The sequence below is a fragment of the Flavobacterium sp. JLP genome, from assembly GCF_015350755.1.
GTDB lineage: Bacteria > Bacteroidota > Bacteroidia > Flavobacteriales > Flavobacteriaceae > Flavobacterium.
The window spans coordinates 749727-865069 of the sequence record NZ_JADKPS010000001.1; the positions used below are offsets into that span (position 1 = coordinate 749727).

Annotated in this window: 107 protein-coding genes and 1 pseudogene (2 of these 108 cut by a window edge); 42 read left to right on the plus strand and 66 right to left on the minus strand. The window is 32.1% G+C overall.

Going from position 1 to position 115343, the window contains the following annotated elements:
* Nucleotides 1–82: the end of a glycosyltransferase family 9 protein gene (locus IRZ83_RS03370; protein ID WP_228520653.1), read on the plus strand. Its footprint begins 995 nt before the window's first position; only the last 82 of its 1077 coding nucleotides appear in the window; its start codon lies beyond the left edge, outside the window; its stop codon occupies nt 80–82.
* Complete coding sequence (locus IRZ83_RS03375) at nt 79–849, plus strand: glycosyltransferase family 2 protein (RefSeq protein ID WP_194566842.1); 771 nt, start codon at nt 79–81, stop codon at nt 847–849. The genes IRZ83_RS03370 and IRZ83_RS03375 overlap by 4 nt, the downstream gene beginning before the upstream one ends.
* Here the strand turns inward: IRZ83_RS03375 and IRZ83_RS03380 are convergent.
* Nucleotides 846–1613, minus strand: coding sequence for a Kdo domain containing protein (locus IRZ83_RS03380; protein WP_194566844.1), 768 nt, complete (start codon nt 1611–1613; stop codon nt 846–848). The two genes, IRZ83_RS03375 and IRZ83_RS03380, sit on opposite strands and share 4 nt — an antisense overlap.
* A 204-nt stretch (nt 1614–1817) precedes the next feature.
* On the opposite strand from IRZ83_RS03380, the gene IRZ83_RS03385 reads away from it, so the two are divergent.
* A complete protein-coding gene (locus tag IRZ83_RS03385) occupies nt 1818–2918 on the plus strand; it encodes a glycosyltransferase family 4 protein (protein WP_194566846.1) in 1101 nt (366 codons plus the stop codon).
* Here the strand turns inward: IRZ83_RS03385 and IRZ83_RS03390 are convergent.
* Entirely contained in the window at nt 2915–3700 is a 786-nt protein-coding gene (locus IRZ83_RS03390) for a DUF5672 family protein (RefSeq protein WP_194566848.1), read from the minus strand. The two genes, IRZ83_RS03385 and IRZ83_RS03390, sit on opposite strands and share 4 nt — an antisense overlap.
* Before the next feature lie 206 nt (nt 3701–3906).
* Between IRZ83_RS03390 and IRZ83_RS03395 the strand changes: the two genes are divergently transcribed.
* On the plus strand, nt 3907–4467 hold the full coding sequence (locus IRZ83_RS03395) for an L-threonylcarbamoyladenylate synthase (protein ID WP_194566850.1): 561 nt from the start codon (nt 3907–3909) through the stop codon (nt 4465–4467).
* Nucleotides 4468–4543: 76 nt separating this feature from the next.
* Here the strand turns inward: IRZ83_RS03395 and IRZ83_RS03400 are convergent, their stop codons facing one another.
* Complete coding sequence (locus IRZ83_RS03400; RefSeq protein ID WP_194566852.1) at nt 4544–5668, minus strand: cysteine desulfurase family protein; 1125 nt, start codon at nt 5666–5668, stop codon at nt 4544–4546.
* Between the two features lie 86 nt (nt 5669–5754).
* Here IRZ83_RS03400 and IRZ83_RS03405 point away from each other — a divergent pair, with 86 nt between their 5' ends.
* Nucleotides 5755–6753, plus strand: coding sequence for a hypothetical protein (locus IRZ83_RS03405; RefSeq protein ID WP_194566853.1), 999 nt, complete (start codon nt 5755–5757; stop codon nt 6751–6753).
* 129 nt (nt 6754–6882) lie between these two features.
* On the opposite strand, the gene IRZ83_RS03410 is transcribed toward IRZ83_RS03405, so the two are convergent.
* On the minus strand, nt 6883–7434 hold the full coding sequence (locus tag IRZ83_RS03410; RefSeq protein ID WP_029269255.1) for a Smr/MutS family protein: 552 nt from the start codon (nt 7432–7434) through the stop codon (nt 6883–6885).
* Nucleotides 7424–7609, minus strand: a complete 186-nt coding sequence (locus IRZ83_RS03415; RefSeq protein ID WP_029269253.1) for a hypothetical protein — start codon at nt 7607–7609, stop codon at nt 7424–7426. Before IRZ83_RS03415 ends, IRZ83_RS03410 begins: the two co-directional genes overlap by 11 nt.
* A gap of 124 nt (nt 7610–7733) precedes the next feature.
* Here IRZ83_RS03415 and IRZ83_RS03420 point away from each other — a divergent pair, with 124 nt between their 5' ends.
* The gene (locus tag IRZ83_RS03420; protein WP_228515107.1) at nt 7734–8000 is read left to right on the plus strand and encodes a DUF2752 domain-containing protein; all 267 of its coding nucleotides are present in this window, start codon (nt 7734–7736) and stop codon (nt 7998–8000) included.
* Nucleotides 8001–8012: 12 nt separating this feature from the next.
* Here the strand turns inward: IRZ83_RS03420 and IRZ83_RS03425 are convergent, their stop codons facing one another.
* Nucleotides 8013–8714, minus strand: coding sequence for a DUF1003 domain-containing protein (locus tag IRZ83_RS03425; protein WP_194566854.1), 702 nt, complete (start codon nt 8712–8714; stop codon nt 8013–8015).
* A gap of 189 nt (nt 8715–8903) precedes the next feature.
* Here IRZ83_RS03425 and IRZ83_RS03430 point away from each other — a divergent pair, with 189 nt between their 5' ends.
* The 4 genes from IRZ83_RS03430 (at nt 8904) to IRZ83_RS03445 (ending at nt 12252) form a co-directional block, all read left to right on the plus strand.
* The gene (locus IRZ83_RS03430; protein ID WP_029269248.1) at nt 8904–9695 is read left to right on the plus strand and encodes a serine O-acetyltransferase; all 792 of its coding nucleotides are present in this window, start codon (nt 8904–8906) and stop codon (nt 9693–9695) included.
* A 1-nt stretch (nt 9696) separates the two neighbouring features.
* Entirely contained in the window at nt 9697–10584 is an 888-nt protein-coding gene (gene cysM / locus IRZ83_RS03435; protein ID WP_194566855.1) for a cysteine synthase CysM, read from the plus strand.
* 115 nt (nt 10585–10699) lie between these two features.
* Complete coding sequence (locus IRZ83_RS03440; RefSeq protein ID WP_194566856.1) at nt 10700–11686, plus strand: aldo/keto reductase; 987 nt, start codon at nt 10700–10702, stop codon at nt 11684–11686.
* Nucleotides 11687–11841: 155 nt separating this feature from the next.
* Entirely contained in the window at nt 11842–12252 is a 411-nt protein-coding gene (locus IRZ83_RS03445; protein ID WP_194566857.1) for a hypothetical protein, read from the plus strand.
* Nucleotides 12253–12325: 73 nt separating this feature from the next.
* On the opposite strand, the gene IRZ83_RS03450 is transcribed toward IRZ83_RS03445, so the two are convergent.
* A complete protein-coding gene (locus IRZ83_RS03450; protein ID WP_228515080.1) occupies nt 12326–13312 on the minus strand; it encodes a sensor histidine kinase in 987 nt (328 codons plus the stop codon).
* Nucleotides 13313–13534: 222 nt separating this feature from the next.
* Between IRZ83_RS03450 and rlmD the strand changes: the two genes are divergently transcribed.
* Genes rlmD through IRZ83_RS03465 form a run of 3 tightly spaced genes read left to right on the plus strand, consistent with a single transcriptional unit; the run spans nt 13535 to nt 16303 of the window.
* Nucleotides 13535–14947: a 23S rRNA (uracil(1939)-C(5))-methyltransferase RlmD gene (rlmD, locus tag IRZ83_RS03455; RefSeq protein WP_029269238.1), complete on the plus strand. Its 1413-nt coding sequence runs from the start codon at nt 13535–13537 to the stop codon at nt 14945–14947.
* Between the two features lie 11 nt (nt 14948–14958).
* Nucleotides 14959–15516: a DUF6452 family protein gene (locus IRZ83_RS03460; protein ID WP_029269237.1), complete on the plus strand. Its 558-nt coding sequence runs from the start codon at nt 14959–14961 to the stop codon at nt 15514–15516.
* Entirely contained in the window at nt 15488–16303 is an 816-nt protein-coding gene (locus IRZ83_RS03465) for a DUF6048 family protein (RefSeq protein WP_029269236.1), read from the plus strand. Before IRZ83_RS03460 ends, IRZ83_RS03465 begins: the two co-directional genes overlap by 29 nt.
* 74 nt (nt 16304–16377) lie before the next feature.
* Here the strand turns inward: IRZ83_RS03465 and IRZ83_RS03470 are convergent, their stop codons facing one another.
* The 3 genes from IRZ83_RS03470 to IRZ83_RS03480 all read right to left on the minus strand — a co-directional run bounded on the left by IRZ83_RS03470 (nt 16378) and on the right by IRZ83_RS03480 (nt 18596).
* Nucleotides 16378–17070, minus strand: a complete 693-nt coding sequence (locus IRZ83_RS03470; protein WP_194566860.1) for an aspartate/glutamate racemase family protein — start codon at nt 17068–17070, stop codon at nt 16378–16380.
* A gap of 6 nt (nt 17071–17076) precedes the next feature.
* Nucleotides 17077–17313 carry a hypothetical protein gene (locus IRZ83_RS03475; protein WP_029269232.1) on the minus strand — a complete coding sequence of 79 codons (237 nt, stop codon included), beginning with the start codon at nt 17311–17313 and terminating at the stop codon, nt 17077–17079.
* 125 nt (nt 17314–17438) lie between these two features.
* The gene (locus IRZ83_RS03480) at nt 17439–18596 is read right to left on the minus strand and encodes a class I SAM-dependent RNA methyltransferase (protein ID WP_029269230.1); all 1158 of its coding nucleotides are present in this window, start codon (nt 18594–18596) and stop codon (nt 17439–17441) included.
* A gap of 132 nt (nt 18597–18728) precedes the next feature.
* On the opposite strand from IRZ83_RS03480, the gene IRZ83_RS03485 reads away from it, so the two are divergent.
* The gene (locus IRZ83_RS03485; RefSeq protein ID WP_029269228.1) at nt 18729–19493 is read left to right on the plus strand and encodes a class I SAM-dependent methyltransferase; all 765 of its coding nucleotides are present in this window, start codon (nt 18729–18731) and stop codon (nt 19491–19493) included.
* Between the two features lie 43 nt (nt 19494–19536).
* On the plus strand, nt 19537–20205 hold the full coding sequence (locus tag IRZ83_RS03490) for a ZIP family metal transporter (protein ID WP_029269226.1): 669 nt from the start codon (nt 19537–19539) through the stop codon (nt 20203–20205).
* Between the two features lie 68 nt (nt 20206–20273).
* On the opposite strand, the gene IRZ83_RS03495 is transcribed toward IRZ83_RS03490, so the two are convergent.
* From IRZ83_RS03495 to IRZ83_RS03505, 3 genes are all read right to left on the minus strand, one after another.
* On the minus strand, nt 20274–22655 hold the full coding sequence (locus IRZ83_RS03495) for a TonB-dependent receptor domain-containing protein (protein ID WP_194566862.1): 2382 nt from the start codon (nt 22653–22655) through the stop codon (nt 20274–20276).
* A 156-nt stretch (nt 22656–22811) separates the two neighbouring features.
* Nucleotides 22812–23981, minus strand: coding sequence for a helix-turn-helix domain-containing protein (locus IRZ83_RS03500; protein ID WP_228520654.1), 1170 nt, complete (start codon nt 23979–23981; stop codon nt 22812–22814).
* Between the two features lie 39 nt (nt 23982–24020).
* Nucleotides 24021–25160 (minus strand): helix-turn-helix domain-containing protein, encoded by a 1140-nt coding sequence (locus IRZ83_RS03505; RefSeq protein ID WP_194566864.1) that lies wholly within the window; start codon nt 25158–25160, stop codon nt 24021–24023.
* Nucleotides 25161–25346: 186 nt separating this feature from the next.
* Between IRZ83_RS03505 and murQ the strand changes: the two genes are divergently transcribed.
* The 7 genes from murQ to IRZ83_RS03540 all read left to right on the plus strand — a co-directional run bounded on the left by murQ (nt 25347) and on the right by IRZ83_RS03540 (nt 31021).
* Nucleotides 25347–26159, plus strand: coding sequence for an N-acetylmuramic acid 6-phosphate etherase (gene murQ / locus IRZ83_RS03510; protein WP_194566866.1), 813 nt, complete (start codon nt 25347–25349; stop codon nt 26157–26159).
* Nucleotides 26160–26241: 82 nt separating this feature from the next.
* Nucleotides 26242–26463, plus strand: a complete 222-nt coding sequence (locus IRZ83_RS03515; protein WP_029269216.1) for a DUF6095 family protein — start codon at nt 26242–26244, stop codon at nt 26461–26463.
* A 45-nt stretch (nt 26464–26508) separates the two neighbouring features.
* Nucleotides 26509–27081, plus strand: a complete 573-nt coding sequence (locus tag IRZ83_RS03520; protein WP_194566868.1) for a pentapeptide repeat-containing protein — start codon at nt 26509–26511, stop codon at nt 27079–27081.
* 2 nt (nt 27082–27083) lie between these two features.
* A complete protein-coding gene (locus tag IRZ83_RS03525; protein ID WP_194566869.1) occupies nt 27084–27659 on the plus strand; it encodes a DUF1572 family protein in 576 nt (191 codons plus the stop codon).
* Between the two features lie 236 nt (nt 27660–27895).
* Nucleotides 27896–28267: a DNA topoisomerase IV gene (locus IRZ83_RS03530; protein WP_194566870.1), complete on the plus strand. Its 372-nt coding sequence runs from the start codon at nt 27896–27898 to the stop codon at nt 28265–28267.
* 206 nt (nt 28268–28473) lie between these two features.
* Nucleotides 28474–30393 (plus strand): DUF294 nucleotidyltransferase-like domain-containing protein, encoded by a 1920-nt coding sequence (locus IRZ83_RS03535; protein WP_029269208.1) that lies wholly within the window; start codon nt 28474–28476, stop codon nt 30391–30393.
* A gap of 1 nt (nt 30394) precedes the next feature.
* On the plus strand, nt 30395–31021 hold the full coding sequence (locus IRZ83_RS03540; RefSeq protein ID WP_029269206.1) for a PolC-type DNA polymerase III: 627 nt from the start codon (nt 30395–30397) through the stop codon (nt 31019–31021).
* A 12-nt stretch (nt 31022–31033) separates the two neighbouring features.
* On the opposite strand, the gene IRZ83_RS03545 is transcribed toward IRZ83_RS03540, so the two are convergent.
* The 27 genes and pseudogenes from IRZ83_RS03545 to IRZ83_RS03675 form a co-directional block, all read right to left on the minus strand.
* The gene (locus tag IRZ83_RS03545; protein ID WP_194566871.1) at nt 31034–32890 is read right to left on the minus strand and encodes a type VI secretion system baseplate subunit TssF; all 1857 of its coding nucleotides are present in this window, start codon (nt 32888–32890) and stop codon (nt 31034–31036) included.
* A gap of 37 nt (nt 32891–32927) precedes the next feature.
* Nucleotides 32928–33263 (minus strand): hypothetical protein, encoded by a 336-nt coding sequence (locus IRZ83_RS03550; RefSeq protein WP_194566872.1) that lies wholly within the window; start codon nt 33261–33263, stop codon nt 32928–32930.
* A gap of 67 nt (nt 33264–33330) precedes the next feature.
* Nucleotides 33331–34350 (minus strand): DUF2931 family protein, encoded by a 1020-nt coding sequence (locus IRZ83_RS03555; RefSeq protein WP_255526403.1) that lies wholly within the window; start codon nt 34348–34350, stop codon nt 33331–33333.
* Nucleotides 34351–34423: 73 nt separating this feature from the next.
* Entirely contained in the window at nt 34424–35821 is a 1398-nt protein-coding gene (locus tag IRZ83_RS03560; protein WP_194566874.1) for a T6SS phospholipase effector Tle1-like catalytic domain-containing protein, read from the minus strand.
* A 1-nt stretch (nt 35822) separates the two neighbouring features.
* Entirely contained in the window at nt 35823–36914 is a 1092-nt protein-coding gene (locus IRZ83_RS03565) for a DUF2931 family protein (protein ID WP_194566875.1), read from the minus strand.
* A gap of 135 nt (nt 36915–37049) precedes the next feature.
* Nucleotides 37050–38444 (minus strand): T6SS phospholipase effector Tle1-like catalytic domain-containing protein, encoded by a 1395-nt coding sequence (locus tag IRZ83_RS03570; RefSeq protein WP_194566877.1) that lies wholly within the window; start codon nt 38442–38444, stop codon nt 37050–37052.
* Nucleotide 38445: 1 nt separating this feature from the next.
* Nucleotides 38446–39498, minus strand: coding sequence for a DUF2931 family protein (locus tag IRZ83_RS03575; RefSeq protein ID WP_194566879.1), 1053 nt, complete (start codon nt 39496–39498; stop codon nt 38446–38448).
* Nucleotides 39499–39536: 38 nt separating this feature from the next.
* On the minus strand, nt 39537–39710 hold the full coding sequence (locus tag IRZ83_RS03580) for a hypothetical protein (RefSeq protein ID WP_194566881.1): 174 nt from the start codon (nt 39708–39710) through the stop codon (nt 39537–39539).
* Nucleotides 39711–39718: 8 nt separating this feature from the next.
* Entirely contained in the window at nt 39719–41572 is a 1854-nt protein-coding gene (locus IRZ83_RS03585; protein WP_194566883.1) for a type VI secretion system Vgr family protein, read from the minus strand.
* Nucleotides 41573–41590: 18 nt separating this feature from the next.
* The gene (tssD, locus tag IRZ83_RS03590) at nt 41591–41983 is read right to left on the minus strand and encodes a type VI secretion system tube protein TssD (protein WP_194566885.1); all 393 of its coding nucleotides are present in this window, start codon (nt 41981–41983) and stop codon (nt 41591–41593) included.
* 136 nt (nt 41984–42119) lie between these two features.
* Nucleotides 42120–42506, minus strand: a pseudogene (tssD, locus tag IRZ83_RS03595) (type VI secretion system tube protein TssD).
* A gap of 146 nt (nt 42507–42652) precedes the next feature.
* Nucleotides 42653–43084, minus strand: a complete 432-nt coding sequence (locus IRZ83_RS03600; protein WP_194566886.1) for a GPW/gp25 family protein — start codon at nt 43082–43084, stop codon at nt 42653–42655.
* A gap of 5 nt (nt 43085–43089) precedes the next feature.
* Nucleotides 43090–43803, minus strand: a complete 714-nt coding sequence (locus IRZ83_RS03605; protein WP_194566887.1) for a hypothetical protein — start codon at nt 43801–43803, stop codon at nt 43090–43092.
* A 59-nt stretch (nt 43804–43862) separates the two neighbouring features.
* Nucleotides 43863–44381, minus strand: a complete 519-nt coding sequence (locus IRZ83_RS03610) for a hypothetical protein (protein ID WP_194566888.1) — start codon at nt 44379–44381, stop codon at nt 43863–43865.
* 94 nt (nt 44382–44475) lie between these two features.
* Entirely contained in the window at nt 44476–45843 is a 1368-nt protein-coding gene (locus tag IRZ83_RS03615; protein ID WP_029269184.1) for a DUF5458 family protein, read from the minus strand.
* Between the two features lie 17 nt (nt 45844–45860).
* Nucleotides 45861–46310, minus strand: a complete 450-nt coding sequence (locus IRZ83_RS03620; RefSeq protein ID WP_194566889.1) for a hypothetical protein — start codon at nt 46308–46310, stop codon at nt 45861–45863.
* A gap of 48 nt (nt 46311–46358) precedes the next feature.
* The gene (tssO, locus tag IRZ83_RS03625; RefSeq protein WP_194566890.1) at nt 46359–46871 is read right to left on the minus strand and encodes a type VI secretion system TssO; all 513 of its coding nucleotides are present in this window, start codon (nt 46869–46871) and stop codon (nt 46359–46361) included.
* 22 nt (nt 46872–46893) lie between these two features.
* Nucleotides 46894–48063 (minus strand): hypothetical protein, encoded by a 1170-nt coding sequence (locus IRZ83_RS03630; RefSeq protein WP_194566891.1) that lies wholly within the window; start codon nt 48061–48063, stop codon nt 46894–46896.
* Nucleotides 48064–48510: 447 nt separating this feature from the next.
* Nucleotides 48511–49698, minus strand: coding sequence for a tetratricopeptide repeat protein (locus tag IRZ83_RS03635; protein ID WP_194566892.1), 1188 nt, complete (start codon nt 49696–49698; stop codon nt 48511–48513).
* Nucleotides 49699–49887: 189 nt separating this feature from the next.
* On the minus strand, nt 49888–50541 hold the full coding sequence (locus IRZ83_RS03640; protein WP_194566893.1) for a hypothetical protein: 654 nt from the start codon (nt 50539–50541) through the stop codon (nt 49888–49890).
* A 253-nt stretch (nt 50542–50794) separates the two neighbouring features.
* Nucleotides 50795–51754, minus strand: a complete 960-nt coding sequence (locus IRZ83_RS03645) for a hypothetical protein (RefSeq protein WP_194566895.1) — start codon at nt 51752–51754, stop codon at nt 50795–50797.
* Entirely contained in the window at nt 51751–54822 is a 3072-nt protein-coding gene (locus IRZ83_RS03650; protein WP_194566897.1) for a peptidoglycan DD-metalloendopeptidase family protein, read from the minus strand. Before IRZ83_RS03650 ends, IRZ83_RS03645 begins: the two co-directional genes overlap by 4 nt.
* Nucleotides 54823–54853: 31 nt before the next feature.
* Complete coding sequence (locus IRZ83_RS03655; protein ID WP_194566899.1) at nt 54854–55351, minus strand: DUF4280 domain-containing protein; 498 nt, start codon at nt 55349–55351, stop codon at nt 54854–54856.
* Between the two features lie 44 nt (nt 55352–55395).
* Nucleotides 55396–56451, minus strand: coding sequence for a peptidoglycan-binding protein LysM (locus IRZ83_RS03660; protein WP_194566901.1), 1056 nt, complete (start codon nt 56449–56451; stop codon nt 55396–55398).
* 33 nt (nt 56452–56484) lie between these two features.
* A complete protein-coding gene (locus tag IRZ83_RS03665) occupies nt 56485–57438 on the minus strand; it encodes a TssN family type VI secretion system protein (protein WP_194566903.1) in 954 nt (317 codons plus the stop codon).
* 1 nt (nt 57439) lies between these two features.
* Nucleotides 57440–58390, minus strand: coding sequence for a type VI secretion system baseplate subunit TssG (locus IRZ83_RS03670; RefSeq protein WP_194566905.1), 951 nt, complete (start codon nt 58388–58390; stop codon nt 57440–57442).
* Entirely contained in the window at nt 58368–58883 is a 516-nt protein-coding gene (locus IRZ83_RS03675; RefSeq protein ID WP_228520655.1) for a C40 family peptidase, read from the minus strand. Before IRZ83_RS03675 ends, IRZ83_RS03670 begins: the two co-directional genes overlap by 23 nt.
* Before the next feature lie 359 nt (nt 58884–59242).
* Between IRZ83_RS03675 and IRZ83_RS03680 the strand changes: the two genes are divergently transcribed.
* A complete protein-coding gene (locus IRZ83_RS03680) occupies nt 59243–60298 on the plus strand; it encodes a PKD domain-containing protein (RefSeq protein ID WP_194566907.1) in 1056 nt (351 codons plus the stop codon).
* Nucleotides 60299–60303: 5 nt separating this feature from the next.
* Nucleotides 60304–62763 carry an AAA family ATPase gene (locus IRZ83_RS03685; protein WP_194566909.1) on the plus strand — a complete coding sequence of 820 codons (2460 nt, stop codon included), beginning with the start codon at nt 60304–60306 and terminating at the stop codon, nt 62761–62763.
* An 83-nt stretch (nt 62764–62846) separates the two neighbouring features.
* On the opposite strand, the gene IRZ83_RS03690 is transcribed toward IRZ83_RS03685, so the two are convergent.
* From IRZ83_RS03690 to ychF, 9 genes are all read right to left on the minus strand, one after another.
* The gene (locus tag IRZ83_RS03690) at nt 62847–63587 is read right to left on the minus strand and encodes a hypothetical protein (RefSeq protein WP_194566911.1); all 741 of its coding nucleotides are present in this window, start codon (nt 63585–63587) and stop codon (nt 62847–62849) included.
* A 211-nt stretch (nt 63588–63798) separates the two neighbouring features.
* Nucleotides 63799–66519 (minus strand): DNA gyrase/topoisomerase IV subunit A, encoded by a 2721-nt coding sequence (locus IRZ83_RS03695; RefSeq protein ID WP_194566913.1) that lies wholly within the window; start codon nt 66517–66519, stop codon nt 63799–63801.
* A 71-nt stretch (nt 66520–66590) separates the two neighbouring features.
* A complete protein-coding gene (locus tag IRZ83_RS03700; RefSeq protein ID WP_194566915.1) occupies nt 66591–67781 on the minus strand; it encodes a DUF3298 domain-containing protein in 1191 nt (396 codons plus the stop codon).
* A gap of 4 nt (nt 67782–67785) precedes the next feature.
* Nucleotides 67786–69654 carry a DNA topoisomerase IV subunit B gene (locus IRZ83_RS03705; protein WP_194566916.1) on the minus strand — a complete coding sequence of 623 codons (1869 nt, stop codon included), beginning with the start codon at nt 69652–69654 and terminating at the stop codon, nt 67786–67788.
* Nucleotides 69655–69816: 162 nt separating this feature from the next.
* The gene (pncB, locus tag IRZ83_RS03710; RefSeq protein ID WP_194566917.1) at nt 69817–70992 is read right to left on the minus strand and encodes a nicotinate phosphoribosyltransferase; all 1176 of its coding nucleotides are present in this window, start codon (nt 70990–70992) and stop codon (nt 69817–69819) included.
* A gap of 85 nt (nt 70993–71077) precedes the next feature.
* Complete coding sequence (locus tag IRZ83_RS03715) at nt 71078–72058, minus strand: transglutaminase domain-containing protein (protein WP_194566918.1); 981 nt, start codon at nt 72056–72058, stop codon at nt 71078–71080.
* A 4-nt stretch (nt 72059–72062) separates the two neighbouring features.
* Nucleotides 72063–72587 (minus strand): NADPH-dependent FMN reductase, encoded by a 525-nt coding sequence (locus IRZ83_RS03720; RefSeq protein WP_194566919.1) that lies wholly within the window; start codon nt 72585–72587, stop codon nt 72063–72065.
* Nucleotides 72584–73549 (minus strand): YihY/virulence factor BrkB family protein, encoded by a 966-nt coding sequence (locus tag IRZ83_RS03725; protein WP_194566920.1) that lies wholly within the window; start codon nt 73547–73549, stop codon nt 72584–72586. The genes IRZ83_RS03720 and IRZ83_RS03725 overlap by 4 nt, the downstream gene beginning before the upstream one ends.
* 459 nt (nt 73550–74008) lie before the next feature.
* Complete coding sequence (ychF, locus tag IRZ83_RS03730; RefSeq protein WP_194566921.1) at nt 74009–75103, minus strand: redox-regulated ATPase YchF; 1095 nt, start codon at nt 75101–75103, stop codon at nt 74009–74011.
* A gap of 321 nt (nt 75104–75424) precedes the next feature.
* On the opposite strand from ychF, the gene IRZ83_RS03735 reads away from it, so the two are divergent.
* Nucleotides 75425–78079, plus strand: a complete 2655-nt coding sequence (locus tag IRZ83_RS03735) for a TonB-dependent receptor (RefSeq protein ID WP_029269136.1) — start codon at nt 75425–75427, stop codon at nt 78077–78079.
* A gap of 78 nt (nt 78080–78157) precedes the next feature.
* Nucleotides 78158–78904: a class I SAM-dependent DNA methyltransferase gene (locus tag IRZ83_RS03740; RefSeq protein ID WP_194566923.1), complete on the plus strand. Its 747-nt coding sequence runs from the start codon at nt 78158–78160 to the stop codon at nt 78902–78904.
* A 32-nt stretch (nt 78905–78936) separates the two neighbouring features.
* On the opposite strand, the gene IRZ83_RS03745 is transcribed toward IRZ83_RS03740, so the two are convergent.
* Both IRZ83_RS03745 and IRZ83_RS03750 read right to left on the minus strand, forming a co-directional pair.
* On the minus strand, nt 78937–80100 hold the full coding sequence (locus tag IRZ83_RS03745) for a hypothetical protein (RefSeq protein ID WP_194566925.1): 1164 nt from the start codon (nt 80098–80100) through the stop codon (nt 78937–78939).
* A 166-nt stretch (nt 80101–80266) separates the two neighbouring features.
* Nucleotides 80267–80620 (minus strand): 4Fe-4S dicluster domain-containing protein, encoded by a 354-nt coding sequence (locus IRZ83_RS03750; protein ID WP_194566926.1) that lies wholly within the window; start codon nt 80618–80620, stop codon nt 80267–80269.
* Between the two features lie 155 nt (nt 80621–80775).
* On the opposite strand from IRZ83_RS03750, the gene IRZ83_RS03755 reads away from it, so the two are divergent.
* From IRZ83_RS03755 to IRZ83_RS03780, 6 genes are all read left to right on the plus strand, one after another.
* Entirely contained in the window at nt 80776–81849 is a 1074-nt protein-coding gene (locus IRZ83_RS03755; RefSeq protein WP_194566927.1) for an acyl-CoA reductase, read from the plus strand.
* A 92-nt stretch (nt 81850–81941) separates the two neighbouring features.
* On the plus strand, nt 81942–83012 hold the full coding sequence (serC, locus tag IRZ83_RS03760) for a 3-phosphoserine/phosphohydroxythreonine transaminase (RefSeq protein ID WP_194566928.1): 1071 nt from the start codon (nt 81942–81944) through the stop codon (nt 83010–83012).
* 122 nt (nt 83013–83134) lie between these two features.
* Nucleotides 83135–84085: a D-2-hydroxyacid dehydrogenase gene (locus tag IRZ83_RS03765; RefSeq protein WP_194566929.1), complete on the plus strand. Its 951-nt coding sequence runs from the start codon at nt 83135–83137 to the stop codon at nt 84083–84085.
* Nucleotides 84086–84187: 102 nt separating this feature from the next.
* Nucleotides 84188–84751: a hypothetical protein gene (locus tag IRZ83_RS03770; RefSeq protein WP_194566930.1), complete on the plus strand. Its 564-nt coding sequence runs from the start codon at nt 84188–84190 to the stop codon at nt 84749–84751.
* A 155-nt stretch (nt 84752–84906) separates the two neighbouring features.
* Nucleotides 84907–85347: a DUF6146 family protein gene (locus IRZ83_RS03775; protein WP_194566931.1), complete on the plus strand. Its 441-nt coding sequence runs from the start codon at nt 84907–84909 to the stop codon at nt 85345–85347.
* Between the two features lie 33 nt (nt 85348–85380).
* On the plus strand, nt 85381–85683 hold the full coding sequence (locus IRZ83_RS03780; protein WP_029269122.1) for a DUF6787 family protein: 303 nt from the start codon (nt 85381–85383) through the stop codon (nt 85681–85683).
* Here IRZ83_RS03780 and IRZ83_RS03785 read toward each other — a convergent pair.
* Nucleotides 85680–85979 (minus strand): hypothetical protein, encoded by a 300-nt coding sequence (locus IRZ83_RS03785; protein ID WP_029269120.1) that lies wholly within the window; start codon nt 85977–85979, stop codon nt 85680–85682. The genes IRZ83_RS03780 and IRZ83_RS03785 overlap by 4 nt on opposite strands.
* A 293-nt stretch (nt 85980–86272) precedes the next feature.
* On the opposite strand from IRZ83_RS03785, the gene IRZ83_RS03790 reads away from it, so the two are divergent.
* From IRZ83_RS03790 to IRZ83_RS03800, 3 genes are all read left to right on the plus strand, one after another.
* The gene (locus IRZ83_RS03790) at nt 86273–86938 is read left to right on the plus strand and encodes an ABC transporter ATP-binding protein (protein ID WP_194566933.1); all 666 of its coding nucleotides are present in this window, start codon (nt 86273–86275) and stop codon (nt 86936–86938) included.
* A gap of 25 nt (nt 86939–86963) precedes the next feature.
* Nucleotides 86964–87728, plus strand: a complete 765-nt coding sequence (locus IRZ83_RS03795; RefSeq protein WP_194566935.1) for a TIGR02757 family protein — start codon at nt 86964–86966, stop codon at nt 87726–87728.
* Between the two features lie 102 nt (nt 87729–87830).
* Nucleotides 87831–89183, plus strand: coding sequence for a DEAD/DEAH box helicase (locus IRZ83_RS03800; RefSeq protein ID WP_194566937.1), 1353 nt, complete (start codon nt 87831–87833; stop codon nt 89181–89183).
* A gap of 148 nt (nt 89184–89331) precedes the next feature.
* Here the strand turns inward: IRZ83_RS03800 and IRZ83_RS03805 are convergent, their stop codons facing one another.
* Nucleotides 89332–90444, minus strand: coding sequence for a lactonase family protein (locus tag IRZ83_RS03805; protein ID WP_194566939.1), 1113 nt, complete (start codon nt 90442–90444; stop codon nt 89332–89334).
* A gap of 285 nt (nt 90445–90729) precedes the next feature.
* Here IRZ83_RS03805 and IRZ83_RS03810 point away from each other — a divergent pair, with 285 nt between their 5' ends.
* The 4 genes from IRZ83_RS03810 to IRZ83_RS03825 all read left to right on the plus strand — a co-directional run bounded on the left by IRZ83_RS03810 (nt 90730) and on the right by IRZ83_RS03825 (nt 95030).
* Nucleotides 90730–92658 carry a vWA domain-containing protein gene (locus IRZ83_RS03810; RefSeq protein WP_194566941.1) on the plus strand — a complete coding sequence of 643 codons (1929 nt, stop codon included), beginning with the start codon at nt 90730–90732 and terminating at the stop codon, nt 92656–92658.
* 67 nt (nt 92659–92725) lie between these two features.
* Nucleotides 92726–93979, plus strand: coding sequence for a dihydroorotase (locus tag IRZ83_RS03815; RefSeq protein WP_194566943.1), 1254 nt, complete (start codon nt 92726–92728; stop codon nt 93977–93979).
* A gap of 5 nt (nt 93980–93984) precedes the next feature.
* The gene (locus tag IRZ83_RS03820) at nt 93985–94311 is read left to right on the plus strand and encodes a hypothetical protein (RefSeq protein ID WP_194566944.1); all 327 of its coding nucleotides are present in this window, start codon (nt 93985–93987) and stop codon (nt 94309–94311) included.
* Nucleotides 94312–94385: 74 nt separating this feature from the next.
* On the plus strand, nt 94386–95030 hold the full coding sequence (locus IRZ83_RS03825) for an alpha/beta hydrolase (protein WP_194566945.1): 645 nt from the start codon (nt 94386–94388) through the stop codon (nt 95028–95030).
* Nucleotides 95031–95109: 79 nt separating this feature from the next.
* Here the strand turns inward: IRZ83_RS03825 and IRZ83_RS03830 are convergent, their stop codons facing one another.
* From IRZ83_RS03830 to IRZ83_RS03840, 3 genes are read right to left on the minus strand one after another with little or no spacing between them, the layout of a single operon-like run.
* A complete protein-coding gene (locus IRZ83_RS03830) occupies nt 95110–95535 on the minus strand; it encodes a hypothetical protein (RefSeq protein WP_228520656.1) in 426 nt (141 codons plus the stop codon).
* Nucleotides 95536–95583: 48 nt separating this feature from the next.
* A complete protein-coding gene (locus IRZ83_RS03835) occupies nt 95584–96087 on the minus strand; it encodes a hypothetical protein (RefSeq protein WP_029269101.1) in 504 nt (167 codons plus the stop codon).
* Nucleotides 96088–96100: 13 nt separating this feature from the next.
* Entirely contained in the window at nt 96101–96865 is a 765-nt protein-coding gene (locus tag IRZ83_RS03840; protein ID WP_194566946.1) for an MBL fold metallo-hydrolase, read from the minus strand.
* Nucleotides 96866–96955: 90 nt separating this feature from the next.
* Here IRZ83_RS03840 and IRZ83_RS03845 point away from each other — a divergent pair, with 90 nt between their 5' ends.
* Nucleotides 96956–98416 carry a nicotinate-nucleotide adenylyltransferase gene (locus tag IRZ83_RS03845; protein WP_029269097.1) on the plus strand — a complete coding sequence of 487 codons (1461 nt, stop codon included), beginning with the start codon at nt 96956–96958 and terminating at the stop codon, nt 98414–98416.
* A 254-nt stretch (nt 98417–98670) separates the two neighbouring features.
* Here IRZ83_RS03845 and bcp read toward each other — a convergent pair whose 3' ends face one another.
* Nucleotides 98671–99123 carry a thioredoxin-dependent thiol peroxidase gene (gene bcp / locus IRZ83_RS03850; RefSeq protein WP_194566947.1) on the minus strand — a complete coding sequence of 151 codons (453 nt, stop codon included), beginning with the start codon at nt 99121–99123 and terminating at the stop codon, nt 98671–98673.
* A 355-nt stretch (nt 99124–99478) separates the two neighbouring features.
* On the opposite strand from bcp, the gene IRZ83_RS03855 reads away from it, so the two are divergent.
* Nucleotides 99479–100135: an endonuclease III domain-containing protein gene (locus IRZ83_RS03855; protein ID WP_029269093.1), complete on the plus strand. Its 657-nt coding sequence runs from the start codon at nt 99479–99481 to the stop codon at nt 100133–100135.
* A 17-nt stretch (nt 100136–100152) separates the two neighbouring features.
* Here the strand turns inward: IRZ83_RS03855 and IRZ83_RS03860 are convergent, their stop codons facing one another.
* The 9 genes from IRZ83_RS03860 to IRZ83_RS03900 form a co-directional block, all read right to left on the minus strand.
* Nucleotides 100153–101217: a tetratricopeptide repeat protein gene (locus IRZ83_RS03860; protein WP_029269091.1), complete on the minus strand. Its 1065-nt coding sequence runs from the start codon at nt 101215–101217 to the stop codon at nt 100153–100155.
* A gap of 610 nt (nt 101218–101827) precedes the next feature.
* The gene (locus IRZ83_RS03865; protein ID WP_194566948.1) at nt 101828–101971 is read right to left on the minus strand and encodes a hypothetical protein; all 144 of its coding nucleotides are present in this window, start codon (nt 101969–101971) and stop codon (nt 101828–101830) included.
* 49 nt (nt 101972–102020) lie between these two features.
* Nucleotides 102021–102605: an RNA polymerase sigma factor gene (locus tag IRZ83_RS03870; protein WP_029269090.1), complete on the minus strand. Its 585-nt coding sequence runs from the start codon at nt 102603–102605 to the stop codon at nt 102021–102023.
* Between the two features lie 306 nt (nt 102606–102911).
* Nucleotides 102912–103670 (minus strand): family 16 glycosylhydrolase, encoded by a 759-nt coding sequence (locus IRZ83_RS03875; protein ID WP_194566949.1) that lies wholly within the window; start codon nt 103668–103670, stop codon nt 102912–102914.
* Between the two features lie 81 nt (nt 103671–103751).
* A complete protein-coding gene (locus IRZ83_RS03880; protein ID WP_194566950.1) occupies nt 103752–105413 on the minus strand; it encodes a family 16 glycosylhydrolase in 1662 nt (553 codons plus the stop codon).
* A 12-nt stretch (nt 105414–105425) separates the two neighbouring features.
* A complete protein-coding gene (locus tag IRZ83_RS03885; protein ID WP_194566951.1) occupies nt 105426–106979 on the minus strand; it encodes a hypothetical protein in 1554 nt (517 codons plus the stop codon).
* Between the two features lie 11 nt (nt 106980–106990).
* Nucleotides 106991–108490: a RagB/SusD family nutrient uptake outer membrane protein gene (locus IRZ83_RS03890; protein ID WP_194566952.1), complete on the minus strand. Its 1500-nt coding sequence runs from the start codon at nt 108488–108490 to the stop codon at nt 106991–106993.
* An 11-nt stretch (nt 108491–108501) separates the two neighbouring features.
* Nucleotides 108502–111543 (minus strand): SusC/RagA family TonB-linked outer membrane protein, encoded by a 3042-nt coding sequence (locus IRZ83_RS03895; protein WP_194566953.1) that lies wholly within the window; start codon nt 111541–111543, stop codon nt 108502–108504.
* Nucleotides 111544–111784: 241 nt separating this feature from the next.
* On the minus strand, nt 111785–114586 hold the full coding sequence (locus IRZ83_RS03900; RefSeq protein WP_317174549.1) for a triple tyrosine motif-containing protein: 2802 nt from the start codon (nt 114584–114586) through the stop codon (nt 111785–111787).
* A 389-nt stretch (nt 114587–114975) separates the two neighbouring features.
* Between IRZ83_RS03900 and uvrA the strand changes: the two genes are divergently transcribed.
* Nucleotides 114976–115343, plus strand: partial view of an excinuclease ABC subunit UvrA gene (uvrA, locus tag IRZ83_RS03905; RefSeq protein WP_194566954.1) — the start only. Its footprint extends 2428 nt past the window's final position; 368 of the gene's 2796 nt are visible here — the first part of the coding sequence; its start codon is at nt 114976–114978; its stop codon lies beyond the right edge, outside the window.

Here is a 115343-nt window from a genome sequence, read left to right on the forward strand (position 1 = left end):
ATATCAGGAATTTAAGCCTGAATTTTTTGCACAAGAAATGGAGTCGTTCTTAAGTCAAAATTTAAGCGTTCCATTACAATGATTTTGGCAGAAAAACAACCATTAACCGCATTGGTTATTACCTATAATGAAGAACAAAATATTAAAGATGTTTTGGATCATTTGGCTTTCGCCGATGAAATAATCGTTGTAGATTCTTTTAGCACAGATAAAACTTTTGAAATTGCTTCTTCTTTTAATAATGTAAAAGTAGTGCAGCGTGCTTTTGATAATTTTGCTTCTCAACGTAATTTTGCTTTAAGCCTTTCTTCAAATTCGTGGATTCTTTTTGTTGATGCTGACGAAAGACTGACGCCTGAACTTCAAAAAGAAATCAGTTTTGTGATTAATCAAAAAGACAGTGCTTCGGCTTATTTTGTTCGCAGAAACTTTATGTTTCAAAATAAAAAACTGCGTTTTAGCGGCTGGCAGACTGATAAAATCATCCGACTTTTTAAGAAAGAAAGTGCTATTTATAATCATGAAAAAATTGTTCACGAAAAATTAATTGTAAATGGAAAAATTGGTCAATTAACAACTAAACTGATTCATTATTCGTACTCGAAATATGAAGACTACAAGCAAAAAATGGTCTTTTACGGAAAACTGAAAGCTCAGGAAGAGCTGTTAAAAAATACCAAACCTAACTTTTTTCATTTTTACATTCGTCCGGCTTATCAATTTTTAAATCAATATATACTCCGATTAGGAATCTTAGATGGAAAAAAAGGAATTATAATTTGCTATCTTAATGCTTTGAGTGTTGCAGTGCGTTTTCAGGAGCTTAAAAAAATCAGATCTAATAACTAAGATTTCCAGAATTTAAGTTTCTTTTTCAGCCTTTTCTTTTTTGCAAATTCTTCTTGAAAATGAGTAGTTGTCTGCCACATTTTTTCGAAAATTTCAGCCTCCGTTTTATCAGTGTAATATTTAGCATACTCATTGCTCATTACCGCAATCATTTCTTTTTTAGGCGTCAGACGTCTAAAATTATCCATACGCTGTTCAAAACTCATAGCGTCGTGAAAATTCATTCTATTCAAATCCACTAAGAAAAATGCGTATTGATTTTCAGAAACTTTTTTAATTAAAGTGTTTCCTGGGGAGTGATCTAAAAACTCTACTCCTTTTTCATGCAGATCAAAAGAAAATTTGGTGAATTTTCTTAAGATATTATCATGATCTGGATAGTTAGGAATTTCTACCAATTCTCTATATGTCAATTCGGTTACTAAATGCTCACTTGCATAATAACTGTCTTTTAAACCAATAAAATTAAAATTTTCAAGAAACGCAATTGGTTCTGGTGTTCCAATTCCTTTTTCTAACAAAAGCGTAGCATATTCAAATGAGCGTCTTGCTTTAGATTTTCTAAAGTATTTATAAGCAATTTTGTTTATGATATTCGGGATTTTGAACGATTTTATGTTTATCGCTTTTCCGTTTAAATCAAACAATTTAATTTTATTACGATCTCCATTGCCAAAAAGTTCTCCAGAGGTTTGAAAACTATTGATAATCTGTGATATATAATTTTCGTCGGACTTATATTTTTCGTTGATTTTTAAAGGCATAGCGAGTATCTGTAATATTTAAAGTTCAAAAATAACTAAATGCTTTCATTCTAATAATAAAAACCTTTATTTATTAAGTTCTGTATTCTTTTATTACAAATACTTTCTTGGATTAAAAAAGCTTATTCTGTTGTTTTTAAAACTTTTACAACAAATATTTTATAATTGTCTTCTATTATTTTGCAATCGAAAATATGACGTACAATGAAAATATTAAATATTACATCAATAACTGAACTAAGAGGTGGTGATGCTCAAATGTATACTGTTTATAAACTTTTAAAAGAAAAAAGTGAATTAAAACAATACATTTTATGCCCTCACAACTCCATATTAGCCGCAATTTGCAAAAATGATAATGCCATTTTTTTTACTTATAAAAAAAACAAATTCAAACTCTTCAACCTAACTGTGGCAATTGTAAAAATCTGTAAAAAAGAATCAATCAACATTGTGCATATTCATGACTCTTCTGCACTTAATGCAGGTTTAATAGCTTTAAAATTCTTAAAAAAATGCACTTCTTTAATCTTAAGCAGAAAAAGAAACAACAAAATCAAAGATAAATTTTTGAATCGATATAAATATTCACATCCTAAAATTCAGAAAATTGTCTGTGTATCAAAAGCTGTAGAAGACATTTTCGATAAAATCATTCCGAATAAAGAACGTTTAATAACGATTTATGATGCTATTAATGTTGAAGAATTTACCCATAAATCAAATCAAAATCTACTGCATAGAGAGTTTAATTTTTCACCAGAAACCAAAATTGTCGGTAATATTGCCGGATTGACTAATCAAAAAGATATCTATACTTTTATTGATACAGCAAAAAAAATTAAAACGAATAATGAAACAAACTATCCTATAAAATTTATTGTTATAGGAGATGGACCGCTAAAAAAAGATCTAATTAAATATGCAAAAGCTGCTTCTTTAGAGAATGATCTATTCTTTACAGGATTTAGAAGCACAATAGATCTTCTTCCTGAGTTTGATGTGTTTTTGTTAACTTCAATTACTGAAGGTCTTCCGCTGACAATTTATGAAGCATTTGCAAGCAAAATTCCAGTTGTTTCTACAAAAGCTGGAGGAATTCCAGAAGTTATTGTTGACGGAAAAACAGGATTTTTAGCTTCGATAAAAGATACGGAAACACTATCCAAAAGGGTGCTCGAAATTTTAGAAAATCCTGATTTGGAGGAAAACATAAAAACGAACGCTTTTCAATTGGTAAAACAAAATCATGATTTGAATGTTATGCAAAAAAACTATTATGATTTTTACAAAAGCGTATCTTAATATTGATCAATTAGTGGTTTCCAAAACTCGATTACTTTAGGTTTATTTATTCCGTGACATCCAAACGGAAGTTCGTTGTTTGTTAATTTCATTGCTAGATTAGGTTTTCGATCGATAGCAAAGTAAACAGCCTCCTTATAACCAGGAATTTTAAAATTCGGGTCTAATTCAGGACCTTTTAAAGACCAAAAAACGTCTTCGATTGCATAAATTTTCTTTTCTTTTTCATGTAAAAAATCAAAAATAAATTGTTGATGCTGTTTTGCAATTGCATAATGAGAAGCTACTTTTCGTAATGAAAGTCCGCCATTGCCAACTTTAAAGAAAGTCTGTTCGCGTTCATTCTTCTTTTTTGACCTGAATAATCTTGCTACTTTGTTGAAGATATTCATTCCAAAAGAATCTGTAGAAGTTGCAATCCAAGGTGCTCCAATGTAATCATATCCTTTTTTGCACCATTTTATTAATTCATTTTTAAAAACAAAAGCATCTAATTGATAGATTAAAATGTATTCGAAATCTAAAAAAGCTTCATAAAATAAATCTGACAACAGCAATTCATTGTAACCGTTAATGTTAGCAAAATATTTTTTAGGAAAACTTTTAGCAGTAATATTATCAAACTTATCCGTTAAATAAGAATGATTCAATCCTTCTGGATGTACAATTACAATTTCGTAGTCTTTTAAGACTTTACAGCATTGTAAAAACGATTTTTCTTCAAGTTCACCAAAATACTCCTTATAGACAGGAATAACTATTTTTACTAATTTTTCAGACATGTGGTATTTTAAAATTAAATCTGTTAAAAAAATTATTGCCTACTATTAAAGCATTTTTTACAATAAATCTCTTTTTGATATTCTGACTTAAAGAACAAAAATAATCTTATAAATAAGAAAAACTTCATTATTCTAAATTAAATTTAAACTTTATACCAACAAGAAAGATTATTTTTGCAACATAATAAGTTATCAAACATTTTACAATGAACGAAGAAATAATCAACGCTTACGACGTTATCAAAGAAGGCGGCATCATTCTTTATCCGACAGATACGGTTTGGGGAATTGGTTGTGATGCTACTAATCCAGAGGCAGTTGCAAAAATATACAAGCTAAAACAGCGTGCTGAAACACAAAGTATGATTGTTTTGATGAATGGCGAAAAAATGATGTATAATGTATTTAAAAACATTCCAGAAGTAGCTTGGCAAATTTTAGATTTATCTGAAAAACCAACTACACTAATTCTAGACGAACCAAGAAACGTTGCTAAAAATATAATTGCAGCTGATAATTCGCTTGGAGTTCGCATCGTAAAAGAACCTTTTTGTTTTAAATTATTAGAGCGAATGAAAAAGCCATTGGTTTCAACTTCGGCTAATATTTCTGGACAGCCCACTCCTATTGCTTTCAAAGACATTAATCCTGAAATCATTAACGGAGTTGATTATGTTGTAAAATTGAATCAGGATAAAGTTGCAGGAAAACCTTCAACCATTATAAAATTGACAAATGATTCACAGGTAAAAGTGATTCGAAAATAGTGATTTTTTTCTGTTCCAGGTTTCAAGTTTCAGGTTTCAAGTTTTATCCAGAACCTGAAACCTGAAACCTCAAACTTTAAACAACTTTAAGACACTCAATCAACCAATCGATATCTTCTTTGGTGTTGTAATGACTAAATGAAATTCGGAGATTTGGTAATTTTAAATCAGTCTCCGAAAGCATTTCTTTTAAAACATGCGATGGTTTTATGCTTCCGGATTGGCAGGCGCTTCCCCTCGAAACTGCAATTCCCTTCATGTCTAGACTAAACAAAAGCATAGAAGTTTTATCTGATGAAAAAGGCAAAATAATGTTTATAAGATTATAAAAATCGTCTCTTTTTCCAATGATTCTAAAATCTGGAAAATGAATTTTCAACTGCTGAATAAGATAGGTTTTAAGACCTGAAATATATTCTCTTTCACGATCTAAATTCTCATAAGATACAGACAAAGCTTTTGCCATTCCAGCAATTTGATGCACGGCTTCGGTTCCGGCACGAAGTCCTTTTTCTTGTTCTCCACCAAAAATTAAAGGCTGTAAACCAGAGTTTTTGCGAATAAAAGCAAAACCAACACCTTTTGGTCCGTGAAATTTATGTGCACTTGCTACAATAAAATCTACAGCGGTTTTTTGCAGATCAATTTCTGTTTTACCGACTGATTGTACGGTATCAGAATGAAACAAAGTATTATACTGCTTGCAAATTGTTCCCACTCGATCAAGATCTAAAACAGTTCCCGTTTCATTGTTAACATGCATTAAACTAACAATTGTCTTTTTTTCTTCTGCCAATAAATTAGACAAATGTGTTAAATCGATACTTCCGTCAGAATTAATTTTCACATAATCAACCTGAATATTATAATCTGCCTGTAAAGCCAAAACAGCATACAAAACAGCGTGATGTTCTACTTTAGAAGTAATAATTCGCTCTACTTTTAAATCTTCAACAGCAGATCTCAGAATCCAGTTATCTGCTTCAGTGCCGCCAGAAGTAAAAATAATCTCCTGTGCAGAACAATTTAAATTTTTGGCAATACTTTTTCTAGAAAGTTCTAAAATAGTTTTTCCGTTACGGCCAAAACTATGCGTAGAAGACGGATTACCAAAATCTTCTGCCATAATTTTGGTCATTTCCTGAATAACTTCAGGGCGTATAGCAGTAGTAGAGGCGTTATCGAGGTATACTTTTTTCATCATTGCAAAGTTATGAAATATCAATTGTCTAATCTTAAATATCATTTGCCAAATTTTTCACTATTTTTGACCCAAATAAAATTACGATGAAAAAATATGCATGCCTTTTGTTTTTTGGCCTTTTATTAAACGGTTGTGATGATGGCGACTTAACTATAGAAACTATCGATTTTGCAGATGTTACCTCGACAAGTTGTGATACAACCAGTACTTTAATTTATAAACTTAAGACTCAGGAATCACTTCTTCTGCAATTGCCTTCAGGCAGTATTAAAAACAATCCTACTACCCCAGGCGACACCTTAACCTATGACATTGACAATAGCAGTTATCGTGTTGTTTACAGAGCATATGACGGTACTGTAGCAAAAGAAAACATATGCGGTACAATACCTCCAAAAACGCCTAATGTTACTGAAGAATGGATTGGAAAATCTGGAAAAATTGTCATCGCAACATCGCCAGTTTATAAATCACCAGCACCAGATGATGGTCATACTGAAATTACAGGTTACAGTCATAATATTGTTTTTAGAAATATTACGTTTTTAAAACCACAAGAACAAATTGAAAAAGAATATATTTTCGGAGACTATTTGTCATCAGTTACACCAGTTGTCGTAACTGTTCCAGATGAAACAGCTGATTATTGTTCTGAACAAAAGAAAGTTTACAATAACAATCTTTCAAATTCATTAGTACTTGAAAACTTTGATGCAGCTTCTTTATTTATCAATGAAGATACTCCAACTGGCAAACCTAGAACAAGTTTAATTAATGCGGCCACAAATACAACTGCGACTTTAAATAATTTATATTACAGAACATACAATGGTAATTTGCCAACAAGCCCAAAAGACTATTATTGTGTAACATTAACGCCAACGACTCCTACAGTAAAAGATACATGGGTAGGTGAAACAGGTGTTGCAAGTTTAAGTGGAATTATAGAAGTAACTACAACACACACTAACAATGTTTACAAACATACCGTTGTTCTTAAAAATGCAAAACTTAAAAAAGGAAACAGTATTTTTAATCTAGCTACAACTTTTGTTTTAGGAACAGTAACAATAGTTATTTAGTAAAAAAAAGCTTTTTCATTCTTACAAAAAAACATCTGTTTTTTAACTTGATTTCTATTAAGAATTAGAGTGAAAAACGGATGTTTTTTTATATATTAAATCCAATAATTTAGACTCTATAAAACAGTCTTATTTATTGTTTTGTCTAAAATAAACTTCGGTGGCACCTAAACCATATTTTTGATAATTGGCGTCTTGAAAATCTATTCCATCATAACGGCCCAATAAAAAATCAAGTTCGGCTTTTAAGATTCCTTCGCCAACGCCGTGAATAAAAACAATTTTTGGAATGCGATTTCTGATCGCAAATTCAATGTGTCTTTTTGCGGTTTCAGTCTGTAAAGTTAAAATGTCATAATTTGACATACCGCGTTTATTTGGAACTAGCTTTTCGATATGCAAATCAAATTCTGGAGCCGAAATTTCGCGTTTATCTTTCTTTTCTTTTACAAAACTCCTAGGTTTTGGCTCTGTTTTTTCTTTCGAAATCTCATCTAAATTAATTCTTTTAATAGAATTCATTAAATTACTGGAATCGTGAATTTTAAGCAATTCATTGACAAAAAATGTCATCATAAATCCATCTTCAGTTTCAATCAAAACTTCCTTGTTTTTAACTGAAACAACTGTTCCGTTTATGGCTTCATCTAAAACTGAAACCTTATCTCCTTTAGTCAACATCCTGCTCCTCTTTATCTTGATTTTTACTCGGTGTTTTTGCACTCAGCTGCATCATTCCATACATGAAAACTACAATTGCAATTACCATTATATAGATATTTTTTTCTTCAGAAACCTGCTCATATAACGCAACCGAAATAGCAAGAATCATTATTAAAATTTTAAACGCTTTCATTTTCTTTAAGTATAAGTTTTCAAAAGTATGAAACTTTAAAATAGCAGTTCTCAACTCTTGAAATGATATCCAATATTTTTTTGTAAAATTGCACAAAACAATCACCGTGAGTTTAGAAAAATATATGATCCCTTGCCTCTTCAAAACCCTCTTCGGAATAGAGTGTTTAGGCTGTGGTTTTCAGCGTTCTTTATTCTTACTTTTTAAAGGTGAATTTTTAGCCGCTTTTTATATGTATCCGGCGGTCTATTCTATGCTTTTATTTTTCATTTTTGTGGCTTTGTATTTTTTAGACAGATCGAGAAATTATAAAAAAATAGTTTGGAATTTAGCTTTCTTCAACTTGATTTTTATGGTTGGCGGTTACTTTTATAAACACTTTTACATCTAATTTTTGTAAGAATTATTTTTTGATCTGATTCAAAATATCGTTCATCATTTCAATCTGTACTTTTTGAATTTCGATTAATTCCTGCTGTTGATGCATAATCAAATGATCAATTTTATCATGAATCATTCTGATCTCTAATTCTGATTTTAAGTTGATCATATAATCTTTTTTTGCACGATTTCTATCTTTCTCTTCCTGACGATTTTGGCTCATCATAATGACTGGCGCCTGCAATGCGGCAATACAGGATAAAATCAAATTCAGCAAAATAAACGGATAAGGATCAAAACCTTTATTCAATAAAATATAAACGTTTGCCCCAATCCAAAGCACAATAAAAAACAAAAAAGAAAGAATAAACGTCCAGCTTCCGCCAAAGTCAGCTACTTTGTCAGCTATTTTTTGACCAAAACTTCTTGTTTCTCCTTCATCTTCAATAATACTCACTATTGATTTATCTTCTTTTAAGGAAGCAATAACACTCTTCTCAAGATCAGAAAGCGCTCCTATTTCTGTAGACAAATAATTCGAAATGTATTTTTGGCGGTATTCATTTAATTCTTTTACCGCAATGCAGTCATTATCATTAAACGACGGAAAATCTTTTATTATAAGCCCTAAAATAGGATCGTGTATCGATTTGCCCCAAATTTTCTCACTTTCCGGAAAATCAAGATCAGAAATAGCACTTTTAAAAGTCAAATTGTTTTTCATTTTTATAAATTTTACTGGCTAATTTACGCATTTAACTTCTTAAGAATCATATAAAAAATGAGCATTTATAATTCTTTTATTTATCACAAATAGAATCGGCAATACAAAATTTCTTTAGTTAATTCGTGTCCTTATTTACAAAAAACGCCTTACTTTTAACGTTTCAAATATCCATTCAATTTTACAATTGTGACCAAAGACAATATCATACAAAATATTAAGGCTTTAAAAAGCCATTCTAATATAAATTACGGAATCAAAACCAAAACAGAAGATTTTACCGAGAAACTTTTCTATACCCTTTTTGATTCGAATGCCAATTTAGATTTAAGCATTGATGAACTCGAAATATGCTTCAAGGAAATTGCGGTTCTTGCCTGTAAAAAACCAGAAAATTTATGCGAATCGATTTGGGATCGATTTCTCGAAAAATTGCCAGGAGTTTTAGAAAAATTAAATCAAGATGCCGAATATATTTTAGAAAATGATCCAGCATCAAACAGCATTGATGAAGTTTATTTAGGATATCCAGGTTTTTATGCCATTGCTATTTATAGATTAAGCCACGAATTATACAAGTTAGATTTATTATTATTTTCCAGGTTAATGAGCGAATATGCACATAGAATTACCGGAACTGATATTCACGCCGGTGCTCAAATTGCGTCGCCCTTTTTTATAGATCACGCAACAGGAATTGTTATTGGCGAAACTACGGTTATCAAAAAACACGTAAAAATTTATCAAGGCGTTACTTTAGGCGCTTTGAGTGTAAGCAAAGAAATGAAAAATGCAAAAAGACATCCAACGGTAGAAGCGAATGTCTGTATTTATGCCAACGCTACTATTTTGGGTGGAGAAACTGTCATCGGAAAAAATAGTATTGTTGGCGGAAATTCCTGGATTACCAAATCGGTTCCAGAAGATTCCATCGTTCTGAACACTACTACAACTGAAGTTAAAATAAAAGAAAAAAAATAAAATGGGTCCACAGAAATTGCTAAACCTAATTGGAAATACTCCATTGATGGAAACTGTCAATTTGGTTAAAAATAAAAACGTAAAACTTTTGCTCAAACTCGAAGGAAACAATCCCGGAGGAAGCGTAAAAGACAGAGCGGCATATAACATGATTGCTTCGGCTCTTGAAAGAGGCGAAATTAAAAAAGGAGACAAACTTATTGAAGCAACAAGCGGCAACACCGGAATAGCTTTAGCAATGATTGCGCAATTGTTTCAAATCGAAATAGAATTGGTTTTACCCGAAGATTCTACAAAAGAAAGAACACAAACCATGCGAGCTTATGGCGCTACAGTTATTTTAACGCCTGCTGAAGACGGAATTATTGGTTCGCGGGACTATGCCGACAAAAAAGTGGCAGAAGGCGGTTACATCATGTTAAATCAGTTTGCGAATCACGACAATTGGAAAGCGCATTATAAAACAACTGGACCAGAAATTTGGAATGATACCGAAGGAACCGTAACGCACTTTGTTTCGGCTATGGGGACAACAGGAACAATTATTGGAACTTCGACTTATTTAAAAGAAAAAAATCCAGCAATTCAAATCGTGGGCGCGCAGCCAAGCGATGGATCTCAGATTCCTGGAATTCGAAAATGGCCTCAGGAATATTTACCTAAAATATTTGATGCATCAAAAGTGGATACTGTTGTTGATGTAAGCGAAGAGGAAGCCCGCGAAATGACCAAAAGACTAGCACTAGAAGAAGGCGTTTTCGCCGGAATGAGCAGTGGTGGCTCTGTAGCAGTTGCCCTAAAAATTGCCGAAAAATTAGAATCCGGCGTTATTGTAGCTGTCATTTGTGATCGGGGTGATCGTTATTTGTCTTCGGATTTATTTGATTGAAAAAGAGGAACAAAGGTTCAAAGTTACAAAGGTTCAGAAACAGAAATAAGTTCTTTAAAACCTTAAAAAACTTTGAACCTTTGTCGCTTATACCTTTTAACCTCAAAAAAAAATTATGCTCTACAGAAAACTAGGAAAAACGAACTTTAACATCTCTGAAATTTCACTTGGTACTTGGCAAGTTGGAGGAAAATGGGGATCAGGTTTTAATGATAAAACTGCAGATGAGCTTATACATACTGCAATTGATAATGGTGTTAATTTTATTGACACTGCTGATGTTTATGAAAATGGATTAAGCGAAACTGCTGTTGGAAGAGTGGTTCGTTCTCGATCTGAGCGTATTTATGTAGCTACAAAATGCGGCCGTTTTATTAATCCGCATGTGAGTGAAGGCTATCAGCCAAAAGTGCTTCAAAAATATATTGAAGACAGTTTAAAAAGAACGGGATTAGAAACTTTGGACTTAATTCAGCTGCACTGCCCTCCTACTGAAGTTTTTTACCGACCTGAAATTTTTGAATTATTCGACCGGTTAAAAGATCAGGGCAAAATTTTGAATCTGGGCGTAAGTGTAGAAAAAGTCGAAGAAGCATTAAAAGCAATCGAATATTCGAATGTAACGACAGTTCAAATTATTTTTAATTTATTTCGTCAGCGCCCGTCGCAATTATTTTTCTCCGAAGCTAGAAAAAAAGACATTGGAATTATTGCCAGAGTTCCTCTGGCAAGCGGGCTTTTAACTGGTAAATTTGATGCAAAAACAACTTTTGATTCGCAGGATCATCGCAACTTCAATAGAAACGGAGATGCTTTTGATAAAGGAGAAACTTTCTCTGGAATTGATTATGAATTAGGTTTAAAAGCCGTTGAAAAACTAAAAGCTTTATTTCCTGAAACTCCAAACCTTGCTCCTATTGCCTTACAGTGGATTTTAAGTTTTCAAGATATAAGCTGCATAATTCCAGGTGCTTCGAAAGCAAGTCACGTTGAGTCTAATTTATCGGTTTATGATTTACCTAAATTAACTTCTGAGAAGATTGCAGCTATGAATGCAATTTATGAAGAATATATAAAACCTTCAGTACATCATTTATGGTAGCCTTCTAAGATACTAAGATACTGAGGTTCTGAGATTTAAGTTTTTTTTAATCTCAGCGTCTTAGAATCTCAGAACCTTAGCATCTTTAAAAAAATCCACGCAACTATTTTTGGTTTTATACATCTATGTATAAAACTAACCTTCAATCACTAACCATGAAAAAATTAAGTTTTATACTAACAACTCTTTGTCTATTTTTTGTTTCGTGCAGTAATGACCGCACTGATAATTCTGATGCTAAAGAAAATGACATGCAACAATTAGAAAAAATGTATCAGGAAATTTTAACGCTTTCTAAAGTTAATTCAGAAACCTGTACAGATTCAAAAGATTGGGATTTTACTGCAATTGGCGCAAAAGCATGCGGTGGACCAGAAAAATTTATTGTTTATTCTAAAAAAATAAACACAGCCGAATTTTTAGCTAAAGTAAAAACCTATACTGATGCAAGAGTAGCATTTAATGGAAAATGGAATATTTTTTCGACCTGTGATATTGTCTCGCCACCCGCCGGAGTTGGGTGTGTAGATGGAAAACCTACGTTATTAAGAAATACCGCTTTTTAAAACAAACTGAATTTTCTCATTTTAATCTTAGCAACTCAGAACCTTAGAACCTTAGCAACTCCTAAAAAAAAAACTATACCTCAAATTCAATTTTAAATTCGGCTCCTCTATTTTTACCTTCGCTTTTAGCACTAAGATCGCCTTTATTTCTTTCGATGATTTTTTTGCACAAGTAAAGACCAATTCCGGTTGAAAGTTCATTTGCAGTTCCTAGTCGGCTCATTTTGGTGAATTTTTTGAATAATTCTTCAATCTGATCTTTATTAAAACCAATTCCTTTGTCAGCAACTGTTATAATTAATTTAGAATCTTCGTTATAAATTCGGACTTTAATTTCACTGTCAAAATAAGAGAATTTAATAGCGTTGCTGATTAAATTTACTAAAACCTGAACCAGCAATCCCTCATCAATTCTAAGTTTAGCTTCAGTTGTTTCTAAACTTAAATTCATATTTATGTTTTTATCAATCAGTCGCTGTTCGACTTGTTCATTAATAAAAGGTACAATATTTGAAAAATTAACAAGTTTTGCTTCCGGATTTAATTTTACAACCTGATCCTGTTCTTTTAATAGTTTGATAAAATTTTCTATGTATCGGAATTGAAGATTGGTCGATTCGCAAATTAACTCGGCTAAATGCTTTACCGATTCTGATGGATTCTCACTTAATATTAATTGTGCCAAACCTTGCGGATTTCCAGCAAAATTTTTCAAATCATGCGAAAGCATATAAATTAAATCCTGTTTTTCATTTATAAAACTTTCAGATTCATATATAGATTCCTGAATATTACACATCAGCAAACCTGCTTCGTCCGTATATTCCGTAGGCAAAACAGATAATTTTCGATTGTTTCTATAATCGTCTAACGATTTTGAGGCAACAGCAATAGGCTTAATCAATTGGTTTAATACCAAAAGAGTTACCAAAGTTGCCAGCAAAGTCATAATGAGAGAAAAAACTAAAATAGAAGTTGGCGAAATAGTATGACTTGAATAAAGCACAAAAAATAAAATTCCGATCAAAGGAATATGAATACCTATAAAAGCTACAAACAAAAATTTAAACGCATAACTTTTTTTTAGAAAGCTTATTTGTGAAAGATTATGATACAACTTCATAAAAAAATAACAATACTATAGGTTAAAAATGTAGCTTTTAGGGCAATTGCTAAAAACAAAGTTAACTTATAAACGCAATTAAACTAGTAAATTGAAGAATTTGATAAAATATTTTAAAATTTAAATTTATAAAAGTTTACAAACCCTTATTTTTGCGCTATGGGAAGAAAAAATACAGACAAAGTTGTCTTTCATCAAATCCAGGTTCTTGATGCTGGAGCAAAGGGAGTATCAGTAGCGAAGGCTCCTGACGGAAAAGTAATCTTTATTCCGAATGTAGTACCGGGTGATGTAGTTGACGTACAAACTTTCAAAAAAAGAAAAGCCTATTATGAAGGCAAAGCCGTAAAATTTCATGAATTTTCAGAACATCGCATCGAACCAATATGCGAGCATTTTGGAGTTTGTGGAGGATGCAAATGGCAAAATATGAAATACAGCCAACAATTGTATTACAAACAAAACGAAGTGAAAAATCATTTACAGCGTATTGGAAAAGTTGAACTCCCTGAATTCGAAAGTATTTTGGGTTCAGAAAAGCAGTTTTTTTACAGAAACAAAATGGAATTTTCGTTTTCTAATGCTCGTTGGTTAACAGAACAAGAAATTGGAAGTTCAGAAGATTTAGGAAACAGAAATGCGCTTGGATTTCATATTCCGAAAATGTGGGATAAAATTCTTGACATTCAAAAATGTTATTTGCAGGAAGATCCGTCGAATGCTATTAGAAATGAAATCAGAGATTTTGCTAACGAACATAATTTAGCATTCTTTAATCCAAGAGAACAATCTGGATTATTAAGAACTTTTATGATTCGTACGGCTTCTACTGGCGAAATCATGGTTTTGATTCAGTTTTATGAAAATGACAAGAAAAATCGTGAATTGATTTTAGATCATTTATATGAAAAATTTCCACAGATAACTTCATTGCAATATGTGGTAAATTCAAAACAAAACGATACCATTTACGATCAAGACATTAAATTATATAAAGGTAGAGATTATATCCTTGAAGAAATGGAAGGTTTAAAATTCAGCATCAATGCTAAATCTTTTTACCAGACTAATTCTGATCAAGCTTACGAACTATACAAAATTACACGTGATTTTGCTGGACTTTCTGGCAATGAAACCGTTTATGATTTATATACTGGAACTGGAACTATTGCACAATTTGTTTCTAAAAAAGCAAAAAAAGTAATTGGAGTAGAAAGTGTTCCAGAAGCAATTTTAGACGCTAAGGCAAATGCAGAACGCAATAATATTACAAATTGCGAGTTTTTTGTTGGAGACATGAAAGTTGTATTTAACGAAAGTTTTATTGCACAGCACGGAAAACCAGATGTTATTATTACAGATCCGCCAAGAGACGGGATGCATAAGGACGTTATTGAGCAAATCTTGAAAATTGCTCCTAAAAAAGTAGTTTACGTAAGTTGTAATTCCGCAACACAGGCGCGCGACTTGGCTTTAATGGATGAAAAATATAAAGTTACACGTGTTAGGCCGGTTGATATGTTTCCGCAGACACATCATGTTGAAAATGTTGTACTTTTAGAACTTCGATAACAAAATTATAGATGAAAAAAATAATTGCTTTTCTATTGCTCTTCACTTTTGGATTGTCAAGCTGCGAGAAAGATGACATTTGTGATCCAGATACACCAACAACGCCACGGTTAGTAATTACTTTTTATAATGCTAATAGTCCGTCAGAACTGAAAGAAGTAACTGATTTGAAAGTAACTGGAGAAGGACAGCCAAACGGAATTATTTTTAATGAAAGTGGAATTGATGATGCGAAATATCTTGCAAACGGAAGCACTATTTCTATCCCGCTAAGAACAGATGCCACATCATCGACTTTTAAATTTGTTTTAGATTCTGAAAATGATAATCCGGCAGCAATAAATGAAGATGAAATAACATTTAATTATAAAACTCGAAATGTATATGTTTCCAGAGCCTGTGGTTTTAAAACAATTTTCGAATTAAATCAAGATGAAGTTGGACCACCAGCAACTACGCCTTTTACGCAGATCGATTCAGACGCTAAGGGATTATGGATGCAGCAAGTTTATGTAAAACAATATAATGTTGAATTTGAAAATGAAACACACATTGAAATATATTTCTAGTTTTTGCTTATTGTTTTCAATGTTTTTGGGTCAGGCTCAAGAAACGTCAACTACAACAGTAACAAAAGAGATTGTTCCGGTTAAATCAAAAACAGAAGCTGCAAAGCCAGTTTTGCAGGAAGTTAAACCTGACAGTATAAAAACGGATCGTTATGGTCTTCGCGTAGGTCTCGATTTGTACAAATTGACCCGCGGATTATACGACAATGACTATAAAGGAATTGAAGTTACAGGTGATTTTCGTTTAACAAAAAAATACTATTTAGCGGCCGAACTTGGGTTTGAAGACAAAACTACTGATGACGACAGATTAAATTCAACTGCAACAGGAACTTATATTAAAGGTGGTTTTGATTACAATTTGTACCAAAATTGGCTCGATATGGAAAACTTAATTACAATTGGTTTACGAGGCGGATTTAGTACTTTTAGTCAGGAATTAAATAGCTATAAAATTTACAATCCAAACCCATATTGGGGCGAACAGCCTGCAATTGCTGACGGTCAAAAATATAACGGATTATCTGCAAGCTGGATTGAGGTTGCAATGGGCGTAAAAGCAAAAGTTTTTAATAACGTATTTGTAGGCTTTGGCGTGCAGCTGAAAATGTTGGTTACCAATAGCAAACCTTCTGGTTTTGATAATCTCTATATTCCAGGATTTAATAGAACTTACGACGGAAGTTTTGGAATTGGCTTTAACTATACGGTTTCTTATTTTATTCCGATTTATAAGAAAAAAACAATAATACCAGCCGTAACTAAAAAGCCAGCACCTAAAAAATAATAGATTTTACAAAAAATTAAATCCCCGAATTCATTCTTTAATAATGAATTCGGGGTTTTATTTTTATTTTTATTTTAAGATAACTGAAAAGCTACTGCAGCATTTGAATGTATTAAAGCAGTATCAAAAACAGGAACTTTTAAATCCTCAGGTTTAATTACTAACGGAATTTCAGTGCAGCCTAAAATAATTCCTTCAGCTCCTTCTTGTATCAATTGATTCGCTATTTCTAAGTAACGTTTTTTTGTTGCATCTGTTACAAGTCCTCTACCTAATTCTTCAAAAATTGTAGTGTGAATAAAATCTTTATCTTCTTGATTTTGCGGAATAATGGCTTCAATTCCTTTTGCCGCTAATTTATCTTTAAAGAAATCAAGCTCCATTGTAAACTTGGTACCCAATAAACCTACTTTTTTTATTTCTTGCTTTTGAATTTCAACAGCCGTTGCCGTTGCAATATGAATAATTGGCAAATCAATAGCTTTCTCAAGTCGGTCAGCTATAAAATGCATTGTATTAGCGCACAAAACAATTGCTTCTGCCCCGCCCGATTTTAAGAACTCACAGCCTTTCAAAAGCATATTAAAAGTAGAATCCCAATCGTTGTTTTCGTTATTTCTTTTAATATCAGCATAATTGAAAGAGTAAATCAAACATTCTGAGAAATTTAAATCTCCCATTTTTTCGTTTATTCCCTGATTTATAAGTTTGTAATAATCTGCAGTAGAAACCCAGCTAATGCCGCCTATAAGTCCAATTATCCTCATAAAATTTTATTTAATTTCTTTAACTCCTTTTAAGAAAATCCATTTCATAAAAAGTTTCTCTCCGTCTTTCGTTTTCACAGCTTGAAATTGAGGTGAAATTAAAGTCGCCACAATAAAAGCGGTAATCGGAATCCAATAACCTGTTAATTCTGTATAAGCCGCAATTATATATCTTCCTGAAATAAACAAAATTGCGAAACATCCTAATTGATATAAAAAAGCTCTTACTTGTAGTTTTGTCATTTTTTTTTAAGTTACTAAGGTTCTGAGATTCTAAGATGCTAAGTTTTTTTCTTAGACCTATATTTCTGAACCTTAAAATTATTATTACAAATCTTAGTATCTTAGAAACTTAGCGTCTAAGAACCTTAAATCTGAAATTTCGTTCTCTTGCTTCCTTCGTACATTTCGTATTTTACTAGACGCGCTTCTAAACTTGCGTTGAAAAGTTTGATTTTACGTGAAGGTTTTAAACCTACAAATTTCAAGGCTTCTAGATTTGCTGTAATGAACCAAGCGTTTGTTCCTGGGTAGCTTTTCTTTAAAGTATCTCCAATATTTTTGTAAAATTCTTCCATATGAATATCTAAACGCTCATCATAAGGAGGATTGAAAACCATATGCAGTTTTCCTTCAACCTCTTTTTCTGAATCAAAAAAGTTATCTTCTGAAATCGTTACATAATCGTCAAGATTTGCATTTTTGATATTGTCTTTAGCTTTGTTTACTGCACTTGGTGCTTTATCAAAACCTTTTATAGTATAATGAAATTCCTTTGTTTTCTTCATTAAACTGTTTACAATCTGATCAAATAAATCGTTGTCCCAGTCTTTCCATTTTTCGAAGGCAAATTCTTTTCTGTTGATGTTTGCCGGAATATTACACGCGATCATTGCCGCTTCTGCTAAAAAAGTTCCAGATCCGCACATTGGGTCTAAAAAGTGACTTTGGCCTTCCCATCCTGATAACAACAAAATTCCTGCAGCTAAAACTTCGTTTATAGGTGCAATGTTTGTTGCAGTTCTATAACCACGCTGATGCAATGAATTTCCAGAAGTATCTAAAGCGACGGAAACCTGATCTTTGTCGATATGAATGTTTATTCGTAAATCTGGAAAAGCTTTGTCAATACTAGGACGCTGACCAGTTCTTTCTCTAAATTGGTCTACAATTGCATCTTTACATTTTTGAGAAACAAACTCAGAGTGATTAAAATATGTAGAATGCACGGTTGCATCGATAACAAAAGTCTGGTTGGCATTTAATAACTTCGACCAGTTTACGCCAGAAATACCTTTATATAATGCCTGTTCGTTATTTGCTCTAAATGAGTAAATAGGTTTTAAAACTTTAAGCGCAGTTCTAAGTGATAAATTGGCTTTGTACATAAAACCTTTATCTCCTTTAAAGCTTACCATTCTCACGCCTTTTTCTACATCCTGAGCACCAAGTGCACGCAATTCCTGTTCTAATATTTCTTCAAAGCCAAAAAAACATTTGGCAATCATTCTAAAATTTTCTTCCATCTTTATTTTTGTATTAAAAAACAACTCCAATCGAAGGTGTACTTAGATTATTCAGGTATCCTCACGAAATAGTTATTTTTCGGCAAAAATACACTAAATTTGCGGTACTTTGAATTAATTGAAATAGAATAAATGTCTGAAGCACCTAACTCACCAACACCAAATCAGGAGCGTAACACCGAAAACTGGTTTACTTCTTGGTTTGACACTCCGTATTATCACATTCTTTATAAAGACCGAAACTACCGAGAAGCCCAGATTTTTATGGACAATCTTACGCATTATCTAAACCTTCCTGAAAAAGCGAAAGTATTAGATTTAGCCTGCGGAAAAGGGCGTCACTCGATTTATTTAAATCAACTCGGGTTTAATGTCTTGGGAGCCGATTTATCTGAAAACAGCATTGCCGAAGCCAGCAAGAACAGTAATGAAAACCTGCATTTTAAAGTGCATGATATGCGCGAGCCGTTTGACGAAAAATTTGATGCAATATTTAATTTGTTTACGAGTTTTGGTTATTTCGAAAGCGATGATGACAATCTCACAACTTTAAAAGCAATCAAAGAAAGTTTATCTGAATACGGTTTCGCCGTGATTGATTTTATGAATGTTGCACAGGTTATCGATACTTTAGTTCCTGAAGAAGTAAAAACTGTAGACGGAATCGATTTTAAAATTAAAAGATATGTTGAAGATGGGCACATTTTAAAAGAAATTGATTTTGAAGATCAAGGCAGAAAATATCATTTTACAGAAAAAGTAAAAGCCTTGACTTTGAAAGATTTCGAAGAATTAATGGCCGAAGCTGGTATTTTTCTATTAGATATTTTTGGAGATTACAAACTCAAAAAATTTCACAAAACCGAAAGCGAAAGATTAATCATGATTTTTAAATAGGTTTAACTGTTAAACAATTAAACAAAACCGATTAAACAAAATAATGAACTACTTACTACCCTTATTCTCTGTACTTTTAGGATATATTGTGGCTTTGTTTATAAAACCAGAAAACAAAACCAACTTAAAACTGCTGCTTGCTTTCAGCGGTTCATTTTTGTTGTCATTAACTGTAATGCATCTTCTGCCAGAAGTTTATAGTACTCACAATCATAATATTGGTGTGTTTATAATGGTTGGAATTTTGTTTCAGATTATTTTAGAATTTTTCTCAAAAGGTGCAGAACACGGCCACGTTCACGGGCATGCAAAAATGTCTCAAATTCCGTGGTTGCTTTTTATCAGTCTTTGTATTCATGCCTTTTTAGAAGGTTTTCCCGTAAGCCATCATCATGACTTAGCTTTAGGAATTGCCATTCATCATTTGCCAATTGCCGTAATTTTGACGACATTTTTCATTAATGCCGATTTAAACAAAAAAGCCATATTTGCCTTTATGCTGACTTTCGCCATTATGACGCCGTTAGGCACAATTGCATCTCAATATTTACCATTTTTAAACGATTATTATACTGAAATAACTGCAATCGTAATTGGTATTTTATTCCACATTTCATCGACTATTATTTTTGAAAGCAGTGAAGGCCATAAATTTAATATTGCCAAAGTTTCAATGATCGTTCTTGGAATTTTACTGGCATTCTTCTTATAATAAATTAGATAATGTGTCAGTTAGATAATCAGATAATTTTCTAACTGACACATTATTTAATTATCTAACTAATTCGCTCTCTTTTTCTCATCCTGATTTCCAAAAGCACGCTCTTTTACATTGATTTTTTTGTTTCCAAAATTATAAACCACAGATAAACGAACAAATCGGTTGCTTTCATTTTGGCTGTAGACTTGTTTTACGCCATTGACAATTGAAACATCGTTTTTTAAGTATGAAGTATTAAAAATATCGTTTACTAAAAAGGCAATCTGCATTGTTTTGTTTAGCAAATCTTGTTTAAAACCAATATTTAAACTTGACGTATATCCTGTATTATATAAACCGCTTTTATAAGGCGTTGTATAATTAAAATCTATTTGCAATTTGCTTGCTTTACCCAATGAAAAGGTGTTATTTGTTGAAAAATCAACCTGAAGACCATTTGCTGGTGTTGCATTAATATCTTTAATAAATTTAATTTTAGACCCTAGAAAATACAATGAATTCTCACTCTCCCACCAATCTGCAAAATTAACTGAATACGTTTCTCCAATTCCAAAATCAAGACCTTTAAAATAATTTTCTCTCGTTATAACCTGTGTCATTGTTTCTGGGTTTGCAGTAAATATTACACCATAACCATCTGTAATCGAATTTAAGAAAAAACTGGTTCTCAATATCTTTTTGTATGAATGTGAAAATTCAAAATTGTCGCTAAAAGAAGGTTTTAAAAACGGATTCCCTTCTGAATAACTATTACTGCTTATATAAATTCGAAACGGGTTTAACAACGAAAAACTCGGTCTGCGAATTCTCCTTCCATAATTCAGACTAAAACTGTTGTTTTCATTTTTATTATAAGAAGCATAAAAAGTTGGAAATAATTTAAAATAGTTATTTATGGTTTCCTGATTCATGTTTTTTGAAAAACCATTTGTTTGCGTATTTTCTAATCGCAATCCCGCTTGAAAATTCCATTTTTCATTGATTTTTTTAGTTGCACTAATATAGATGGCCTGGTTATTTTCGGTATATTTGAATTGATTTGATTGATTCGTATCTAGTTCTGGAGTTCCCGTAATAGTGTTAAAAAAAACAGCATCACTATTACTTTTTGTAAAACTCACTTTCGCCCCATACGACAAGTTTAAAGCTTGAAATGGATGTTCCATATCAGCCTTAAAGCTCAAATTATCAATATTCTGATTCGAAATATTTCGTCCTGATTGATTTACGTCAACAAAAGTTCCATCTGATGTATAATTATTAGCTATAAAATCTCTGTCGAATTTTGAATTATAAGTAAAGTAATCTGCATCAAATGATAATTTTCGGTTTAGAGAATCAAGTTTAGTAATCAAATGCAAATTATACGTTTGATTGCCCGTTTTCTTATCTAAAAAGCTCTCATTAACTATATAACTCTCTAATTCATTTTGAGTACTGTATTTATTAATTCTAATGTCCGAGTCAAAATCAGGATTGCTTTTATCTTTTAAAAATTGAAAACCAATTGTTGTTTTTTCTGAAAAATCATAATCCAAAGCTAGTTTTCCAGATAGGTTTTGCTCATTTAATTTCGTCCTTGCATTCATTTTCGATGGTCCTTCAACAAAATACATATCTAAGGCCTCATCAATATTTCTATAACCCGTTTTTCCGTTAACGCTGGCCGAAAGCCTAAATTTATTTTTATTGTAAAAGAAATTATTTCTTAAGGTAAAAATACCATATTTACTTTGATCATATGAAACAGTGGTTGTGTTTTTCCATGAATCGCGAGCACCTTTTTTCATAATAATATTAATCAATCCGCCAGTTCCTTCGGCTTCATATTTTGATGGAGGATTACTTATTATTTCGATATTCTTAATATCACTTGCCGAAATAGATTTAAGGAAATTATTTAGCTCTTCACCTGTTAATTCAATCATTCTTCCATCGATCATAACGCGAGAAGTTCCTTTTCCTAATATATTAATAGCATTATTTTGCACCACAACTCCAGGTGCTGTGTTTATAGCGCTTAAAGCGTCTCCGCCAACGGTTGTAACATTGTTTTCAAGATTATAAACCAAACGATCTGTTTTTTGTTCGATGGTTTTTTTCTTCGTTTGAATAACAACTTCGCTAAGATTTGTCGTATTTTGTTTTAAAATGATTGTTCCTAAATCAGTATCATTTTCTATTTTAAATTCTTTTTCATAATCTGCAAATTCTGAAAGGCTGATTGCAATTTTATAAGACCCATTTTTAAGATTGATTTCAAAACTGCCATCTTGTTTAGATGTAGTTCCGTCGATAATTTTTCCTTCTGAATTTGATATAGAAACATCAGCCCATTCTAATGGAGTTGTTTCGCTTGCTATTTTCCCTTTTAATTTAAATGATTGTGCTAAACAAAATAAAGGCAATAATAAAAAGATAAGGAGGTTTGCTTTTTTCATGATTTCTAATTTTAAAACTTGTTTCGATTAATTTGAAGCAAAGTTGCCTTAGAAGTTTTGATAATGCGACCGACAAAAAAAAGTCGAACCAATTTCTATTCAAGAAATCAGTTCGACTTTATCAGGCATGAAGTACGACTTTTTACAAACCGCTAATTACGAAGCATTTCGGAAAGCTGTAGGCGTTAATTTGGTGTATTTTTTAAAATAAGTATTAAAGGAGGATTTAGAATTAAAACCTACTTCATATAAAATTTCCAAAACTGTCAAATCACTTTTTAAAGGATTTTTCAAAATAGCCATTGCTTTTTGAATGCGATATTCATTTACAAAATCAAAAAAATGCTGATCAATATGGTGATTGATCAAGACTGATAAATCCCGAACCGGAATATTAATTTGATTGGAAAGTTCCTGAATAGTCAGCGACGGATCAAGATAAGGTTCTTTTTCTGCCATATACTGCTTCAAAGTCAAAATTTGAGCTGTAATTACCTCATTTTGATTGTTTTTTATTTCAGTACTGTTTTCATCTTTCTTCGGAAGGATATCTTTTGCTAATTGCAATTTTGAATCGATTCCTCTAAAAAGTTCAGGATGGTTGAGTGCTTTTAATACAAACCAACAGGTTATTGTTAAAACCAGAAACTGCATAACTACATTGGTCCAGATCCATAATACCTCAAGATCAATATATCTTAAAACATTCTTTGCTATTGACAAATAATACAAAATAAAGAGCACAGTAGCTATTTGAAATAACCATTTAAAAATAGACGTTTTAGGATTAGCATAATTTTCCTGGTAGATTTCTCTATATTTTTTTAAAACCAAAAAAACTGCAATGCTGTAAAATACAATTTGCATACCCAGCATCAATTGAAAACCATACAATTCAGGCAACTGACTTCGGTGGTCATAAAATCGTATTTTTTCTGCATTATCTAAAAAGTACAGTCTGATTATAAAAACAGCATTTGTGATTAAAAATGGAATTGCGTGAAACAAATGCTTGATTTGCAATCTAAAATCGGTAAAACAGACTGATAAAATATAGAGATAAAAAGCGGGAATTATCAGGGCACAAGTACTCCATCTGAAAAACTCTAAATTAAAATGATTTCTAATAAAATCCTCATTGATAAAAATACCGATATTGTCGATTGCAAAAACGATCAAATAGGAAGCAAATAGTCTGTTTGCTAATTTATTTTGAGTTTTTACAGTAAATAAAAATAATGCCAGTAATAATGAAACAAAAACTGACATCCCGCTCATAATACTTAAAAGACCATCTACATTCATTACTTTTATATTATTAAACAAATATATATTTAGTTATTTAACAGAAATCAGAGAAATACATTATGCATTTCTGTAAGCTGTCGGCGTTAAATTTGTATATTTTTTAAAAGAAGTATTAAATGATGATTTTGAATTAAACCCAACTTCATATAAAATTTCTAAAACTGTTAAATCACTTTTTAAAGGATTTTTCAAAATATGCATTGCTTTTTGAATCCGATATTCATTTACAAAATCAAAAAAATGCTGGTTCATATTATGATTAATCAAAACAGATAAATCCCGAACGGGAATATCAATTTGATTGGCAAGTTCCTGAATAGTAAGCGACGGATCAAGAAAAGGTTCTTTTTGATTCATATACTCTTTCAATGCCAAAATTTTACTTGAAACCACATCATCCTGAATATTAGATGATTGTGATTTTTCTTCAACTTGAGGCAGAATATCTTTTGTTAATTTTAATCTGGAGTTAATTCCTCTAAAAAGTTCAGGATGATTTAAGGCTTTCATGACTAGCCAGCAAGTAATAAACAAGGCCACAGTTCCTACTATTACATTCAACCAAAGGAAGATTTGCTTATAATCGCTATAGCGTAATAAATTTTTTAATGCCACTAAACAGTGCGCGATAAGAAAAACAGTAGTCATCTGAAAAAGATACTTATAAGTTGACGTACTAGGATTGGTATAATTTTCAAGATAAATCTCTCTATATTTCTTCAAAATTAAAAATGCACTCACAATATAAAACACATATTGAAATTCAATCAAAATCTGAATTAAATATATTTCAGGCATATGATCAAGATCTCCGGATAAAAGTTTCAAACCTGAATCACTAGCCATATAAAATCTTGGAAGAAATACTAAATTAACTATTATAATAGGAAGCAAATGCACTAGATGTTTCCACTTTAATTTAAAATCAGAATAGCAGACTGCCAAAACATACAAGTAAAATAAAGGCATTGCCAGCAGGCAGATCGTCCATCTAAAAATAAAAAGATCAATATAATGCTGAATAAAATCAAAAACAAAAAATCCGCTAAGATCAATAGCAGAGACAATAAAGAACCAGGCAAATAAACGGTTCGCTAATTTATTTTCGGTTTTAACGGTAAATAAAAAAAACGCCATCAATAAAGACACAAAAACCGAGATCCGTGCAATCCCCTGCAGCAAGCTTAATCTATCCATTAATTTTATATATTTAACAAATATAATATTTTAGTTCTTTTATTAGCAAGGATTCAAGAAAGTCATTGTTTAGATGAGAATTACGACAAAAAAGAGAAAAGAAATTAAATCTTTATGACTTTGCTGTCTAAATTTCGAGATTGCAATAAAAAAGATTAATTTTGGCTAGTCCAATAACAGCGAAAAATGACATTTACCAAAACAACTGAACAAGCATCAAAGTATGAACATTTAGAAAAAATGTCTGTAAATGAATTGCTTACCAATATTAATCAAGAAGACAAAACTGTTCCTCATGCTGTAGAAAAAGTAATTCCACAAATTGAAGCCTTAGTAGAACAAGTTGTAGCCAAATTAAAACTTGGCGGAAGAATTTTTTATATTGGTGCCGGGACATCGGGTCGCTTAGGCGTGGTCGATGCCTCTGAATGTCCTCCTACTTTTGGAGTTCCTTTTGATCTCGTAAATGGAATTATTGCCGGCGGTGATACTGCAATTCGACGCGCAGTAGAAAATGCCGAAGATAATGCAACACAGGCCTGGCTTGACTTAAAAGCCAATCATATCAGTGAAATTGATATAGTTATAGGTATTGCAGCTTCTGGAACTACACCTTATGTTATTGGCGGATTAGAAACCTGCAATCAAAATAATATTGTTACAGGATGCATTACCTGCAATGCTGGTAGTCCTTTAGCGTTAACAGCTCAATTTCCAATTGAGGTGGTTGTTGGTCCTGAATTTATAACAGGAAGTTCTAGAATGAAAGCCGGAACAGCTCAAAAATTAGTTCTCAATATGATTTCGACCGCAGCTATGATTCAGCTAGGAAAAGTGAAAGGCAATAAAATGGTCGATATGCAATTAAGCAACATCAAATTGGTCGATCGCGGTGTTAAAATGATTATGGAAGAAGTTCCTGTTTCATATGATGAAGCATCAGAATTATTAAAAAAATACGGCAGCGTGAGAAATGCTGTTGATAATTATTTAAAGTAAAAAGTCTTCGGTGAAATGTAAGATGTTGTTAACCCAGAGTTTGACAACCTAAAACCTGAAACTTTCAAAACCTGAAACAAAAATGGCAACAAATAAAGAATTATTAGGAAAAGGAATTAAATATCTATCAGGTTCTTTGCCTCTTTTGTTTATTGGGCCTACACTAATTTATAATGCTTTTATGAATCAGCATACTAACTGGCATTATTTGGTTTTAGGAATTGGAATCGTTGCTTGCCTGAGCGCAATGTTTTTAATCTTTTACGGATTGAAAATTATTATGAAAGGTTTATTTAATGACTAATTTAGTTCTTTAGTCACTCTTATTTAAATATTTATCCAAAATAAAATGGAAAGTTTAATTCACATTCAAAAAACCTTCGAGAAAGTCATTTATATTGACAAAAAAATAAACAATCGGGAGTTTGAAGATTGTGTTTTTAAAAACTGTGATTTCTCTAACAGCAATTTTGCTTACAATACTTTTTTAGACTGCGAATTTATCGATTGTAATTTGTCGATGACCAGTTTATTAGGTACCAATTTAAAAAATGTTATTTTTAAAAACTGCAAGCTTTTAGGGATTGCTTTTAATGAATGCGACGATTTTTTATTTCAAGTTTATTTTGAGGAAAGTACTTTAGATTATGCTGCTTTTTCGAATAAAAAAATGCCTAAAACAAAATTTATCAATTCATCTTTAAGAGATGTTACATTTATTGGAACAAACTTAACAAGTTCTGTTTTTGATAATTGTAATTTAGAAGGTGCTATTTTTAATGATACACAGTTGGCATCTGTCGATTTTAGAACGGCTTACAATTATAAAATTGATCCTGAATTTAATCCGATGAGAAAAGCGCAATTTTCTACACAGGGAATCGTGGGACTTTTAGATAAATACGATATTAAAATTGTATAATTATGGAAACTAAAGAATCTTATTTAGAAAGCGTTAAAAAACAGTTTTTATATTATAAAATGCTGGGCGAAAAATCGATAGATCAATTAGAGCCACAACAGCTTTTTGTTTCAATAAATGAAGATACAAACAGCATCGCTACTATTATAAAACACATTTCAGGAAATATGCTCTCTCGATGGACAGACTTTTTAACTTCTGATGGAGAAAAAGAATGGCGCAACCGCGATGCAGAATTTGAAAATGATCTTCAATCAAAGGAAGAAGCTCTTGATATTTGGAACAAAGGCTGGAAAGTATTTCTTGACACTCTAAATAGTTTGAAACCCGAACAGCTTTCTGATATTATTTATATTCGAAATGAAGGACATACGGTTATTGAAGCCATTAACCGTCAGCTGGCACATTATCCTTATCACGTTGGCCAGATTGTTTTTTATGCCAAACAATTAAAAAACACTTCTTGGGAGAGTTTATCAATTCCGAAGAATAAATCTGGAAATTACAACGCTGAAAAGTTTGCCAAGGAAAAAGAAATTAAGAACTTTACTGACGATGAGTTAAAAAGGCTGCAATGATAAAATTTCATTCTGACTTAGGTGGGATTTGGTATTGGATTTTAATTAAATTCTGCGAAACAAAATTATCAGATGAACAATCTGGAAAAAACACAAGACGAAATTTATTCTTCCTGAGTTTTCTTAATATCGCTTTTGTCTTAATTATCACTGTTTTTCTTATTTATACTCTATAGTACTAGCCCTGATTGAAATGGAAAGCAGTAAACAGCTCCAAAAAAATAACATAATTTAAAATGAAAAAAATAACATTTCTACTTCCATTACTTGCATTAGTATCTTGTTATGATGCTGAACACAATTGCAAAGATTTTAAAAACGGAAAATTCAAATTTGAATTTGAAGTAAACGGTGTAAAAAAAACAACCTTTTTTGAACGCAAAGACAGTATCGAAATCGAAACTTTTGACGGTAAAACAGATACATCGATTGTACGCTGGGTAAGTGACTGCGAATATATTTTGCAGAAGAAACACCCGAAAAATATGGCTGAAGAAAAGGCAATCAGCATGAAAATTCTAACAACTTCTAAAGATTCTTATACTTTCGAATTTGGAATGGTTGGATCTGACCAAAAGCAGCGCGGAAAGGTTTATAAAACTGAATAATAAAATTAAGTTCCCATTTTGGGACTTTTTTTTTGATATGCCACGAAGGCGCTAGTACGCAAAGTTTTATTCTCACAATGCAAAACCTTTGTCACTTTGCCTCTTTGTTGATTTGAACCTTATATCAACTTATATCACAAAATAATGAAAGGTGTTTCTTTTACATTTCTATTTTATATAGTATTTTAGAACTTTAATCTAACCTAATGAAAAATACCATTTCGCATAGAGTTGCCGACTTTTTAAAGGGCTTCCCTCCTTTTAATTTCTTACATCAAAAGGATTTAGAAAAACTTTCTGAACAAATTTCTATTGTATACAAAGATAAAGATGCTGTTATTTTTGCTGAAAACGAAAAAACACATGACTCATTTTATGTTGTGCATAAAGGTGCTGTCGCTTTAAAGAAAAGCACAAAAAATACTGTTTTAGACATGTGTGACGAAGGTGATATTTTTGGATTGCGTCCGCTTTTGGCTCAGGAAAATTATATTATGGAAGCTGTTGCACATGAAGAATCAATTTTATACGCTATTCCGATTGCGGTTTTTAAGCCATATGCACTGGAGAACAGAACGGTTGGCAATTTCTTGATCGAAAGTTATGCTTCAAACACTCGAAATCCTTATTCCGATATTCATAAAGATAAGTTGTATGGAGATGATTTAATTCATGAAAACCTGCATTCTAGCAACGACTCTTTTGATTTACAACCCATTAAATATTCTAAAAAAATTGTTACCTGTTCACCGTCAACCACTGCGAGGGATGTTGCCAAGATTATGAACAAGAAAAAAGTCGGGGCGATATTAATTGTAGATGAAATGCTGCCTATAGGAATTATTACTGATAAAGATTTACGAAACAAAATCGTTACGGGCGATTATTCGATTTTGACGACAGCAGAAACGATAATGACAAAACCTGTTATTACGTATCCGAAAAAGATGACTGTGACTGAAGCTCAAATGGCAATGATGAAAAGTAACATTAGCTATCTATGCCTCACTAAAGACGGGACAACAAATACTAAAGCCGTCGGAATTTTATCCAAACATGACGTTATGGTGGCGTTAGGAAATAACCCGGCAGTTTTAATAAAAGCCTTAAAGAGAGCAAAAAAGGTGAAAGAAATTAAACCTATTCGAAACCGAATTATGCAATTGCTCCAAGGATATTTAGATCAAAATATTCCGATGACATTAATTTCTAAAATTATAACAGAATTAAATGAGGCCTGTACAACTCGTGTGATCGAAATGTCGATTGAAAAAATGAGCAGTCCGCCTCCAGTTAAATTTTCTTGGTTAGCTCTCGGAAGTCAAGGAAGAAGCGAACAAATGCTGCATACAGATCAAGATAATGCGATTGTTTATGAAAATGTTTCTGATGTTTTTAAAGATGAAACAAGAATATACTTTTTAAAATTCGCTGCCCTTGTAAATAAAGGTCTATTTGAGATTGGCTATGATTACTGTCCAGCGGAAATGATGGCTTCGAACCCAAAATGGTGCATGAGCCTTGACGAATGGAAAAACCAGGTAAAACATTGGATCACAAATCCGGGGAAAAATGAGGTTCTGTTGTCGTTCATTTTTTTTGATTACAGCGTAACTTATGGTGATACGGAGATAGCGAGTCAATTATCTGATTCTATTTTTGAAAATGTAAAAGCAAATCCTATTTTTTATGTTCATTTAGTCAGCGGTGCATTGCAAAGTCCATCGCCAACAGGTTTTTTTAGACAGTTTCTAGTTGAGCAAGATGGCGCCAACAAAGATAATTTTGATATTAAAAGAAGAGCATTAATGCCTTTGACTGATGCAGCAAGAGTTTTAATTTTGTCACATTCTGTTAAATCGATTAGTAATACAGCAGAACGATTTGAAAAATTAGCTGAATTAGAACCTAATAATAGAGAACTATATTTATCATGTTCGTATTCGTTTAAAGCTTTATTAAAATTTAGAACGAAACAAGGGCTTTTAAACCATGATTCTGGACAATTTATTGCTTTAGAAACCTTATCGAAAATGGAAAAAATAAAACTGAAACGAACTTTTAAAACTATTAAGGAACTTCAGGAACTTATTTCCGTACGTTTTAATATTTCAAATTTGGTATAATATGAGTTTATTCAATTTTTGGAAGAAAGAAGAAAATGTCTTCGATGAAAATACTACAATTGAAGAAACACGCTTTGTTGTATTAGATACAGAAACTACAGGATTTGATTACGAAAATGACCGAATTTTATGTATTGGTGCACTTGTACTGCAAAACGGTATTATTTCGATTCAAGATAGTTTTGAAGTTTATATAGAACAAGATCATTACGATAAATCTACTGCTCAGATCCACGGAATTTTAAAGGCTTTCGTGATTCAACGCCCGAGTGAAATAGAAGCTTTACAGCAATTTTTAACTTTTTTAGGAGATTCGATTATTATTGCGCATCATACTATTTTTGATGTTACTATGATCAATAAAGCCTTAGAAAGAAATGGTTTGCCAGAACTAACAAATAAAAGATTAGATACTGCCATTTTGTATAAAAAAACTTTAATAAAATCTCACTTATTTGAGCGCAAAGATCATTATACATTAGACGACCTTGCAGACAAATTTGATATTTCTAAAAAAGATCGTCACACTGCTCTAGGCGACGCTTATATAACTGCAATTGCCTTTCTGAAAATTGTAAAAAAATTAAAAGAGAAGAAGGAGATTAATTTGAATCAACTTTTTAAGTAATAAAAGTTTGAATTAATTCAAACTTTTATTACCTAAATTATCTATAAACAAGCGATATGGAAATACATTTGAAGATCTATTCTTAAGATTTTTCATGAAGCTATCGCATAGATATTCCCACTCCGAATTTGATAAATGTTCCTTTTCTTCTGGCTTTGTTTTTATGAAAATATCTACCGTTCGGCTAAAACCTGCTTTTACAGAAATTTCTTTTCGAGTTCCTTTTTCTATTTTAATATCACTGATCGAATTCTTAAAATGATTAAATCCGAAAGCTTTGATATCAGCAAAAGTTACGATTCTGCCACGGGTTAGTAATGCATTTCTGTACGCTAAAATTCTGTCCTTATTATTCTGCTTGTTTACGCCTCCTACGGTATTAGTCATCAGTGTAACTTTATTGCTTATAAAAAATAAATCTTTGCAATCTAAAGCGGTTCCTGCTTTAATATCATTTCCCTCTTCTGCGCAGGTTGACCAGTAGTTTATTTGGAATGTATTATCTGTATTTTGATCAGATTTAGGTTTGATCATTAAATAGGGATCATTATTTTTAAGAAAGCTGCTTTCTTTAGCTTGTTGCTCTACCGAAGCCAGCAATTGATTGATCTGAACCAAAGAGCTGTTCATAAAATCTTTTCCAAGACCAGAAAATGAGGATGTTTCATCTTTTAATAAGTCCAGCAAATTTTGGAGTAATTGAGCTGCTGTTCTTGAGTCAAATCTTGAAACACCACCAGCTCTTAAAACGGCATTTCCTTCTTCTACTACCCCTTCTTTGAACTCTTTGATTTCATAATGGCCGTTAAAGGGATCAATGACCGACTCTATGTCGAGATAAATATTGTTGCCTGTTTCTAAGATCACGTAAGACAGGAAATTATCCAAGCTTTTGCTTATAGAATGTATTTTTTTATTGATAACTGGGAAACAATTTGCCGTAAAAGAAATATTATCTATAATTTGCGGAATTAATGATTCTGGAAAAATCATCTTTATCCAGATTATAGGATTTGAAGCATTTTGGGTTATTTCCTCAAAACACTTATATTCAGCCGAATATTCATTAATACTCTTATATTTTAGAGTTCCTTTTAAGGTATAAAAATTATCAAAGTAAAAATCATTGACTTCCTGCATTATTTCACTCAGATGTGTATAATTTCGATTGATGATATTTTCAATATCGAGACTGTTTACAGGAGTATTATACCCTTCTTCAACCTTAATTTCAATATCATCATGAAAACATTTTGCCTGTTTTAAATAATAGTGAAACATCTCTTTTTGATGGATATTTTTAATATCAATGTAAAGCATTAAATCTTCTAATTCTAAAACATTTTGATCGTTTAATTCTATACCTAAAATAATTTCTCCTGCAGGCAATGTATGGTCATAAGCTCTTACAGTCTCTTTATAAAAAAGATTGGATACCGTATATAAATTTCTCTCATAAGCAATATACTTTACTTCACACGAAGCTAATTTTACTTCTAAGGTTGGAGAAAGCGCAATTTCTTTCATAATTGGTTCCAGCGGATTATAGAGATTATGAATTCTTCTATTAATTGTCATCTGGTTTTGAAGAGAAACTTTGATATTGTTTTCGACAGGAACTGCGTGTACAATAGCACGAGCAGGTTTTGCTCCCGATGCAACTTCAGGAAACATAATTTCCAGCACTCTTTCCACTACACGGGTTTTAGAATCTTCTAACTCATTGGCAACTTTTTCAAGTTCATAAGATAATGCATTTAACATCATGGCTACTACAGGATCAAACGAAGATTCAATCTGTACATCGGAGAATCCCCATGATCGTGCAGCTCTTTTTAGCACCCTGTCTTTTATACGTTCTTGTCTCATGATTTTTTTATTCCGAAAATGGTTTTATACTTTGTAATTATCTGATTTTGTTTAAAAAGTCACTATCTTTTTTAAACATGTAAATGATATCCTTCTTTGCTCTTTTATCATCATTTTTTTCTGATGAGTCTGGTTTTCTATTTACTTCTTTATCTGCATAACCTTCTTTTTTTAGGTATAAAATACAGCTGGAATTAAAATTTACACTGCTATTAAAATACCCTGAGCTATCCGTTTGTGTTATATTTCCATTGATATTGACCAATACATTTTTTATTGGTTTATCGGTATCAAAATCACGTACAGTGCCTGAAAATTTATTATGAGTACAACTGCAGAATAGTACTACTATTAAAATGATATTTAGTTTCATGATTGTAGTAAATTTTAAACAATGAAGATATTTTGTTCTGTATCTTCTTATCTTTTTTTGTAATAAATTAATACGGAGTTGGCTTCGTATATGATTCCTGAGAAACAATTGCTTCTTCCGTATCAATTTCAGATGATGATGTTTTTAGTTTTATTCTAATCCCTTTTGTTTCTCTTGGTTTTGTTTCTCTATCTATATTTATTATAAATTTGATAACTTCATTATTTGTGATTTTCTCAAAAATTTCTTTTGATTTTTTTTCATCAAAAAAAATATCTGTTTCCATTCTTCTATCATTGATATCATGCCAAACAATATTTATTTTTCTGGGAACTGCACGCTCCTTAACATGCATGATATTATTATTCAAACTCAAAAAAATAGATTCAAACTCCCCATTTATATAATTAATTTCAATAGTTTCTACTTTATCTTCGGATTTAACCATTGGTATGATATTATATTTTTTAAAAATAGTTTCCCAATACACAAAAGGCAATTTTCCTTGTTTTATTTGGTCTTTTATTTCTTGGGGCAATCTATTAACTACATCTGCAACATATTCATCTGAACCTGCTTTGTCAACCATCAATGGATGTGCAATTTTCCAATCTACATTTTTATCCTCATCAGCGTGATATCGTGCAATAATACTCATGTTGGTTGGACTCCATAAATATATAACTACCATTCCGCCTGGGAATAATCCAACGTTAACAACAAAAAGGTAATTTTTTACTATACCTACTTTTTTGGTTTTAATATCCCAATACGGGCTTTCACTGCCATTTATCATCAGCTCCTCTATTTTATCAGAATCAAGCTTAAAAATTCCTGAGTAACTTTTATTTTCGGTATAAGACATCCATGTTATATCTAATATTTTTGGAGGAATTCCTGTGGCTTCATCTGAAGTTGAATTAGTGTTATCTCCAAGATTATAACTATCTATAACTTCATCAAACGGCATATAAACATATCCACTTTTAGGCTTGTTACTTAATAATAAATGTCCCGAAAATACTTCTGCAGGATAGTTTTTTGGCGTGCAAACAGCCGAAGACCAACTGTATTTTTTTTGTTTCATATTGTTTTGGCATGACTTTAATGTAATAATTAGTACTATTGTTAGTATTACTAATTTTAAAATATTATTCATATTATCCTGATATTACTTTTCTTTTCCAATCAATATCGATTAAATTATATTTCTTATTAGGCTCCATACCAGCACCGTCCATACTAGCCGAGCAATGCAAATATTTTCTACGTAAATTCATCAACATTCTATGATCTTCTATCTGTAAATTTAACTCGTTGGATTTATTACCTAATCGTTTCTCTTTTTCCTGTAATTCTTTTTTAGTAAAAAAAGTCATTTTAGGTTTTCCCTCAAAAGCATATTCATCTAAGCGTTTTTTTATAGACAGTAATAGAGATGGAATTTTATAATCTTTATCCAAAACATTTTTATAATTCCAAGGTATATTGTATTTCCGTTTTCCAAATTCAGCCATCAAATGTAAAATTACGAGGCTATATTCATTGCTTAATTTTTTACGGGTTCCCTTTAAGTATTTAGAGTGCTCCTCAAGTTGATATTCTTGATACCAGCCATGGTCTAATGCTCTCTGCTTTTCAAATTTTATGGTAGAGGATGTTTCTGTTAAAATTACAATTTCACCTTCGTCTGCGTTATCATTAGTTAAATTTTTATATCCTCCTCCAATATCAGAATGAACTCCTGGCAGGATTAATTCTTTACTATTATAACCTGCACTATCAATATTGGTAAGTGGAAACTTTTTTCGATGCTCATCTTCTGCAGTTAGATGCACTGTGAAGCCCACATTAGGAATATGCAATGGTAGTTTGTCTTTTGTAATATCATCAAAAACGTTACTTCCATACGACGAAACAGTATCATACAATCCTAAAAATCGAATTTTTATACGCAGGGGTTTTATTTTATAATCCAATTCCTTGAAGGCTTTACCTAGATAACCTAAATTGTAACTATCATTGTTTTTAGGATTTTTTGTTTTATACAATTCATTAACAAAAATACGTGCAGCCGTTGCGCCACGACTAAAACCAAAAATATCAATATATAATGAGTCTATCTTTTTTTCACCTTCTTTTTTTAATATTTTTACTATATCAAAACAACCTTTTTCAACTTTTTCAATAAGTCCTGTTTCTCCTGTACCGTATCCTTGACCTCTTGTAAAGTCACCATAATATCTTAGCGAACCATCTTCATTTTCTTCAGGATTTTTTGTTCCAATTCCTTCTACATAAATTGAATAATAGTGTTTTTCTTTGTCTTTAGCATATGCTTTTTGAAGCTTGTCAACATTGGTATGATCATTTCCATAACTGGTATTTGAACCATCATTATCAGACATTAGTGTATTTTTCAGCATTGGATCTTTCCTGCGACCTTCTATATTTTTTCTATTATTTGAGGTTCCATCAAAGAACACACCTATATAAACATCATTGAGATCTTTATTATCTTCTTTACTAGGAGTATAATCTCCGAATACTATACTCATCTTAATTATATTTACCTGTTCTGGTTACTTTTTCTTTTATAAGATATTGGTTTTCTGATTGTTCTACATAGAGCTTTGTAACCCTTTCTGATTTTAACTCAACATTAGGGTCAATTTTTATGACTATTTCAGCTGGTTTGTTTTTATCAATATGCTCTTTAAACAATCTTCTAATTTCATTTTTATCAAAATCTACCGGCATTTCATTGTCTCCTCCACCATCTTGAAGATATTTTGCCCAATATTCTGTATCTTGGGTAAAAGTGATTCTGGAGACAAATTGTTGTTCTTGTTTTCCACTGCCAATTGACCAGTATATTTCAAACTGATAAGGAACTGCCCTTTTTTTTAACTCCATAGGTCTATTAAAAGAGTCTTCAATTTCTCCATTACACATTTTAATGTATAACGAAGTTATTTTACTGCCTTCTGGCAGAATTATTTTTGGCTTCCAACTGTATTTTTCACGATACTGCTCATAAACCTCTGGCGGTGGATAACCGTATTGCTTGATTTGTTCTCTAAGGTCTTTTGAGATAGTACCATCGTAAGTCAACATATCTTTAGCATAATCCTTTTCAAACATATATTTTTCATCTTTTGTTACAAGTTTAAGATCAATAACAGTTTCATGAGCCTGAAATCGCGCTACTTCAACTTGTTTTCCATTTCCGGCAACCCACAATATTACCATCCCTTTTGGGGCAAAGCCAATGTTTATATATTTGTAAGGCTCTATTACCTCTTTTCCTCCTAGGGTAGAATAAAAACCCTGATCAAAAAGTTCTTCTATTTTCTCTGTGGGAAGTTTCCATTCGCCAGTATAAAATTTATTATCAACATACGATAGCCATGTCATATCGAAGCTATCGGGTAGTGGTGCTTCTATAAAATCAACACTTCCTGCATTTCCCCAACCAGCATTAGTAAAACCTCCCATTTGGCTAAAGAAATAGCCGCCTACTGCTCCTGTATAAACTTCTATAGGATACTCTCTTGGCGCAGATATATCTGCTGACCATTCATATTTTTTTTCCATACATGAACTTAGCATTATTCCAAAAAACAATAAAATGCTTATTTTTTTTATCATTACTTTTCTTCGCCGTGAGCTATTATTTTTTTACCACTAACTAAATTTAAATTCTCTTTTGTCACTTCAAAATTTAATTTATTGGCACTTTTTTCCAGTTTTTCGCCAACTTTTAATTATAAGCATCTGTCACTTTTATTTGAATATTTTGCGTTTCCTATCTTTTGTTGGTTCCATACCAATAGAACCATTATCTGCGGACCAGTGTAAATATTCATTACGAAGTTTTCTCAAATCTTTTTGTTCTTGCAATTCCTGCTGGTAAACTTTAAATTGTTTATCACTTTTGTTAACCCCTTTATACTTTTCATGAATTTTGCCAAACCATATAAACTTATAAGGCATACCGTCGCCTAAAACATATTCTCGCAAACGCTTTTTTACCCGCATAAGCAAGGCATTGTCGGATATTTTGTATTTATCAATTTCTATTTTTTTTATGTTAAAAGGAACTTTTTGAGTTGCTATGGCAGATTCTGCCATAAGATGCAGTGGAATGTAACTATAATTTTTACTTAAATTTCGTGTGCCTTTAAGTTCGTGTTTAGGTCCAAAACGAGAAATTTCTAATTCCTTTTCTAAGTACCATGAGTTCCCTACTAGTTTTTCTGCAAGTTTCTCTAATTTTTCTTTAAAATTTTTCTCAATAACCTTTACTACTTCTATACCATCATTATAGCTCCCTCCAATATCTGAATGTACTCCCGGAAATTCTTTTTCTTTCCCTGTACTTACTGTAGTAAGCGAAAAATTATTGCGATGCTCATCTGAAGCTGTAAAATGCAATATAGTCTTTGCCTTTGATAAATTATTGAGTGGTATTTGGGTAGTATCATTATCAAAATTTGGTTTCCCATCAATCAGTGTTGAGTAAGATGACACAGTATCGAAAAGTCCTAAAAATCGTACTTTAACCAAGTCTACTTTGATATTATTTTTAGCTAAATAATATCCTAAATACCCTGCTTTATTTTTTCGATCTACAGACATAGGATAGGCTTTTTGACTAATTTCATTAATAAAAACCCTTGCAGCTGCAGCACCACGGCTGAAACCAAATACATCTAAATAAAGTATTGGTATTACTTTATTTTGTAAATTTTGTTTAGCAACTGTAGATGCTAACTTTTTGCATCCTTCTTCGACCTTTCCTAAAATACCGGTACCATTTGAGATAAAGCCAGTGCCTAAGCCAGCTCCCAAAATAGAGTCTTTTTTTTCAGTCTCAGTGCCAATACCATCAACATATACGGCTAATTTTTCGGGATAAGCATCATGAAGCCTGGCTACATTAGACCATGCATTATAATAACTGCTGCTTTCATCGTCTTTACCATTTTTTCTATAGGCCTCTGCCGAAACTTCTTCTTTTGCCGTTAGTTTTTCACCTCTAGCTCTTTTATCGTAATATTCTTTGGCATTGGTATTGTTTTTATTGTTATTAGTGCCATCAAAAAAAATACCGATAGTTAAATCTGTCGTTTCCTCTTCTTTTTCTGTTGGTGTATAATCTCTGAATACTATGCTCATCTTAATTATATTTACCTGTTCTGGTTACTTTTTCTTTTATAAGATATTGGTTTTCTGATTGTTCTACATACAGATTAGTAACCCTTTCTGATTTTAGCTCAACAGTGGGGTCAATTTTTATGACTATTTCAGTTGGTTTGTTTTTATCAATATGATCTTTAAACAATTTTCTAATTTCATTTTTATCAAAATCTACCGGCATTTCATTCTCTCCTCCACCATCTTGAAGATATTTTGCCCAATATTGTGTATCTTTGGTAAAAGTGATTCTGGAGACAAATTGTTGTTCTTGTTTTCCACTGCCAATTGACCAGTATATTTCAAACTGATAAGGAATTCCCCTTTTTTTTAACTCCATAGGTCTATTAAAAGAGTCTTCAATTTCTCCATTACACATTTTAATGTATAACGAAGTTATTTTACAGCCTTCTGGCAGAATTATTTTTGGCTTCCAACTGTATTTTTCACGATACTGTTCATAAACCTCTGGAGGTGGAAAACCGTATTGTTTAATCTGTTCTCTAAGGTCTTTTGAGATAACAAAATCATTATTAAGATTGTCTTTAGCATAGTCTTTTCTAAACATATACTTTTCATCTTCACTAATAAGTCTAGGGTCAATAACTGTTTCATGAGCTTGGAATCGGCCTACTTCAACTTGTTTTCCATTTCCGGCAACCCAAACTATTACCATCCCTTTTGGGGCAAAGCCGATATTTATATATTTGTAAGGCTCTATTACCTCTTTTCCTCCTAGGGTAGAATAAAAACCCTGATCAAAAAGTTCTTCTATTTTCTCTGTGGGAAGTTTCCATTCGCCAGTATAAAATTTATTATCAGCATACGATAACCATGTCATATCGAAGCTATCGGGTAGTGGTGCTTCTATAAAATCAACACTTCCTGCATTTCCCCAACCAGCATTAGTAAAACCTCCCATCTGGCTAAAGAAATAGCCTCCTACTGCTCCTGTATAAACTTCTATAGGATACTCTCTTGGTGCAGATATATCTGCTGACCATTCATATTTTTTTTCCATACATGAACTTAGCATTATTCCAAAAAACAATAAAATGCTTATTTTTTTTATCATTACTTTTCTTCGCCGTGAGCTATTATTTTTTTTCCACTAACTAAATTCAAATTCTCTTTTGTCGCTTCAAAATTTAATTTATTGGCACTTTTCTCCAGTTTTTCGCCAACTGTTAATTTATAAGCATCTGTCACTTTTATTTGAATATTTTTTGCCTGCTTTGTAATTGCCATAACTTAAATTAAAAGAGATTGGATTTTTCTGAACTATTAATTAAGACTTGTTTGCCACTTTGTATTGTCATATTTTCTTGATGGCTATAAAGAGTAGCTTCGGCAGCAACTTCATTAGAAATATCAGAAGTTCTTTTGAAATCTTTTTCAATTATTTCTGTTCTATTATCTGATTGTTCTAAAATATTCCCTCGCACATCTACATACATATCGTGATTTGCTTCTTGAAGAATATCATTCCCTGCTACAATCTCAATATTTTCTTTAGCATCTATTTTAACATTTCTTCCTGCTGTAATAGTGAAATCCTCTCCTGCTTCAAACTCAATATTTTTTGGAGCTTTAAATCGTATATTACCATCACCATGAATAACAGCTATTGTTTTACCTTTTTGACTCTCAATTGTGATATCACCACTTGCGTCATCTAAAATTGCTCTATTCCCGCTTCTAGTTTGCAATACCTTATAATCATTATTTGGCGTACTATAGCCGCTTTTTTCATTTCGGCTTGTCATAGTTCCAACTACTATAGGCAGTTCGGCATTTCCTCCCTGAAAATCAACAAATACTTTTTCTCCTATTTCCGGAATCCAGTGAAAACCTTTTCCATCTCCCCCGTGTGTCTGAACCATTGGGATAAATGGAGTTGTTTCTCCCTTTTCTTCCTGCCATGGCATTTGCACTTTTATACCGCTTAATCCGTCTGGTTCGTCATTTGCAATAACTACGGCAGTCTGGCTTTTGCAGAGTGGTACTAAATCAGGATTGGTTTTGGGAGAAAATACAGATCCATTGAAGTTTACGGCTGTAAAATGATTTTCATATCCTCCTCCATCGTCGCAGGTATGTATAATTTGGGTTACCCTGTAAGAGCTTTCGAGCTGCATATCGACACCGTTTATCTGCACTGTGTTTCCAATAGTAATTCCTGGAACTTCGCTTGAAGCTTTTATCTGCATCATGCTGCTCATAAGACCGCGCATTTTATTTTTGGTGTATTCTCCAGAGACTTTACTTCCGTAGCCGCCAACAGCATTTTGATTAAGCTGAATGACCGTTTCTTTACTAAAAACTCTATTCGATTTATTGATATAGTTCTGATGAAATCCATCGATTGCTTTTCTGTAATTTAATGTCGTATCAACTGAATAATCTCCTTCGCGATTGTCATTTTCTATTGTCTTAAACAATGCCGGAACCAGCTTCATATTATAACTAAAATCCTGCATGTTCACCCCATACACCAGTTTAGGCTGTCCGCCAATACTTCCCGGGCTCCCAAAAACTGTTGTTCTTCCGTTATAATAAAACCACTGCCCGTAACGCCTTGCCAAACGGTTTAGAAAACTAAAACTGCTTTCATTGTACTGTACTGTATACGGCAGACTTTCTTTGTAAAATGGTTTAGCATCCATGTCAATATCAAAACCTGACTTTACTTTATTTGTAATATCGGCTAAAGACATGTCTGTAAAAGAATTGCAGTCTGGTCCGTTTTCTAAAACTATAGAACTGCTTTTCCCTGTTATCAATAGGGTCTCTTCCATATCTTTAGTACGGGATTTTCTCAGTTTGACTTTAGTCACAATTCCGTAAAACTGCATGATATAATCCTTTGGGTTTGTAATTACCATAAGATCGTCAAGATCTGGAATTGGCTTGATTTCGATACTTACCTTCTCTCCGTACAATTGCTGTGAAACCGGCATCACGCTTTTAAATTCGTCTACCAATATATCTTGTCGTACTTCCAGAGAAAAAGTATGATGGTCATGAATTTTCTGATTTACCTTTAATCTGCAAAAATTTGTAATTATGGTTTCGCCAATTTTAATTGTTGTTGTAGTCTGTAAAGCCATCTTGATTATTTTTAAGATTTATCCGTTTTTCCAATTGTTTTCAAATATTGTATTTCCAATTTTGACTTCATTGGAAGTAATCAAAATCTCCGTAATCATGGGTACAGCGCCTTCGCTTCTAAAACTTTTACGAAAGGAGATGCAATAACCTTTTTTAAAAGTTATATTTTTCATTGTACTCATAGCATCTCGGCGATAAAAAATAACCTTGCCATCTTTAACGCTTGTCTGCGAAACCATCCAATCAGAAAATAAATCTGTCTGTGTACTTTCAACTACCAGTTTAATTTGTCCGCCTTTGGTTTTATTAGCCGGCTTCCCGTTATTATCAACATTTTGTGTAAAGAGAATATCAAATTCTAAAACATTAAAAACTTCATTGTCTAATTCTAATTTTGCTAAGAAACTCATTCCTATATATTTTTGATTGTTAAAAGCGTTTGGTTAAAGATGTTTTGGAACATCGTTTTAATAAAAAAGGAAGCCCTAGTTACTGGACTTCCTTTAATAGTTTCAAGCTTAATCAAGTTTGATAAAGTCCTAAATATTATACCCAGGCATTATCAAACTCACCTCCACCCATCGAAATTTTACGGGCAGAAATCATAAAAGTTTCCGTTAACGGGTTGTCACTGTTATGATCAAAGTTTTCTTTGTACTTAACCATGTAAGCTTCAGTAAATTTCAACTCTTTTAATGTAGCATTAGAATCACGTTTAATGAATTTTACCGACCCGTCTTTTCTTTCGAAATTATTAGTCATCCATTCAAATAATTCTGTACTTCCAGTTGATTACACTTCAATCATGATTCTTCCTCCACGTGTTACTGTAGACGGACGCCCAGAAGCATCTGTTTCCTGAGCTAAATCGTAGCTTACGTTAAGTACTTTGTAATCTTTACCCGCAACTGTCAATGATGTTAAAAACGACATAATGAAAAATTTTAGTTATTAATTTATTTAATCATACTGTAAATATATAATTATTTTCTTACAATTAGATGTATTTTGTAAAATAAAACTTACAATTATTATAAATCCGTTATATAGGTCTCATATCAAAGATTATTAAGAAAAAATTATTTATAAGATAAAGGTCCTACGAAAAAATATCCCCTAAAATCAAAGGTTCTATTGGTGCTTTTTATAGTAGCTGTAATAATGATGTCTACTCTTTTTTTAGATCTGCTTACATTATCAACGAAATATTGGGTTTCTGATAATTCGACTTTTAATTCGTTTACCTTAATTCTGTTTTCATGTAAAAGCAGGGACTGTTTCATTGTTTTTGAAATAGTTTCCTTTAAGGTGTTTTCGTTCATCAGTAAATCAAAATCAATTTCCCAGATTTTTGATCCAAAGGTTTCGTCGAATTTGCATTCGCCAAAAGTAGTTGTGGCCAGTAAAATTACCTGTTGCGCAATAGAATGCTCAATTGAAGTTTTTTCGAGTTCTTTCTTCTGAATTATAGCATTAAAATCTATTGGCAGTTTATAAAAAGCTCCTTTCATGCAAGTTAAATGTAAATTAGTTTTTGTGTCTGACCTTTCATATTTGTTTCAATGGCCTTGGTAACCATTTTTCTTTTTACAATATGGAGGTTGACTTTTGGAGTAAGTTTTAAAAATTTTTTCCGGTACAAAATATCACCAATAAAACGCTGTCCTTTTTTTTCGTCAACAATTAAAAAGTAAATTGTTCTTTCTTTAATTTCAAGATTGTTAATGTCACCTGCATAAATTTGAATTTGCTGTTCGCCTTTTTGAAAAGTATAGGTTAATTCATCATGATTTAATTTCCTGTATTTAGAAATGTCAAAACTTTCTATAGCTTCTGTTAATGGTTCGAACGAAATATTATCAAAAAGAAAATTTTTAGCTGCTAAAAAATTTAGTCCCAAAAAACTCCATAGTCCTTTTTTTGATGATTGTTCTTTAAAAAAGTAAGTATCGCGTGTTACCAAATACGTTTCTTTTTCATTTGTTTTACTATCTGTAACTATCATTTGGTAAGTTGGCACTTCAATTTCATTGGGAATTGAAGCAGAACCTAAATTTGTTTTCAAATTGACCGTTCCAATTTGTTTTTCAGAAATTATAATATCAATTGTATGCTGTTTTAAAGCCGAATCGGTTCTCACGATAACTTCTCCTTCTCCACTGCCGGCATAAAAAACAGACCCGTTGTTATCGGTAAGACTTAATGAAAGATTTAATTCTGGTATAGCCATGTTTGTTCAAAATTTATAATTACAAAATTCAATATCAATTTAAATACACTTATAAAATGTTAGCGCCTTTTAATTTTATACAGCTTCAAACAGTTTAAATATTCTTTTAAATTCTGATTATCTGCTCCATTTGGACTAAATTCATAGTCTCTTTTTAGTGTGAAGAATTTTATCGAGTTGATATTATTAGCCATTAATTTTTTTATATCCTTTCTTCTTAATTGTAAGGCTACTGTTCCGTCACAATTAACTGCAAATGAATTTTTTAATATATATAATTCTCCCGATTTAAAATAAAGCTCCAAAGGCTGTTTTTGTTTTACACATACATTATCTGTAAAGATTTTAAAGTATAAGTATATTTTTCGTTTTCGCTTTCCAAGCTGTAAAACGGCATATTCATATTCCTCATTAAATACGCGAAGTAATATTGGCGGGGCACTTGCAAAATTCTTTTTATCAAGCAATAATTCGTTTTGCGAGACAGGACAATTTAAAGTATCAATTGGATTTATTTTTTGTGCTGAAATTGAATTAGAAAATAAGATGACAAAAAATAAAATTTTAAGTGCTTTCATGAATTTGAATTATTTGGTTTGATCATTCAAAAAGATCAATGTTTTGTTTAAAAAGGAAACACAAAATGTGTTTCCTTTTATCATAATTTAAGAATTACTTTTGTTCGTAATCTGTATCCCATTCTGTTCCGTCATCTCCTTTATGCCCGTCCATTTTTATAAGGAAGTTTTTAGCTGGAAAATAAGGTTTCATGTGAATATCCATGTAAATTCGATCTTTTTGAATAGGATCCTGCTCAAATCTTCTGATCTCAAAATTCTCGATAAGTTTATCTGGACCTGTGATTCCGTCAAGGAAAGCAACAATTTGGTTCATGATTTCTTTACGTGTTTTTGCAGTAAAGTTTTCGAACGCACGACGATTAAGGAAATCCATTAATACTTTTGTCACATAATCAAAAACACGAACAACAGAATAGGTTTGAAGACCAAGGTTATCGCCGCTAAATAATGTTTTTGCAGAGAAAGCCATTACTTTTCCGTACTCGTTTACCATTGGCACTAAACCAAGGTTTTCCAGATTAGCGATTTCACTTTTCTTAAGGTCAAATTTTACACCGTCAACTTCATTGATTCCACCAAATTTTTTACCTGCAGTTACCTGAGACATCAAAGTTTTATAGATTTTTCCTGCCAACGCTGCCGATGGTGCAATATGCAAATCTTCGTTTTCACCAATCTGATCAAATCTACCGCGCCCAACCAGCCAGTTGCAAGTCATAATTACGTTGGAACGATAAACATCTCCTCCAGTTAAAGAGGCAGCGTCGAACATTTCCATAACATCATCTGGTTCATCAAGATGTTCAAAATCTGTAACCAGCATTACTTTATTTTCGTGTGCGATTTTTGCCCATTTCTCAATCACTTTATTGGAACCCAAATATCCTGGAATAACTAAAATTCCGTAGTTGTTTTTAAGATCCAAACGGTCGTAATTATCAACTAATTCAGAATGAATTGCATCAATAAAACGCGTATTATCAAGATCTTTTAACTGCTCAATATCTGCATTTACAATCGTAACATTTTTAACTTTGTCTGTTTCTGTATTTTTGAAAAACAATGCAACGGTTCTGTAAGCCGCTTCAATTTCTCTGGTGTCTTGAACAGCTTTTGCAAGGTTCTTTTTTAATAATACTTCAGACTCTTTGCATTTATCTTCGCATTGCGCAACCATATCTGTCAAAGCTTCATTGTTGCTTAAAATCGAAGACCATAATTCTAAAGTCTTTTTTAGTGTTTCTCTTTCTTTGGTTTTGTTTACTTCTCCAAGAAATATTTTTCTTCTTGCTTTTCTTTCCGGATTAAGATTTTGAATGCCTTCAATAGACATTTCCAGCAAATCGAATCCTCCATATTTAGCCAATTTTTCTACATTCTTTTCAATAGAAACACCAGATACTTTACGTTCTAAAACTGCTGTATCTGCGTCATTTTGATGTACTTGTTTGTTTGACATATCTTTTTCTTTTAGTATTATTTATTTTCTTTCAATTCGTTAATTAATGTTCCCAAACTTTCCAGCAATGCTTTTTTTGCTTCGCCATCTTCTAAAGCTGCTTTCAAAATTTTATTTGATTTTAATTGACGAATGATTTTTTGATATTGGTCTTTTTCTGTTTCAAGATCAGATAAAAAACTGCTTTGTGCGGTAATTCCTTTTACGCCGAAGTCTCCTAAATTTTTAAATTTTAAGGCTTCGACTTTTGTTGCTCCATCAGCATTTTCGAAATTTACTTTTACTTCTGGTTTAAAATGCTCAAACGCTTTTTCGATATTTGTAATTCCTTCAACCAATTCTGGCTTAATAGGTGCATCAACCGTTAATTTTTGAGCTACAAGTGTTCTGTTTTGAGGTATTGCACTGATCGCTTCATCTGCATCCAGTTTTACTTCATTTCCTCCAATTCCATAGTTTGACAACATAATTTTAAATTTTAATGGTTATTATTTTATTTTTAAATTGAGTATATATTATTGATTTTGATAGATCTGACGGCATACGTCTAAATCTCTGCTTACTTTTTCTAATTCTTCTTTATATGTTTTAGCCGATTGGTTTAAACTGTCTATCAAATGCGAATTATGGGTAAGACTTCTAATTTGTTTTTTATAGTCAATAATGTTTTTGTAAGCAAGAATGATATTGTTATATAATTTTTTATTGTCTGTGCTATCTTTTGGTATTTTTTGATAAATATTGGCCACCATAACATTTGCCAGACGCTGCTGAAAATCATTGTCTACTTTTGGTGAATTAATAGAGTCTATTGTCATCCTGACACTATCAATTTTAATTGAAAAACTAGTTTGATAATCGTATTCTCTTTTCATCATTTCATTCTCTGCCTTGAGCATTTTATTTTCTGCAATCGGCATATAAAAATTAAAGGATACTGCAACCAGCATTACTATAAAAGTGACAATGAATGCTGCCAGGAAAGCCAAGAATGCTTTCTGACGTTCTTTTTTATTTAATACTTCCATAATTTGTATTTACTTTTAATAATTAATCTTTAATAAAAAAACCGTGTCTTTTTGGATTGTGCACGATATCTTTCTTTTCTGTTTCGGCCACAAATAATTCGATGTTTTCTTTTTTCTTCCCGATGTAATCCAGTTTGCTTAGAGTGTCAAACAGCTTTTCAATTTTTGAAAGGAAATTCATTGTGAGTGTTGCTGTTTTATCTATGTGAACATGATCGTAATTGGTATTGATTAAGGTTGTAAACAGTATTTCTAAATCACCTTGAGATAAGTCACACCATTCGGCAAAATAATTTAGAAGTTCCTCTTTACCCGCACCGGCTTTAGAATCAATAAAATTCTTCATTACTCTGGCAAAAGAAACTACCGTACTTAACATTGCTGCCGGATGCTGGTGCAATGAAAACCAACGAAACTGTGTTAAACAATTGCCTAAAAAATAGCTTGTATTATCTGAGAGCTGGATTACTGCATGAGCCAAAAGTCCGGTTTGCTGAAATCGATTGATTTTTTGAGAAATCTGAACCGAATAAATCTCAATTTGACCAAACGATCTTGCAATTTGCGCCTGCATGTCTGCCAATTTTGGGTTACAGCCCACAGTAACCGATGCCGGAATATAATTTTCGTCAAGTACAGTAGTATCTCCCACTAAGACTTTTCCTATTGCCAGGTAAAAACCTCCATATCCTATTCCGGAACGAAACTCTTCTGATTTAATTAAATGGAGTTTATATTCTGGCTGTGTATAAGGATATCTCGGCGGAACCTCATCTGGATCAGGTTCTCCAAACGGAATTCTCTTTCTCGAATTAACCGAAATACAAGCCAGTAATTCTAACTGTTCTCCGTCTTTTATTTCGTAAGTTTCCTCTGGATATGGAACCTGAAGATCTAATGTATCGGTATTGCTTTTACTAATTTCGATTCTAGATCCATTGGGTGTAATGGCATGACATTCTTCTACGCGAACACGTAATAGTTTGTGATTGTCAATTCCTAAAGTAATCTTGGTCGATTGTTTACTGTGGTTTCCCGAATCCAGCAAACCGTAACTTATAGGAGTAGTATGAATTCCGATTGCATCATTTACCAATTCAGAAACATTGTCCTGCATGGCCAAAAAATGATTTTTGTTGATCTTCATTCCATCAATCCAGTTTACCGGAAAATGATTTAATTTTTCTATCATGATTTTTATTTCTTTATAATTTTGTTCAATTTATTCCATAGCAAAATGCCTCATGCATATATGATTACATAAGGTTTTTATTAATTATTAGCCGTGGCTAGTAATTAGTGTTTATTTGTTTTTGGATTTTTTAAGTGTGGTATTTTTGAGATTGATTTCTTAAAATATTTGGTCACAAGATTGTCTAAAAAATTATATCTGGTTGTTTATTCATTTAAGATACCTTAGGAAATTATTGTTAGAAAATAAGCCTGATCTGTTGTGATAGCTTTATACTTTGTTAACATTATTTTTTCTTTATATTACTTTTATTATGGCTTATTGTAGTGGGCACATTGCAAATCTGCGCGACCGGTTTAAATATTCAGGTGTCAGCATGATACTACAAGAAAGGCTGGGCAACGAGGAAAACTAAATTTTACCTAGAGTTTTTTCATTATTCTTGTACTATTTAGTTCTTTCATAAGCTCTTTGCGGAATTTTATTCAAATCTTTCTTTTGAGACTTCATTAATTCAATATATTTCAAATAAGACTTTTTTGCATCTTTTATTTTACAATTTTCCCATTGAGCATCCCCTAAATTTAACCACGCTACAACCCTTTGCGGATTATCATCTATAATTTTATTTAAAAAAAATATAGATTCTTTATAAGCTCCTGACTGCTCTAAATAATACGCCACATCATTTAATTTATTCGCATCGATTATTTTAATGTGTTTAATATATTTAGCTTCATTGACTGGAGTCTTTATAAATTTATCATCATTTGTTACTGTAAAATTTAGAATACCAATTTTTTTATAAAAATTGTCATATAAATTTGTAAAAGCAGATGATTTATTCCTAAAAAATGAATCATTTAAAGAACTTCCGATGTCTTCCAAATCACTATACAATTGATCGGTTAGTTTATAGTTTTTCAAATACACTTTATTAGATAATGAACCTTCTTTACCATATTTTAGAATTTCTTTAGATGTTAAATAAATAGCATCGTTTTTATATGTAAAACTATAAACTTGTTTCATTTTTGTGGATGATCCATTATATTCATATGTTAAAAAAAAACTTTGATCATCAAATTTTTCCAAACTTGTTGTCAATGCCATTTCATTAATAATCAAATCCTTATACTCTTTTTTATTTACAAATAATGATGTATTTTCAATCCTTACTAAATCATTATTCTTTAGTTGATTACCATTTTCATTTCTATCCCTTAAAAGTAAATTATAGTCGACAAAAGAATAAATTACTGGCTTATTTCCTTTCGTATACTCGACAATTCCCCAATTATTTTTTAAAGAGTCTATGTTTAGAGTAAAATTTTCATTTTCAAAATAAACATTTCTGGATTTTAATTTTATTAGATTGTTACCTATTTTTTGGGATATTTCTGAAAAGTAAGCGTTGTTATCGTCAGCTAGAACATAAAAATTCTTTTCACCGATGTCTTTTTTAAGAGAATCTATTTTTTTAAAATTTGGTGTATAATAATACACTCCACTTTTTGTTATAGTAGCGTTAACAAGATTATTTGTAATTCCATTGGCATGTTCCTTCTCTTGTGCCTTAGAAGAATTAAAAAAAATGATAATAAGAATTGGAATAAGATTTATTAATTTCTTCATAATTTCTATTTTAAATTTCCTCAATTAACAAAAGTCTAAAACCTTTGCTAGCTGGAGCTTTTCTTTTACAATATGGCAAGAAGCTTAATTTATTTATAATTTTATTCTAACGGTTTCTTATTTCTAAGATCTATTAAAAAATACTCATTTACCCAGCTTTGAAAAGTAATTTTCAGTATTGTTATATTTTTATAAATTCAGTTTTTTTTCAATGTAAACATATTCTAAATCACTTTGTAAGTCAGCGGGAACTTTTGAATATTTAGCTATTTTATCTTTTTTAAACTTAAATATCAATGTTGTGTTTTTCAAAAGGATACTAACAAAATCTTTTATCTGAGTTATTTCAGAATTTGATCTGGGTTCTTTGATGTAAAACTTATCAACTAAATTATTTTTATTTAGTAGTATTATATAATACCAGTTTATACCAATATCTGCTAAAGCTTCAATTACAATTATTTCTATATCTTTATTGATCTTAGATTCAAAAGAATATATAGAAAAACCAGGGCCTTCATAATTTGTTTCAGATAAATCAACATCTGTAATTACAAAGTCTTTTTTTGTTAACAGAAAGCTATTATCTGTCTTATAACTTAACCTTGTATCAAAACATATATAAGAATTTGTGGTAGTGTCTTCTTTAAAAGGATGAATGATGTCAAATGAGATCTCTTTTTTTATGTAACTGCTATCATTTTTTTCAACGATTGAAGAAACAATTGTAGAATCTGATTTAATAATTATTTCATTTTTTTTTGGATGAGACTGATTATCTTGCTTACAGCTACTTAATAGTATTCCAAAAAATATAAACGACTTTAAAAAAGTATTGTACATATAATTTCTCATTTATTGTGATCTTTCACTTCCTTATTTTTTTATTGAATCCCTCACTCAACAAAAGTTTACAACTTTTGCTAGCTGAGGCTTTTCTTTTCAATATGTCAAGGAGCTTTTTATATTACGATTTTAGATATTATGTTTAATTCATAAAAGTTACAAAACCATTATTGTGACACATAAAAATCTAATAATTTTCAAACTTATGTTTACTTTTCTATTTAACCCCAATTATAATAGAAACTGTTATTTAATGCGATATATCTTTTTTTAAAACGCATACTTGCTTTAAGCCATAACCAAAATTTAAATCAATATAAGGACAACGCAACATATATAGATTATCTTTAAAAGTAACAACCCCAAAATCTTGTATTTTTTCTATTTGAGGATCATTATATTCAGATAAATCTTTTATAAATTCTAATTTTAATTTATTTTGGACTTCTTTAGCTCCTAATAGATATTTTTGAGACACATGATAACCGTTTACTTCAAATATTATTGAGTCTTTATTTATTTTTAAAGAAACAATATGCATTATATTTGTATCATTACTATTTTTATTTATTTGTGTTTGATAGATCCCAAGCCAATTGTCTCCATACGTTTTTATACTTTGCTGTATCTTTTTCTGAATGTTATATTTTTTCTCATATAAAAATTTATCCCCTAAATAAAAATTAGATTTTAATACATCCCCTTCTTTTGAAATATGTCCTATTAAGTCTTTAACTCCAAGTTTCTCTGGATCTTCTTGTCTAAAAACTAATGTATCATCAATTTCTATTATAGAATTAGATTTATTATCAATGTAGTATATTCCCAAATTGCTACTATAGTAATCTCTTCCTTCTATTAATAAAACAAGATTATCTAAATTGGATTTATAAAGTTTAAAAACTATATCGCCATTTTCATAATAAAAATTTAATACTTTTTTTATTTCTGTTTTGTTTTTAAAAAAAGTTAATTCCTGATTGTTGGAATTAGAATTTAGAAGTACTTTATAACCATTATAAACAGCCTCATATTCTCCCTCTGTTTTTTTTATGGGTTTTTCTAATTGAAATATTTCCTCATCTTGTTTATTTTTTTTCTCTGAAACTGTTTCTTCTTTAATTTTTTTTAGTTCTTCTTTTTTTTGTCCGTAACATTGTATTTGCAAATAGCATAATATCAATAGACTTAATTTTATTACTCTTTTCATTGTGTCCAATATGATGGGGTTATTTTTACTTCTTCTTGTTCTTCTTTATCAGCATCAGTTAAGGTATCTTCATCTTTATAAGTTAAATAGACACCTGGATTGCACTTTTTATCTAATCCTGCTTGTTTTTCCACATTCATTATCTCGAAATGTAAATGCGGATTTTTCGTTGAAAATGGCACACCATTTTCCCCAGAAGTTCCAGTTAATCCAATAATTTTGCCAGCATTTACAATATCTCCTATTGCTACCTTTCTTTCTTTTAAGTGAGCATAAACAAGGTAAAATGGCCCATTATGATCAAAATTCTGTAATTCAATTTCTGATTTATTTGAATACTTTAGCACAAAAGGATTTTTTCTTCTCGATTTAAATGTTTCTTCATCAATTACTTTTATTACAATTAATTCACCAAACATGCTGCTATTAATTTCGCTTCTCACAACTTCACCTTTTACGCATGAATAAACATTAGTTCCTGGTTTTGCAAATAAATCCATTCCAGTATGTTTATTAACACCATCTCTAATTGTTGGTCCAAATGAGCCATGCCAAGGTTTTTTAGTACCTCCTCCTTGAGAGTACAAACACAACATTGGATTATCTAATGGATCATGCCATTCTCCAGATGAGCTATTTATTGGACCGCATTCATTTACTTTAAATACTTGTACAGCTTTTTCAAAGAATTTTTTAGCATCTTTCCAACCCGCTAAGCCACCATTTACCATTTTTCTGATTTTCTGAATATTTATGTCGGTAGATTCTTTCAGGGTGTCCGCAGTTTTCCAAATCTCATTTTTTTCCCAATAAGCAATAGCAGATAAAACTGCGTATTTTGCTTCTTTAACTTTATCGGGATTTGCTTCTAAATCTATGTATTCATCTGGAAATATCTCCTTAAATGTTGTTGACGCATTAATATAATTGTCCTTACCCGTTAATTGTTTTAATCCTCTTCCTCGGTATTTATAACCATCACCGCTACCTTCATTTCCATTTCCATTTCCTTTACCGTTCTCATTTGCATACAAAAAACTTAGCAATTTTATTTGTGGCCTTTCTTCACAAAAAGTTTCAATTTGACCGCGTCTTTCTAATATACCACTTCGATCTCCAAATATGGATACATTTCGAATATTTGCTGGTGTATAAGGTACAACATCGGTCTCAATAATCCAATCTGTATTGATACCTGATGTCTCTGCTCCCACTTGCGCAAAGAAATGTGCTTTACGCAAACAAGTATTTAGATGTATTGGTTTATCTGTATTCTTTCGTTGTTCTATAAATTGATTTAGATACTTTACCACTTCTTCTCTGAATGCTGTAGAACGTCTATGCACTCCAAATAAATCTTCTATTTGTTTCAAAGTAATTTCTTGTTCACATCTAGGGCATTTTCCTTTCCCAATCACAAAATACTCTCCATCTCTTTTCAAAAATTCTTTTTCATGTTTAATAGTCTCACCTTGGCACTCAGCTTTTAACCACAGACTTTCCGTTTGTGTTTTATACGTATCAAAACTAATAGTGGTGCCACTGCCGTAAGTTTTACTTTCTAGTGCTTTTTCTACATCGTCTACAAATGCTGTTTTTCCAGTTGCTATTTTTGTATTGCCTTGTTTTCCTTCTTTTGCATTGTTTAATATTATTGTTGCAAATTGCTTTTTGTTGGTATCCGTAATTACAGTTTCATTTTTAAATGTATAACTGTAAGCTTCTTCTTTTTTTCCTTTAAGGAGTTTTTCTTTCCATGTTTTTAAATCTTCATCTGCTTTTGGGCGAAGCTTTATTTTTACTTTTGCTAATCCGTTTTCAACTGTTGCTTTTAGTGTGGTAAGTTCTGTTCCGTTTTCTTTGGCTTCTAAAACTGGTACGTTTGCATCTGCATCTATTAGAATGGTCTCTTTCTCTTTTATTGTAATAGATACTTCTTTTCCGTCCAATAAAAATGTTTTTGCCACTACATATACTTCCTCTTCAAGTGGAGCACTATTAATTTTTATAAAGTTTGCTCCTAACTTATACAAATTAAAAGAGATAGAATCTCCTATTTCATAGGTGCTTTTTGTAAGAGCATTTTTAATATCATCAAGTTTGGCATACTTTTTATCTGCTTTTACTTGTGGGGCCACATTTTTCTTAATAATGGCAGCAATCTTGTCTTTATCAATATCAACATTTTTGCGTTGAAAAACGTATTCATATTGACCTGCTGTCTCTGGAGCTTCCAACGAAAATTCTTCTTTAGCAAAATATGCATCTATAATACCTTCTGTTTTTACTTCTTCCTCTTTAGGTGTTTCTTCTATTCTTAAAGGAGCTGTATTAGTTGGTATTTCAAACACTGGCATTACCCTTTCATTTTTTATTGTAAAATGAAGTATTTTATCGCCTCCGTTTGCATTTTTAATGTATTCTCCTGTAATGTCAAGTACTTTTATATAAAAATTTTCTAAATCGCTAGGCAATCCTGGAACTGCCATAAAACAAGACATAGTTGTAAATTTAGCTTTAAGAGCTCCGTCTACGCATTTTACTTTTACTTTCTGTATAGGTGCCGTTGTTGTTTTTGCACTATATGATTCCAATGTTAGTGTCTCACCATTTACACCTTCTGTTTCTAATGATATAAATAGGTCATGCCCATAGTTTATTTCACTATTATCTGCCGTATTTTCTTTTTTACTCCAAGAGGAAGAAGTTACTTTTTTTTCACATTTACCAAATACATATAATCCAGTGTTTCTTTCATCATGTCCACCAGATAAACTGGCTTCTAAATAGAAAGCATAGAATCCACATAATTTTCTGGGAAGGGTAACACCATAAGGCACTCCTGCTGGTTTTAATGTTTTATTAAAAATTCTTCTCTTTTGCTGATCCATCCATAGCCATGTGATATTTCTTCTTTTTTCTTCTTCGGTGGTTTCACTATACCATTCGCCAACGAGAAACGAAGCCTCTTCATTTGGATATATACAAATTACTTCACCAGCATTATAATAATTGTCAAGTTCATAGCTGTTTGATAACCTCTTTATCTTTTTTATTCCCTTTGCCATTTTTATACTTTTAGAAAATAATGAAACTATTTTAACTATATATTATACCTTCGTCTGTATGCTCAATTTCTAACAACTCTGTTATATCAACCAAAGGGTTTATTTGCTTTTGCACTGCAGGGTTGGCATTCTTTACATTCTGTTTACTCACTTCTGCTTTTTGCCCATGTTTGTCAACTGTTATGCAGTCAGATCCTCCAATAGGACAGGTGGCTTTGCTGTCTTCCAGTAATATTTTTCCCTGATTAGATAATGTAACTTTTTCATAGAAACCACTCCATTTAGTAATTACTGCCTGACATGGTAAGTAATCGCCATGTCCGTTAGGCTGCATTTTACATTTACCAAAGGTATTTTTCTCTAATGTCTGCCCAATTTCTTTATCGGTTGCAATGAGTTTTTTTTCAGCATCTTTATCATTTGCATAATGCTTCTTCTGCGTCTTTACCTTTAATATATCTGTTTTAGGCTCTACGCTAAACTTACATTTTAATGTCGCTCCCTGTACAACTACATGTTTCCCACTCATGGCTAATTTTTATCTATTTTTAAACTATTGTCTGGCTTTTTTTATTACTCTAAAAGTTCAACTCTAATAGTTGTTTTTATATTTTTTTTATTCTCAATATTACATTCCAGATTCATTTGTTCTATGGTATAAGTATTCGGATTTAGAAAATATATACCTTTATAAATGACTTTCGCAGAAGAATAACCATACATAAAGCCATAGCCTGAATCTACATATTGCCCCTCCTGTTCTATCTTAATAAAACCTGTGCAATCCAAATTAGGCGCTATTTTGTGATGCACTCTAAATACAGATTCTGCTTCCTTTTCTAATGGAAATATCAAATCTTTCTGAAATCCATAATCAGCTGTATACTTCACATTTATACCGTTAAAAAAAGTCCTCAAAAAATAATCAGAGCACAGCGATGCCAATAATCTCTCTGAATTCTTTAATGTATATTCTATCTTTTCAACATATTTTTCAGTGACCTCTCCTTCAAAATAATCTAAAATCTCCTCTTTTTTATCTTTCCAACGGCATTGAATTTCATCATAATTATAAATATCAATCCACTTACCCGATTCATCAACCACAATTTTTAATGGATATAAAAACTCTCCAGTTTTAACTGCTAGTTCATCCATAATTATATTGGGTTTTGTATTATTTATATAGACAGATCTTCTATTTATCTCAAACAAATGAAAATTATTTTTGTCAGTAGCAAGCCATTTTACTCGTACATTCATTTCTATTACATCACTCTGATCATCAACATTTGAAATATATTTTACTTTATATTCCTTATCAATACCCCTAGGTAAAAAAGGCAATTTGTTATCCTTTCCTAAGCTTACATTTTTGGGTGTTTTTGCTATGACTTCATTTGCATCGGAAATACTTTTTTCTGGAGCTAGAATTAAAAATTTAGAATAGCGTTTAAAATCATGTTCTATTAAATCTGCTACCAGACAATACATATTGTGATATCTTCTAAGTTCTCTAGCACTTATACCTAACTTTTGAGCTACACTTTGCAGTTTGTCTCCTTCCATTATTTTATAAGTGCGAAACTTTCCGTAATAAGAAAAATCAGATTCTTCTGTATAATACATTTCAAATAATTTTTGATTCTTAAAACTCTATTCTTATTCTGCGTTCTTAATTTTAGGTTCGTATGTAAAACCTTCACCGTCTAATTTATTCTCTTTGTCAGATTTACTTATTTCTTGTTTCTGTCTCTTACAAATAATAACCGAATTCTCTGTTATACCATTCATTCCTAATGTATAATCAGCATCTACATATTTTGCATTTTGATACCATTTTGGCTGTAGAAAGAATACCCAATTGTAATTTTCTCCATTATGCTGTAAAGCTATTTTGCTTTCTGGATATTGAGTATTGTATCCTGTGATTGTATTATAAAATAAAGGCCCGAAATCTATTCTAACAGGTCCCTTCGATCTAATTGAAGTATAAATTTTGCTGTCTTCCTGTTTTTGAATTAATAATGTTATGAGTAGAAGATCCTTCATTTCAACATCTTCAATTTCTGGGAAAGGATTTTCACCTGGCGGAATTTTCCATGTTACAAATTCTTTTGGCGGTATCTGCATCATAAATTCAAAAACTATGTAAATTCCCGTTGGAACAATAAATACCAGAAAATGCGAGCACATTAAAAAAGTCAAGTTTATACCGTTTAATGCCGTGTAAATAATGGCGAATAAAACACTTGAATTAAGTATAACCAACAGGGAAAACAAAAGTTCGATGCTCATGTTTTTCTGGTTAAATTCATGCAAATAAAATCGGTAAAGCCAGACATGAAGTACACCAAACAACGCAGAAACTATTTGATAAAAAAGAAATTCATCTGATAGTTCATTAAATAATTTATTGTTGCCCAAAAATGCTGTTAGAGCATAGATAAGAACAAAAGAGAAAACATAGATATAGAATACCTTCTTATATTTAGTTCCAAATTCCTTTATCTTATCGCTAAATAATAAGGTAAGTATACCGCAAAGCGCTATTATCACTACCAAAAATACGATGAGCTTAACGTCAATAAGTGCTAATAAATGTTTTTTAACCATTTTAAATACGTGTTGTATACCCTAACACAGGCTGTTTATTAAAATTGAATTCTTCTGTTTCATGATTCATGATCAAGATTGTTTTTGGCTCGACTTCCATCGGAAAAAAATGCTCGTAAAAACAATCAATAAATCTTTTTATTGGTCCGTTATGAATATAATTTTCAAATGAATTATTTACTATTGGACCTATCTCGATTGTCAGGTTCATTGAATAATCCATGTATTTGTTACCGCAAATAAAATCGACCCCTAGCCTGTTTTCTCCTAAATTAATCTGTTCACTTTCTTCGCTGTATTCTTTAGAAGTTGTTGTTTTATAAGACACTTTTTCTTCAATTATACTCGACAAACAACGACAGGACAAATCGATATCGCCTACAATTTTATAAGCGTATGGCAGCAGCTGAATAAATTTTGAAACCAAAACTGCCGGGTAATTATGTGATAACCCCCAAAAATCATAGAAAAAACCAAGTGGTTTACTGCCATTTAGTTTATATAAAAAATCTCTCTCTACACTTTCAATTTTTGTTCGGTAATGAAAAATTTCATTTTCAAACGGATTAAAAAAGTTTCTTGCTTCGTTCTCCTGTTTCTTTTGATGTTTGTATTCCTTAATCATCTGGTGAACAGACTTATCAGCATTGTTTTCATTTAAACTGTGAACAAATCCTTCTGGAAGAGCATCATATATACTGTCTCTTGATAGAAGCAGCGAAATGTAATCGCGCCTGATATAATTATCGTCCTGAATTACAGCGCCTAAAACATCACTTCTAAAAGCTCTCGAAAACTGTCCCTGATTTAAAATCAAAATTTCATCGGCAGAAACTTCATCATTCTCAATCAATTCATTGGCAATAATTTCTGCCCGAATGTCATACGGAATGCTTTCAATTTCCTCAATTAAATTTTCAAGACTTTTTTTATTTTTTCTTTGTGTCTTCATTTATACGTCCTGCACCTATATATCGCAACTGAAAATATTCATCATTAAAATTGTAAATCCCCAATCCTTTGTCTGTACAAGCTAAAATTCTATCATTGTGCAAGTACAAGGCTACATCTGATATAGGATGATCTTTATCATATCTAAAAAACACTAAATCACCCTCAGCCAAAAAGGTGCGGCCCGTAAAAATTTGAATCGACTTCGACTTCCACATTCCAGCAGGGTCTTTAGGAAGCGTTACTTTATAAACATCACTGTACAATGATTGTAGAAAATAAGAACAATCAATTCCCTTTTTAGAAAAAGTCTTTTCTTTATAAGGAGTATTAATCCATGGGTCGAAATAAGAGTACAATTTGTAGTTCGTAATTTTATTAGGCGTTACTGCTAATACAATTGAATATTTTTCTTTTAAATACAAAACTTCATCACTAAGATTTTCAGAATTATCATTGACGATAATTTTATTCTTTAACCCCGTTTCTTCCATTTTTGACTGCTTCTTTAAAAGTTCTAAAGAATAGTCATATTTAAATGGTATTTGAGCGATGTATTTTTTATTACCACAAGAATTCAGGAATACAATTACAGCGAAAAAGAATGCTATTTGCTTTATAAAAAATACAAAACATTTTTCTCTGAGAAATAAATTGCTAGTCAGGTAAAATTTCATCATAATCCAGTAAAACAACTTTTAGGCATTTAAAAAATTAAATATGTAAGTATAGATTTACAAACATAAAAAATATTTTTTTATAAATTAGAAGTTTTTATAGTATTTATTTTACATTTTTAAAATATTTGAATTTATATTTGTAAATATTTTCTTATTTTAAACCTAAAATAATAATGCTAGATAAAAAGAATATTGATATTAAAGTTGTATTAGTCTTCGTTGTTCTATTTCTAATAGGAATAATCTCTTTTCTTATTCAATTTTTTAAACATGTCAACTGCGAAGATGTTAAGTATTATATCTTATCAGATCATTATCAGAGTGAAGAACCAATAGAATTCTACGATAAAACTCATAATGCTAAATCTTGGAAATGGGATTTTGGTGATGGTTCTCCCACAGATATTCGAAGACATACCTTTCATACTTACAAAAACCCAGGAAAGTATATTATTAGTTTAACTATAAATGGAGAATGTGTACATACACGTGAACTTATCTTAAAAGACAAATATATTCTAGACAAATTAGGTACTCCTCAAATTATTGCTTCGAAAATTATTACTGTGGGACAGCCAACTTATTTCAATTCTATTTCACAAAACGCTAAAACTTGGGAATGGGCGTTTGGAGAAAATAAAGGCATCGATGAAACTTCTTCAAATCCTGTATATACTTTTTCAACTCCTGGAGAAAAAACGATTACGCTTGTTATAAACGGAGATTTTAGCCGGGTTGCCAAAAAAGTAATTTATGTGCATCCGCGAGTTATTAAGAAAACAAATCCTCTGGATGTAACCTCTTATGTTTACGAGAAAAATGCCGAAGCCTTTGCACTGCCAAGAGGAACTGCAAAAAAAGATCCGCTTGAAGACATGCTGCAATATGTGCCAGTTGCCCCAAAGAATAAATCTCAAAAAGATAGTATTGCGCCTATTAAAAAAGCACCAAAAATATCTGAAGATCAATTTGAAATTTTATTAAATAAAGTAGCAGAAGGCAGTAAAGTTAAAGATGATTTTGCCGAATTTTTATGTGATGATCTCGAAATTCCGACAGTAAAAAATGACAAAGATTTATTGACTTTTGCGCAATTATGTGCCAATATCAAAGGAAAAAAAATAAAAATAGAATCTATCAGACTTAATAAAGACAAAACTGATAATTGTATTAAAGGAATGTCTATAAATTATAAAGTAAAAAAATATCTGATCTGGGTAAAAGACTAATCGTTATGAAACAAGAAAATATTTTCAGTACTGAATTGCTGACTGCGTTTGAAATTGCAAAAAAAATTGCAAAAAATAATTCTAATCAATATTACACAGGATCGCATTTACTTAAGGCTATCTTGAATAGAGACTTGTCACTTCTAAAACGTTTGGAAGCAATGGGAAAAGATGTTTATTTCCTTGATGAATGGGCAGAAGTAAGAATTGAAGAGGAATCGAAAACATCTCATGTTTTGGATGCCGAACCAGCTAATGTAATTGATCAAATTATAAATGAAGCTGAAGCCGTTAGAAACTTATTAAACGAAGATGAAATTAGTTTATATGCTATTATTGTCGCTTTAAGTTCGCCTGGTGTTGGTTTTAATTTTGACCAGATGAAAAGTTTTCCTATTTCAAGGAATGAATTATTAGAAAATGAAACTACAACTTCTGCTGAAAATTTATCAAGCAAAAAAGAAATTAAGAAAGGATTTTTAGGTAAGTATTCTGTGCATAAAAACCTTGAAAAGAAACCCAATAAACTAACTGCTATTGGACGTGAAGGGGAATTAAACACTATAAAAGAAATTCTTTGTCGGTTCTCAAAACCCAATGTATTATTGCTTGGAGATCGTGGCATTGGTAAAACAATTTTGATAAATACTTTAGTTGAAAATATCATTGCGGATCAAGTACCTGATACACTACATAAAGTGCAGTTATTTGAGCTTGATTTATCTTCTTTAATTGCCGGCGCATCTTATAAAGGTGAAATTGAAGACCGCCTAAAGAACTGCATTCAGGAATTAAAACAATTTCCTAAAGCCATTTTAATAATTGAAGAAATCCATACTTTATTAGACAAAAACGGCGGTGACTCTGGAGTTGCAAATATTTTAAAAAGCGAATTAGCGAAAGGGTTAAATATTATAGCCACTTCTACAATCGATGAATATTCAAAAAAAATAGAAAAAGAACAAGGTCTTTCGGGAATGTTTGAAATCGTAAAATTGGAAGAAGCAGATAATGAAACTTTGTTCCGAATGATTCGTGAATCGATTAAAATGTATCAGGAACATCATAAACTAAAAATTGATGATGAAATTATTTCTGAATCTATTAGATTATCCAGAAGGTATCTAAAAGAAAAAAGCCTGCCTGAATCTGCCATTAATTTGATAGACCATACCATGTCTGTTTTAAAAACCTCTGGAGAAACTTTTTTGAAAGGGAAAGAAGCACTTTATGATAAACTGGAAGTTTTAAAGCTGAATAAAGCTAATTTATCAGAAGAACAATTGATTAAAGAATGTAATTGGTTTTTAAGTGATGTAATGCAGAAAACTACTTTTTTAATGGTCATTGAAGAAGAAAACAAAGAACTTTTTAAATATTCAGATGCTATCATAAATCATATTGAAACACTATTAAAAACTCTGGAGGAAAAAGCATTAGATAAACGCAGTCACATTGAAGCTTTTGATTTATCTTTGATTATTGCACAAAAAACAGGAATACCAGCAGGAAAATTAAACGAAGAAGAAAAACAAAAACTTAACAACATCGAGCAAGTTCTTAACCAAAGAGTAATTGGTCAGGATCATTGTATTGCAACAGTCGCAGGTTCAATTCTAGAATCAAGATCGGGATTGAGTAAAGCTGGACAACCAATTGCTTCTTTCTTTTTCTTAGGCCCAACAGGAACTGGTAAAACAGAATTAGCCAAAAGTTTGGCCGAATTTCTTTTTCAGGACGAAAATGCAATCATACGTTTTGATATGTCTGAATTTAAAGAAGAACATTCTGCTGCATTGTTGTACGGTGCGCCCCCAGGCTATGTAGGCTATGAATCCGGAGGGTTGCTAGTAAATAAAATTCGTCAAAAGCCATATTCTATTGTTTTATTTGATGAAATTGAAAAAGCGCATCCTTCTGTTTTTGATGTTTTTCTTCAAATTATGGACGAAGGAAAACTGCACGACCGACTAGGAAAAGAAGGTGATTTCTCTAATGCTATTATTCTTTTTACTTCGAATATTGGTGCAGACCATATTGTTGAAACTTTTAATAGTGGTAAAATTCCTTCCTCAACTTCTTTAATGGAAATTATGGCGAATTATTTCAGACCAGAATTTTTAGGACGTTTAACTGAAATTGTACCTTTTGCGCCTATCAGTAAAGAAAATGCGTTGAAAATATTTGAGATTCATTTGAAAAAAGAGTTTATGGATTTACTCAAAAACATCAATATTAAAGTCGATATTCCAATAGAAGCTAAACTTTATCTGGCTGAAAATGGGTATAATGCTAAATACGGAGCAAGACCGATTAAAAGTATTATTCGAACACATTTAAGAAGACCTTTAGCTAAAAAAATAATCGCTGGAGAAGTAAAAGACGGAGATACTATTTTTGTTAGTATTGAAAACAATGAAGTAAAATGGATAAAACAAGAATTAATCTCTATCTCAGAAAATTAATTCTAAAAACTTCAATACAAAAAAGCCGCTAAGATTAATTTCTTAGCGGTTTTTATTTTTAATTGATGTTACAATTTCTAATATTAATAAAAAAATTGAGTTGTTTCCTTAGCGTTTCGATTTACTAAACTTTTAATTTTTTCAGTTGGATAATCTTTAGCATTATATTTATAAGCGTTTGTAAATTCAGTGGTTACACCTGAATTTGAAATACAAGTTTGTTTAACTACATTATTAACAGATACATCATGATCTAATAATAAATTAAATCCTAAAATATTTTTACTTGGATTATTTTTATTGTCATATTCATAATATACACCTGTAGTCATAACTCCATTCTCATACTTTTCACTACTTAATAAATTGCCATTTGAAAACTTATAAACTCCTAAAACTGTAACTATTTGAGATCCTGCTTTAATAGATTCCAAATAACTTATATTTCCATTATCAAAATAAGTATATTCTGTTTCGCTTATTTTTTCACCATTAGGCAACATGTTACTTTTAGAAACCAATTTTTCATTATTATATGTATAATCTATATAACTGTGAAGCATCCCTCTTTCGAAGAATTCAAGTTTTGTTATTTTAGTTCCTGTGTAAATATATCGTAGTTCATTTTCATTATTCGATGTATTACTAACTATCTTATTTCCATCGTATAAACATTTCACTTCAGAAAAGGAATTATCAGCCCCTGTAATAATTGTTTTTTTAAGTAAAACTTCAGAAGTTTTATCTATGCTTTGTGCATCATTACTTGAACAAGAATTTAATACCAATAAAATGGCACTAACTAGACATAAAATTTTTTTCATAATTTGATTTTTAAATGAATTGCTAATTTAAAAATCAAAAAAAGTTATAAGTAACCACAATAAGTTAATTTTATAACAATATAAGACTTATTAAAAATATGTTAATCGAATAAAGTAATAAGCAAATAAGATTAAAAAAATAATCATTTAAAACTAAAACATTAATCTCGATAAAAAACCGCTAAGAAATTAATCTTAACGGTTTTTATTTTTAATCTAAAACCAAACCTATTTGACCGTCATCATCTAATTCTGTTTCTACAGATTCATCATCTGGCATTTCTGGTTTTTCAGGAATTTCTTCGACTGGTTCTTGATATGGAAGTGGTTCTAATAAGTTGACTTGTTTTAACTTATCTGCAGTCAATTGATTTCCTAAAGCTTTGAAACCTTTTACTGCTATAAAATCTTCTACATCAATATGTAAATCTTCTTTTTGAACTCCTTTTACTTTTGCAAATACCAATTGCGCCACAGGACGATAATCTGTCGATACAATCTCTAATTGCGAATTTGGATGGTCTGTGATAAAGCTTTCTTCCTTCCCCTCATTTTCAACAAGAAAACGTTTCAAGAAATAACGTTCTTTTTCTCCGTCGTAATAAATGGCCGAAATTGGTTTTTTAGGTTTCCATTTTTCCAAAACAATCATATCTTCATCAAAATGAGTTGACAATTCCGGAATAATAACTTTTAATTTACCAGACTGGGTGATAATTAAAATTTTATCACTTGGTTTAAATTCCCCTAACAGCTCTCCTCTTGCATCAACATTTAAACGTTTCACAGTATCATCAAACCAAACTTTTCTTGGCAATAAGGTCGAAATTCCTTTTTCTTTTAACTCTATTTTTTTGATTGGATATTTAGTTACCAAATTCCCTTTTGAAGCACGGCCTTTAATAGCTAATTTAGCAAAATCAATATCGAATTTTAGTTTCTTGATCGTTCCAACCTGGCGTAATAAGATCGTAATTACTTCTGCTTCACCATTCGGATTATGCGAAAAATAAACTACTTGTGATCCAGCCGTTTCATTGGTTAAATCATAAGGTTTATCACGAGTAACTCCCGTAACATTAAAACGTTTAATATAAGATGGCCCTGATTTTCCGTCACGATAAATCATGTTGTAAATCGTGCGTTTATCGCTCTTGTCAAAAATAGCAACGTGAATAATATCTTTACCTACAAAAGTCTTAGCATCTACTTTTGTAATCATCATTTTACCATCGCGCAAAAATACAATTACATCATCAATATCAGAACAATCAGTAAGGTATTCGTCTTTTTTTAAACTTGTTCCAACAAAACCCTCTTCGCGATTTACGTATAGTTTTGTGTTACGCAAAACTACTTTTGTAGCCTCAACATTATCAAAAACACGAAGTTCTGTCTGACGTTCACGGCCTTTTCCGTATTTCTCTTTTAATTTGGTAAAGTAAGCAATTGCAAAATCTGTTAAATTTTCCAAATTATGCTCTACTTCTTTCATTTCATCTTCTAATTTCGCAATAAAATCATCAGCCTTATCAGAATCGAAACGGGTAATACGAATCATTGGAATTTGAGTCAGTCTTTGTAAATCATCATCAGTAATTTCTCTGACGAATGATTTTTTGAAAGGCTCGAATCGATCGTATAAATATTTGTAAAGTGATTCTCTGTCAGAATATAATTTGAAATCAATGTACATTTCTTCACGAATGAAGATTTTCTCTAAAGTAGAGAAATGCCATTTATTTTTTAATTCTTCTAATTGAATTTCTAATTCTTGCTTAAGCAGATCAACTGTTCTATGAGTTGAAATTTTCAACATTTCAGACACTCCAATAAACAATGGCTTGTTGTCTTCAATCACACAGCCTAAAGGTGCTACAGAAGTTTCACATGCTGTAAAAGCAAACAATGCATCTATCGTTTTATCTGGAGAAACGCCTGGGAAAAGGTGAATTAAGATCTCAACATCTGCCGCAGTATTGTCTTCAATTTTCTTGATTTTGATTTTGCCTTTATCATTGGCTTTCAAAATACTATCAATCAAAGTCGTGGTATTGGTCGAAAACGGAATTTGAGTAATGACCAATGTATTTTTGTCTAATTGTGCAATTTTTGCACGCACACGCACGCGTCCGCCACGAAGTCCGTCATTATAATTCGACACATCGGCAATACCTTGTGTCATGAAATCAGGATATAGTGTGAATGCTTTTCCTTTTAAAATCTTAATCGAAGCATCAATTAATTCATTGAAGTTGTGAGGTAAAACCTTTGTAGAAAGTCCAACTGCAATACCTTCTGCTCCTTGCGCCAAAAGCAATGGAAATTTTACTGGAAGATTGTTTGGTTCTGCACGACGACCATCATACGAAACACCCCAATCTGTAATTTTTGGAGAATATAAAACCTCTAAAGCAAATTTTGATAAACGTGCCTCAATGTAACGCGAAGCTGCCGCTCCGTCACCAGTTAAAATATTACCCCAGTTTCCTTGGCAGTCAATTAATAAATCTTTTTGACCAATTTGTACCATGGCGTCACCAATACTTGCATCTCCGTGTGGGTGATACTGCATGGTGTGTCCTACAACATTGGCAACTTTATTATAACGGCCATCATCCAGCTCTTTTAAAGAGTGCATAATACGACGCTGAACCGGCTTAAATCCGTCCTCGATAGCAGGAACTGCACGTTCTAAGATTACATATGAAGCATAATCCAAGAACCAGTCTTTGTACATGCCTGTTACTTTTGTAATAACGTCTTCTCCTTCTTCTTCCTGATTCTCGTAAAAATGCTGGCCTTCAAAATGCTTGGCATCTACGTTGATAATTTCATCATCTTCTCCGTCGTGATTTTCATCAATAGGATTTTCGTCTGAATTATTCTCGTCGTCGTTTGGAATTATGTTATCGTCTTCTTCGTCTTTCATTATTTATATTCGAAAATTATAAATTTAAAATTGTTGTGATAAACTTTGATTTAACTCAAGTTTGATGTTTTTTAATTCGAATTGTATTGATCTAAAATTGTGTTTTTCAAAATAAAGGGTTTTAATTCTTCGTAACTAAAAAAAATCTTAGGCTCTCCGCCTGCAAAACCAACGAGTTCATATGGTGCATACGAAAAAGTAATTCCTGTAGGCAAAATATAAAAATTATGGGTAATTGGTACTTCATTAGATAATAAGCCATCTGCATATTCTGATCTAACTTTATCTTCATAAAAACTTATAAACTTGTCATCAGACAGATTTATTAATTTTTCAATATCTATCGTTTTCCCAGTTGTCAAATCATAGTTATCATATTCTGTATGCATCATACCATGAGCTCCTCCCATATAACTGTATGAGAAATCATAAACTACATAAATATTAGCATCAATAAAAACTGGTGACACAACTGATAAAGTTTCAGAACTATAATTTTCTTCTTCTTTTTTAGATTTTTCTACACTAAAATTATGTTTCCATTTTTTATAATTATTAATGCTCAACGAATCGGTATACAAATACTTTAATTTTGTTTCCAGAATATCAAAATTTACATCATTGGAAATAATTTCAGCAAAAAAAATATAATCTCTTGAAGGAGTAAATTCCCTCATCGCTTCATCCTTTTTAAAAGCCTCTCTTGAATCAAACAATGTATAATCGATTTCATCGTAACATTTGTATGCTGGAAATGTTTTACTTGGATAAGTTTTATAACTTTTTTTATCCAATATATATTCTATATACATTCCTTCTGTTGAAGGATTGTACAATTTTAGTTTAGAGATAACCTTATTATCATGATCATAATCATAGATTGTGGCTGTATAATAATCTTGCTTTTTCTCTTTTTCAAAATAACAATAAAGTATATCATTACTTCCTTCAATATAAAGAGATGCAGATTTTACATACCCGCCATACTCTGATGATAATTGATTAGAAAGATGTAATTGTATTTTTTTTCCGTCCTTAATTGATCCTTCAAAAGAATATATAAATGGGCTTTCTAACTTTAAAGTATCCTCACCTATTACAACAGTATTTTCATTTATCTTGTAAATTAAACTATCATTGTTTTTTTTAATTTTAATTTCGTTTACAGGCTTAGTCGTAACAATTGATTTTTTCTCATCGTTTTTTGACTGACAAGAAATAACTAGCATCATTATTAATAAACCCAGAATAGTTTTTCTCATAAATTTAAACTTCTTCAACCGCATCCAATTCTACTTTCAAATTTTTGATAATAAACTCTTGTCGGTCCGGCGTGTTTTTTCCCATATAAAAGGACAATAATTGCTCTATCGAAGTGTTTTTATCCATCATAATCGGGTCAAGGCGAATTGTTTCTCCAATGAAATTCTTGAACTCATCTGGCGAAATTTCTCCCAAACCCTTAAATCGTGTGATTTCTGGTTTTGGTTTTAGTTTTTCGATCGCGTCTTTTCTTTCTTCTTCAGAATAACAATAAATAGTTTCTTTCTTGTTTCTAACCCTGAAAAGAGGCGTCTGTAAAATATACAAATGCCCTTCTTTTATCAATTCTGGGAAAAACTGAAGAAAAAAGGTAATCAGCAACAAACGAATGTGCATTCCGTCGACATCGGCATCGGTTGCAATTACGATATTGTTGTAGCGTAACTTTTCTAGTCCATCTTCGATATCTAAAGCGGCTTGCAGTAAATTGAATTCTTCATTTTCATACACAATTTTCTTCGTCATTCCGTAAGAATTCAAAGGCTTACCACGTAAACTAAAAACAGCTTGCGTATTTACGTCGCGCGACTTTGTAATCGATCCGGAAGCCGAATCTCCCTCGGTGATAAAAAGCGTACTTTCTAAGTTTCTAGGGTTTTTAGTATCTGGAAGATGCGCTCGGCAGTCTCTTAATTTTTTATTATGAAGATTGGCCTTTTTAGCACGCTCTGTAGCCAGTTTTCTAATTCCTGATAATTCTTTACGTTCGCGTTCTGCCTGCAGAATTTTACGCAATAAAGCTTCGGCAGTTGGAGGGTTTTTATGTAAATAATTATCAAGTTTATTTTTTACAAAATCATTTACAAACGTACGTACAGAAACGGCTGGTGTTCCGTCATCAGAACCCATATCTGTAGAACCTAATTTGGTTTTGGTCTGAGACTCAAAAACTGGTTCCATTACTTTAATGCTGATAGCACTTACAATCGATTTACGGACATCTGATGCTTCAAAATTTTTATTATAAAACTCACGAATGGTTTTTACAATTGCTTCTCTGTAAGCCGCTAAGTGAGTTCCTCCCTGTGTTGTATTCTGACCGTTTACAAAAGAGTGATATTCTTCGCTGTACTGCGTTTTACTGTGCGTTAAAGCGATCTCGATATCATGATCTTTCAAATGGATAATTGGATATTCAAGATCATCTTCGCTGATTGTTTCTTCTAATAAATCACGAAGTCCGTTTTCTGAAATGTATTTTTCTCCATTAAAAATAATTGTCAAACCATTGTTTAAGTAACAATAGTTTTTAACCATTTTAATAACGTATTCTAAACGGAATTTATAATTTTTGAAAATCGTTTCATCTGGTGTAAAAGTAACTTTCGTTCCTTTTCGTTTTGTTGTATCGATTATATCTTCTTCAAGAACTAGATTTCCTGCAGAAAACTCTGCCCCTTTTTGTTTATCATCACGTACCGATTCTACACGGAAATAATTCGAAAGTGCATTTACCGCTTTTGTTCCGACACCGTTTAAACCAACTGATTTCTGAAAAGCTTTAGAATCGTACTTTCCACCCGTATTCATTTTTGAAACTACATCGACTACTTTTCCTAACGGAATTCCACGTCCGTAATCACGAACAGAAACCGTTTTGTCTTTTATCGTTACTTCAATAGTTTTTCCAGAACCCATTACGAATTCATCGATACAGTTGTCTAAAACCTCTTTTAGAAGAATATAAATACCATCATCCGGTGAAGATCCATCTCCCAATTTCCCGATATACATTCCGGGACGCATACGGATATGTTCTTTCCAATCGAGTGATCGAATATTATCTTCGGTATATTGATTTTGCTCTAGCATAAAGTAAATTGGATTTTTGGCTAATGTACCATTTATAGTCAAAAAATGAAAGCGTATTTTTTTTTTGTTACGAATTATAACAGCTTTGATTTCTATTTAATTTGATTTAAAAAAAATACGACCGTTAAAAATATAAAAAAACAGCTATGAAACAAAAAAATCTTATTTTATTCCGAGGACTTGTTTTGCTAAAGCAATCATTTCGGGCGTTCCCGTGTTTTTGTTTTTTTCGTCAGAAAGTTTTACAACACCTTGCCAATGCGTATTATCGGGTCTTGTATCTGTTAGTTTTATGACCATATTCATAGATGGAAGGCCAACATCATTGGTAAAATTTGTTCCGATGCCAAAAGACATTTTTATTTTATCTCTGCAGAAATCGGCTATTATTTTTACCTTCTCAAAATTGAGCGAATCCGAAAAAACAATTGCTTTAGATTTAGGGTCAATTCCCATTTTAGTATAGTGCGAAATTACCTTTTGTGCAAACTCTACGGGATCGCCGCTGTCATGTCTAACACCATCAAAAAGTTTGGAGTATTTTTTATCAAATTGATTGAAAAATATATCCGTTGTGTAAGTATCAGTCAGCGCAATTCCGAGATCGCCTCCGTACACTTGTGTCCAATGTTCGAGGCTGATTAAATTTCCCATTTTAAAACCATATTGCGCCGCATGAAACATAAACCATTCGTGTGCATGCGTGCCTAAAGGTCGTTTGTTGTTAACCATTGCAAAATGCACATTACTAGTTCCTAAAAAACTACTATTACCATAAGCGCTCAAAGTTTCATTTACTAAAACATGCACATCATAAGAATGGCGTCGTCTTGTACCAAATTCTAAAACAGAAACTCCGAGTTTATTATAATTGTCAATCTTGTTTTTGGTCAGCTCTTTTATAGCTTCATCATTTAAGCGAATTAAATGATTGGCTTTATAAAAGAGTTCTGAGATTAAAGCCATTAATGGCACTTCCCACAAAATGGTTCTGTACCAAAAACCTTCAATAGTAACTTTTATTTCTGAGCCTTCTTGACTGATTTGAACTTCAGATGGATCATAAATATATCCTTGGAGAAAATCTAAATAAGTGGGATCTAAATATGGACAGTGATGTGACAAATAATTTTTCTCGTCCTTTGTCAATCGTAAATTAGCCATTGCATCAACCGATTTTCGAAGTAAATCTGCAAAGCCTGAAGGAAAAACATGTTTTCCTCGATTAATAAAACCATAACGTACCTTAGCTTTTGGAAAAAGTCTAATTACAGCATGCTGCATTGTAAATTTATAGAAATCATTATCTAAGATTGATTTCAGAAAGGTAGTTTCCATGGCGTATTAATTCAGATCATGAATTGCTAAGATACGGCAATTCGATAAAAGAAGAAAATTCAATAAAGCAAACATATTGAAAATACTACTTTGAAACTACTTTAAAAGAAACAATACTGTTTGTATCCAGAAAAAAAGTAAGATAATCTCCGATCATATTATCAAAAGTAATTTGAAATTCTAAACCTCCTCTTTTTTCCTTAGAATTTTGAATTTTAACAGGCTGATTCTTTTTATTCAGATAAAAAAATAAATCTGATTTTGAAACGTTTTTAATCTCAAAAGTTATTTTATCTCCTCTTTTAACTTCAAGTATTCCAGCAGTTGGTTCTTTAACTTTATTATCTCCTTCAATTGCTTTATTATAGATTAAAGGTCCGTTTAAGAATTCATTTCTATCTAATTTATTTCCTAAATAAGACCCCGAATCAGGAAAATGTTTAGCAAAAAAATAATCTGGATCTGTATCAAAATAAACCGGGGCAAACTCTTTTATCATTTTGCCTTTACTGCTGTCATAATAGCCCTGTGCCCAAGTTACATCAACAAGCCGCCATTTTCCGTCAATTAAAACAGTATTCCACGCATGATTTGAAGTAGTGTTTTTTCTTCCAATGTCAGCTAATCTCGTTTTAGAATCTCCTCTGATAATTTCAGATTTTAAGCCAACCAGAGAAGCTAAATGTTGATATAAAGCTGTAAAACCTTCACAAACTGCTTTCTGAGATTTAAATGCTTTTTGAATTAGTTTATCATTGAGCTGTTTTATTTTTCTTTGTTTTTCTGCTTCGCTGCTATAAGTAAAACCCTGTGTTCTTGGAGGATTTAAAAAAGTGGCAAAATCGTATTTTATATTGAAGGCCATCCAGCTGAAAATGGCTCTTGCTTTATCGTGTTCTGAGGTAAAATCTTTTTGTATTCTTTCTGCCAAATCTTCAGTTGTATCGAAGTTTTTAGGATATTTTAAAACAATATTATCTACAGCAGTATATTTTTGCGCAAATGAAGATTGCAGCAAAATTAAATTTATAGAAAGGAATAAAAAAAGGATTTTTTTTGTTGGCATGTACTTAAAAACTAGATTTAATAATGTCTTTCAGCTCTTTATTTAACTCTGTATTTGAAATTTTATTTTCTTCTAAATCAAAATTTGCATTAAAAGCAGGCAATGAAAAACTGCCTTTTATTTGAGCTCCATATCTTGGTAAGGCATTGCGGCCAATTTCTAAAACTGACGCTCCTCCTCTTGATCCAGGAGAAGTTGCCAATAATAACATTGGTTTTTGCTGAAAAACTTCTTTGGTAATTCTAGAACTCCAATCGAATAGGTTTTTAAATGCTGTTGAGTAGTTATTGTTGTTTTCGGCAAGCGAAACAACTAAAATATCTGCACTCTGCAGTTTAGCAAGAAATGCTTTTGCAAGTTCATGCTGTCCTACTTGTTTTTCAAGATCTACGCTAAATAATGGCATTGCGAAATCATTTAAATCTAAAACTTCGACTTCGGCATTTTCGAATAAACTTGCTGCGTAAGCAGCTAATTTTTTGTTGATCGAATGTTGACTGTTACTTCCTCCAAATGCTATGATTTTCATGGTTTTTGCTCTTTTAATAATTTGTCTTCTATTGGTTTGTTTTTGGGTGTATCAATTTCAAAAATCTCTTTTGCTATTTCTACTGAATATTCATTCGGATAAATTTTACCTCCATATGATTTTGCATATACTTTGGTAAATTCTGCTCCAAAATACAGAATAATTGCCGAATAATAGACCCAAACCAGAATAATTATTACAGAGCCGGCTGCTCCGTATACAGAAGCAACTGTAGAACTTCCTAAATAAAAACCAATGGCAAATTTACCAATCATAAAAAGTACAGCAGTAACTCCTGAGCCTATAAAAGCATCTTTCCATCTTATTTTTCCATCAGGCAATGTTCTAAAAATAATTGCGAAAAGTATCGTAATACTTGCCAGCACAATTACGGTATTAACAATGTAAAACAAGTAAACGGTGCTTTCTGGAAAATATATTTTTAAACGTGAACTGACTACATCAAGTGTTGTATTTATAAACAAACTGACAAGCATTAAAAAACCAACCGAGGCAATCATTGAGAATGACATCAATCGGTTCTGAATGAATTTTTTTAATCCTTTATCGGGTTTGGCGCGCAAACCCCAAATAAAATTGATAGAACTTTGGATTTCAGCAAAAACTCCTGAAGCTCCAATTAACAGCATCACAATTCCGAATACGGTTGCAAAAACATTGCTTCCGGAAAGCTGTACATTTTTTATAGCTTCCTGAATCTGGATTGCGGCGCCATTTCCTACTAACCCGTTTATTTGCCCGTACAATTGTCCTGTTACAGCATCTTCTCCAAAGAAAAATCCACAGATTGTAATAATGATAATTAATAATGGAGGTAGTGCAAATATGGTATAATACGCTAATGCAGCACTAAGTTTAATAGCGTTGTCATCATTAAATTCTAAAAAAGTATTCTTGAGAAGAAACCAAGATTTGGCGAATATATTTTTGATTTTTACCATATTTTTTGATTTTTAATATGCTATCAAATTTAGCAAATAAGGAAAATTTTAAATTCTCGCTTTTTCGTTAAAGTTTACATTTTTACCATGTGAAATTATTTTGAAAAACCATTATTTTGAAACTTTTTATATTCATTAAAATTGATTTTAAGCATTTTACGTCTACCCCAGATTGAAACGGAAAGCATTTTTTATTAATTTATATTTTTTGCGGTGATAAAAAAGCGACCGGAGGAAGCTCTTTTTATGCCGGACAAAAAAATAAATTAAGGAAAAATCTTGAAGAGTAAAGCTGGAAATAGGTTCTGAACAATGGCTCGCGGATGACACGGATTTGAACTGATTAGTTTGTCATTTCGATAAGCCTCACAATCGTGATTTTTAGAGCATAAAAAAACTGCTGAATTTCTCCAGCAGTTCAAGTCTATTCTCTTTATTCTTTATTCTATTTTCTAGAATTTATACGTTGAAACGGAAGTGCATTACATCACCATCTTTTACGATATATTCTTTTCCTTCAACTTTGAATTTTCCTGCTTCTTTTGCTTTTGATTCAGAACCGTATTGAACGTAGTCTTCGTATGAAATAACTTCAGCACGAATGAATCCTTTTTCAAAATCAGTGTGGATAACTCCAGCCGCTTGTGGCGCTGTTGCTCCAATATTGATGGTCCAGGCACGAACTTCTTTTACACCTGCAGTAAAGTAAGTTTGTTGTTTTAATAATTTGTAAGCTGCACGAATTAAAACTGATGCTCCCGGCTCTGTTAATCCCATATCTTCAAGGAAAACCTGGCGCTCTTCGTAGCTTTCTAATTCTGTAATATCAGCCTCTGCTCCTACTGAAAGAATGATAACTTCAGCATCTTCGTCTTTTACTAATTCACGAACTTGGTCTACATACTTGTTTCCGTTTACAGCTGAATTTTCATCAACATTACAAACGTATAAAACTGGTTTTGCAGTAATTAGTTGGAAAGATTCCATTAAAACTTCCTCATCGTTACCTTGAGGTACAATAGTACGAGCAGATTTCGCTTGTAATAATGCTTCTCTGATTCTGTCTAAAAGTGCTTTTTCAGTCTGCGCTTCTTTATTTCCAGTTTTAGCTGCACGATTTACTTTTTCTAAACGTTTTTCAACTGTTTCTAAATCTTTTAGCTGTAATTCGATATCGATAGTTTCTTTATCCCGAATTGGATTTACATTTCCATCTACGTGAACAATATTGTCATTATCAAAACAACGTAAAACGTGAATAATAGCATTACACTCTCTAATGTTTCCTAAAAATTGGTTTCCTAAGCCTTCGCCTTTGCTCGCTCCTTTTACCAAACCTGCGATATCTACAATATCTACAGTTGCCATTTGCACGCGCTCTGGTTTTACCAATTCTTCTAATTTATTGATTCTCGGATCCGGAACGTTTACAACACCAATATTAGGTTCGATTGTACAAAACGGGAAGTTCGCACTTTGCGCTTTTGCATTAGATAAACAATTAAATAATGTTGATTTTCCAACATTTGGCAATCCTACAATTCCTGCTTTCATATGTAGATAAATATTTATTTTTTATTTGAATTTAATCTTCTCAGACGCTTATTTTATTGACTTTAAATCAAATATTTAGCATATAAACTGATTGTTTTTTCTTATAATTTATTTTTTGACAAAATCATATATTTTGCCTCTAAAATTTTGCAAATATAAGATTTAATAGCTCGTAACTAAACAAAAAATGACGATATATGTTTTTTTACTACTTTTCCTAAAAAAAAATAAACTTTTTACTAATATTTTGTTAAATAAGACTACTTTTATCGCAATATTTAACAAACCGCTATTAAAATTTTAACCAAAACAAGTTTTAACATGAGAAAAATTGCATTACTATTATTTCTATTTAACACCTTATTTATTTTTGCGCAAAAGCAAGTTACAGGTGTTGTCAAAGACAATACAGGAACACCGCTTCCGGGAGTCAACATTTTAGAAAAAGGAACTAACAACGGTGTTTCTACCGATATTGACGGGACATATAAAATAACAGTAAAAGAAGGTGCTTCTTTAATTTTTAGTTATATGGGCTATAGCAGTGTTACAAGAGTTGCTTCTACTTCTACAATTGATGTTTCTTTATCTGAAGAAAGTGGTCAAAATCTTGACGAAGTAGTAGTTACAGGATCAAGAACAGCAGCCAGAAGTAATACAACAAGTGCATTGCCTATTGATGTTTTGTCTTCAAAGGATTTAACTTCGACGGGACAAGCTACATTTGATAAGGCACTGCAGTATAAAATTCCTTCCTTTAATACTGTACAAACTCCTGTAAATGATGCAACTTCCTTACTTGACCCTTACGAAATCAGAAATATGGGACCTAGCAGAACTTTGATCCTTATTAATGGTAAACGTAAAAATTTAAGCTCTTTGCTTTATGTACAGACTTCTCCGGGACGTGGAGAAACAGGTGCAGATATTTCTGCAATACCTACAGATGCAATCGAAAGAGTTGAGATTCTTCGTGATGGTGCATCTGCTCAGTACGGTTCTGATGCAATCGCTGGTGTAATGAACATCATTTTAAAGAAAAACGCAACTGATGGCTCATTAACGGTAAGAAGCGGTATCACTTCTGAAGGTGATGGAGAAATGTTAGGCGTTAGCTTAAACAACGGAACTACAGTTGGTGAAAAAGGATTCTTAAATTATACTATTGACTTCTCTAAAGTAAATTTAGCAAACAGACCAGGAACTGTTGATGCCGCTGGAGATGCTGGAGATTTTGGCGCTGATATTGCTGATGTGCAAGCTTTTCTTGCCAAACATCCTGATGCTGGAAACATTAACGGTTCTCCGGAAACAGCTGCTGCTAAATTCCTTATTAACGGAGGCAACGACATAAGCGACAACACAAAAGTATATTACAACGCTGCTTATGTGTATAAAAAAGTAAACTCTTTCGCGAATTACAGAACTCCTTACTGGAGAACTTTAGCAGACGATCCTTATCTTATTGATTTTTTCGGAAAAGGTACTGGTGCTAATAGAGTTTACGAAGGCTACGTACCCACTTTTGAAGGTGACTTAACAGATTATAACGGTACATTAGGTTTCAAAAATGTAAAAAATGGATGGAATACTGATGCGAGTATAACTGTTGGAGGAAACAAACAAGTATACTCTGTAAACAACTCTGTAAACAGATCTAATATCGTTGACGAAAATGGCGAAAATGTATACAGAGAAAATAGCCCTATTTCGTTTAAACCAGGTGGAACTTCTTTTAATCACGTAGTTGGAAATATTGATATCTCTAAAATTGTTTCAGACAAAATCAGTATTGGTTTTGGATCTGAGTTTAGAAGTGAATATTTCACCGTTATGGAAGGAGATAAAGCATCTTGGGACGGAACTGGAGCTGACTCTTTTGCAGGTAACAGACCTGAAAATTCAGGAAAATGGAATCGCTACAATGTAGGTGTTTATTTAGATGTTGCTTTTGATATTACAAAAGACTTCTTAATTAACGGAACTGTGCGTCACGAAGAATATAGTGATTTTGGTGGAGCAACGGTTTGGAAAGCAAGCACAAGATATAAATTCTTAGATGATAAAATTACTTTAAGAGGATCTATCTCAACTGGTTTCAGAGCGCCTACTTTACACCAAATTTATACTCAAAAATCGCAATATTCTTTCGTAGCTGGACAAGGAATTCAAGTAAGCGGTATTATCAATAACGTTTCTCCTCAAGCACGTCAATTAGGAATTCCATCATTAGATCCTGAAAAATCTACAAACATTACTGTTGGTATTGGTGCAAAACCTTTCAGAGATTTTAATATTACTTTAGATTACTATAACATTAAAGTAGAAGACAGAATTGTATTAGGAGACAGACAAGACACTCCATTTGGTAATGTGGCTTGGTTTTCTAACTCTTTCGATTCAAGAACTTCTGGTTTAGACGTAGTTACTGGATACAATAATATCGGAATTGGATCAGGTAAATTAGGGATTAACTTATCTGGAAACGTTACTTTTCAAAATGAAAGAATTTCTCCTGTAACAAATAACTCATTTGGAGATATTTTAACTTCTTTGACTTTTACATCTAGACCTAAAACAAAATGGATCTTAGGCGGAAATTACGAAATTGGTAAATTTGGTTTCTCTCTTAACAATACTTATTTTGGAAAAACAACCTTCAATCAAGATGGTTTAGATGCTAACTTAAGAACAGAATTTATTCCTAAAGTTGTTACTGATTTAGGTATTAATTTTAATGCCACTGAAAAATTAACTTTCGCGCTAAACGTAAACAACTTATTTAATGTTTTACCAGAATGGGAATTTAAAGCAGACAATGCTGCCGGAACTGCAATATTAGCAGATCCAGCTCAAACAAAAACACAATACAACTTAATTACTTTTAATGGACGTTATTCTCAAATGACATATGACGGTTTCCATTTCAGCCAGTTAGGTACTATGTTTAATTTATCTTTAAACTATAAATTCTAATCTAAAACACAATTAAATATTTAAAAAGACTGTCATATGACAGTCTTTTTTTTACTTTTATAATTAAAAATCAAGGCAATGGCAAATTTATATGATGGCAAAATGGCAAAGATTTACGATGCGATGTATCAGACATTTGTAAATTATGACGAAGAATATACTTTTTACAACAAACTTGTTCAAGAAAACAATGCTTTTTCAATTTTAGAAATAGGAAGCGGAACAGGAAACCTCGCCAAAAGATTCCAAGAAAACAAACAAAATTATACAGGTCTGGATTATAGTGAAGATATGATTTCAATTGCGAGAGAACGCAATAAAGATTGTACATTTCTTCAAGGCGATATGCGTGAATTTAAATTGAGCAGTTCTGTAGATTCAATTTTAATTACCGGGAGATCTACCAGTTATTTGATTACGAATGATGACATCAATAGAACTTTTGAATCCGTGCATAAAAACCTTACTGAAAATGGTGTGCTGATTTTTGATTTTATTGATGCAAACCGCTTTATTCCTTTTACAAAAGATAATCCCGTAATTATTCATCAAGCAGTTTATGAGAACATCAATTATATAAGAGAAAGCCATTGGGACACAAACAATTCACTAGAGAACTTTATGCTAGAATGGACAGCACAGTATTATATTATTACAAATGGAGAAAAAGAAATTCTTGAAAATGATTTTTCGACTGTACGCGTTTTTACACTCAATGAAATACAGCTTTTTTTATATTTGAATAACTTCGAAGTACTAAAAACTATAGACCGAAAAACCTATGCTTATGATACTTATGTTATTGTAGCAAAAAGAAAGTCCTAAAAAAAACCTGAGTTTAAACTCAGGTTTTTTAATTACATTTTAAATTCCAGCCCATTTATAATTCCTTTTTCTTCTTCGGTGGCTGTAAATCCAGAAATATCCCAATAGTTGGTCAATACTTTATTCTTTTTATTGAATAGTGATTTTTCTTTAAAAACATCACTCTCTTTATAGGTAAAATTTTGCCTGTTGAAGTTGGTCGTAATAAAATTATTGCGAACCTGAATATTTTTAATTTTATCTTTTAAAATAAGATCATATGCAATCTCTTCGTTTGAAGTCAGTAAATAATAGTCTTCTCCATCAACTCTATAACTTACCTTGACAACAGATTTGGTTACATTTTTAGAACCTATTTTTGTTTGTTCTTCAATTTGAGCAAGATTTCCAGGAGTAATAGTTATGCTGAATTCCAGAATTAACTTTTTTATCGGATCATAGATAATTTCAAAAGTATCCAGCGCTTTTTTAGATTTGTCTAGAGGCGAAATAGACATTATATAATATTCTGGATTGGTAGGATGTCCCTTTGTGCTAAATTCATATTCTTTCTTGGCTTTTGAATCTAAAATAGGATCAAAATAATTTAGGTTTGCATAATTTTCCATAATATTATTCAAATTATACCCCATTAAATCCGCACTCACATCTGTTTCCAACAAACCATAAGATCTATTTTGTTCTACTAATAATGTGGTAGATGATTTTTTTTGATTACCTGTAAACTGAAAATTCACTAATCCGTCGTTATAATAAGAATATTTGCTGTCAAGCATAAAAAACTCTCTCACATATACTTTTAACCGATAAGAAGCCGCTAATTTTTGTCTAGAATTAGAAACTATTTTTTGAAGCATTTTTTGTGGAGATTGTTTGGATACCACAATTTCGTCGAGTTTTGTGTTCTTATTATTTAAATAAACTACAAAATCATTTTCTTTTAAAGATGCCCAGCGAAGTGTTAGAGGCTCATAATCAGTTTGAGAAACCTCAATGTTTGAGCCACCTTTGAGAACAAAAGTTACTTTACCTTCTTTATTACTCATTAAAATCTGTTTGGTTTTTAAAACAACAACCATTGCATCTTCAATAGGCAACTGTGTTTCTATATCTTTTACAATTATAGAATATGTTTCATTTTGACCAAAAAGAGTGTTGCTAAATAATACGACAAATAAAATTAACAGTGTTCTCATTTGCTATTATTAAATTTTCGACTAATATATTAAATTATTCTTTATAAATTAACATTTGTTCACCAAAACATTGATCATCAAAAACAAAACTCCCATTAAACCTGCATAAATGCTAAAAAAAAATCCTGAGCTTAACACTCAGGATTTCAATATTTTACTTTAAATTTTATACATCACCATGCAAAAACGCTTGTCTGTTCAACAAGGTTTCTTCGTCTTCAACATGATTATCGTCTGGTACACAACAATCAACAGGACATACAGCAGCACATTGCGGTTCATCATGAAAACCCTTACACTCCGTACATTTTCCTGGAACAATATAATATACTTCGTCAGAAATTGGGGTTTGAGCATCATCTGCATCAACTTCAGTTCCATCTGGTAAGATTACTTTTCCTTTAAGACTTGTACCATCTTTATATCTCCAATCATCAGCGCCTTCATAAATTGCTGTATTTGGGCACTCTGGTTCACAAGCCCCACAGTTTATGCATTCGTCAGTTATAATTATTGCCATTTTTCTTAGTCTTAAAATTAAAAGTCTTAAAGTTATAAAGTCAAAAAAATATAAAAAGACATTTTCGGCTTTTGGCCTGATGACTTTTGACTTTCGACTTATTTATGCTTATTTTTGTGCAAAATTACAATCAAAACAATTCATAAGCAAACATTATGACATTAGAAACAAAAAAAAGTGTTTTTGTTGAATTAGGAAATTTTTTAAGTCAGTTCTCTGAAGAGAAATCTGAAAAAAAATCTGCCGTTTTATACAACGAAATCTTTTTTGATGATTTTGAAAAATTAATACATTTATCTCAATCTCATAACGGATGGTATACACCTGAACAAGTTTATTTTGCAATAAATTCTTGGGCAGAGGCCTTGACAGAAGAAAACATTGATAAATGGCTTTCTAAATATGTCACAGAATTTAATCAAGCAGATCATAAAGAGAAAACGGTTGCCTTAATTTTAGCTGGCAATATTCCCCTCGTAGGTTTTCATGATTTTTTGTCTGTTTTAATTACTGGAAATAAAGCATTAATTAAAACTTCTTCTAACGATCAGCATTTATTGCCTTTTTTAGCTAAATATTTAATTGCTGTTGATGAAAATTTAAATGATAAGATCACTTTCGTGGAAGGAAAACTGCAAAACTTTGATACGGTTATTGCCACTGGAAGCAACAATACTTCACGATATTTTGAATATTATTTTAAAGATAAGCCTTCAATCATTCGAAAAAATAGAAATTCCGCAGCAGTCTTAAGCGGAAAAGAAACCCACGAACAATTAGAAGCTTTAGGCGAAGATATTTTTCGGTACTTCGGTTTAGGATGCCGCAATGTTTCGAAACTTTTTGTTCCGAAAGGCTACACATTTGATGCATTTTTTCAAGCTATTTTTAAATATCAGGATGTAATTCATTACGAAAAATACGCTAACAATTATGACTATAATAAGGCTGTATTTTTAATGAGCAATTTTAAATTATTAGATAACGGCTTTTTGACTTTAAAAGAAGATCCGAGCTATGCCTCGCCTATTTCGAGTGTTTTTTACGAATTCTATGAGAATATAGACGATTTAAAAGCGCGTCTTGAAGCTGATTCTGAGCAAATTCAATGCATTGTGAGCGGTGATTTAATTCAAAACAGCATTCCCTTCGGACAAACCCAAAATCCTCAATTGTGGGATTATGCAGATAACGTAGATACTATAACGTTTTTGTTAACAACAAAGTAAAAATATGTTTAATTATTTCGAATAATTTATCGCTTTTTCAGCTCCTATTGCCGAAATTTGCGTCTTTAAAATTTCGACTATTAACAACAACCATGAAAAAACACAACTACAGCGCAGGACCAAGTATTTTACCTCAGGAAGTTTTTGAGAAGGCATCAAAAGCAATTTTAAATTTTAATGATTCAGGACTTTCTATTCTTGAAATTTCGCACCGAAGCAAAGATTTCGTTGCTGTTATGGATGAAGCTCGTTCGCTTGCTTTAGAATTATTAGGACTTCAAGGAAAAGGATATCAAGCCTTATTTTTACAAGGCGGAGCAAGTACTGCATTCTTAATGGCTCCTTATAACTTGATGAAAGAAAACGGAAAAGCGGCTTATTTAGATTCAGGAACTTGGGCAACTGCTGCAATAAAAGAAGCTAAGTATTTTGGAGAAACTGTTGTTGTAGCTTCTTCAAAAGAAGAAAATTACAACCATATTCCAAAAGGATATACAATACCAAGTGATGCTGATTATTTTCACTGTACAAGCAACAACACCATTTTTGGAACTCAAATGAAAGAATTCCCGGCAACTAACATTCCTGTTGTTTGCGATATGAGTTCTGATATATTTTCACGTGATTTAGATTTCTCAAAATTTGATTTAATTTATGCCGGAGCTCAAAAAAATATGGGTCCTGCAGGAACTACTCTGGTAGTGGTTAAAGAAGAAATTTTAGAAAAAAACGGAAGAACAATTCCAAGTATGTTAGACTACGCTAAACATATCAAAGCAGAAAGTATGTACAATACGCCACCTGTTTTTGCAGTTTACGTTTCGTTATTAACTTTACAATGGATTAAAGAAAAAGGCGGAATCGTTGCTGTCGAAAAATTAAACGATGCAAAAGCAGATTTACTTTATGCTGAAATCGACAGAAACCCATTATTTAAAGGTGCTGCTGCTGTTGAAGACCGTTCTAAAATGAATGTTACTTTCTTATTAAACAACCCTGATCATACAGAAACTTTTGATGCTTTATGGAAAGCTGCAGGAATTTCAGGATTGCCAGGACACCGTTCAGTAGGTGGCTACAGAGCTTCTATTTACAACGCTATGCCTATAGAAAGTGTTCAGGTTTTAGTTGATGTAATGAAAGCATTGGAAACAAAGATTTAAATTGAAATATTGAATGACTTAAAGATTTTTTTATATCTAAATCATTCTGTTTTTTCATTCTAACAATTCAGATTGAATATTTCAATTATGAAATTTTTCAATCTTTAAATATCAAAAAAAAAATGAAAGTATTAGCCAATGATGGAATTTCTAAAAGTGGAATTCTAGCCTTAGAAAAAGGCGGATTTGAAGTTATAACTACAAAAGTAGCTCAAGAACAAGTTGCTAATTTTGTGAATGAAAACAATGTAGACGTAGTTTTAGTTCGTAGTGCAACTAAAGTTCGTAAAGATATTATTGATGCTTGCCCAGGTCTTAAAGTTATCGGACGCGGTGGTGTTGGTATGGATAATATTGACGTTGATTACGCTAAAAGCAAAGGGATTCATGTAATTAATACACCTGCTTCATCATCAGAATCTGTTGCTGAATTGGTATTTGGACACTTATTTTCTGGTGTTCGTTTTTTGCATGATTCTAACAGAAATATGCCTCTTGAAGGAGATTCAAACTTTGATGGTTTGAAAAAAGCTTACGCAAATGGTGTTGAATTAAGAGGAAAAACACTTGGTATTGTTGGTATTGGACGTATTGGTCAGGCAACTGCAAAAATGGCGCTTGGTTTAGGAATGAAAGTTATCGCTGCAGATAGTTTTATTCCAAAAGTAGACATTAAAGTAGAATTTTTTGACGGACAATCCATTACAACTACAATCGTTTCTCAATCATTAGAATCTTTGTTTAAAGAAGCTGATTTCATTACATTGCACGTTCCGGCTCAAGATGGTTATATTATTGGTGAAAAAGAATTTGAGATCATGAAAGATGGTGTCGGAATCGTAAACTGTGCACGTGGCGGCGTAATTGACGAAGTTGCTTTAATAAAAGCTTTAGATTCAGGAAAAGTTGCTTTTGCTGGATTAGACGTTTTTGAAAGCGAGCCAAAACCAGAAATGACAATTTTAATGCATCCAAAAATTTCTTTGACTCCACACATTGGAGCTGCAACTGGAGAAGCACAAGACAGAATTGGTACAGAACTAGCATCACAAATTATTTCTTTGTTGAGCTAAGTAATCAAAAAATAGATTAACTTTAGAGGGATTTACTGCTTATTTGTAGTAAATCCCTTTCTTTTTTGATTAATTTTGTCGTCTAATCTAAATCTAAATATCATGTTTGAACAATTGACCCAATTAGTACAGCAATACGGAGGCGATGCCATTGTTAAAAATACTGCTGTCCCAAATGAACATAATGAAGCCGTAATAAGCGAGACCAGCAATTCTATTTTTGCGGGACTACAAAAAATTGCTTCAGAAGGAGGAGCAGAACAACTAGCAGGTTTATTTAACGGAACTTCTAAATTAGACAGTTCAAATCCCGTTGTACAGCAAATAACACAACAGTTAACCGGAAGCCTAGGTGAAAAATTCGGATTAAGCAGCGCTGACTCTGCGGGTGTAGCTTCAAGCATGATTCCACAGGTTTTGAATTCTTTAATAAACAAAGCTAAAGATCCTAACGACAACAGCTTTCAAATTTCTGATATCATCAATTCAATTTCAGGAAACAGTGGCCAAGCGTCAAGTATAATGGATACAATCTCCAAATACGGAATGCAGTTTGGCCTAGACCAAAACGCCGACGGAAAAGTTGATGTTGCTGATGTTCTAGTAGTTGCCAAAACCAAAGGTGGCATCTCAGGATTTATTGGGAGATTGTTTGGAAGTAAATAACTTTTAAAGTTATAAAGGATTACAGGTTCAAAGGAACAAAGGTTTTTAAAATCTTGTCACTTTGAACCTTTGTCACTTTGAACCTCACTATAAACTGTTAAAAAATAAAACTCTTTCCTGATTTATTTGTAAATTTAGATCTGATAATCAGTATTATGAAAAATTGCATTTACATATTAATAGTTCTATTTACGATAGTTGCTTGTTCTACAGCATCAAAAAATACTGTAGCAGAGGCAAATGCGGGTAAAGCAAACAAAAATATAAATGATACTGTAAGAATTGCAAATGACTCTTTAGAATATGAAGTAATTATTATTGATAGCGGTTTCAGCACTTGGCTGGCATCTATGGCACAGCCCAGAAATTATTATTCATTGTCTTATCTTGAAAACAAAAATTATCTGTATGTAACCGAGTGGAATAACAGAGTCAATCAGCCACAGCGATATAATCCAAATTTGTATGAAATGCGTATTGATTATCAACCTCAGATTCATTACGGTTATGAAGTAAATTACCTGATTTACAATTATATGATTTATTTTCAAAATACATACAAACAAAAGCTAGGCGGATATGTACCAATACGATAATGTTCTTATATTTGTAATTGTTATAAATAAAGAATGAACAGATTAAAGAAACGCTGGGGAATTACCTCAAACTTACAAGCCATTATTATCTTTATCGTTTTTGCGATCACCGGATCGGCATCTGCATGGCTGTCTAAGCCTTTTTGCGTTTGGCTGGGTATTAGCAAGGAAGATTTTGGAGGTTGGTTTACCTTAATCCGCTTATTGATTATTTTTCCTATCTATCAAGTTTTATTAGTTATAATTGGGAGTATTTTTGGGCAATTCCGCTTTTTTTGGAATTTTGAAAAGAAAATGCTAAAAAAAATGGGATTAGGTTTTCTTTTTAAAGACTAAATTTCCTTATCCTGTTTTTGAAAATAGTAAGTGTAAATCCACGTAAGTGTAAATGAAGGAATAACATCTGTAAATGGAATTATTTCCTCAACAAATGTCAAAATACTAGCCACTTTCCCTACTCTGCCTTTGTACATTCTTGTCATTATAAATGCGGCAATAGGCGCCCAAATGACATCTGAGAATTCTCCAATTAACGGAATACTGAACGAAATCATTCCGATTCCATCCAAAAGCAAACCTAATAGTAGTTTTCTAGTTCTATCGTCTTCTCTTATTACTTTAACTTCCTGCATTTTAATTGAATTTAGATTGTTCTAATTTAAAAGTTTTACTTTTAATCAGCTTATTTATTTTTTCAAATTTATTTCTTAATTACCACGTTTCTAAGTGATTATTTTTCTAGAAACTTGATATTTGCAAAACTTATTACTCAAAAGTCATTCCATTATTAAAATACATTTATTTGAAGAACATTGACACGTAGGTTTTCTTTAGCTCTTACCGCTAAATACTTTCATAAATTTCTGTTAGAACGAATTTTTATATCGGCAGAATCTTTGTTTCTTTGTAGAAACAGTTTCAAAAAATGATACACGCAAAAAATATACATAAATTCTACGACCAGCTTGAGGTTTTAAAAGGAGTTGACCTGCACATTAAAAAAGGAGAAATTGTTTCGATTGTAGGGGCTTCTGGAGCTGGAAAAACCACTTTACTGCATATTTTAGGAACGCTGGACAAACCATCAAAATCAAATATTGAAACTTCATTAACTATAAATGGAGAAAATATTTTAGGCCTTAATGACAAAGCTTTGTCGAAATTCAGAAATATGAATTTAGGCTTTATTTTTCAGTTTCATCAGCTTTTGCCTGAGTTTACAGCTTTAGAAAATGTTTGCATTCCTGCTTATATTGCAGGCAAGAAACCATCTGAAACAGAAGATGAAGCTAAAAAACTGCTGACATATTTAGGATTATCGCATCGCATAAATCACAAACCAAACGAACTTTCAGGAGGAGAACAGCAACGTGTAGCTGTTGCGAGAGCTCTAATCAATAAACCAGATGTTATTTTTGCCGATGAACCGTCTGGAAATTTAGACACTCATTCTGCTGAAAATTTGCACCAATTATTTTTTCAGCTTCGTGATGAATTCGGACAAACATTTGTAATCGTAACACACAACGAAGAATTAGCCAATATGGCAGATCGAAAATTAATTATGGTAGACGGACAGATTAGCAATTAAAACTAAATCGCTGTTCAACATTATTATGAATAAATTAGAACTCAAAGAATTTCTAGACGAAAAAGTCATTCAATACAACAATCAAGATTTTATTGAAAGTGATCCAGTGCAGATTCCACATTTGTTTTCATTAAAAGAAGATATTGAAATTGCTGGTTTTTTAAGCGCTACAATCGCTTGGGGAAATCGTAAAATGATTATCAAAAATTCACATCAAATGATGGAATTAATGGGAAACACACCCTACGATTTTGTGATGTCTCATTCTGAAGAAGATCTGGCGAGATTGGAAAATTTTGTACACAGAACTTTTAACGGAAAAGATTTTGGAAGCTTTATAAAAGGATTGCAGCACATTTATAAAAACCATAATGGCTTAGAAACTGTTTTTTCTAAAAACCAAGAACTAAACAGTTTACAGAAAAGCATTCATGAATTCAAGAAATTATTTTTTGAAATCGATCATTTGCCTCGAACCCAAAAACACATTTCAGATCCGTTAAACAATTCGGCCGCCAAAAGAATTAATATGTATCTGCGATGGATGGTGCGTCAGGATTCTAAAGGAGTTGATTTAGGAATTTGGAAAACTATTTCGCCTGCAGCATTATCTTGTCCGCTGGATGTTCATTCAGGAAATGTAGCGCGCAAACTTGGAATACTTTCGCGAAAGCAAAATGACGCAAAAGCATTAGCTGAATTAGATTTACAACTTCGTAAAATGGATGCAAGAGATCCTGTAAAATATGATTTTGCCTTATTTGGTTTGGGTGTTTTTGAAGGGTTTTGATTTTGATAATTAGATTATTAGATGAACCGATTATTAGATGATTCGAAAAATCTAGTGATCTAACCATCAATTTAACGTACATTTGCACAAAATTTAATGCAAATGAGCACTTTCGAAAAATTCAATCTTCCAAAATCAGTACAAAAAGCAATCGATGAATTAGGCTTTGTTACGCCTACTCCTATTCAGGAAAAATCCTTTTCTGTGATTATGTCTGGCCGAGATATGATGGGAATTGCACAAACTGGTACCGGTAAAACTTTTGCATATTTATTGCCTCTTTTAAAACTATACAAATTTACACCAACCAATACGCCTAAAATTGTAATTCTTGTTCCAACCCGCGAATTAGTAGTTCAGGTGGTAGAAGAAGTCGAGAAATTAACCAAATACATGTCGGTTAGTACGCTTGGTATTTTTGGTGGAGTAAACATCAATACGCAAAAAAAAGCAGTTTACGAAGGAGTTGACATTTTAGTAGGAACCCCTGGCAGAACAATGGATTTAGCACTAGATGCTGTAATTCGTTTTGATGAAACTCAAAAATTAGTTATTGATGAGTTTGATGAAATGCTGAATCTTGGCTTCCGTACACAATTGACAGCACTTTTGGCGATGATGAAAACCAAGCGTCAGAACATTTTATTCTCTGCAACAATGACAGATGAAGTTGATGCTGTTTTAAATGACTTTTTTGATTTTCCAGAAGAGGTAACACTTGCTGCTTCAGGAACACCACTTGAAAACATTACTCAAATCACATATAATGTCCCTAATTTCAATACAAAAGTAAATCTGTTAAAACATTTATTACAAACAAACGAAAGCATGGAACGTGTTTTGGTTTTCGTGAATAATAAAAAGATTTCAGACATGCTTCATACGCGTATTGAGGAAGATTTTGAAGGTCAGTTTGGAGTTATTCACTCTAATAAATCTCAAAATTATCGTTTGAGTACAATGGCAGAATTTCAAGAAGGAAATTTACGTGGATTAATTACTACTGATATTATGGCGAGAGGTTTAGATATTTCGAATATCTCTCACGTTATTAACTTTGAGCTTCCTGAATTTCCAGAATTGTATATGCACAGAATTGGCCGTACAGGTCGTGCAGATGCAACAGGAACTGCAATAAGTTTCATCACGCCTCGTGAAGAAGAATTTAAAGTAGAAGTAGAAGTTTTAATGAATCAGGAATTAGAAGTTGCGGCATTTCCAGAAGAAGTAGAAGTTTCATTAAAACTAATTGAACCTGAAAAAGACAAACAGCCGATTAAGTTTTTAATGAAAAAAGTGAAACTTGATGGTGATGGTGCATTTCATGATAAAGCTAAAAAGAATAAGAAAGTCAATTTAGGAGGACCTTCAAAAACAAAAAAGAAAACCCACGGTTCTGTCAATCGAAATATGTTGAAAACGAGAGATAAGAAAAGAAAGGATAAGGATAAATAGATTTAAAAAGGTACTGAGTTTCTAAGATGCTAAGATTCTGAGGTTTCTTATTTTATAAAAGAGGGATGAGTTTTTTTTGAAACTCATCCCTCTTTTATATTTTAAACTTAGTCCCTTAGCACCTTAGAAACTCAGTACTTAAAAAAAGCTATATCTTAGTAAAAATCAATCCTACAGGTGAACACAGTTCAATCTTTTTTCCTGTATCAGTAAGCTTTCCGGTAGTTTTATCTCTTTTAAAAATAATTATATCATTTGTATATTGATGACCAACTAAAAGGTAATTTCCTGTTGGGTCAATGGCAAAATCTCTTGGGCCTTTTCCTAAAGTACTTTGCTGTTCAACTAATTCGATACTCCCATTTTTAAGAATTTTGTAAACTGAAATAGCATTGGCATCAACTCGGTCAGAAACGTATAAAAAGTTTCCGTCAGGTGAAATTTTTATCGCTGCAGCGCCAGTTCCGCCTGTAAATCCTTTTGGAAGAATACTTGTTTCGGCAAGAACCTTAAGATTTCCTGTTTTATCGTAACTAAAAGTCGTTAATGTAGCATCTAATTCTTGAATTAAATAGACAAATTTTCCGTCTTTGCTAAAAGTCAAATGTCTTGGTCCGCTTCCTGGCTTTACATCGACAGTACTTTTTAAAGTCAGCATTTCGTTCTTAGAATTCGGATTGTATTTGTAAATGAAAATTTTATCTAAACCTAAATCGTTCGATAAAACAAACTTTTTATCTGGAGAAAAAACTACCATATGCACGTGTGCTTTTTCTTGGCGCGCAACATTTGGTCCTTTTCCTTCATGCTGAATCAACTGTTGTACTGGTGTAATGCTTCCATTAGGACTCTTTTTAAAAACTACTATGCTTCCACCTGAATAATTCGCAACAATTACATTTTGACTGTCATTAATTAAATGACAAGGATCTGCACCCAATGCATCATTTTTATTTAAAAAAGTAAGCTTTCCGTTTGGCGAATTGTATCTAAAAGCACTTACAGTACTTTGAGTTCCGTTTTCGTTTACTGCATAAATAAATTTATTATCTGCTGAAACTGACAAATAACTCGGACTCAAAACGCCCTCAGAAGAATTCTTTAACTTAAATTCTCCCGAATTTGAATCGAATTCGTAAACGTAAATTCCGTCGCTCTTGCAGGTATTTGTGTAAGTTCCCACTAATAAATTAAATTTATTTTGGGCTTGTAAGTTTGTAAAAGCTAAAGCTGAAAAAAGCAGCATATATAATCTTTTCATAGTTTTTAATTGTTTTTTGAATACGCTAAAATACTCAATATTATCAATAGAAATTGCATTTTTTGTTATAAATGAATTTCCAAAAGTTACATATTTCAAACTATTTTTTTTCCTTTTTTAGCTATACAAGAAATATAACTTTATTTAATTTTATGCTTATAAAGACTAGCTTATAATCTCTTACATTACTTATATGGTTTAACTAAATATAATACAAGGTTTGAGTAAAAATTTGTATTTTTGACCAGTATCTACAAAACGTAGTGAAGTTAAATCGAAGCCAGAATGCATTTTAAACATCCCGAAATTCTATACTTTCTGTTTTTATTGATTGTTCCAATTTTGGTTCATTTATTTCAATTACGACGTTTCAAAACTTCCTATTTTACCAACGTCAAATTCTTAAAAGAACTCGCTGTTCAGACTCGTAAAAGTTCGAAAATCAAAAAACGATTATTGCTTGCTACTCGTTTATTACTGCTGACTTTTGCCATTATTGCTTTTGCACAGCCTTATTTTGAAGCCAAAGACAGCAAAAATGCCACAAACGAAATGTATATTATTCTAGATAATTCGTTTAGTATGCAGGCTAAAGGAAAAAAAGGTGAATTGCTAAAGCGTGCGGTTCAGGAATTATTAGAAAACACACCAGAAAACACTCAATTTTCGCTTTTAACTAATACCGAAAATTACTGGAATACCGATATTAAATCTTCGAAAGGCGCTTTGCAAAACTTAAAATACAGCGCAACTCCTTTTGAACTTTCATCGATTATGGCTAAGATTAAAGCGCATAAGTCAGCACATAAAAAAGATATTGTCATTATTACAGATGCTGTTGGTTTAGCAGAAAAAGATGTAAAAAACATTGATACAGAAGAAAAACCATATTTTATTATTCCGGAAGCCGAACAAAAAAACAACATTGCTGTTGACAGTGTTTTTATCAATCAGACTTTAGAGAATTTTTACGAAATAAGTGTTGCATTATCGGCCTATGGAGACGATTTTAAACCTATTTCAATGGCGCTTTACAATCAAAATAAACTGATAGCCAAAACAATTATTAATTTTGATTCGAAGAAAAAGAAAATCAATTTTACTATTCCGAAAGAAGCTTTTCACGGGTATGTAACCATTGAAGATAATGGACTGAATTATGATAATAAGCTTTATTTCAGTATTTCTAAATCTAAAAAAACAAATGTTATCAGCATTGGAGAACCTGAAAAAAGCAACTTCTTATCTCGAATTTATACATCGGCTGAATTCAATTACAACAATTACTCAATCAGCAGTTTAGATTACAATAGTCTAGAAAAACAAAATACTATTATTCTGAATGAATTAATCGAAGTTCCTCAAGCACTTCAAACTACTTTAAAAGCATTTGTTTCAAAAGGCGGTAATTTAGTTGTAATCCCTTCTGAGAAAAGTTCGATCTCAAATCTGAATTCATTTTTAGGAAATTTTGGAAAAGTTCAGTTTAATAATTTAAGAACCGACAGCAAATTAATTACCAAAATCAACTTTGATCATCCTTTATTTTCTGGTGTTTTTGAGAATAAAATTACGAATTTTCAATATCCTAAAACGAGCAGTTCATTTGCTATTTCTACTCCATATCCAGCAGTTATATCGTATGAAGATCAAAGTGTATTTGTAACTTCAATTCAGAATCCAGTTTCTGGAATTACAGTATTTTCAGCACCAATTAACAGTGAAAATTCAAATTTTCAGCAATCGCCATTAATTGTTCCGCTGTTTTATAAAATGGGACAAAACAATCAGAAAACAGGTGTAAACGCATTAACGATTGGCAATAATCAACCTTATTTTGTTGATGTTTTACTGACAAAAGACGCAATTTTAGAAGTAAAAGGAAATGATGATTCGTTTATTCCGATTCAGCAAATATTAAATAATAAAGTAAAATTGACATTTAATGATTTCCCTGAAACAGCTGGAAATTATAGTATTTATGACAAAAAAGAATGGGTTGAAAATCTGAGTTTTAATTATAAACGAAGCGAAAGTGATTTGAGTCAAGTAAATACAAATGTAGTTTCAGATTTTAAAACTGCAGATACCATTTCGACCATTTTCAACACCTTACAAACTGAGCGAACTGACAGCCAAATTTGGAAATGGTTTGTTATCTTTGCTCTGTTATTTTTAGCATTAGAAATGGCAATTATAAAATTTGTAAAATAGAATTCGCGTTTGTTTAACGTATTTTACTTTTTACAAAAATCATTTTACGACAAAAAAATATCTACATATGAAAATAATCATCAAAAGCGCCAAAATTATCGACTCGAAAAGTCCGTTTCATAACCAGACCGTTGATCTTTTAATTGCAGATGGTTTAATAGAAAAAATAGGCGTTTCACTTCCAAACGGTGAGGCAGAAATTGTACGATTCGATGATCTTCACATTTCTCAAGGCTGGTTTGACACCAGCGTTTCATTTGGAGAACCAGGTTACGAAGACCGGGAAACCATTGCAAACGGATTGAATGTTGCCTCAAAAAGTGGTTTTACAGCAGTTGCATTACAGCCAAATTCCTTCCCTGTTATTGATAATCAGTCTCAAGTAAATTTTGTAAAAAACAAAGCAAACGGTTTTGCCACAGAAATTTTTCCAATTGGCGCGCTAACCAAAGCCAGTGAAGGAAAAGATATGGCAGAGCTATACGATATGAAAAAAGCCGGAGCAATTGCTTTCGGTGATTATAATAAAAGTATTGACAATGCTAATCTGCTAAAAATAGCATTGCAATATGTTCAAGATTTTGATGGATTGATAATTGCTTATTCACAAGATCCAAACATAAAAGGAAATGGAGTTGCCAACGAAGGAATTGTTTCAACAAGATTAGGCCTAAAAGGAATTCCGAACTTAGCAGAAGAACTACAAATTTCAAGAAACTTATTCTTATTAGAATACACTGGCGGAAAACTTCATATCCCGACAATTTCTACAGCTAAATCAGTTGAATTAATTAGAGAGGCCAAAGCAAAAGGCTTAAACGTAACAGTAAGCGCCTCTGTACATCATTTGGTTTTAACCGATGAAAAATTGGAAGGCTTTGATACTCGATTTAAAGTAACACCGCCATTGCGAACTGAAGTTGACCGACAAGCTTTATTAAACGGAATTGCTGACGGAACTATTGATATGATTACTTCAGATCATAACCCAATTGATATTGAATTCAAGAAAATGGAATTTGATACCGCTAAAAACGGGACAATTGGTCTTGAAAGTGCTTTCAGCGCATTATTAACGGTTTTGCCACTAGAAACTGTCGTAGCTAAATTAACTTCGGGAAGAATTGTTTTTGGTCTTGAAAAAAATATAATTGAAGAAGGCGGAAAAGCGAACTTCACATTTTTTACTCCGGATGGAAAATCAACTTTTACAAAAGAAAACATACTTTCAAAATCTAAAAACTCAGCTTTTTTAGGAACTGAAATAAAAGGTTCTGTTTACGGAATTTTAAATCAAAATCAACTTGTTATCTCTAAATAATTACAATGAATAATTCAATCGAAGAGGGAAAATCTATCGCAATTACCAGTTATATTTTAATAATTGGAGTACTGATTGCAATGTCGATGAACTCTGAAAATAAAAATAGTTTTGCTTCTTTTCATATTCGTCAGGCGCTAGGATTGTCTTTGACGTTTATTTCTTTTGGAGCTATAATCAGCAATTTTGACAGTTTTTTTATAACTTTTCCAATGTGGATTTGTATTTCAATTCTTTGGACTTATGGAATTTTTACTGCTATTCAAGGACAAACAAAGCCAATTCCGTTAGTTGGAGAATTATTCCAAAAATGGTTTAAAAAGATTGGCTAATCTTTTAAATTTCAATTAAAAAATTCCAAATTCCAAATTCGGAAAATTCACAATTCACAATTCACAATTAAAAAATGAATCTATCTTTAGAATATAAAATACAAGAACCAAAAGTTATTTTAGATAAAAATCCTGTGTTGCTTTTATTACACGGATATGGCAGCAATGAGGCTGACTTGTTTTCGTTTGCAACAGAACTTCCTGATAATTATTATATTGTTTCAGCACGCGCACCTTATGATTTGCAATATGGCGCTTATGCTTGGTACGCGATCAATTTTGATGCTGATCAGAACAAATTTTCAGATAACGAACAAGCAAAAACTTCTCGCGATTTAATTGCCACTTTCGTAGATGAATTAGTTGCAAATTATCCGATTGACGCTAATAATGTGACTTTAGTTGGCTTTAGCCAAGGTTCTATTTTGAGTTATTCTGTTGCACTTTCTTATCCTGAAAAAATTCAGAGAGTTGTGGCAATGAGCGGTTACTTTAATGAAGAAATTATCAAAGAAGGTTTTGAGAAAAACGATTTCAAAAACCTAAAAATATTCGCGTCACACGGAACTGTAGATCAGGTTATTCCAATTGACTGGGCAAGAAAAACGCCTGCTATTTTAGAAAAATTAAATATTCCAGTTACTTATAAAGAATATCCTGTAGGTCACGGCGTAGCGCCGCAAAATTTCTTTGATTTTAAGAATTGGCTCGCTTTGTAGTTCTCAATTTTCGGTATTCAGTCGCAGTTTTCAGTTTGTTTGAGACTGAAAACTGCGACTGAAGACTGTAAACTATAAACTATTTCCCCGTATAAATAATCTTCCCGTCTTTTTTCAGGACATATCCTTTCCAAGGAATTAACTCCCAATCGCCGTTAACCCACGAATCGCCTTCAGATTTTCTTTCTAAAATAATAGATTCTTTTTGAGTATCCAGAAAAAGTTCTGCTTTATTTCCTTCGAAAATTACGTATGATGCAGTAGTGTATGTTTTTCCGTCATCAAAGTGAGACAATTTTGTGCCTTCAAACACACGTATGCATTCTTTTTTAAGAGTTGACCAAGTATAGCCAGCAGATGCTTTACAACCGTGAGAATCGGCATCTGCTCCTACAACAGTTTCTTTTACTGGCTCTCTCGGAATTGTATTTACATTTTCTTGAGAAACTCTTTTGGCGCAGGAAAACGCGCTCGCTATAATCAAAAACAAAAACATCTTTTTCATAATCCTATCTATTTAATTTTAATCAAAAAAAAATAGGATTAAAAAATCCTATTTTTGATATAACCAAGTTTGGTTAACTTCAAAAGTAATACTTTCATCATCATTAACAAAGTATTTTAACAAGACTTCTCCCCATAATTCACCATTGCTGTAATCTGCAATGATCCATCTGTGGTTTAAAATTTTCACTTTATTAATGATAAATTTACTAGCGCCAATTTTATCCTGACCCGTATAAGGATTTCCGTTTGGATTTGAATTTAGATCTAATAATTTTTCAGTTACAACCGGAATCAATTTTTCGTATAAAATGACTTTACCGCCAGAAGCACTGTTATCAAAATAATTTTGTGCATTTTCGTTATGTTCTAAAGAAAAATAATTGGCATCAGCTAATTGAGTTTTCACTAAATTGATGCTATCTCTCAGTTTCTTAGTCGTTTTATCATATCTTTCCTGTCCAAATTTCACTTCATTACTGTAAAACATATAGGTAAAAACATTCATTAATATCGCAAGGATAAAAAGATAAAGCATTAAGGATTTTTTCATTTTTGTGGTATAATTAAATTGTAATTTCTAAATTATCATAAGCCAAGAAAACATTTTTAGGCAACTTCTTTTGCACCTCTTCATGAAAGCCCAAAACGTGGCTGATATGCGTTAAATAGGCTACTTTTGGCTTGACCAAATTTATAAAATCGAGGGCTTCCTGCAAATTAAAATGTGTATCATGCGGTTCTACGCGCAAAGCATTCACAACCAGAACCTTTAGGTTTTTTAATTTTTCAACTTCAGCTTCTTCAATTGTTTTTACATCTGTCAAATAAGCAAAATCATCTATTCTATAACCAAAAACCTGTAAATCGCCATGCATTACATTAATTGGAATAGCTTTTTTGTCGCCAACAGCAAAAGTTTTATTATTTTGAACCTCAATTGTTTTAACGCTTGGTGCGCCTGGATATTTGTTTACAGTTTCGAAAACATATTCAAAACGGCGCTTAAGATTATCAATTACACGCTGGTGCGCGTAAACTGGAATTTCACCTTGACGGAAATTAAACGGACGAATATCATCTAAACCTGCAGTGTGATCTGCATGTTCGTGAGTAAACAAAATAGCATCGAGATGCCTGCATCCGCATGAAAGCATTTGCTGTCTGAAATCAGGCCCACAATCGATTACATATGAGTGATCGTCCCACGTAATCCAGATGGAAACGCGGAGCCTTTTGTCCTTAGCATCAGTGCTTTTGCAAACAGGATGATCGATTCCGATAATCGGAATACCTTGGGAAGTACCAGTACCTAAAAAATATACCTTCAATTGAACTTATTTTTTTTACAAAAATAGGATTATTTCTCTTTCATTAGAAGCCTAATTTGCTAACTTTGTAACAAATCTATTTAAAATAAAATGGGTACAGAAATAAAACTCAAAGGTGACAAGGTCATCGAACAGATTCCTTCTATAAAAGACAAAGCGTTACGCATTAATTTAAACGAGAATATTTACGGAACATTTGCTGAAATTGGTGCTGGACAAGAAACAGTTAGGCATTTTTTCAGATCCGGAGGTTCATCGGGAACAATTGCAAAAGCAATGTCTGCCTATGACAAAGATTTTAGTGATGCCGTTTATGGCATCGAAGGGGACGGAAGATATGTTACCGAAAACCGACTAAAAAAGATGCTTACGTTTGAAGGTGAATTGATCGAAGAACGTTTAAGCCGAGAAAAACACCCTAATAAACTTTTCTTCAGCTACGCCAATACAGTAGCAACAATAGATTTTGCCAAACAATTTAAAGGTCACGGCTGGGTCGGAATTAGATACCAAATAGAACCTGACGAAGCTTATAACGAAATTATTCTACACATTCGTTTTAAAGAAACTGACGCAAGACTTCAACAAGAAACACTAGGGATTTTAGGTGTAAACTTAATTTACGGTGCCTTTTACAAATACAACGATCCAAAACGATTACTTCGTTATTTATACGATCACTTAGATAAAGACCAACTCGAAATCGATACTATTAACTTCTCAGGACCACGTTTTGCTGATGTTGATAATCGTTTAATGAGTTTGCAATTGGTTAAAAACGGAATGACAGATGCCGTAATGTTTAACCCTGACGGGAAAAATGTTCTGCCTGCAGCTGTTTTGTACAAAAAAAATCTTCTTGCTTTTAGAGGAAGTTTCCGTCCGGTTACGAATGTAAATCTTGATATGTACGAGAAATCTTTAAAGATGTTTCTCGAAGAAAATAAAGTAGAAAAAGACAATACTCTAGTCGTTTTTGAAATTACACTTTCGAATTTACGTTCAGATGGTGAGATTGACGAACGCGATTTTATGGACAGAGCTGAATTACTTTGTTCTTTAGGCCAAACTGTAATGATTTCGAATTTTCAGGAATACTATAAAGTGGTTGAATATTTTTCTAATTATACTAAAGCCAGAATGGGATTGGCAATGGGAGTAAATAATTTAGTTGATATTTTTGACGAGAAATACTACCGTCATTTAAGTGGTGGAATTCTAGAAGCTTTTGGAAAATTATTCTACAGAGATATGAAAGTATTTTTATATCCGATGTTGGGCGATAATGGCGAAGTTATTACATCAGCTAATTTGAAAGTACATCCGAGAATGAAGGAATTGTATAAATTCTTTAAGTTCAACGGAAAAGTAGTTGACATTGTAGATTACAACCCTAATATATTAAACGTATTCTCTCGTGAAGTACTAAAAATGATCAGTCAGGGAAAAACAGGCTGGGAACCAATGCTTCCGTCTGGGGTTGCGGAAATCATAAAAGAACATCATCTTTTTGGATATCATCCGCAAAAGGAATTGGAACAAAACGCATAAAAAAAGTCCCAATTAAGGGACTTTTTTTTGTTTCAAGTTTTTTTTGTTTCAGGTTTCACGTTCTGAACTTAATAACAAATTAACCGCAAAGCACGCTAAGTCTTTGTGACATACTAAGTTTATAAAACACAAAGTTCGCAAAGCTTTGTGTTGATTTAGCTTTGCGAACTTTGTGTTTTATAAACGCCATGGATAAAAAAAACTTGGCGTACTTTGCGGTAAAATCTACTCAGCTTGTAACCTGAAGCAAAAAATTATTTCAAAATCTGAGCTGCGTGTTCTTTAGTTTTTACTTGCGAGATTACTTCATCAATGATTCCGTTTTCATCGATTACGAAAGTAGTTCTGTGAATTCCATCGTATTCTTTTCCCATGAATTTTTTTGGTCCCCAAACACCAAATGCATTGATTACCGATTTATCTTCATCTGCCAATAATGGAAAAGGAAATTCATATTTATCTTTAAATTTTAATTGTGCTTTCTGGCTGTCGGCACTCACGCCTAAAAGTTCATAATTATTCTCTTTAAAACGCTCAAAATTGTCTCTTAAGTCACAAGCTTCTGCAGTACAGCCTGGTGTACTTGCTTTTGGATAAAAGAAAACAACTAGTTTCTTTCCGGCATAATCTGCCAGTTTATGCGTTTTTCCGTCTTGGTCTACTCCTGAAAAATTTGGTGCTTTATCACCTTTTTGCAATGTTGTCATTTTTATTTAGATTGTTAGATTGTTTAGACTTCTTAGACTTCTTAGATTTCTTAGATTGTTAGATTGTTAGATTTAGGATTACGCATAAAAGTATAGTTTAATTACAATTGACATTTCACATTTCACATTTCACACTTCACATTTCACATTTCGCAATTGACAATTACCATTGCCCCAGATTGTAGTGAAAACCCCGGAATTGTGACAGCTTACATTTTTTGCATTAAAAAAGCGACCGGCGGAAGCTCTTTTTAATACTTAAAAATGTTGCTGTTGCAATGAGGAGTTGAAACGAAAAGCTGGATTAGGCACATCATTAAAATTATACTATTTTTACGGGATTAAAAATACGGAAATGAATAAAGAAGCTCGCGTACAATTTGTTATAAATACGTTAAAAGAACTCTATCCTACTATACCTGTACCACTTGATCATAAAGATCCTTACACATTATTAATTGCGGTTTTGCTTTCTGCGCAATGCACAGATGTACGTGTGAACCAAATTACGCCTCTTTTATTTGCAAAAGCAGATAATCCGTATGATATGGTAAAAATGTCGGTTGAAGAAATTAAGGAAATCATTCGTCCGTGTGGTTTGTCTCCAATGAAATCTAAAGGAATTCATGGTTTATCAGAAATTTTAATCGAAAAATATAATGGTGAAGTACCTCAGAGTTTTGAAGCTCTTGAATCTTTGCCAGCTGTTGGACACAAAACCGCGAGCGTTGTCATGTCTCAAGCTTTTGGGGTTCCTGCTTTTCCAGTAGATACTCACATTCACAGATTAATGTACAGATGGAATTTATCAAACGGAAAAAATGTAGTGCAGACCGAAAAAGATGCTAAGCGATTATTTCCAAGAGAAATTTGGAACGATCTACATTTACAAATTATTTGGTACGGACGTGAATATTCGCCTGCAAGAGGCTGGAGTTTAGACAAAGATATTATTACGAGAACAATCGGGAAAAAATCTGTTATAGAAGAAGCTGCTAAAAAGAAAATCTAGCAGCTTCTATATTTTTCTTACATACCTCCTTTTAAGGCATTGTATTCATTTTTCATATCGAGCGATCTATAAATACCTAAGAGCGATTTTATAGCATCTTCATTTTTGGGTTCGATGGTCAGTGCCTGTTTCAAAATTGGAATAGCACTTTTTAAGACTTCATTTTTTTTAGCATCCAATATATCATATTCCTTCATTTCTTTAGGGCTGTTTCCAAGCATTGCCATTTGATCAACCAAAGCTTTTTTCATTTGTATTTTTACATAAGCCAGATTAATGTAACAGTCAATACAATTTTGATTTAGCTGCAGTGCCTCATTATAATATTTTTCTGCATTTGCAAAATCATTTCGCTCTAGATATGAAAAAGCTAAGTTTCCTAAAATTTCTGGTTTTTTTGAAGGCGGAGATACAGTTCTAGGCTTCTCATAGAGACCCGCTTTTACATTTGACTCTCTGGCACTTACAGACATAAAAGATTCTTCTACTTTTGTTTTTTTGTTGGTGGCATAATACACAACTCCTTTACCAGAATAATTTATTTTTTTAAGTTCCTCATAATATTTAATTGCAGCGACATAGTCTTTTCCTGTTAAGGAAGCAGTTGCAGCATTAAACAAGTTTAGAGTGTCTTTTTTATCAAACAAGTATACTTCATAACTCTTATCTGCGCTTTCTTTAAATTTTCCGCCTTGATAATCATTATAAGCTCCATCAACCAATTTAGATTTCATTTCTTTTAAAGCTAAATTTGCTTTCACAGCGTATCTGTAAATACGGGAATCATTTTCATATAAGAGTACATCTTGAAATGAACTGATTGCAGTAGTAAAATTAGCTGCAGCATCTATATTTTTAGAAGCTAAGTCTTTATAAACATTTCCTTTTAAGAAAAAGTAATCTGTTTTTACATCATCTGGTGCGTTTAGAATCTGATATTCTATTTTCTTTAAAATGGCAGCTGCCTCTTGAGATTTTCCTTTATCGTAGTTAGACTGCGCCTCTTTTATTTCATCTTTTTGAGCAAATGCTCCGATAGTAATCAATAGCAGGATTGATAATATCTTAATTTTCTTTTTCATTTTATCAGTTAGGTTTGGTTGTTAAATGATTTGATGGTTATTTGGGAGGGACTTGCAGAAGATTAAAGCCTAGAATTAATTAATTTTTTTTTTTAAGCAAAACTTACAGTAAAATCAGCTTATTTCTTTCCTTTAAAAGAATTTGCAAAATCCACTCTTTATGCCTTTGATCTTATTTTTTAGATTAAGACAGACAACAAACGAAACAAAATAAATAGGGGTAGTTTTTCTCCATAAATCATTTAGTTATTTAGTTAAACATCAATTTTATAAAAATTATTAATATTCTACAAATCGAATGAATTTTAATAAATAAAACTCTTATTCTTCGATTTAACTGAATAAACAATTACTTTTTAACTAAAATAAAATTAATTATTGAATAACAAAATAAAATATAGTCAAAACATGAAATTTTAACAATATCTAGCGGAAAACTGCCCAAAATCCTTATAAAAAAGATATTTTAATGCAGAAGAAAAAACTTACTTTAAAGTTAGTGAATAAAAAAACTCACTATTCATATTAAAATACGAATAGTGAGTTTTTTAAACCAAAACGACCATTTGGTTTTCTTTAGAAAACATCCGACCAATAGCAGCGGGGTGTTTTAATTAGCTATAATTTCAAAACTTTTATCTTCAATTTTCACAATTGTTAATGCTTGTGAATAATTTAATAAAAAAGAAACGACTTCTTTTTTAGGTTTTAAGTTCTTAGAAGCTAATGCTTTTTTAGAGTAAATTTTCGCCATACTGTAAATAAGTTATATTTAGTATAACGAGCTAATACTCAAAATAGTATTAATTGGTTAAAATAATTTGATGTTTATCAATTATTTTTCTCAAATTCATTAATGCATAACGCATTCTTCCTAATGCTGTATTGATGCTAACGTCTGTTAGTTCAGAGATTTCCTTGAAACTCATGTCTTGATACATACGCATTACCAATACTTCTTTTTGATCTTCTGGAAGTTCTTCGATTAGCTTTTTTAAGTCAATCTCTACCTGATCTACGATCATTTTGCCTTCAATTGTCAACGAATCGTCAGACATTATAGAGAAAATCGAAAACTCTTCGGTTTCTCTGTACATTGGCATTTTTTTGGTTTTACGGAAGTGATCTACAATTAAATTGTGAGAAATACGCATAACCCAAGGCAAGAATTTGCCTTCTTCGTTATATGAATTACTTTTTAAGGTTTTAATCACCTTAATGAAAGTGTCTTGAAAAATATCGTTTGAAATATCTCTATCAGCAATCTTTGAATATATGAATCCATATATTTTAGACTCGTGCCTTTTAATTAATGTCGAAAGCGCTGTTTCATTGCCATCGATGTAATTTTTTACTAATAGAGCGTCTGGAATATGCAGATCAGCCATAATACTACTTTTTTAGGTTCTATAATTTGGAGTAATTTTTCTAAAAAGTAATTTTATTGTATAGGCGTATCTTTTTTTGAGTATGTTAATATTGTGACCAAATTTAACAAATTATTATTTTAAAAAGCAAATAAAATCGACATTAATTAACAATAAAATCTAAAAATTTGTAAGCAAAACTTAAATTTCATCGATTAAGTGCGTTAAAACATCAAATAAATAAAATATTTTTAGATGCAAAAAAAAGACATAAATAACTTACAATTAAACAATTAAGTCATTTATATCTTCTTTTTCACGTCTTTTTTATTGATACACTCGAACGTAATCTACAAAGTATTTTTGAGGCAAAATTTTATCATCTACTTCTGGGCCTCCAAAATTTCCTCCAATAGCTAAATTCACAATAATATAAAATGGCTTATTAAAAGGCCAGGTATCTTCATTTTTTACTGGCGGATTAAATGTATATGCCAATGTTTTATCAACATAAAAGTCTATTTTATCTTTTGTCCACTCGATTGCATATACATGATATCCTTCTTCAATATCAGGAAATGATGTTCTTTTTGTATTGATTGTATTGCCGTGACTGTCTTGTGTATGCAGTGTCGTGTAGACCATGTGAGGATCTCTGCCAATATATTCTAAAATATCTATTTCACCTGTTTTAGGCCAATATACTTCATCAATATTTGCACCTAACATCCAGAATGCCGGCCACAATCCATGGCCAATTGGCAATTTAGCCCGAGCTTCGATTCGGCCATACAGGAACTCTTTTTTGCCTTTTGTGGTAATTTTGGTCGATGTGTATTTATTTCCGTCTTTTTTGGCTTCTATAACTAAATTTCCATCTTTAAATTCGTGATTTTCTTTAGTATAAATTTGTCTTTCATTATTTCCGAAACCGCAAAGATCAGGACAGCCATCTCCAACTTCAAAATTCCAATCCTTCTCATTTAATTCTTTTTTATTGAAATTTTCTTCCCAGACTAATTTCCTTTTCACTTTTTGTGCGAAACAAAAACTGCTTATCAATAGTAGTATAATTACTTTTTTCATTGTCTTCTTAAATTACATAAAAACAAGAAGGCCAGCCTAAATCTGACCTTCTCATTTCATTCTTACTAATTAATTTATAATCTATTGATATACTCTGACATAATCAATCTCCATTGAAGACTGTGTAAAAGCTGCATCAATATTGCCACCAAAAGTACCTCCCATAGCCACGTTCAAAATCAAAAAGAAGTCACTATTAAAAGGCAAAGAACCGTCATTAGGAACTGAGTGAATCAGATCTTCATCGACATATATTTTTACTGAAGCTGGACTCCAAATCGTTTTATAAACATGAAATTCTGTTGAAACATTCGGAATCGTTTTAGAACCTGTATTTGCATTTCCTGCTGAATGTCCAGGATAATGAAGAGTTCCGTGAATCAAATTTTGGCTGTTTCCTACGTGTTCCATAATATCTATTTCACCGCACGCTGGCCACGCTTTTGTTGCATAATTTTGTCCCAGCATCCATATTGCAGGCCAAGTTCCTGCACCAATCGGCAATTTGGCACGAACCTCAACTTTTCCGTAAGTAAAGGCAAATTTAGCATCTGTTTTTAATCGTGCTGAAGAGTAATCTGCACCTCCAGAAGCTTCTTTTTTAGCTGTAATTTTTAGATTTCCGCCTTGTACAATTACATTCGTCGCGGCGTTGGTGTAATTTTGTTTTTCACTATTTCCCCAGCCATTATCTCCTCTGCCTAAATCATAACTCCATTTTGTGGCGTCAGGCGCTCCATCTGTATTAAACTCATCTGACCAAACTAACTTACTATAATCCGTTACTGGATTTTGAGTTGGTTTTGTAGTCGTAAAAATATGATACCACGCTAATGCTGGATTTCCTCCCATAACAGCTCTAACCACCATTCTATTGGCTGTAATTGACAAGATTTCATATGAACTCTGTCCAATATAATACCCCATAAAGCCACCATCAGAGAAATTAATAGTTGTTCCTCTTGTTTGTGTCGTATGATCTGGATTTGCCATTACAACTGATTCTGAAGGACTTAATGAAACTGATTTTTTACCAGCCGTATTGTATGTCAAACAAGCATCAGAACCTGAATTTCCTCCTCCTACGCTTTCAAAAGCAGCGTTAAAGAAAGTTGCTCCGCCATTATTTAGTTCAAATTTAAGCTGATCTCCATCTAGAGAGAAAGTCAATACGTTTTCGTATAAACAGCTGCTTGACGGCGACCCCGCTTTTTCAAAAGGACCAGCAGAATAATAATTTGGATAATAATTTTTACTAGCGTCATTATCATTTTGCCCCACTCCTAAATGTCCTGGCTCAGATGCAGACCAATACCATTTTTTAGATGTTCCGCCGGTTAAAAATGCAACTGCTTCAGCATCACTAAAGTTACTAACTACCTCAACATCGATTGTTGTATTGGTTGCAACACCGCCTTTTCCGGTTGCAATTACGGTTACTGTATACTTGTTAAGTCCTGTTTTGGTAAAACGTTTTGTAAATACACCGCTTGGAGCATTTTCTGAAGTACCATCAGTAAATACATATTTGTATGAAATGGCATCATCTGCTGCTGCTGTAAATTTTACCATTCCTGATCCGTCTCCATTTGGAGCAGTGGCAGTTTTTCCAACAATCTCGGCAGTCACTTTAAGATTGGTTGGCGAATTTATATCGCCGAATGCAAAATCATCTTTCTGACAGCTTACTGTCAAAAGAATAGTCAGCATCATTATTATATTTAGAATTATTTTCTTGTTCATGATTTCGAATTTTTAGTTGGATTGTTTAATGTCATCAAAATAGTAGGTTTTCCCTGTGCCGTTAACTCCAAAGTCAAAAAACACAACTACTCTCTGAAACTGATTGGCCGTTGTGGCTCCATCAAAATCAAATGTGAGCTCTTCCCAGCCATTTGCAACTGTCGAGGTGGCATCTACTTCTTTATTAATAGAACTGTCTGCAAAATTTTCAAGTTTTAACTTGACTACAATTCCGGCCTGAGGCGACCACACTTTTAATTTTAATTTTTTGAAAGAAGAAAAATTAAGCGGCGCTGCCAATTCAATAAAAGATCCAGCCCAAACTTCAGAACCATTTCCTTTTGTTAAGGCACCTACTTTTGCTGAAGTATTAATTCCTGTTTTATCTGGATTATCAGCTAATACAGAATTTGCTCCTCCAAAACTTGTAAACTTATATACCAAAGTAGAGGATTCAAAAGTCAATGGTAATTTTACCGTTTCTACACCAGAAGTCAATTGAATATCATCAAAATAATAATCAGCTCCAGTTCCATTCGTTCCAAAATCAAAGAAAACCACTAATCTTTGGTAATTTTTCGCATTATCTACTGCAGAGAAATCAAAAGTCAAATCTTCCCAGCCGTTTGCAACTGTATTAGTTACATCTACTTCTGTATTAATGTCTGGATTTGTTAAGTTCTCTAATTTCATTTTTACAACAATTCCCGCTTTTGGTGACCAAGTTTTGATTTTGATTTTTTTCAAAGTTGAAAAATCAATCGGAACTCCCAATTCTATAAATGATCCAGCCCAAACTTCAGAACCAGCATTTTTAGTTAATTTAGCCACTTTTGCGCTCGGATTATTTTCTCCAACACTCGGATTATTTGCTACAACTGTATTAGCTCCGCCAAAATTGGTAAAAGCATAATTAAGTGTAGGAGACTCAAAATCTACTGGCAATAATACAGGATTAGAGATCGTAATAGATTCTTCATAAGTTGTTTTAGCTGCGCCGCCACTCAAAGCAATAACTTTTACTTTATAAGTTCCCACGTTTGCATACGTATGTTTTATCGTTTCACCCTCCATAAAATTAACTGGAGTTTCATTGGCAGTTTCTCCAAAGAAAACCTGAAAATACGTTTCAAAATTTGCTTTCGCAGTAACGGTCGCTGAAAAATTATCACCCAAAACATGTGCTAATGTTGCCTGCAGATTTGTTGGTGCTAAAAACGAAACCATTACATCCTGAGTTGTTTCAGTTGTTTTTCCGTTAATTCCCATCGCGATAATTTTAGACTTGTAAACACCTTCTTTATAAGTGTGTGTCGTAGTGCCGCCTGGTGAAAAATAATCTGATTCTGGAGATCCGTCTCCGTAATTTATTTTGTATTGCGTAACGCCTTCGCCTTTAGGTAAAAAAGTAACCTTACCTGAATTATCTTGTGTTATCGTTGTCAAAGCAGATACGTTGGCCGGTGCACTTACACCGCCTAAATCTATATTGCCGCTTTCTTCGCTTGCACAACCTAAAAAGAGTATCAAGACGAAAAGACTTATAATAAAATGTATTTTTTTCATAATAGTGTTTTTTAATATCCAGGGTTTTGTTGCCAGTTTCCGTTTGCGAATTGAATTTCTTCAATTGGAAGCGGAAATAATTCGTTTTTATTAGCTGTAAAACCCGCTATTTTTCCAACTGCTTTTCCAGTTCTTACTAAATCAAAGAAACGGTGTCCTTCTCCAAAAAGTTCTACTCTTCTTTCTGCCCAAATAAAATCAGTCAATGCTGCTCCAGAAGCTGAAATATCATGGTTATTGTCGCCAAAAGCACGTCTTCTGACTGCATTTAAATAGGTTTTAGCTTTTGCATCGTCTATTGCTCCACGATTGTAAGCTTCTGCTGCCATAAGTAAGACATCAGCATAACGAATTGCTCTGTAATTGTTTGGATTTGTTAAGTTTAAATCTCCAGCTGCACTTGCACTTCTTTTTCTAGGAAGGTATTTTCTATTGAAGAAACCAGTGTCTTCATTTCCTTTTCCGTAGCTCACGCCTTTTCCTCCATCAAATGAAGAATTGGCTGTCGCCCAAGCTGCAATATCTAATATAGCAACATCTTTACGCTTGTCTCCTACTTCAAATGCATTTACACCTTCCTGAGTTGGAATATTAAAACTAAATCCAGAAGAAAATAACGGACCTGAATAATTTCTTATACCGCTAAAACCAACTGCAACGTTCCCTTCAGAACATTGAAGACATCCAAAACCAGCTCCTTCTACATCTGTATACTGTACTTCAAAAACAGATTCGGGACCGTTTTCTCCATCTAACTCAAACATGGCGTTATAATCTGCCTGAAGCGAATATTTACCAGAAGTAATTACACCGTCTAGAGCAGTTGCAGCCTGCGTAAATTTATTTTGATACAAATAAGCTTTTCCTAATAAAGCCAAAGCTGCACCTTTAGTTGCTCTTCCTTTTTGAGATGCTGTTGGAGATAAATTAGCTGCAGCAAAAATTAAATCAGCTTCAATAGAAGCATACACTTCTGCGACTGAAGAACGTGCTATCGTTTTTTCATCTCCAATTTTAAATCTAGCATCTCCTTTCATCGGGATTCCACCAAACCATTTCACTAACTCAAACTGGTAATATGCTCTCAGAAAACGTGTTTCTGCAATTAGCTGGTTTTTTCCCTCAAAATCGGTTTTATCTTTAAACTCAAGAATATAATTAGCTCTTTGAACGCCTGCAAACATCCAATTCCAGATATCTCTTAAATTGCTGTTTACAGGAGTGTGAATCATGTCGTCTATTTGCTGAAAACCAATAACATCTGTTGGACTTTCTCCTCCTGCCAATGTATTGTCTGATGCAATTTCGCCCAGCAAAACATTTACGTAAGAAGATTGAAGCAAATCGTAAGCAGCAATTAATGCCTGATCATAATCGGCTTTTGAATTGAAATAATTTTCAGAATCTATCGAATATTCTGGTGTAGGATCTACAAAATCATCTGAACAAGAAATACTTATTGTCGAGAACAAAATGATTGTTATAATGGTTGTAAATAAATATTTTTTCATTTTAATTGAAATTAAAAATTAATGTTTAAGCCCAATAAATAAGTTCTTGGAACAGGATAAAACCCATAATCGATTCCGCCTCCAATTGGGTTACCGTTTGAAGCGCCTGGATCAAAACCTTTATATTTTGTAAAAGTGTAAAGATTGTTTACACCTGTATAAAAGCGAACTTTTGTCATACCGGCTTTTTGAGCAACTTGAGAATTCAAACTATACCCTAATTGAATATTTTGAATTCTGAAGTAAGAAGCATCTTCGACAAAATAATCAGAGAAAACATTATTTGCTGTAGCGCCAGTTGTTACTCTAGGAGTTGTATTAGTTGATCCTTCTCCTGTCCATCTGTCTAAAACATAATTTAAACGATTGGCGTCAGATAATGTTCTTTCGTAGTTGCGTACCATATCATTGCCAACTGAAGCAAATGTGTAAACAGCAAAATCTAAATTTTTATAATTTAGCTGCATATTGAAACCCATTGTTGCATTTGGAATTGGATCTCCAATATTGGTTCTGTCTTTTGCATCTAAAACACCGTCACCATTATTATCGACATAACGAATATCGCCTGGTGCAGCATTTGCTCCTAAAGCAATTTGAGAAGGGTGTGCATCGACTTCGGTTTGATTCTGAAAAATTCCATCGGTTTTATATCCGTAAAAATATCCCATTGGTTTTCCTATTTCCATACGTGCCGGAGCTGGCTGTCCTACTCCAAAAGCACCGCTTTCTATAAATCCTGTTCCGTTGTTTACTTCTAAAACTTCATTTTTAAGGAAAGTAACATTGTATCCTACACTCATTGTAAAATTATCTGAGAATCTTTCTTTGTAATCAATCGCAAATTCAACACCTGAATTTCGAACGCTTCCTGCATTTAAAGTTGGAGAACTTGCACCCGGTGCACCTGTTCCATTAATTCCTGATACCGGAATATTCTGAATTAATAAATCGCTTCTTGTATCAATAAAATAATCTGTAACGATAGAAACTTTATCATTAAAAAGTCTTAAGTCTAAACCAACATCAAATTTCTTTGCTTCTTCCCATTTTAAATCCGGATTTGGCACTTGTCCAGTTGCAGTTCCGTTTACTAAAGTACCGTCAAAAACATAAGTTGCTTCTCCGGTTAAAAGTCCCAGATAACCGTAATTCGGAATTTGGTCATTTCCTAAAGTTCCGTAGCTGGCTCTTAATTTTAAAAAGTTGATTGTTTTTGATTCTCCAAAGAAACCTTCATCTGAAACTACCCAGCCTCCTGTGAAAGAAGGAAAATAACCCACTTTGTTTCCAGGACCGAATTTAGTAGAAGAATCACGGCGAATCATAGCTGATAATAAATACTTTCCTTTATAATCATATTGCAGTCTTCCAAAATAAGAAAGCCTCCTTTGATCGTAAACATAAGCGCTATTACTTAAAGCTTCGGATATTCCTTTTGTTAATGAAATATCTGCAAATTGCCAAGAATTATTTGGAACATCATAACCGGTTGCAAAAAGTCCATTGCCCCATTCTTTAAAAATAGTAGTTCCAAGTGTTCCTACAATATTATGGTTTTCGGCAATTTTTGCGGTATAAGTTCCAAAAAGGTCAAATGAATAATTATTATCATTTACAGCTCCCTGTGTTACAGAACTTCTTTGAACATCAAAAACTTTTCCACCATAGCTTATTTGCTGTGCAAATGTTTTAGATTCGCTGTTCGAAGTATTAAAACCAATTGCACTAGAAAGTACAAATCCTTTAAAGAGTTTGTAATCTAAACCAAAATTTCCGTTGATTTTTTTGTAATTGTAATCGTTATAAGTATTAGCAATCTGAGCTAACGGATTAATGATTTCTGTTCCTAAACCTGTTGTGCTTGGCACTAAAGTAAAATTACCATTTTGATCGTAAGGACTCAAAGTTGAGGGTACATTCAATGCGTTAAATAAAACAGATCCTAGTCCGTTTTCGTTTAACGTATTTCTTGTAAAATACGTATAAATGACATTTGTCTTAAGTTTTAATTTATCTGTTAAATCAGCTCCAAGACTAATCCTTGCGGTATTTCTTAAAAAGCCAGATTTATCGCCACCTACAATACCTTCTTGATCTAAGTGTGAACCACTGATAGCATAAGTAACTTTGTCTGAACCTCCAGAAACGGATAAATCATAATTAATAATCGGAACACCTGTACCAAAAACTTCATCCTGCCAATTGGTTCCTTTTCCTAAACCTGAAACATTTGGATAAGGAAGTGCTTTGCCGCCGTTTGCATAACTTTCATTTAATAATAAAGCATATTCTGTAGCATTTAGAGTTGGTAAAGTTCTAGATGTTTCCTGAAAACCTGTATAAGTATTAAAAGAGAATTTTGTTTTAGAGTTTTTCTTTCCTGTTTTAGTGGTTACTAAAATGATTCCGTTTGCTCCAATTGTTCCGTAAATTGCTGCTTGAGCATCTTTTAGAACAGTTAAGGTTTCAATATCACTCGGATTAATTAAATTTAAATCTCCGACATATCCATCAATAATGGTAGTTGGCCTATTTTCACCATTTGTGGCTATCCCACGAATACGTATATCTAAAGGTGCGCCAGGCGCTCCAGATTGTGTAGTAACATTAACTCCAGACATTGTTCCTTGCAGCGCCTGCTCTATTCTTGCTGGTTTCAAGATGTCGAGAGTTTTGCTGTCAAGTGTAGAAACAGCTCCGGTTACTTCTCTTTTCTTTTGAGTACCGTAACCAATAACCACAACCTCGTCTAATGATTTAGCATCATCACCGAGTCTTACTGTTATTTTTGTTCCTGAGACCACAACTTCCTGTGTCTTAAAACCAATGAAACTGAAAACAAGTGTCGTTCCTTTTGGGATTCCTAATAATTTAAACGATCCGTCAAAATCTGTAGATGTGCCTTGCGACGAATTTTTAACTTTTACATTTACTCCAGGCAATGAGAGTCCTGTAGAGGCTTCAAGTACCGTTCCGTTAACATCAAAATTCTGCGAAAACGCAAAAGATGTAAACAGCATTAGTACAATTAGTAATAATTTAGATTTCATAATTAGTTAGTTTTTATTGAAAGATAAAATTATCTGATAAGCTTAGGAATACCATAAATTTAACCTCAACAAAAAACATACATGACAAAAAAAATATCTCTAAATTGAATATATCACAAAAAACATCCTTATTTAACTATATTTTAAGAATTGAGAATGTATTCAAAAAAGCAGTATAAAAACAGTGCAATTTCTAAATGTTGAGGTAATGTATAGTTTTTTCGAGCTGATTTTTTGATTCCTATACAGCGAGAATATATTCAACTAAACCGATTTCGTGCTGTAAATCCATTTTTTTACGCAAACGATATCTTTTTATTTCAACACTTCGCACTGAAATATTAAATAAAGGCGCAATTTCTTTTGAAGAAAGATTTAATCGCAGGTAAGCACAGAGACGAAGATCATTTGGCGTCAATAACGGATGAAGCTGTTTAATTCTTTTCAAGAAATCTTTATCAGCGTTATCAAACGCTTCTTTAAATACATTCCACGAATCTTCTTCTGTAATATTCTTATTGATTGTACTAATCACTGATTTAATATTACTGCTGTCGTTTTGAGTCGTTTTCTTTAAATCTTCTTTAATAAAAGCCAGAAGTTCATTTTTGCTGTTCAAACTCATTGTAGAAACGGCGAGTTCTCGATTTTTGGTATCTACATCCTGCGAAAGCTGTTCGTTTCTCAATTTCATTAATTGCTGTTCATTTTCGAGTTCTTTAATTTCTAAAAGAAGGTTGTTCTCTTCAATTAATTTCTCTTTTTGCTTATGATAATAATTTCTATAGGCTTTGTTTATAAAATAGGCCATTATAACAATTAGCATAAAATAAATAAAACAAGCTAAATTGGTCAAATACCAAGGCTTTAAAACTACAAAAGTATACGCAGCTGTATTTTCAAGAATTGTATTGGCATATTTAGCTCTTACTTTAAAAGTATATTTTCCTGGAGATAAATTTTTAAAGTTAACTGTCGCTTTTGTGCTCCACTCACTCCAGTCATTCTGAAATCCTTCTAACAAATATTGATATTCAGAATTGATGTATTTATTATATTCTGGAACCGTATAATTTAAAGTGATATTATTTTCATTCGAACTAAAGCTTCCTTCATTTCCAAGAGCTACATTTTTGAGGGTTTCATTTTGTTTGTTGATTGTAATATCAGTAATAAATACAGTATAATTTTTAAAGCTTAAATCCTCAATATTTAAAGTATAATAACCGTCTGTTGTACCAATTAAATAAGTAGACTTTGAAATTTGCGTAATATTTTCAAAACCGAGCATTGAGTTGGTTAACGAAGACGGAATCGGAATCACGTTTTGTTTTAATTGATTACTGAGTTTGCTCGCAGAGAAATAATGAATGTAATTTTTAGAAAAAAGCCAAATTTTATTCGAATTATCGACGATCAATTTTCCAGATGTGTATTCGTCTTTTTCGAAAATAGAACTTAATAGATTATCTTTTTCAAAAAGTTTATTTTTTGAATTTAATTTAAAAATACCTCCTTTAAATGCATAGTAAATAGCATTATTGAATTTTGTTAAACTTGCGTTTTTTCCTTTTTGAGGCGATTTGTAAGTATAAAACCCTTTAGTTTTCAACAAAGATTTGTCTAACTTTAATCGAAAAATACCTTTATACTCGTGACTTACATACAGCTCAAAATTATTTGTGATTTCAAAATAACGTGACGAATAATCAAAGCCTTCGATTTTATTTCTAAAAACCCATTGATTATTTACTTTTTCTAAAACCGAAATTCCATAATAATTTCCTTGAAGCAATTGGTTTTTAGTATTCGGAACAACTTCAAACTTCCAAGTTCCTGAAGATGAAAATATATTTTTAGCCGAATCATTAGAAATTATAAAAGTCCCCGAATCATGGCCGCAAAAAAGCGTATTGTCGTATACAAAAAGTGACCAAACCTGCCCTTTCGTTCCGTTTATGAATTTAAATTCTGAATTGCTTTGCATATTTTTACAAAACAAACCTTGATTTGTACCCACGTAAAGCAAACCGTTAAAACTTGCAGAAGCATACACCGTTCCTAAAACGCCAGAATCATCTGTAAAACTATGAACAGGAGACTGAATGTTGATGCAATTTATACCGTTATCAAGACCAGCCCATAAATTCTGATCTTTATCCTCAAAAAGCGATAATGCCGTATTATTGCTCAAACCTTTACTTTGCGAAATATGATATTTTAGCTTTCCTGTATTTGATAAAATAAAAATTCCGTTAGAAACTGTTCCCAATGCAAAACTTCCATCCTGCAATAATTGACTACTATACACAAAACTCGATTTTAATTCTGCATCAACATCGGTAGAAAAACGCGTTAATGTATTCCCAGTCAATTTATAAATTCCGTCTAATTGTGTTTGAATAAGCAAACCATCATCTGTAGTAAAAACATTCACAATCGTAAACTTTTTCAGAATCGGATTATCTGAAACTAATTTTGATTTACCGCTTTCAATTTCAAAAAGCCCATCTTTTATAGTCTGAAAATAAATAGCGTTTTTAGCAGAAAAAGATTTGATGACGCCATTTTTAGGTGCAATTATTTTAAATTTTCCAGTTTTAGTGTCGTAAATATAAATTCGGTTTAAGGATTGAAACAAAATCCATTGATCGTATTTCAGGATATTCCAAAATTGCTCATCATCTAAAATTTTGTCCTTAATGGTATTACTGAGCGAAGTATATTTTAATTTACCGTTGCGCTGTCTCGTCCAATAACCGAAATCCATATAACAGCCTGTGTAGATTTTATTTCCAATTACTTTTACAGAGCGAATAATTGTTTCATTGGGTGCTGGATATAATTGCCAATTTGTTCCGTTAAATTCTAAAAGTCCTTCATTATTAGCAAAATATAAGTAATTCTGATCGTCTTGTGAGATCATCCAACTCTGATTTCCAGCGCCATAAACTGAAGAAGAGTATTTAATAATTGGCGGGAACTCCTGCGAAAACAGGATAAAGCTCATTAAAAGAAATAAAGTAGAAAGTTTAGTTTTCAAAATTTGGTCAGAATATTAAAATAGTATTAAAGCAGTTCTAAAATAGGATATTTTATAGTAAAACAATTCATTGAACATAAAATATATTTTAACACATAGAAACATAAATTAGATATTGGGAAAAATGCGTTCCTTTTAATTAAAATGAACGGTGACTCTTAAAGTTTTTATATACAGATTTAAAAAGATTAAGCTGATGAACGCAGATTATTATATTAAATTTAAATCTGCCCAAATGTGCAGAAACTGCGAGAAACAAATTATTGATTTCCATCTGTTTAATTTAACTTATAATGAATGACACTAAATGATTTAGTTAAAATTTGGAACAATGTCCTTAACAAAATTCAATTCAAAATTGATTACTTTTGTAAAAATTGACTTTTTGTATGCAGATTGATCTTTCTACACTCGACCCAAAACATAATATTATAATTAAAGGAGCACAAGTACATAATTTAAAAAATGTAGATGTTGCTATTCCGCGAAATAAACTTGTTGTCATTACAGGTCTTTCAGGATCAGGTAAATCCAGTTTGGCATTTGACACTTTATACGCCGAAGGACAGCGCCGCTATGTTGAAAGTTTATCATCATACGCACGGCAGTTTTTGGGGCGATTAGACAAACCAAAAGTCGAATACATAAAAGGTATTGCGCCTGCGATTGCGATCGAACAAAAGGTTAATACAACTAATGCGCGTTCAACCGTTGGTACTTCAACTGAAATCTACGATTATATAAAACTTTTGTTTGC

Bases quoted from the DNA above. Each gene is read 5' to 3' on its own strand.
- rlmD (WP_029269238.1), top strand. From the start codon at position 13,535: ATGGGAAGAAAAAATACAGACAAAGTTGTCTTTCATCAAATCCAGGTT.
- IRZ83_RS03445 (WP_194566857.1), top strand. From the start codon at position 11,842: ATGAAAAAATTAAGTTTTATACTAACAACTCTTTGTCTATTTTTTGTT.
- IRZ83_RS03825 (WP_194566945.1), top strand. From the start codon at position 94,386: ATGAATCTATCTTTAGAATATAAAATACAAGAACCAAAAGTTATTTTA.
- IRZ83_RS03700 (WP_194566915.1), bottom strand. From the start codon at position 67,781: ATGAGAAAAACTATTCTGGGTTTATTAATAATGATGCTAGTTATTTCT.
- IRZ83_RS03515 (WP_029269216.1), top strand. From the start codon at position 26,242: ATGGCAACAAATAAAGAATTATTAGGAAAAGGAATTAAATATCTATCA.
- IRZ83_RS03555 (WP_255526403.1), bottom strand. From the start codon at position 34,350: ATGAAACAAAAAAAATACAGTTGGTCTTCGGCTGTTTGCACGCCAAAA.
- IRZ83_RS03385 (WP_194566846.1), top strand. From the start codon at position 1,818: ATGAAAATATTAAATATTACATCAATAACTGAACTAAGAGGTGGTGAT.
- IRZ83_RS03705 (WP_194566916.1), bottom strand. From the start codon at position 69,654: ATGCTAGAGCAAAATCAATATACCGAAGATAATATTCGATCACTCGAT.
- IRZ83_RS03485 (WP_029269228.1), top strand. From the start codon at position 18,729: ATGTCTGAAGCACCTAACTCACCAACACCAAATCAGGAGCGTAACACC.
- IRZ83_RS03410 (WP_029269255.1), bottom strand. From the start codon at position 7,434: ATGTTGACTAAAGGAGATAAGGTTTCAGTTTTAGATGAAGCCATAAAC.
- IRZ83_RS03470 (WP_194566860.1), bottom strand. From the start codon at position 17,070: ATGAGGATAATTGGACTTATAGGCGGCATTAGCTGGGTTTCTACTGCA.
- IRZ83_RS03880 (WP_194566950.1), bottom strand. From the start codon at position 105,413: ATGAACAAGAAAATAATTCTAAATATAATAATGATGCTGACTATTCTT.
- IRZ83_RS03565 (WP_194566875.1), bottom strand. From the start codon at position 36,914: ATGATAAAAAAAATAAGCATTTTATTGTTTTTTGGAATAATGCTAAGT.
- IRZ83_RS03465 (WP_029269236.1), top strand. From the start codon at position 15,488: ATGAAACACACATTGAAATATATTTCTAGTTTTTGCTTATTGTTTTCA.
- IRZ83_RS03875 (WP_194566949.1), bottom strand. From the start codon at position 103,670: ATGAAAAAAGTAATTATACTACTATTGATAAGCAGTTTTTGTTTCGCA.
- bcp (WP_194566947.1), bottom strand. From the start codon at position 99,123: ATGACAACATTGCAAAAAGGTGATAAAGCACCAAATTTTTCAGGAGTA.
- IRZ83_RS03780 (WP_029269122.1), top strand. From the start codon at position 85,381: ATGAACAGATTAAAGAAACGCTGGGGAATTACCTCAAACTTACAAGCC.
- IRZ83_RS03665 (WP_194566903.1), bottom strand. From the start codon at position 57,438: ATGGTTAAAAAACATTTATTAGCACTTATTGACGTTAAGCTCATCGTA.
- IRZ83_RS03865 (WP_194566948.1), bottom strand. From the start codon at position 101,971: ATGGCGAAAATTTACTCTAAAAAAGCATTAGCTTCTAAGAACTTAAAA.
- IRZ83_RS03475 (WP_029269232.1), bottom strand. From the start codon at position 17,313: ATGACAAAACTACAAGTAAGAGCTTTTTTATATCAATTAGGATGTTTC.
- IRZ83_RS03540 (WP_029269206.1), top strand. From the start codon at position 30,395: ATGAGTTTATTCAATTTTTGGAAGAAAGAAGAAAATGTCTTCGATGAA.
- IRZ83_RS03600 (WP_194566886.1), bottom strand. From the start codon at position 43,084: ATGAAAGGAGCTTTTTATAAACTGCCAATAGATTTTAATGCTATAATT.
- IRZ83_RS03580 (WP_194566881.1), bottom strand. From the start codon at position 39,710: ATGGCAATTACAAAGCAGGCAAAAAATATTCAAATAAAAGTGACAGAT.
- IRZ83_RS03525 (WP_194566869.1), top strand. From the start codon at position 27,084: ATGGAAACTAAAGAATCTTATTTAGAAAGCGTTAAAAAACAGTTTTTA.
- IRZ83_RS03415 (WP_029269253.1), bottom strand. From the start codon at position 7,609: ATGAAAGCGTTTAAAATTTTAATAATGATTCTTGCTATTTCGGTTGCG.
- IRZ83_RS03795 (WP_194566935.1), top strand. From the start codon at position 86,964: ATGAATAAATTAGAACTCAAAGAATTTCTAGACGAAAAAGTCATTCAA.
- IRZ83_RS03645 (WP_194566895.1), bottom strand. From the start codon at position 51,754: ATGAAAAGAGTAATAAAATTAAGTCTATTGATATTATGCTATTTGCAA.
- IRZ83_RS03695 (WP_194566913.1), bottom strand. From the start codon at position 66,519: ATGAAAGACGAAGAAGACGATAACATAATTCCAAACGACGACGAGAAT.
- IRZ83_RS03720 (WP_194566919.1), bottom strand. From the start codon at position 72,587: ATGAAAATCATAGCATTTGGAGGAAGTAACAGTCAACATTCGATCAAC.
- IRZ83_RS03790 (WP_194566933.1), top strand. From the start codon at position 86,273: ATGATACACGCAAAAAATATACATAAATTCTACGACCAGCTTGAGGTT.
- IRZ83_RS03855 (WP_029269093.1), top strand. From the start codon at position 99,479: ATGAATAAAGAAGCTCGCGTACAATTTGTTATAAATACGTTAAAAGAA.
- IRZ83_RS03635 (WP_194566892.1), bottom strand. From the start codon at position 49,698: ATGAAGAAATTAATAAATCTTATTCCAATTCTTATTATCATTTTTTTT.
- IRZ83_RS03460 (WP_029269237.1), top strand. From the start codon at position 14,959: ATGAAAAAAATAATTGCTTTTCTATTGCTCTTCACTTTTGGATTGTCA.
- IRZ83_RS03615 (WP_029269184.1), bottom strand. From the start codon at position 45,843: ATGTCAAACAAACAAGTACATCAAAATGACGCAGATACAGCAGTTTTA.
- IRZ83_RS03490 (WP_029269226.1), top strand. From the start codon at position 19,537: ATGAACTACTTACTACCCTTATTCTCTGTACTTTTAGGATATATTGTG.
- IRZ83_RS03550 (WP_194566872.1), bottom strand. From the start codon at position 33,263: ATGAAACTAAATATCATTTTAATAGTAGTACTATTCTGCAGTTGTACT.
- IRZ83_RS03810 (WP_194566941.1), top strand. From the start codon at position 90,730: ATGCATTTTAAACATCCCGAAATTCTATACTTTCTGTTTTTATTGATT.
- IRZ83_RS03395 (WP_194566850.1), top strand. From the start codon at position 3,907: ATGAACGAAGAAATAATCAACGCTTACGACGTTATCAAAGAAGGCGGC.
- IRZ83_RS03685 (WP_194566909.1), top strand. From the start codon at position 60,304: ATGAAACAAGAAAATATTTTCAGTACTGAATTGCTGACTGCGTTTGAA.
- IRZ83_RS03800 (WP_194566937.1), top strand. From the start codon at position 87,831: ATGAGCACTTTCGAAAAATTCAATCTTCCAAAATCAGTACAAAAAGCA.
- IRZ83_RS03610 (WP_194566888.1), bottom strand. From the start codon at position 44,381: ATGAAAGCACTTAAAATTTTATTTTTTGTCATCTTATTTTCTAATTCA.
- IRZ83_RS03640 (WP_194566893.1), bottom strand. From the start codon at position 50,541: ATGTACAATACTTTTTTAAAGTCGTTTATATTTTTTGGAATACTATTA.
- IRZ83_RS03750 (WP_194566926.1), bottom strand. From the start codon at position 80,620: ATGGCAATAATTATAACTGACGAATGCATAAACTGTGGGGCTTGTGAA.
- IRZ83_RS03770 (WP_194566930.1), top strand. From the start codon at position 84,188: ATGTTTGAACAATTGACCCAATTAGTACAGCAATACGGAGGCGATGCC.
- pncB (WP_194566917.1), bottom strand. From the start codon at position 70,992: ATGGAAACTACCTTTCTGAAATCAATCTTAGATAATGATTTCTATAAA.
- serC (WP_194566928.1), top strand. From the start codon at position 81,942: ATGAAAAAACACAACTACAGCGCAGGACCAAGTATTTTACCTCAGGAA.
- IRZ83_RS03785 (WP_029269120.1), bottom strand. From the start codon at position 85,979: ATGCAGGAAGTTAAAGTAATAAGAGAAGACGATAGAACTAGAAAACTA.
- tssO (WP_194566890.1), bottom strand. From the start codon at position 46,871: ATGGAAGTATTAAATAAAAAAGAACGTCAGAAAGCATTCTTGGCTTTC.
- IRZ83_RS03530 (WP_194566870.1), top strand. From the start codon at position 27,896: ATGAAAAAAATAACATTTCTACTTCCATTACTTGCATTAGTATCTTGT.
- IRZ83_RS03745 (WP_194566925.1), bottom strand. From the start codon at position 80,100: ATGAGAACACTGTTAATTTTATTTGTCGTATTATTTAGCAACACTCTT.
- IRZ83_RS03775 (WP_194566931.1), top strand. From the start codon at position 84,907: ATGAAAAATTGCATTTACATATTAATAGTTCTATTTACGATAGTTGCT.
- IRZ83_RS03575 (WP_194566879.1), bottom strand. From the start codon at position 39,498: ATGCTAAGTTCATGTATGGAAAAAAAATATGAATGGTCAGCAGATATA.
- IRZ83_RS03400 (WP_194566852.1), bottom strand. From the start codon at position 5,668: ATGAAAAAAGTATACCTCGATAACGCCTCTACTACTGCTATACGCCCT.
- IRZ83_RS03820 (WP_194566944.1), top strand. From the start codon at position 93,985: ATGAATAATTCAATCGAAGAGGGAAAATCTATCGCAATTACCAGTTAT.
- IRZ83_RS03680 (WP_194566907.1), top strand. From the start codon at position 59,243: ATGCTAGATAAAAAGAATATTGATATTAAAGTTGTATTAGTCTTCGTT.
- IRZ83_RS03890 (WP_194566952.1), bottom strand. From the start codon at position 108,490: ATGAAAAAATATTTATTTACAACCATTATAACAATCATTTTGTTCTCG.
- IRZ83_RS03505 (WP_194566864.1), bottom strand. From the start codon at position 25,160: ATGGATAGATTAAGCTTGCTGCAGGGGATTGCACGGATCTCGGTTTTT.
- IRZ83_RS03860 (WP_029269091.1), bottom strand. From the start codon at position 101,217: ATGAAAAAGAAAATTAAGATATTATCAATCCTGCTATTGATTACTATC.
- IRZ83_RS03675 (WP_228520655.1), bottom strand. From the start codon at position 58,883: ATGGAAGAAACGGGGTTAAAGAATAAAATTATCGTCAATGATAATTCT.
- IRZ83_RS03605 (WP_194566887.1), bottom strand. From the start codon at position 43,803: ATGGCTATACCAGAATTAAATCTTTCATTAAGTCTTACCGATAACAAC.
- IRZ83_RS03570 (WP_194566877.1), bottom strand. From the start codon at position 38,444: ATGAGCATAGTATTCAGAGATTATACACCAACAGAAAAAGAAGAGGAA.
- IRZ83_RS03620 (WP_194566889.1), bottom strand. From the start codon at position 46,310: ATGTTGTCAAACTATGGAATTGGAGGAAATGAAGTAAAACTGGATGCA.
- IRZ83_RS03560 (WP_194566874.1), bottom strand. From the start codon at position 35,821: ATGAGTATAGTATTCGGAGATTATACTCCTAGTAAAGAAGATAATAAA.
- IRZ83_RS03375 (WP_194566842.1), top strand. From the start codon at position 79: ATGATTTTGGCAGAAAAACAACCATTAACCGCATTGGTTATTACCTAT.
- IRZ83_RS03660 (WP_194566901.1), bottom strand. From the start codon at position 56,451: ATGTATTATACAGAAGAATCTGATTTTTCTTATTACGGAAAGTTTCGC.
- IRZ83_RS03420 (WP_228515107.1), top strand. From the start codon at position 7,734: ATGATCCCTTGCCTCTTCAAAACCCTCTTCGGAATAGAGTGTTTAGGC.
- IRZ83_RS03655 (WP_194566899.1), bottom strand. From the start codon at position 55,351: ATGAGTGGGAAACATGTAGTTGTACAGGGAGCGACATTAAAATGTAAG.
- IRZ83_RS03755 (WP_194566927.1), top strand. From the start codon at position 80,776: ATGACATTAGAAACAAAAAAAAGTGTTTTTGTTGAATTAGGAAATTTT.
- IRZ83_RS03380 (WP_194566844.1), bottom strand. From the start codon at position 1,613: ATGCCTTTAAAAATCAACGAAAAATATAAGTCCGACGAAAATTATATA.
- IRZ83_RS03765 (WP_194566929.1), top strand. From the start codon at position 83,135: ATGAAAGTATTAGCCAATGATGGAATTTCTAAAAGTGGAATTCTAGCC.
- IRZ83_RS03545 (WP_194566871.1), bottom strand. From the start codon at position 32,890: ATGAGACAAGAACGTATAAAAGACAGGGTGCTAAAAAGAGCTGCACGA.
- IRZ83_RS03520 (WP_194566868.1), top strand. From the start codon at position 26,509: ATGGAAAGTTTAATTCACATTCAAAAAACCTTCGAGAAAGTCATTTAT.
- IRZ83_RS03740 (WP_194566923.1), top strand. From the start codon at position 78,158: ATGGCAAATTTATATGATGGCAAAATGGCAAAGATTTACGATGCGATG.
- IRZ83_RS03650 (WP_194566897.1), bottom strand. From the start codon at position 54,822: ATGGCAAAGGGAATAAAAAAGATAAAGAGGTTATCAAACAGCTATGAA.
- IRZ83_RS03390 (WP_194566848.1), bottom strand. From the start codon at position 3,700: ATGTCTGAAAAATTAGTAAAAATAGTTATTCCTGTCTATAAGGAGTAT.
- IRZ83_RS03585 (WP_194566883.1), bottom strand. From the start codon at position 41,572: ATGGCTTTACAGACTACAACAACAATTAAAATTGGCGAAACCATAATT.
- IRZ83_RS03690 (WP_194566911.1), bottom strand. From the start codon at position 63,587: ATGAAAAAAATTTTATGTCTAGTTAGTGCCATTTTATTGGTATTAAAT.
- IRZ83_RS03735 (WP_029269136.1), top strand. From the start codon at position 75,425: ATGAGAAAAATTGCATTACTATTATTTCTATTTAACACCTTATTTATT.
- IRZ83_RS03870 (WP_029269090.1), bottom strand. From the start codon at position 102,605: ATGGCTGATCTGCATATTCCAGACGCTCTATTAGTAAAAAATTACATC.
- ychF (WP_194566921.1), bottom strand. From the start codon at position 75,103: ATGAAAGCAGGAATTGTAGGATTGCCAAATGTTGGAAAATCAACATTA.
- tssD (WP_194566885.1), bottom strand. From the start codon at position 41,983: ATGAGTTTCTTAGCAAAATTAGAATTAGACAATGAAGTTTTTAATGTT.
- IRZ83_RS03895 (WP_194566953.1), bottom strand. From the start codon at position 111,543: ATGAAATCTAAATTATTACTAATTGTACTAATGCTGTTTACATCTTTT.
- IRZ83_RS03725 (WP_194566920.1), bottom strand. From the start codon at position 73,549: ATGGTAAAAATCAAAAATATATTCGCCAAATCTTGGTTTCTTCTCAAG.
- IRZ83_RS03535 (WP_029269208.1), top strand. From the start codon at position 28,474: ATGAAAAATACCATTTCGCATAGAGTTGCCGACTTTTTAAAGGGCTTC.
- IRZ83_RS03715 (WP_194566918.1), bottom strand. From the start codon at position 72,058: ATGCCAACAAAAAAAATCCTTTTTTTATTCCTTTCTATAAATTTAATT.
- IRZ83_RS03440 (WP_194566856.1), top strand. From the start codon at position 10,700: ATGCTCTACAGAAAACTAGGAAAAACGAACTTTAACATCTCTGAAATT.
- IRZ83_RS03480 (WP_029269230.1), bottom strand. From the start codon at position 18,596: ATGGAAGAAAATTTTAGAATGATTGCCAAATGTTTTTTTGGCTTTGAA.
- IRZ83_RS03495 (WP_194566862.1), bottom strand. From the start codon at position 22,655: ATGAAAAAAGCAAACCTCCTTATCTTTTTATTATTGCCTTTATTTTGT.
- IRZ83_RS03830 (WP_228520656.1), bottom strand. From the start codon at position 95,535: ATGAAAAAGATGTTTTTGTTTTTGATTATAGCGAGCGCGTTTTCCTGC.
- IRZ83_RS03885 (WP_194566951.1), bottom strand. From the start codon at position 106,979: ATGAAAAAAATACATTTTATTATAAGTCTTTTCGTCTTGATACTCTTT.
- IRZ83_RS03805 (WP_194566939.1), bottom strand. From the start codon at position 90,444: ATGAAAAGATTATATATGCTGCTTTTTTCAGCTTTAGCTTTTACAAAC.
- IRZ83_RS03630 (WP_194566891.1), bottom strand. From the start codon at position 48,063: ATGATAGAAAAATTAAATCATTTTCCGGTAAACTGGATTGATGGAATG.
- IRZ83_RS03835 (WP_029269101.1), bottom strand. From the start codon at position 96,087: ATGAAAAAATCCTTAATGCTTTATCTTTTTATCCTTGCGATATTAATG.
- IRZ83_RS03405 (WP_194566853.1), top strand. From the start codon at position 5,755: ATGAAAAAATATGCATGCCTTTTGTTTTTTGGCCTTTTATTAAACGGT.
- murQ (WP_194566866.1), top strand. From the start codon at position 25,347: ATGACATTTACCAAAACAACTGAACAAGCATCAAAGTATGAACATTTA.
- IRZ83_RS03815 (WP_194566943.1), top strand. From the start codon at position 92,726: ATGAAAATAATCATCAAAAGCGCCAAAATTATCGACTCGAAAAGTCCG.
- cysM (WP_194566855.1), top strand. From the start codon at position 9,697: ATGGGTCCACAGAAATTGCTAAACCTAATTGGAAATACTCCATTGATG.
- IRZ83_RS03845 (WP_029269097.1), top strand. From the start codon at position 96,956: ATGGGTACAGAAATAAAACTCAAAGGTGACAAGGTCATCGAACAGATT.
- IRZ83_RS03670 (WP_194566905.1), bottom strand. From the start codon at position 58,390: ATGAAGACACAAAGAAAAAATAAAAAAAGTCTTGAAAATTTAATTGAG.
- IRZ83_RS03425 (WP_194566854.1), bottom strand. From the start codon at position 8,714: ATGAAAAACAATTTGACTTTTAAAAGTGCTATTTCTGATCTTGATTTT.